The sequence below is a fragment of the Amycolatopsis bartoniae genome, from assembly GCF_014191255.1.
Taxonomy (GTDB): domain Bacteria; phylum Actinomycetota; class Actinomycetes; order Mycobacteriales; family Pseudonocardiaceae; genus Amycolatopsis_E; species Amycolatopsis_E bartoniae.
In genome coordinates this window covers 561,245-674,216 of record NZ_JACHWH010000002.1, presented here as the reverse complement: position 1 = coordinate 674,216, position 112,972 = coordinate 561,245, and the positions used below count along the sequence as shown (strand labels likewise).

Sequence of the window (112,972 nt, the reverse complement as noted above, 5' to 3'; positions counted from 1 at the left end):
GAGTCATCACCCAGCAGGTGCTCGGCGGTCCCGAGGTGCTCACCATCGTGGACGCGCCCGAGCCTCGCCCCCTGCCGACCGAGGTCCTCGTTCGCGTCGAGGCGATCGGGCTGAACCCGCTGGAGGCGCGGCTGCGCGCCGGTGAGTTCCCGCTGATCGGCCAGCCGCCGTTCGTCCTCGGCTGGGACGTCAGCGGAGTGGTCGAAGCGGCGCGGACGTGGCGGTTCAGGCCCGGCGACGAGGTGTTCGGAATGCCGTGGTTTCCCAGGGCCGCCAACGCGTACGCCGAGTTCGTGGCCGCGCCGGCGTTGCACCTGGTACGCAAGCCGGTGTCGCTCCCGCACGTCGAAGCCGCGGCGTTGCCGGTGGTCGGGCTGACGGCGTGGCAGGGCCTCGTCGACCTCGGCGGCGTGACCGCGGGCGACCGTGTCCTGGTCCACGGCGGTGGCGGCGGGGTCGGCCACGTCGCGATCCAGATCGCGAAAGCCCTCGGCGCACACGTGACCACCACGGCCGGCGGGAGCAAGCGGGAGTTCGTCGAGCGGTTCGGCGCCGACGAAGTGATCGACTACGCGACGACCGACTTCGCCGAGGTGGTCCGCGACGTCGACGTCGTGCTCGACACCGTCGGCGGGGACACCGCCGAGCGGTCGCTCGGGGTGCTCCGCCCAGGGGGCCACCTGGTGACCGCGGTGGCGGACGAGGACACGGACCTGATCGCCAAGTTCGAGGCGGCGGGCCTGCGCTTCAGCGGCATCGGGGTCGACCCGGACCCGGTCGCACTGCGAGGTCTGGTCGACCTCGTCGAGCAGGGCAGGCTGCGGGTGCACGTGCAGGAGACCTTCCCGTTCGAGCGGGTCGCCGACGCACACAGGCTGCTCGACGCCGGTCACCTCCAGGGGAAGCTCGTCCTCACCGTCTGAGCCCGGAGGCCCCAGCAGGACTAGCCGAAGCGCCCGGTGTCCAGCGCGAGCCCGATGGGCTCCGGAAGGTCGACGGTCTCACCGAACGGCGTTGTGGTGCTGCGCTGGTAGGCCCCGTCGACGGGATCGGAGAAGACGGTGACCCGCGCCTTCGGCTCGTGCCAACGGTCGATGAGCACGTAGATGCCGACACCGCCGGAGGCGTAGGCGTCCTTCTTCGTCGTGCGGTCGGGGAGCGGGTTGCTCGCCGAAGTGATCTCCACGACCAGCAGCGCGTGAGTGGAGAGGAGGAGCCGGTCGTCCGCCTCGACCGGCGCGTCCTCGGGAGCGACGACCAGGTCGGGGATGAAGACCTTGTGCGCGCCCGCGATCCGGAGGCCGTGGGTCTGGTACACCGCCCACTCGTCGGGGATCCCCTTGATCAGTGCCTTGTGCACGAGATGAGCTATCGCCTTGTGGTCGTGGTCCGGTGATGGTGTTACCGCGATGCCCCCCTCGGTGATTTCGGCTCGCCAGCCGTGGGGCAGGTCGAGTGTCTGCCACATGCGCAGCAGTTCCGGCCACCCGGCAAGGCGTTCGGCGGCAAGGCTCATCGCGTCCACCTCCTCGTCCGGAACAGCGTAGCGCGGACAGTAACCTGGGGGAGTGCCGGAACTTCCCGAGGTAGAGGTGGTCCGCGCCGGGTTGCAGGCGCATGTGGCGGGGCGCGTCATAGCGCACGTCGAGGTCCTGCACTCCCGTGCGATCAGGCGGCACGAGCTGGGGCCGGAGGACTTCACGGGCCGCCTGGCGGGTGCGACGGTCGTCGCCGTGCGGCGGCGGGGGAAGTACCTCTGGCTGGAGCTGTCGGACAAGGAGGCGATCCTCGCGCACCTCGGGATGAGCGGGCAGATGCTCGTCCAGCCGGAGGGCGCCCCGGACGAGAAGCACCTGCGCGTGCGGGTCCGGTTCGCCGACGGGGGACCGGAACTGCGTTTCGTGGACCAGCGCACCTTCGGCGGTCTCGCGCTCGCCGACCTGGTGGACACCGGCACGGAGCTGCTCCCGGCGACCATCGCACACATCGCGCGGGACCCGATGGACCCGGCGTTCGACCCGAAGCAGGCGGTGCGGGCGTTGCGTTCCCGCCGCACGGAGGTCAAGCGGGCACTGCTGGACCAGACCCTGGTCTCCGGAGTGGGCAACATCTACGCCGACGAGGCACTGTGGCGCGCCCGCCTGCACTGGTCCCGCCCCACGGAGAAGCTCACCAACGCACAGGGCACCCTGCTGCTGGAAGCGGCCACGGAGGTGATGGGCGAGGCCCTCCAAGCGGGCGGCACTTCGTTCGACGCGCTGTACGTGAACGTCAACGGCCAGTCGGGCTACTTCGAGAGGTCCCTGAACGTCTACGGCCAGGAAGACCGCCCCTGCCGCCGCTGCGGTACCCCGATCAAACGGGAACCGTTCATGAACAGGTCCTCGTACTACTGCCCCAGATGCCAGCCGAAACCACGGCAGCCGAAGGCCTGACCACAACCAAAACGGTACCCGGCAGCAAAGGCGGCCCGGCACACGCCCGGACCTCCCCCGTCCCCGATCCCCAGCTGCATTAGCGGTTGGCTTGCCGGGTCAAGGGTCGCGCAGCGATCGCGAAGCGACGCCGAAGGCGCCCTTGAGGCGGCAAGCCAACCGTTAAACGATCAGGGGAAAGGGGCGGGGGTGGCCGGGCGGAACGAGGGCGCCCAGCGCCCGGTCAAGTCCGCACCCAAACCGACCACGGCTCACGCGTGCAGCCCCTAAGCTCCCCGCCCGGTTTTCTGCTGCAACTCGTCGATCATCCGCGAGGCGTCCGCCTTCGACAGGTTCTCCGGCACCTCCACCTGCGCCTCCTGCGCGAGCGTGTGCAGGTAGGACCGCTGCGGGCCTGTCATCGGCTCCTCGCCCGTCGTCCAGTCCTGGGGATCCTTCTCCGGGTTTTCGCTCATGTGTTCCCAGTACCCACGCGGCGCGAAAGCCAATCCTCCTCGCGAACAGACCGAGGGCCCCGCACCGCCAGGATGCGAGGCCCTCGGACGAGTGAAACTCAGCTGTTCAGACCCACCCGCGCGGCGAGGTGCGCCAGCAGCTCACGGCCGCGTTCGGCGTTGCGCGGCTGGCTGAGCACGTCGTACCGCCGGGCGACGAGCTGACTGTGCGAGACGAAGTCCCGCTTGCCCCGGCTCGCCCCGTAGCTCACCGCGGCGAACACCATGCTGAACGCCACGCCGGCCACGAGTCCGATCACGATCGGCAGCAACCCGGCGCCGGTGCCGAACATGCTCAGCAGCAGTCCCACGAACAGACCGAACCAGGCACCGGACCCCGCGGCGCTGCCGAGCACCCGGCCCCAGCTGAGCTTGCCGGCGACGCGCTCGACGAGCATCGGCTCGACGCCGACGATCGTGACGTCCGTGACCGGGAAGTCGTTGTCGGCAAGGTGGTCGACGGCCCGCTGGGCCTCCTCGTACGAGGAGTACGACCCGATCGGCCAGCCGGTGGGCAGAGTGGGCAGCTGGGGGTTCGCGGGGGCGTTGCTGAACGCGGTCTGCGTGAAAGCTTGGGTCATCTCACTCACCTCTCTACCCTCGTCAACGGTTACCCCGCCCCCGTTGTGCCTTATGCCGGATTTTCACAGCTGATTTTCAGGTGTGGCTTCGGCCACTCAGTCCAGCTGTAGCTCGGGCTGGTAGATGTCGAACCAGTGGTGCAGGTCGAGCGTCTGGTTCAGCCCGTGTCGCGCCCCGCCCTTCACGGACTGCGGGTCGGTGTCCACGACCTCGGTCAGCCAGTTGCGGTCGACCAGGGAGAACACCGGGCTGTCGGGCGTCGCCAGCACCTCCTTCACCTGCTGCTGCAGCGCCGCCACGTAGCCGGGGTCCTGTGTGGACGGATACGGGCTCTTCACCCTGTCCACGACGGACTGCGGCAGCACGTGCTTCGTCGCGTGGCGCAGGAGGCTCTTCTCCCTGCCGTCGAACGTCTTCAGCGACCACGGCGTGTTGTAGACGTACTCGACGAGCCGGTGGTCGCAGAACGGCACACGCACTTCCAGTCCGACGGCCATCGACGCGCGGTCCTTGCGGTCGAGCAGCGAGCGCACCATGCGGGTCAGGTGCAGGTGGCAGAACGTGCGCATGCGCTGCTCGAACTCACTCGCCCCGTCGAGCTGGTCGACCTGTGCGACCGCGGTGCGGTACTGGTCGGCGATGTACGACGGGACGTCCAGCAGCTTGCTCACCTCCGGGCGGAGCACGTCGCTGTTGTCGAGCATCCCGGTGCGGAACGCGAGCCACGGGAAGGTGTCCGCCTTGCGCACCTCCTCGTCGTGGAACCACCGGTACCCGCCGAACACCTCGTCCGCGGACTCACCGGACAGCGCCACCGTCGACTCCGACCGGATGGCCTTGAACAGCAGGTACAGCGAGGCGTCCATGTCACCGAGACCCGCCGGGATGTCCCGCGCGGTGATCACGGCGCGCCGCACCTCGGGATCGGTCAGCGCGCCCGGGTCGAGCATGACGTCCTTGTGCGCCGATCCGACCAGCTTCGCGACGTCCCGGATGAACGGCGAGTCCGGCGTGTCACGCATCTCGTCGGGCTGGAAGTTCTCCTCCTGCCCGAAGAAGTCGACCGAGAACGTGCGCAACTGCTCGCCGTCCTCGGCCAGGCGCGCGGCCGCCAACCCGGTGATGGCGCTGGAGTCCAGGCCACCGGACAGCAGCACGCAACGGGGCACGTCGGCGACGAGCTGCCGGTGCACGATGTCCGTCATCAGCTCGCGCACCCGCGCGACCGTGGTCTCCTGGTCGTCGGTGTGCTCGACGGCGTCGAGCTTCCAGTACGTGTGCGTGTGCACGCCACCGCGGTCGACGCGCACGATCGTGCCCGGCTCGACCTCGTACATGCCCTTCCACAGCGACCAGCCCGGCGTCTTGGTGAAGGCGAACAGCTCGCGCAGCCCGTCGGCGTCGACGACCTTGCGTGCCGACGGGTTCGCCAGGATCGCCTTCGGCTCCGAGCCGAACAGCACGCCGTCGCGGGTGGGGTAGTAGTAGAACGGCTTGATCCCCATCCGGTCGCGGATCATGACGAGCTTCTCGTCACGGGCGTCCCAGATCGCGAAGGCGTACATGCCGTTGAGGTGGTCGGCGACGGCCTCGCCCCACTGCAGGTAGCCGTGCAGCACGACCTCGGTGTCGCTGTCGGTGATGAACTCGTGCCCCAGCCCGGCCAGCTCCGCGCGCAGCTCGGTGAAGTTGTACGCCTCACCGCTGTAGACCATGGCGACCTCGCCGTTCGGCGTGTGCACCGACATGGGCTGGCGCCCGCCGGGCAGGTCGATGATCGCGAGCCGGCGGTGGCCCAGCGCGGCGTGCGGCGCGACCCACGTGCCCTCGTCGTCGGGGCCGCGGCAGGACATCGTCTCCGTCATCGCGTCGAGCGTCTCGCGGCGCTGGGTGAGGTCCGCGTCGAACGCCACCCAGCCGGTGATTCCGCACATGAAGTTCCTGCCTCCCGAAAGCTTAGCTAGCACAACTATGCGTAACACAGTGGTAACACACGTGCGCGATCCGTGTCTGCCCGAATCGCCCGCTGTGTCCGACCGGATTACGGGGAGTGTGCTCAGCCTCACCAGGCGTCAAGAAGGCGTAAACGCCGTGCCGTGCGCCGTCAAGAGGTCGTCAGGGCAGGTCAAGGCGCCCGGCGCGGGCCGCACAGTGGTCGCGGGCGGTCACCGGACGAGGTGACCCACGAAGAGAGGTGCGGGATGGCGGACCTGCTGTACGCCGTTTTGCTGATCGCCGTCTTCGCGGCGCTCGCACTCACACTGCGCGGGTTGGAGAAGCTGTGACGGGATCCGGCCTGGCGGCCGACATCGTCGGCGCCGTACTGGCGCTGGGGCTGGTCGTGTACCTGTTCGTGGCACTGATCAAGCCGGAGAAGTTCTAGTGAACGATCTCTTGTCCGGCTTTCTGCAAGTCGGCATTCTCCTTGTCGCCTTGGCGATTGTCTACAAACCTCTCGGCGACTACCTGGCACGTGTCCTGACCACGGACAAGCACCTCAGGGTCGAGCGCGGCCTGTACCGGCTCTTCCGCGTGGACCCGGACGCCGAGCAGCGCTGGCCCACGTACGCGCTGGGCGTGCTCGCGTTCTCGCTCGTGTCCGTGGTCTTCCTGTACCTGCTGCAGCGCCTCCAGGCGTTCCTGCCCCTGAACTTCGGGCGGGGCGCGGTGAGCCCGGGCGTCGCCTTCAACACGGCCGTCAGCTTCGTGACCAACACGAACTGGCAGTCCTACGTGCCCGAGACGACGATGGGCCACGTCGTGCAGATGGCCGGCCTGACGGTGCAGAACTTCCTGTCCGCCGCGGTCGGGCTCGCCGTCGCGGTCGCGTTGATCCGCGGCTTCCTGCGCTCGCGCACCGACCGGCTCGGCAACTTCTGGGTGGATCTCACGCGCGGCACCGTGCGGGTCCTGCTGCCGATCTCGTTCGTGTTCGCGATCGTGCTCATCGCGCTCGGAGTGGTGCAGAGCCTGCACTCCGGCATCGCGGTGACCAATCCGGACGGTTCGCAGAGCACCATCGCGATCGCCCCGGCCGCGAGCCAGGAGGCGATCAAGGAGCTCGGCACCAACGGCGGCGGCATCTTCAACGCCAACTCCGCGCACCCGTTCGAGAACCCGAACGTCTGGAGTGATCTCGTCGAGGTCTTCCTGCTGCTGGTGATCCCGGTGTCGCTCACCCGCACGTTCGGCAAGCTCGTCGGGAACCGCAGGCAGGGTTACGTCCTGCTGTCGGTGATGGGTCTGTTGTGGACGTTCGTGCTCGCGGTGACCTGGTGGGCCGAGGCGCATCCGAACGGTCCGGCGGCACTGCTCGCGGGGGCCAACCTGGAGGGCAAGGAACAGCGGTTCGGCATCAGCGGCTCGTCGCTGTTCGCCACCAGCACCACCGGCACCTCGACCGGCGCGGTCAACTCGATGCACGACAGCTTCAGCGGGCTCGGCGGCGGAATGCCGTTGCTGCACATGCTGTTCAGCGAGGTTTCGCCGGGCGGTGTCGGCACCGGGCTCTACGGGATCCTGGTGATGGCGATCATCGCGATGTTCCTGGCCGGACTGATGGTCGGGCGCACGCCGGAGTACCTCGGCAAGAAACTGGGCAGGCGGGAGGTCACCGCGGCCGCGATCTCGATGCTCGCGATGCCGACGGTGATGCTGCTCGGTTCGGGCGTCGCGCTGCTGCTGCCCGGGACCACGGCCGCGATGGCCAACAGCGGCTCGCACGGACTGTCCGAAGTGCTCTACGCCTACACCTCGACCGCCAACAACAACGGCAGCGCGTTCGCCGGGATCACCGTCACCGACGGCTGGTTCCAGTCGTCGCTGTCGGTCGCGATGCTCGTCGGCCGGTTCGTGCCGATCCTCGCGACGCTCTGCCTCGCCGGATCCCTCGCCGCACAACGGAAGGTGCCCGAGACCGCGGGCACCCTGCCCACCACGGGACCGCTGTTCGGTTCGATGCTGGCCGGCACGATCCTGCTCGTCGCGGCGCTGACGTTCGTTCCGGCGCTCGCTCTCGGTCCCATCGCGGAGGCCATGGCATGACCGTCACACAGGAAAAGCCCGCTCCCACAAGGGAATCCGAGGTACGCGTCGGCGCGGGCGTGTTCAGCCCGCGGCAGCTGCTGGTGTCATTGCCCGAAGCATTGCGCAAGCTCGACCCACGGCACCAGCTGCACAACCCCGTCATGTTCGTGGTCTGGGTCGGTTCGGCGCTCACCACGGTGTTCGCGGTCCTCGACCCCAGCGTGTTCACGATCCTCGTCGCGGTCTGGCTCTGGTTCACCGTCGTGTTCGCCAACCTCGCCGAGGCCGTCGCCGAGGGGCGAGGCAAGGCGCAGGCGGAGTCCTTGCGGCGCACCAAGAAGGAGACGGTCGCCCGTCGCCTCACGGACGGTGCCGAGGAGCGGGTGCCGGGCGTCGACCTGAAGATCGGCGACCTCGTGGTCGTCGAGGCGAACGAGGTGATCCCGGGCGACGGCGACGTAATCGAGGGCATCGCGACGGTCGACGAGTCGGCCATCACGGGCGAGTCGGCGCCGGTGATCCGCGAGTCCGGCGGCGACCGGTCGGCCGTCACCGGCGGCACCACCGTGTTGTCCGACCGGATCGTCGTGAAGATCACGACCAAGCCCGGCGAGACCTTCGTGGACCGGATGATCGCGCTCGTGGAGGGCGCGTCCCGGCAGAAGACGCCGAATGAAGTCGCGTTGACAATCCTACTTTCCACTTTGACGATCATCTTCTTGTTGGCAGTCGTCGCGTTGCAGCCGATGGCGGCCTACTCGGGCAGTCGTCAGTCGGTCGTCGTGCTGACGGCGTTGCTGGTCTGCCTGATCCCGACGACGATCGGTGCGCTGCTGTCGGCCATCGGCATCGCGGGCATGGACCGGCTGGTGCAGCGCAACGTGCTCGCCACCTCGGGCCGCGCGGTCGAGGCCGCGGGCGATGTCTCGACGCTGCTGCTGGACAAGACCGGCACGATCACCTTCGGCAACCGCAAGGCCACTGAGCTGATCCCGGTCGGCGGCGCGAGTGCCGAACAACTCGTGGCGGCCGCGCGGCTCGCCAGCCTCGCCGACGGCACGCCGGAGGGCCGCAGCATCGTCGAGCTGACCGGGCCCGCGACCGCGGACCCGGGTGGCGAGTTCGTGCCGTTCACCGCGCAGACCCGGATGAGCGGTATCGACCTCGGCTCGCGGCAGGTGCGCAAGGGCGCGGCGAGCGCCGTGCGCGAATGGGTGCGCGGGCACGGCGGTGAGTTCCCCGACGAGACGAACCGGATTGTCGACGAAATCAGTCAGCAGGGCGGCACACCGCTCGTGGTGGCCGAATTGACCGCTGGCCACGCGTTCGTACGCGGGGTCATCCGGCTGTCGGACGTCGTGAAGCCCGGGATGCGCGAGCGGTTCGCCGAGCTGCGCACGATGGGCATCCGGACGGTGATGATCACCGGCGACAACCCGCTCACCGCGCGTGCCATCGCCGAGGACGCCGGCGTCGACGACTACCTCGCCGAGGCCAAGCCCGAGGACAAGATGGCGCTGATCCACCAGGAACAGGAGGGCGGGCGGCTCGTCGCGATGACCGGCGACGGCACGAACGACGCGCCCGCGCTGGCCGCGTCCGACGTCGGGGTCGCGATGAACACCGGCACCATGGCGGCCAAGGAGGCCGGCAACATGGTCGACCTCGACTCCGACCCGACGAAGCTGATCGAGATCGTCGAGATCGGCAAGCAGCTGCTGATCACCCGTGGTGCGCTGACGACGTTCTCCATCGCGAACGACCTCGCGAAGTACTTCGCGATCCTGCCCGCGATGTTCGTGGCGATCTACCCGCAGCTGGGCGGGCTGAACATCCTGCACCTGCACTCGCCGCAGTCGGCGATCCTGTCCGCGGTGGTGTTCAACGCGCTGATCATCGTGCTGCTCATCCCGCTGGCCCTGCGTGGCGTGCGGTACAAGCCGTCGAGCGCGTCCTCGCTGCTGCGGCGGAACCTGCTGGTCTACGGCGTCGGCGGCATCGTGACGCCGTTCCTCGGCATCTGGCTCGTGGACCTGGTGGTCCGCTTCATCCCTGGAATCGGGTAGTGCTCATGAAGGCATGGTTCAAGCAGGCGGGCGCGGGACTGCGCGTGCTGCTGGTGTTCACGGTGCTGCTGGGGGTGGTCTACCCCCTCGGTGTGTGGGCGGTTTCGCGGCTGCCGGGGCTGGAGGCGCACGCCGAAGGCTCGGTGGTCACCGTCGACGGGCAGGCCGTGGGCTCGTCGCTCATCGGGATCGACCCGAAGCCGGCGGACCCCGCGCGCGACCCGTACTTCCACACGCGTGCGTCGGCGACGGGCGACCCGTCCACGTCGGGCGGGTCCAACCTCGGCGGGTTCAGCGACAAACTGGTGCAGCAGGTCCAGGAACGCAAGGCGGCCATCGCCCAGCGCGAGGGCGTCTCGCCGGACGCCGTTCCCGCGGACGCCGTCACGGCTTCGGCTTCCGGCGTCGATCCGGACATCAGCGTCGCGTACGCGGACCTGCAGGCGCCGAGGGTGGCGCGGATGACCGGACTGCCGGAGGCGCAGGTGCGGGAGCTCGTCCAGCAGCACACGAGCGGGGACGGCATCGGGATCCCCGGGGTGAACGTGCTGGCGCTGAACCTCGCGGTCGCCGCGGCGGAGGCACACTGAAACCGTGGACGGACAGCAGGATCGGCCGCCCCGGGGAGAGCTGCGGATCTACCTCGGGGCGGCGCCCGGCGTCGGCAAGACCTTCGCGATGCTGGGCGAGGCGCGGCGGCGGCTGGAGCGCGGCACCGACGTCGTGGCCGGGCTCGTCGAGACGCACGGCCGCGCCAAGACCGCCGCGCTCCTCGACGGCATCGAGGTCGTGCCGCGGCGCACCGGCGTGCACCGTGGGCGCGAGTTCACCGAGCTGGATGTCGACGCGGTCCTCGCCCGCAGGCCCGAAGTGGCCATTGTGGACGAACTCGCGCACACCAACATCCCCGGTTCGCGCAACGAGAAGCGCTGGCAGGACGTCGAGGAGCTGCTCGCCGCGGGCATCGACGTGCTGTCCACCGTCAACGTGCAGCACCTGCAGAGCCTCAACGACGTCGTCGAGAAGATCACCGGGGTGCCGCAGCAGGAGACGGTGCCCGACGAGGTGGTGCGCCGAGCCGAGCAGGTCGAGCTGGTCGACCTCACGCCCGAGGCGCTGCGCCGCCGCCTGGCGCACGGCAACATCTACCCCGCGGAGCGGATCGACGCCGCGCTGGGCAACTACTTCCGGCCCGGCAACCTGACCGCGCTGCGCGAGCTGGCGCTGCTGTGGGTGGCAGACCAGGTGGACGTGGCGCTGCAGCGGTACCGCGCCGAGCAGCGGATCACCGAAACGTGGGAGACGCGTGAGCGGGTCGTCGTCGCGATCACGGCGGGGCCGGAGAGCGAGACGCTGATCCGGCGCGGCAGCCGGATCGCTGCGCGGGCGGGCGCGGAGCTGCTGGTGGTGCACGTCCAGCACGCGGACGGGTTGTCCCCGCTCGTGCCGCTGGACCTGGGGAAGTACCGGAAGCTGGCGGACGAGGTGGGTGCCACGTTCCACACCGTGGTCGGCGACGACGTGCCGACGGCGCTGCTCGACTTCGCCCGCGGGGTCAACGCGACGCAGCTCGTGCTGGGCACGTCCCGGCGGTCGCGGGTGGCGCGGCTGTTCGACGAGGGCAAGGGCTCGACCGTGGTGCGGCACTCCGGCGCCATCGACGTGCACATGGTCACCCACCCCGAGGCCGGCGGCCGGTTGCGGTCGTGGCTGGAGCGGCGCAGCCCGCTCAAACCGTCGCGGCGCGGGGTCGGATGGGTGCTGTCGGTGCTCGTACCGGCGCTCGCCACCGTGATCGGTGTGCTGCTGCGCGGACAGCTGGACTTCTCGACGGACGTCGTGGACTACTTCCTGGCCACGGTCGTGGTCGCGCTGGTCGGCGGGCTCGGGCCCGCGCTCGTCGCCGCGCTGCTTTCGGCCGGGCTGCTCAACTTCTTCTTCACCGAGCCCTTCTACACGCTGACCGTGCACGCGCAGAGCAATGTCACCACGCTGGTCGCGATGGTCGTGGTCGGCGTGCTGGTCGCGCTCGTCGTCGACGCCGCCGCACGCCGCGCGTCCCAGGCGACGCAGGCCAGGACCGAGGCTTCGCTGCTCGCGTCGTACGCGCGGACGGTGCTGACGAGCACCGCGCCCCTGCCGCGGTTGCTGGAGAAGGTGCGTGAAAACTTCGGCCTGGAGGCGGTGAGCCTGGTCGAGAAGCGGGACGGGGTGTGGCACCGGGTGGAGGAGTGCGGGCCGAACCCGTGCGAGGAACCCGACGAGGCCGATGTGGACATTCCCGTGACGGCGGACGTGCACCTGACGTTGCGGGGCAGGGCCTTGCCCGCGGCGGACCGGCGCGTGCTGGAGGCGGCGGCCGGGCAGGCGCTGCTCGCGTTGCGGCAGCAACGGTTGGCGGCGGCGACGGCGGAGGCGGAGCGCAAGGCGGAGGCGACGGAGCTGCGGACGGCCCTGTTGTCGGCGCTGGGGCACGACCTGCGCACGCCGCTGACCTCGATCAAGGCGGCCATCGGCAGCCTGCGGGCGCAGGACATCGAGCTGTCGCAGGAGGACACCGGGGAGCTGCTGGCGACGGCGGAGGAGTCGACCGACCGGCTGGCGGGCTTGGTGGACAACCTGCTGGACTCGTCCCGGCTCGCGACCGGTGCGGTGCGTCCCCAGCTGCGCCCGGTCGGCTACGACGAGGTCGTCGCGCACGCACTGTCCACTGTGGAACACTCGGAGCCGGTGGTGGTCGCGGTGGACGAGCACCTGCCCGCCGTGCTGGCGGATCCGGGCCTGTTGGAAAGGGTCGTGGCGAACGTGGTGGACAACGCGCTGCGGCACGGTCGTGGTGCGGAGCCGGTGGCGGTGCGGGGGAGCACGCACGCGGAGTACGTGGAGCTGCGGGTGATCGACCACGGGCGCGGCCTGAAGAAGCGGGCCGCGGACTCGGCTTTCGCGCCGTTCCAGCGGTTGGGGGACCGGGACAGCACGCCGGGCATAGGCTTGGGTCTGTCGGTGGCGAAGGGTTTCACGGAGGCCATGGGCGGCACGATCAGGGCGGAGGACACGCCCGGCGGCGGTTTGACAGTGGTCATCTCGCTGCGGGCGGCGCGGGAGGGGGAGCGGTGACGGCGACGGTGCTGGTGGTCGACGACGAGCCGCAGATCGTGCGGGCGTTGCGCATCAACCTGGCCGCGCGGGGCTACAAGGTGATCACCGCCCACGACGGAGCCGCGGCGCTGCGTGCGGTGGCGGAAACCAGGCCGGACGTGGTGATCCTGGACCTGGGCCTGCCGGACATGGACGGTAATGAGGTCATCGCCGGGCTGAGGGGCTGGACGACGGTCCCGATCATCGTGCTGTCGGCCAGGAGCGACTCCCCGGACAAGGTGCACGCCCTGGACGCGGGCGCGGACGACTACGTGACGAAGCCCTTCGGCATGGACGAACTACTGGCACGCCTACGGGCCGCCGTGAGACGTTCCACGGTGTCCACTTCGGACGATGTCGAAGCGGTAGTGAAGACCGAAGCGTTCACAGTGGACCTGGCGGCGAAGAAGGTGGAACGCGACGGCCAGGAAGTGCACCTGACCAAAACGGAGTGGGGCGTACTGGAACTGCTGATCAGAAACAGAGGCAGACTGGTCTCGCAGAAGCAGTTGTTGAGAGACGTCTGGGGGCCGACGTACGAGAACGAGACCCACTACCTGAGGGTGTACCTGGCACAACTCAGAAGAAAGCTGGAACAACAACCCTCAAGACCCAAACACCTGCTGACAGAACCAGGCATGGGCTACCGATTCGAAGGCTGAAAGGCGGTCTTCACCCGCGAAGCGCGTCACTGCCCACTAGGCGTAGTAGACGCCCCACCGGAATCCCCGGTCGAAGAACTCGGCGGAGTGCTCGATTCACTGGACGGCGGCGTCGAGTCAGGCGGCGTGGACGACTCCGAACTGGGCGGCGTCGACTGCGAACTCGACGGCGGCGTGGATGACGGCGGCTTGGAATGCGAGGACGTCGGCGGCGGGTCGTCCTTCCCGGGATCCGAAGGCGTCACCGGGTTCGACGGCGGGATCTGCGTCCCCGGCGGAATGTACGTCCCCGCTGGAATCGGCGTCCCCGGCGCCAGCACGACCGGCTTCTGACCGGACCCCGGCGCCGGCAGGATCGTCACCACCGGCTTCCCGTCCGGCCCGACGCTGACGACCGCCGTCGGGGACGTCGCCGGGTCGGGCTGGGCCGTGCCGTTCACCGTGGTGGTGCCCGGCACGGGGTTGCCCGGGATCAGCTGCGGCCCGGACGCCGAGTTGGCGTTCCCGCCCGGAAAGTCACCGCTCGCGGTGTTCGTCGAGGACGAGGACAGCTGGGCGAGGCCACCGAACGCCGTCGCGAGGACGACACCGCTGACCGCCAGCAGCACGTACCCGTTCCGCTTCGAGCGGGACGAGGAGTCGCGGGGCGGCGCGACTTCGGCGCGCTGACTCGATCGTGACCCGGAATGGGCCATGGGTGGCTCCTTGCTGAGGATTTTCGCCTGTTGTTGCCCGGGCGGAGTAGCCCAGGCGGTGGACCCGACGGGGAGGTTAGCACCGTTGGTTAACGGTGTGCGAGCGGCTCGGTGCGCACCGTTCACCCTCCGCAACCAAGTTTATGGGGCACCATGGGGGTCATGAGCGGGGAAAAGGACGTGGCGCGCCTCACCGCGTGGGTGAGCGGCCGGGTGCAGGGTGTCGGTTTCCGCTGGTGGACCCGGTGCCGCGCGCTGGAGCTGGAGCTGGTCGGCAGCGCGCGGAACCTGCCGGACGGGCGGGTGGAGGTGATCGCGGAGGGTGCAGAAGAACACTGTCAGCAGCTCCTCTCGCTGCTCCGGTCGCCGTCCTCACCCGGAAGTGTGGATCAGGTGATCGAGCACTGGTCGCCGCCGCAGGGCGGGCTGGCCGGGTTTGTCGAGAAGTGAGGCCAACGGGGCTGGTGTGACCACTGGGAAGCGCCACGCCGGGCCCCGGCCGCGCCTCCCGCAGTCGCGAACCCGGCCTCGGTAGACTCAACCGACCGGCAGAGGTTCGCAGCACCGGAGGGGTCCCCGCCACGTGCATCTGAAGAGTCTGACGCTGAAGGGCTTCAAGTCCTTCGCCTCGGCGACCACCCTGCGGTTCGAACCCGGCATCACGTGCGTCGTCGGGCCGAACGGCTCGGGCAAGTCCAACGTGCTCGACGCGTTGCGCTGGGTCATGGGCACGCAGGGGGCGAAGGACCTGCGTGGCGGCAAGATGGAGGACGTCATCTTCGCCGGCACCGCGGGCCGCGCCCCGCTCGGCCGCGCCGAGGTGACGCTGACCATCGACAACGCCGACGGCGCGCTGCCGATCGAGTACTCCGAGGTCTCCATCACGCGCCGCATGTTCCGCGACGGGGCGAGCGAGTACGAGATCAACGGCAGCTCGTGCCGCCTGCTGGACATCCAGGAACTGCTGTCGGACTCCGGTATCGGCCGCGAGATGCACGTCATCGTCGGCCAGGGCCAGCTGTCGCAGATCCTGGAGTCGAAGCCCGAGGAGCGCCGCGCGTTCATCGAAGAGGCCGCGGGCGTGCTCAAGCACCGCAAGCGCAAGGAAAAGGCGCTGCGCAAGCTCACCGCGATGCAGGGCAACCTCGACCGCCTCGGTGACCTGACCGCGGAGCTGCGCCGCCAGCTCAAGCCGCTGGGCAAGCAGGCCGAGATCGCCCGCAAGGCCCAGACGGTGCAGGCCGAGCTGCGGGACGCGCGCCTGCGCCTGCTCGCCGACGACCTGGTGACCCAGCGCGAGGCCATCGCCAGGGAAGAGGCGGACGAGGCCACCGCCCGCGCCCGCCGCGCCGAGGTCGAGCAGGCGCTGGAGATGGTCAGCGCCGAGGAGAACCAGCTCGAAGCGTTGCTGGCGGAGGACGCGCCGCGGCTGAACCAGACGCAGGACACCTGGTACAAGCTGTCGGCGCTCGCCGAGCGCCTGCGCGGCACCGTCCGGCTGGCCGTCGAGAAGCAGCGGCACCTGTCGGCCGACGTCGAGACGCACCAGAGCGGCCGCGACCCCGAGGAGCTGCTCGCCGAGGCCGAGCAGGTCGCGATGCGCGAGGAGGAGCTGAACGAAGCCGTCGCGCAGGCGCGCTCGATCCTCTCGGAGGCCGTGCAGCGCCGCGAGCAGCTGGAGCACGCCGTGCAGGCCGCCGAGCGCGCGCACATGGCGGCGGTGCGGGCGATCGCCGACCGCCGCGAGGGGCTGGCGAAGCTCACCGGTCAGGTCGAGGCGCTGCGCAGCAAGAACGGCGCCACCGCCGACGAGATCGACCGCCTCACCACCGCGATCGACGAGGCCGCCGCGCGCGCCGAGATCGCCGTGGAGGAGCTGGAGGAGGCCAAGGCCGAGGGCGGTGTCGAGGAGTCCGACGACGCGGAGCTGCAGGCCCGCCACGACCGCGCGGTGGAGGCGAACAACGCAGCCAAGGCCCGCGTCGAAGAGCTGGTCAAGGCCGAGCGTGCCACCGAGCGCGAGATCGCTTCGGAGAAGGCGCGCGTCGACGCGCTGTCGATGGGGCTGCGCCGCAAGGACGGCGCGGGTGCGCTGCTGGGCGCGGCCGACCAGCTGCCCGGTCTGCTCGGGTCGGTCGCCGCGCTGCTGACCGTCGAGCCCGGTTACGAGGTCGCGCTCGCCGCGGCGCTCGGCCCGGTCGCCGACGCGGTCGCCGTGCAGGGCGGGGAAGACGCACTGGCCGCGCTGAAGTACCTGAAGGACAACGACTCCGGCCGTGCGGGCGTGCTGCTCGGCGGCCAGCAGTACACAGTGGACACCACGTCGTGGCCGTCGCTTCCGGACGGTGCGCGCTGGGCGCGTGAGGTCGTCACGGCGCCGGAGGCGTTGCGCCCGGCGGTGGAACGCGCGCTGGAGCGCGTCGCGGTGGTGTCCGATCTGGACAGTGCGCGCCGGGTGGTGGCCGTGCACCCGGACGTCAGCACGGTGACCACCGAGGGCGACGTCTTCGGCTCGCACTGGGCGGTCGGCGGTTCCTCGCGCAGCGAGAGCGTCATCGAGGTGCAGGCCGCGGTCGACGAGGCGCAGGACAGGCTGCTCGCGGCGGAACGGCTGCTGGAGCGCACCGCCGCCGAGCTGGAGGGCGCCCGCGCCGAGCAGCAGGCCCGCCGCGAGGAGGTCGGGCAGGCCAAGGACGCGCTGGGCGAGGCGAAGGTCCGCAAGGCGCGTTCGTCGGAGCGGCTCAACCGGCTGCAGCAGGCCGCGCGTTCGGCCGAGGCCGAGGTGACGCGCCTGCACCAGCAGCGGGCGAAGGTCGAGAACAGCAGGCAGGAAGCGGTCGAGAAGCTCGCCGAGCTGGAGGAACGGCTCTCCGCCGTCGCCGAGGAAGCGGTGGACGAGGACCCGGACACCAGCGAGCGCGACGAGATGGCCGAGCAGCTGGCCCTCGTCCGGCAGGAGGAGGTCGAGGCGCGGCTCGCGCTGCGCACGGCCGAGGAGCGGGCGCGGGGTATCGCGGGCCGCGCGGAGTCGCTGCGCCGTGCCGCGTACGCGGAGCAGCAGGCGCGGGAGCGCGCCGAGCGCGCACGGGCGTCGCGGGCGAAGGGTGCCGCGATCGCGTCGGCGGTCGTCGACGCCGGTGAGCTGGCGCTGGAGCGCATCGAGCAGTCGGTGCAGCGGGCGGCGGCCGAGCGCGACGAGGTGCAGGCGGCCCGGCAGGGCCGGGAGACCGCGCTGGCCCAGGTTCGCAGCCGCGTCCGCGAGCTGACCGGCGAGCTGGAGAAGCTGACCGACGCCGTGCACCGCGACGAGGTGCTGCGGGCGGAGCAGCGGCTTCGGCTGGAGCAGCTGGAGAGCAAGATCGGCGAGGACTTCGGCATCGGCCTGGAGGACCTGGTTTCCGAGTACGGGCCGGATGTGCCGGTGCCGCCGAGCGCCGGGGAGATGGCCGAGTACGAGGAGGCGCGCGAGCGCGGCGAGTCGGTGACGGCGCCGCCGCCGATCCCGTACGACCGGGCGACGCAGGAGCGGCGGGCGAAGCGCGCGGAGAAGGACCTGTCCATGCTGGGCAAGGTCAACCCGCTGGCGCTGGAGGAGTTCGCCGCGCTGGAGGAGCGCTACAAGTTCCTTTCCACGCAGCTCGAAGACCTCAAGGCGACGCGAAAGGACCTGCTGACGGTCATCAAGGAGGTGGACGACAAGATCCTGGAGGTCTTCACGTCCGCCTACTGGGACGTCGCCCGCGAATTCGAGACCGTGTTCTCCGTGCTGTTCCCCGGCGGAGAAGGCCGCATGGTGCTGACAGAGCCGGACGACATGCTCGCCACGGGCGTGGACGTCGAGGCGCGCCCGCCGGGCAAGAAGGTCAAGCGGCTGTCGCTGCTGTCCGGTGGCGAGAAGTCGCTGGTGGCGGTGGGCATGCTGGTCGCGATCTTCCGCGCCCGCCCCTCGCCGTTCTACGTGATGGACGAGGTCGAGGCCGCGCTGGACGACACCAACATGCGGCGGCTGATCGGCCTGCTGGAGCAGCTGCGCGACTCGTCGCAGCTGATCATCATCACGCACCAGAAGCCGACGATGGAAATCGCGGACGCGCTGTACGGCGTGAGCATGCAGGGCGACGGAATCACGAAGGTGATTTCGCAGCGGCTGCGGGAGGAAAAAGTCGAAGCCGTTTCGGCGAATTAGCCCGATCGATACCGCGTGAAAAGTTTTTCACGGGTAATCACGCTGCGTGCTGGTCCATACCACCCGGGTGGCGCTAGACGGCGAAGTTAACGCTGGCTTAACCTCGGTAATCGATTTCTCGTCTCATCCCCGCCCCGCAGGAGTCCCCGCCGTGCCCACTGTCGTGCACAGAAAAAGCCTGGTCACCGCTGTCGTCCTCGCCTTCGCCCTGCTCGTTCCCTGGCATGCTTCGGCCACCGTGCCGTTCGGCCCGCCCAAGGGGCCGGTCGGCTGGGACACCTACCGCTCGCTCTCCGCGCTGGCCCAGCTGCGGCCGGGCGAACAGATGAAACAGTTTTCGAGTTTCGACCGGACCGGCGACAACGACGACGGGTTCAACGGCACCTATTCCTGCCTCCGCCACGACGACGACGGCTGCGTGATCGCCGAATCGCACACGGCGGGGGAGGTGTCGTCGATCTGGTTCACCTACCTGTCGGACTCCGTCGCGCCGATCGGGCAGATCAAGGTGGAGCTGGACGGCCGCACGGTGCTGCACGGTTCGGTGCAGGACATCGTGGACGGGGCGACGGGCGCGCCGTTCGTGTGGCCGCTGGTCGGGAACTCGGCGGACACGATGGGCGGCGCGGTGATCAAGGTGCCGATGCCGTACACGCACTCGATGCGGATCACCACGGAGAACAACCCGCACTTCTACCACGTGGCGTACCGCCAGTTCGCCGACGCGACGGGCGTGCGCACGTTCGACCCGAACGACAAGGCGCTCGACGTGATCCAGCGCCTGCGGGGTTACGGCGTGCGCGACCCGAAGCCCGCCGCGCCGGGCAGCCGCACCGAGCAGGCGGGCGTCACGCTCGCCCCGGGCGCCGCGATGACCGTGCCGGTGAGCGGCCCCGGGCAGCTCGACGAACTCTCGCTGCGGCTGCCGCAGGTGGTCGCCGCGCCCGCGGTCTACGACGACGGCCGCGCCTTCGCCAACGGGGAAAGCGCTTTCACCGCGGCCATTTCCCCGCTGAACCAGGGCGTGCGCGTCACCCGCCGCTACGACGCGGGGATCGGCAACCAGCGGGCCACCCTGAGCGTGAACGGGACGCCGGCGGGGGAGTGGAGCAACGGCGCGTCGCAGCCCGGCACCTGGGCCGAGCAGACGATCGAGCTGCCCGCGGCGCTCACCGCGCACCGCTCGTCGCTGCAGCTGGCGAACGAGTTCGAGTCCTCGGACCTGGACGTCAACGAGTTCCGGTACGAGATCCACAGCCTGGTCGGCGGCCAGTGGGTGCGCACCGACATCATGGACCTCGGCCCGAACCACCCCAGTGACGAGGCCGTGCACGGCTACCGGATCACGGGCCAGACGTGGGCCGGGCTGCAGCAGTTCCGGTACGCCTCCGACGCCGGGCGGGTCGCGGCCTCCGACGCGGTCCTCGACGGGCTGCGGCTGCGGATCAGCTTCGACGGCCAGACCACTGTGGACGCTCCGGTCGGCGAGTTCTTCGGCTCCGGTCTCGGCAAGTATGCCTCGCGCACGCTCCTGCACTCGATCGACACCACCGACAACGGCGCGTTCACGTCGTGGTGGCCGATGCCGTACCGGCAGCGGGCGGTAGTCGAGTTGGTGAACACCTCGCAGGTGCCCGTCACGGCGGGGAGCCTCGCGGTGACGTGGGCGCGCGACGGGTCCGTTGTGGACGGTCTGGCTCGTGGCGACCTCGGGTACTTCCACGCGACCCAGGACCGCGGGAACACCGTGCCGGGGCAGGACTGGACGTTCCTGAACACCCAGGGGCGCGGCCTGTTCTACGGCATCACCACCACCATGCGCGGGCACATCCCGCCCGGCCCGGTGCACCAGATGAACTTCCTCGAAGGCGACGAGCGCGTGTACCCGGACGGTTCGCAGAGCCCGCTGGAGTACGGCACGGGTTCGGAGGACTTCTACGAGTCCGGCTGGTACTTCCAGGACGCGCGGGACGGTTTCGTCGAGGGCGTGCCGTACGCGATGCCGCAGGCGGGGCTGGTGAGCCACGAGAACGGGACCGACGGCTGCCAGTACGTGTGCCTCAACGCGTACCGCCTGCTGATGGCCGACGCGGTGCCGTTCGGCAACGGCGTGGAGTTCGACATCGAGCACGGCAACCGGTCGCAGATGCCCGCCGAGTACAGCTCGACGGCCTACTGGTACGGCCAGGCCGACCCGTCGCTGACGCCGTCGGACGTGGTGGACGTGGCCGACGCCGCCTCCCGCGCCGCGCACGGCTACACCGCGCCCGGCGAGACGATGACCACGCTGACCTCGACGTTCGAGGGCAAGGCCGACCGGACCCCGGTCACCGGCACGGTCACGGCGACCACGGCGCCGGTCACCTTCACCGCCCGCGTCGCGCAGGACAACCAGGGCGTGCGGCTGCGGCGGATCTCCGACCAGGCCAACGCCTTCCAGCGGGCGGCGGTGTTCGTGGACGGCAAACCGGTGGGGGAGTGGTACCAGCCGCTCGGCAACGGCTACTCGCGCTGGCTGGAGGACTCCTTCGACCTGCCGACGTGGGCGACCGCGGGCCACTCCTCGGTGCAGGTGCGGCTGGAACCGGTGGCGGGCGCGCCCGCCTGGTCCGGCGCCCGGTACTCGGTGTTCTCGCAGACCCTCACGCCTGCGGCGGACTGACGTAGGGCGCCAGGCTCTCCGCCAGGGCCGGCCGGTTACCGGACACGGCGAACACCGGCCGGGCCCTGGTGTCCCACCGGTCCGCGAGCACGTCGCGGACGAACCGGGCCACTCGTTCCGGCGCCGGTACCGCGTCGTCGCCACCCAGGTGCGCGAGCACCTCGGGCGTCTCGCGGGGATCGGTCTCCACGGCCAGCGCCCACCCGCTGCTCTCGCTCCACACCAGCATGAGGTCCTCGCCCGGCCGCCGCGCCCCGCGCCGCAGCGCGATGTAGGCGGTGGCGGTGTCGCTGATCTCGAAGCTGGTGCCCTGCTCGGGGAGGTCGAGCGCGGTGGCGATGGCACGGAGGTACCCGGCGAGCCCCTGCCCGAGGGAGTGGGTGGCGTCGGTTTGGCGGTCCATGACAACCCACCTTAGGAGTACGTCCCCCCATCGGCGCCGGAAGCGCGTAGGCTGGGGTCAGGCGGTCGTTCCGACCGCCGCGGCTCGCCGCTTCTTACCAGCGGGTGCCCCTCTCTCTCCCGGGCCTCGCCCCGGTTTCTCTCATCGCACGAAGGAAGTACATGACTACACCCCGTACCACCGCTCAGTCCCTGTTCAGCCACCCCGACGCCGACGAGCCGGTCACCTACCCCAAGATCCCGAACCAGGGCGAGGACCTCAACGCGCCGTTCGAGGTGCCGCAGCGCTCCGACGCGCGCTGATCACGCGGCCGGGCTGCTGACCTCCGGCTTCGCCGAGGGCGCCGGTGACCGGTGCCGCAGCGAGAGCAGCCCGCCGACCAGCAGCGTGATCAGCACCCCGAGCAGCGTGTACCACGGGAACGCGAGCACCACGGGCTTCGCGCCCGGCGCCGGCGGGATCTTCACCGCCAGCACCACCACGGCCATCACCGCGACGGTCACGACGAACGCGATCACCGCGTCCAGCTGCCGCGCGCGTTTGATCATCAGCCCGAGGAAGAACGCGCCCAGCATCGCGCCGTAGGTGTAACCCGTGATCGACAGGCCCTGCTCGATCACCGGGTTGTTGCGGCTGGAGAACAGCGAGCCGAACACCGCGAACACCACGGCCCACACGAGTGTCCAGATGCGACCGTGCCGCAGCAGCTTCGAGTCCTCCGGCTTGCGCTTGGTGAAGCGCTCGTACAGGTCGGCCACGGTGGAGTTCGACAGTGCGTTCAGCGCGGAGGCGAGCGCGCCCATCGTGGACGCCAGGATCGCGGCGATCAGCAGGCCCGCCACGCCGACCGGCAGCTCGCTGGTGATGAAGTTCGTGAAGATGTCGTCGCTGCTCTTGACGCCCAGCTCCTTGAGGTTGCGGAACCCGTTGTGCGCCCACAGCATCGCGCCGATCAGCAGGAACAGCGCGAACTGGATGGTCACGGCGATCCCGCTGCCGATCAGCGCCTTGCGGCCGTCGGCGATGCTGCGACACGCCAGGAACCGCTGCACGATCAGCTGGTCGGTGCCGTGCGAGGCCATCGTGAAGATCGCGCCGCCGACCACGGCGGTGAGGAACGCGTACTGGCTCGTCAGCAGGTGCAGCCCGTCGAAGTTGAAGTCGAACACGCGGAAGATCCCGGCGTCGGAGGCGCGGGAGGCCCAGCCGGACGGCAGCTTCGTGGCCAGCACGATCGCCGCGACGACCGCCGCGCCTACGTAGACGGTCAGCTGGATGACGTCGACCCACACCACGGCCTTGATCCCGCCGACCAGCGCGTAGATCACGGTGAGCGCGGTGAGCACCACCACGATCTGCCAGTACTGCGTGTGCAGCCCGTAGTGGGTGAGGATCACCTGGATCGGGATGGCGCCCGCGAACAGCCGCACGCCCTCGGCCAGCAGCCGCGTGACGATGAACGCGATCGACGAGACCCCCTGCATCACCGAGCCGAACCGCTCGCCGAGGTACTGGTACGCCGTCGACTGCCTGCCCTTGAAGTACCGCGGCAGCAGCACGAACGACACGAGCGTGCGGCCGATGATGTAGCCGAACGGCAGCTGCAGGTACGTCAGCCCGTTGTAGCTGCCCGACGCCGCCCAGATCAGTCCCGGCGTGCTGATCACCGTCAGCGTCGAGGTCTCCGTGGCCACGATCGAGAAGCACACCGCCCACCACGGCAGGCTGCGCTCGCCGATGAAGTAGTCCGCGGCCGAGCGCTGCCGCCGCCCCACCAGCACGCCCACGGCCGGCATCGCGGCCAGGTACACGACGATGATCGCCAGGTCCACGGGATGCATTCGTCTCTCCTACTCTTCGGGCCCGCCGGTCGCTACCCGCAGACGGGTGACGGCCACGGGGTGTGGTGGGGGCAGGGTCAGAGGTGCGGCACCAGGCGTGATGCTGCCGAGCAGGCGGAGGCCGCGGGCGCCGGTGGCGCTCGGCACGTTCGCGGGCAGGCCGTGCCACGTCAGCCAGCCGAGCAGCGCCGTCAGGTACGCCTCCTTCGCGGCGCGGGGCAGGCCCAGGTCGTCGCTGGTGAGGAGGCGGGCGCGCAGTTTGGCCGACAGGGCGCGCATGAGCGCCGGGTTCTCGACGCCGCCGCCGGAGGCGACGACTGTTCCGGCGTCGCGGCAGGCAGCGGCGATCGTGTGGGCGGTCAGCTCGGTGAGGGTCGCGAGTAGATCCTCGGGCGCCGTCGTGGCGAGGACGTCGTCGAGGTAGGCGGAGTGGAACAGCTCCTTGCCGGTGGACTTCGGGGGCGCGGCGGCGTAGTACGGCTCGGCGAGCAGACGGCGCAGGAGGTCTTCGTCGACGCGGCCCTTCGAGGCGAGTTCGCCGTTCTCGTCGCGTGGGCGGCCCGTCGTGCGCAACGCGGCGAGGTCGAGCAGCGCGTTGCCCGGGCCGGTGTCGTAGGCGATGGCTTCGCCGTCCGGCTGGACGACGGTGACGTTGGCGATGCCGCCGATGTTGAGCGCCACTGCCGGTCGCCCGGTGGATTCGGCCAGCTCACGCAGCCACAGCCGGTCGAGAGTGCTGGCGAGCGGGGCGCCGTGACCGCCGGCCGCGACATCACGGGCCCGCAGGTCCGCGACCACGGGCAGTCCGGTGCGTTCGGCGATCCACGCGGGCCGGCCGAGCTGGAGCGTGCCGCGGGCGCGGCCGTCCTCGACCCAGTGGAAGACGGTCTGGCCGAGGGACGCGACGAGGTCCGCCGGGCCGAACCGGTCGAGCCCCTGCTGCACGGCCTCGGCGAACGCCTGCCCGACGCGGGTGTCCAGCTTGGTGAGCTGCTCGGCGGTGGTCCTGGCGGGCGGCAGGGCGGCGAGCAGGTCCTCGCGCAGCCCGGCGGGGTAGGGGACTTCGAGGAAGCCGGCCGGGGTCAGCACGACCTCCTCGCCGTTCAGGCGCAGGTCGGCGACCGCCACGTCGATCCCGTCGACCGAGGTGCCGGACAGCAGGCCGGCCACGCGCTCTCCCATGGTGGAGTGGTCTAGTCCTTTACTTTCCTGTTCGCAAGACACGTCGTGAATTCTTGTCCGAACCGAGTTTCCGGTAGATGAGACGTGGGGAAACCCAGGTCGTTCCCCCCGCTGCCCGGATGGATGCGAGGATGACGACGTGTCGAGCAACCTCTGGTTCTGGATCATCCTGGTAGTCGTCGTACTGCTGGCGATCGCGCTGGTCACCGGCCTGACCGTGGCGCGCAGGCGGCGGATCAACCTGCGCGAGTCCGAGCGCGTCGAGCGGGAGACGAAGCCGAGAGGCGGGAGCTACCAGGCGGGCGGCGGGATAGCGCTGGCGCCCGGTGGCGAGGAAGCACCACCGCACCCCGCGGGCGAGCGGACCGAGGTCGACGGGCAGCCGGGAGTCGGCGATGACGCGTCGGTGCCGCGTGACGCGCCGCGGCGCGGCATTGTGGACGTCAAGCTGCCGCCCGAGGCTCCTGAGGAGCCGGTCGCGCGGGAGGAGATCGCGCCGGCGGCCGGGCGGATGGAGCGGCTGCGCGGGCGGCTGTCGAAGTCGCGGTCGATGTTCGGGCAGAGCCTGCTGGGCCTGCTCGGGGCGGGTGACCTGGACGAGGACTCGTGGCAGGACGTCGAGGACACGCTGCTGGTCGCGGACCTGGGCGCGGCGACGACGACGGAGATCGTGGACCGGCTGCGGTCGGAGATCTCGACGCGCGGTGTCCGGACGCCGGAGGAGGCGCGGACGCTGCTGCGCGAGGTGCTGACCGACGCGCTGCGGACGGAGGCGCCGCGGGCGGTGCGGGCGCTGCCGCACACGGTGGACGGGCAGAAGCAGCCCGCGGTGGTGCTGGTCGCGGGTGTGAACGGCACCGGCAAGACCACCACGACGGGCAAGCTCGCGCGCGTGCTCGTGGCGCAGGAGAGCCAGGTCGTGCTGGGCGCGGCGGACACGTTCCGCGCGGCGGCGGCCGACCAGCTGCAGACGTGGGCCGAGCGCGTGGGCGCGGAGGTCGTGCGGGGCAAGGAGGGCGCGGACCCGGCAGCGGTCGCGTTCGACGCGGTCAAGCGGGGCGTGGAGGCCGGCGTGGACGCCGTGCTGATCGACACCGCCGGGCGGCTGCACACCAAGACCGGCCTGATGGACGAGCTGGGCAAGGTCAAGCGGGTGGTCGAGAAGCAGGCCAAGGTGGACGAGGTGCTGCTGGTCCTCGACGCCACGACGGGGCAGAACGGTCTCGCGCAGGCGCGCGTGTTCCGGGAGGTCATCGACGTCACCGGCATCGTGCTGACCAAACTGGATGGCACCGCCAAGGGTGGCATCGTGTTCCAGGTCCAGCGGGAGCTCGGGGTCCCGGTGAAGCTGGTCGGCCTGGGCGAAGGCCCGGACGACCTGGCGCCCTTCGAACCGGAGGCGTTCGTGGACGCGCTGCTGGGCTGAATGAGCCGGGAAGAAGCCCGCCCCGGCCGGGTGGGCGGTTTCCGCCGGGCCGGGGGCACCCTGTTCGCCGCGCTGTACGGGCAGCTGCTGCCCCACCCGGGGAACAACCCGGACCCGGACCGCGACGTCTACATCCGGTTCCACGACAGGGCGCTGGCCATGGGGTGGCTCGACGACGGGGTGGCGGGCCTGTGGGGTATGAACGACGCCGGGCGGGAGCACCCGCTCGCCGTTCCCGGCTCGTCGCTGGTCGCGTGGTTCCAGGTGGGCGTCGAGCCGGTTCCCGGCGACCGGCCGCTGCCCGTGCAGCCGTTCCTCCGCTGCGCCGGCGACGTGCTGGCGCGCCTCGGCGACCTGCGGCTGTGGACGGTGCAGGTGCTGTTGCCCGTGCAGGCGCTGGACACCGCGGCCCGGCCCGAAGCCGCCCGGATGCCGTCGCTGCGCACCGCCGCCTGGTTCGATGACGGTGGTCCCCGGTCCGGTACACCCGTACTGGTGACCCTCGACGGGAGGCAGTCGCCCGCGCGGTTGCGCGAGGAGATGGACCGGCTGGACCAGGACGTGTTCGTGTGCGAGCCCTCGGTGGACCCAGGGCCGCCGCCGGCGCCACCCCTGCCCGACCACCTCTGGCGGCCCGGGCACCGCGTGACGTTCGGCGGCACGCTCGCCGAATGGTCGCTCGACGCGATCGGCTGGCTGGGCGGTTTCCTCGCCGACCTGAGCGCTCGGCGGGGAGTCGGCACCCCGCTCCTGCTCACCGTGAGCCGGCGCGAAAGCTAGGCGCTCAGGTCCTCGCTCGACAGGTGCGCCGACAGGGTCTCCGCCACGCGCTGGACCGCCGGGGCGATGCGGGACACCGCCTCCTTCGTCAGGCGGCCCTCCGGGCCCGACACCGACACCGCGGCGGGTGCCGGGGTGCCCGTGAGCGGCGCCGCCACGCAGCGGACGCCCAGTTCCTGCTCGCTTTCGTCCACGGCGTAACCCTGACGGGCGATCGTGGCGAGGTGGCGCAGCAGCTCCTCGGGGTCGGTCACAGTGTGCTCGGTGTACGACGGCATCCCCGTCCGGTCCAGCAGCGCCCGCACGTCGTCCGGCGGCAGCTGCGACAGGATCGCCTTGCCGACGCCCGTGCCGTGCGGCAGCACCCGGCGCCCGACCTCGGTGAACATCCGCATCGAGTGCTTCGACGGCACCTGCGCCACGTACACCACCTCGTCGCGCTCCAGCACCGCCAGGTTCGCCGTCTCGCCGACCTCGTCCACCAGCTCCGCGAGCAGCGGCCGCGCCCACGTGCCGAACTGCATACTCGCGTTCTCACCCAACCGGATGAGCCGGGCCCCCAGCGCGTACCGGCGGTTGGTGTTCTGCCGCACGTACCCCAGCGCCACGAGGGTGCGGATCAGCCGGTGGATGGTCGGCATCGGCAGGCCCGACGTCGCCGCCAGCTCGGACAGGCTGGCCTCGCCGCCCGTGTCCGCCAGCCGTTCCAGCAGCTCGAAGGCGCGGCGCAGCGACTGGACGCCGCCGTCCCGGCCCGTCTTCTCCTCGGCCACCCGCTCTCCTCACGTTGAGCTTCCGCTATGCAGAAACTATAGTCCGAGATGTAGAAACCGTACGTCTGTCTTTTGGAGTGTTGCCGCATGTCTGAAGCCCAGGTGCTCGGCGGGTCCGTCGAGCGAGGCGACGAGATCCTGACGCCGGAGGCGCTGGAGTTCCTGGCCGGCTTGCACGACAACTTCGCCGCCCGGCGCGACGAGCTGCTCGCCGCCCGCGTGCAGCGCCGCGAGGAGGCGAAGCGGACCGGACGGCTGGACTTCCTGCCGGAGACCAAGGAGATCCGCGAGGGCGACTGGCAGGTCGCCGTCGCGCCGCCCGCGCTGCAGGACCGGCGCGTGGAGATCACCGGCCCCACCGACCGCAAGATGACCATCAACGCGCTGAACTCCGGTGCGAAGGTGTGGCTGGCCGACTTCGAGGACGCCAACACCCCGCACTGGCGCAACGTCATCGGTGGCCAGGTCAACCTGCGTGACGCGATCCGGGGCGACATCACGCTCGACAGCAATGGCAAGCACTACGAGCTGAGGAAGGACGCTCCGCTGGCCACCATCGTGGTTCGCCCGCGCGGGTGGCACCTCGACGAGCGGAACCTGACCTTCGGCGGCCGCAAGGGCGTCGGCGCGCTGGTCGACTTCGGGCTCTACTTCTTCCACAACGTGCGCGCGCTGCTGGCGAACGACAAGGGCCCGTACTTCTACCTGCCGAAGATGGAGAGCCACCTCGAAGCGAGGCTGTGGAACGACGTGTTCACCTACGCGGAGAAGGAGCTGGGCATCGAGCACGGCACCATCCGCGCCACCGTGCTGATCGAGACCATTCCGGCCGCGTTCGAGATGGAGGAGATCCTCTACGAGCTGCGTGAGCACGCCTCGGGTCTCAACGCCGGCCGCTGGGACTACCTGTTCAGCATCATCAAGTACTTCCGTGACGCGGGCGAGAAGTTCGTGCTGCCGGACCGCAACAGCGTCACCATGACCGCGCCGTTCATGCGCGCCTACACCGAGCTGCTGGTGCGCACGTGCCACAAGCGCGGTGCGTTCGCGATCGGCGGCATGGCCGCGTTCATCCCGAGCAAGGACCCGGAGGTCAACGAGAACGCCTCCAAGAAGGTCCACGCCGACAAGGCCCGCGAGGCCAACGACGGCTTCGACGGTTCGTGGGTCGCGCACCCGGGCATGGTCGACCTGTGCCGCGAGGAGTTCGACAAGGTCCTCGGCGACAAGCCGAACCAGCTCGACCGCAAGCGCGAGGACGTGCACGTCACGGCCGACGACCTGTTGAACGTCGCCGCCACCGAGGGCTCGGCCACCGAGGCCGGGCTGCGCGGCGCGGTCGACGTGGGGGTGCGCTACATCGCCTCGTGGCTGGGCGGCAACGGCGCGGCGGGCATCCACAACCTGATGGAGGACGCCGCGACCGCCGAGATCTCCCGCTCGCAGGTGTGGCAGTGGGTGCAGAACGGCATCACGCTCGACAACGGCGAGAAGGTCACGCGCGAGCTGGTGCGCGGGGTGCTCGACGACGTGCGCAAGGAGCTGGACGGCCAGGTGCCCGCCGAGCTGCTCACCCCGGCGGTGGAGCTGTTCGAGGAGGTCGCGCTCGCGGAGCAGTACGTCGACTTCCTGACGCTGTCGGCCTACGAGCGGATTTCCTGACGTGGCGGGCCGGCTCCCCGACGGGGTGTACGCGGCGGCGGACGCGCGGTTGTCCGAAGTGGACGCTCGCGTCGCGGCGCTGTACCCGGGGGAGCCGGCCGGCCGTCAGCCGGTGCACACGGTGTACGTGCCGGCGCACCGGTACGGGCCCGGCCTGCTGGACGACTGGGGCGCGCGGGCGCGGGCGATCTTCGCCGAACGCGGCCCCGAGCTGGGCTTGGCCCCGGAAATCGGGTCGCGGGTGGAGCGCAAGCTCGCGGCGGAGCCGATCGAGGACCTGCGGATCGACTTCGAGGACGGCTACGGCAACCCCGGTGACGAGGCCGAGGACGCGGCGGCTGTGTCGTGCGGGCGTGTTCTCGCTGCTGGTGAGGCACCCCCCTTTGTCGGTATCCGGTTCAAGAGCTTCGAGCGGGCGACCCGGCGGCGGGGGATCCGCACGCTGGACCTGTTCCTCGGTGCCCTGCTGGACGGCGGTGACCTGCCGCCGGGGTTCGTGGTGACGCTGCCGAAGGTGACGGCGGTCGAGCAGGTCGCGGTGGCGGCGGAGGTCCTCGGCGCGCTGGAGAAGGCGTACGGGCTGGCCGAGCGTTCGCTGCGGTTCGAGGTACAGATCGAGACCTCGCAGTCCATTGTGGATGCTTCCGGCGCGGTGGCCGTACCGCGGATCATCCAGGCCGCCGACGGACGGTGCAGCGGGCTGCACTACGGCACGTACGACTACAGCGCGGGGCTGGGCATCGCGGCGGCGTACCAGAGCATGGAGCACCCCGCGGCGGACTTCGCGAAGGCGTTCATGCAGGTCAGCGCCGCGGGAACGGGGGTGCGCCTCTCGGACGGCTCCACCAACCGGCTGCCGGTGGGGGAGTCGGTGATCGAGGGCTGGCGCGAGCACCTCCGCCTCGTGCGGCGGTCACTGGAGCGCGGTTTCTACCAGGGCTGGGACCTGCACCCGCACCAGCTGCCGACCCGCTTCGCCGCGACGTACGCGTTCTTCCGCGAGGGCTTTCCCGCAGCGGCGGCGCGCCTGCGGGACTACGCGTCGCAAGTGGACAGTGGCGTGCTGGACGAACCCGCGACGGCCCAGGCACTGGCGACGTTCCTCTGCCGCGGCCTCGACTGCGGAGCGCTGGACGAGGTGGAGCTGCCGCTGCCTCGGCCGCGGCTGGAGGCTTACGCGCGACGGGCGGCGTGAGGCTCGGCGCCCGGTCTGCCGGCGCGCCCCCGGCGGCCGGAGCGGCGGCGTGGACGGGAAGGCGGGCGCAGCCGGTCTTCCGCCCGCACCGGAACCGCATACGGGCGCTTGCCCTCACGGGCGAACAGCACCACCATCGGCCGGTCCTCACCGCCCACCCACCCCCGCCGCTGCTCGTCGCCCGCGAAGCGGGACGGCCGCCGGACCGACAGCACTCCGCCCAGCTCGACGTGGCTGCGGTCGGCGTAGGTCACGAAGATCCGCCCGATCTCGTCGACCACGACCGAGGCGGGATGCCAGCCGGTGCGCCGCACCGCGCAGTACCGCCGGAACCAGCCCACCGTGGCCGCCCCCGCGATTAGGGTGCCGGTCAGCCCGGCCAGTAGCGGCACGAAGCCAAGCCACAGCTGGAAGTCGCTGAGGTTCTCGGCCTCGGCGGTACGGACCCGGCCGGGGTCGGCGGGGTCGTAGATGACCGTGACCGTGTCGCCCACCTCGAACGGGTGCTCGTCGAGCCGGATTTTCGCTGTGCGAAGCGTGCCGCCCGCCGGGTAGAGCACGTAGATCGCCCCGTCGCCCTTGGACTGCGAATACTCGCCGATCACCGTGGCGGTGACCCTCGTTCCGTGGTCGAGCAGGTTCTGCGAGTCGCGCGTGACCCGTTCGGTCGAGAACCAGCCGAAGAGCAGCACCAAGAGGAAGAGCCCGGTGATCCCGGTGTTGCGCAGGGCCACCAGTGCGATGCGCTTCGACTGCGGAAGCGCAGTGGGATCCCCGGGACCGGAGGGCAGCCACCTCGCCGGCTCCAGTACCGGCCGGCCGGCGGCCCAGGCCGTCGCGACCGTCCGGCTCCGCGCGCGTGCCTGCCGGTGCCAGTAGCGGGCCTGTCTGCCGAGGAACACGGCGGGCACCGCGAAGAGCACGAACAACACGACGCTGCCGGCGAAGAAGTCCCTGTCGGACGACGAGAGGCTGCCATCGAGTACCCCGGTGATCACCCCTCCGACGAGCACGCACAGGGCGCCCAGGCAGAGCAGACACGCACCCAGGTACCGGTTCCTGGCGCGCCGGTGTCTTCGTACGTCGCCGTCGTCACTCGGATCCACAGCTCGAAGTTAGCACCGTTTTCACGCCTGTAGCGCCAGGTAGACGTCCACCTGCGTGGGGAAGTCGTTGAGGTCCAGGCCGAGCAGTTCGGACGCGCGGGCGATGCGGTAACGCAGCGTGTTGACGTGCACGTGCAGGGCCTTCGCGGCGGCGGTCGGGGAGCTGGAGCACTCCAGGAACACCCGCACGGTCCGCACGAGGTCCGTGCCCTGCGCCGCGTCGTAGGCCAGCAGGTCGCCGAGCACGCGGGCCCGCACCGAGCGGCGCAGCTCGTCCGGGGCGCCTGCCACCAGCAGCCGGTGCACGGCGATGTCCTCGCCCGCCACCACGCCGAGCGGGTCGGGGCGGCGGGATGCGACCTCCGCCGCCTGCCGGGCCTCCTGCGCCGCGCCACGTAGTCCGTCCACAGTGGCCGGACCGCCGATCCCCACGGACACCCGCGGCAGGCCGACAAGGTGATCCACAATGGACAATCCGTGGCGAGCCATGGTGGCCCAGTCGGAGGGCCAGCGCTCGTCCGCGTCCACCACGGCGCACGCGTCCTCGCCGAGGAAACCCGTCGAGGCGGACAGGTCCGCGACGAGCTCCGCCAGCAGTTCGGCCGCCAGGTCGTCCGGCGTGCGCACCAGGACCACCCGCACCGACTCCGCGCGGCCGGTGGCGGCGAAGGCGGCCGCGAGGTCACCGGAACCGCCGCCGAGCGCGGTGAACAGCGGCTCGGCCGCACGGTCGGCGGTCCGGCGGACCTGCTCGGCGCGGGCACGGGCGAGGCCGACCAGCCCCGCCAGCTCGTCGGCCAGGTCGCCGGTCTCGGGCGAGCCCACCGCGAGGATCCACGGCAGCCGGAACCGGCCGCGCACGGGCAGCAACGTGTACCGCTCGTGGACAGTGCGCTCCCGCTCAGGGTTGAGCCACTCGGCCGACGGCGCGTCCGGAGCGGTACCGGCGACGACTCGCCCGGTGGCCGACAGCACCCAGCACGGCGCGCCCAGCTCCCGTGCGCCCTGGTGCAGCAGCACCGGCAGGGACGCCTCCGCGGTGGTCAGCAAACGTTTGCGCGCGCCGCTCGGCTCGCGCCCCCGGTCGGCGGCGAGTGCGAGCACGACACGCTCGGTGACCACCGCGAACGACAGGTCCGACGGCACTTCGAGCAGCGGGATCCGGTGCTGGGCGCACGCGCGCACGACGTCGTCGGGAATGCCCTCGGTGTCCGCGCCCGAGGCCGCCAGCGCCGCGACCCCGGCCCGCGCCAGGGCGGCGACGAAGGGCTCGGCGTCACCCGGCTGCCGCCACCACAGCAGGCCCGTGAGCACCACCTCGCCCGCGGACACGTACCGGCTGGGATCGGGCAGCTCGGTGACGTAGATGCGGCTGATCTCCCGCCCGAGCAGCGCGGAGCCCGTCCGCAGCCGCAGCCGCAGCTCCGGGATCTCCAGCAGGGTCCTCACCAAGGTCATGACCGGCCGATCCTAGATTGCGCGCCGCCGCGGCGGCGGGGAAAGTGAGCGTGGGGAGAAGCGGAAGGAGCAGGGGATGGACGTCGCCGAGCAGATCAACGCCGTCAGCCGGAAGGTGGGGGACCGGTCGGTGGTGCTGCGGCGCGGCTTCGTGGCGGAGATCGAGGACCTGTGGGGCGCGCTCACCGACCCCGAACGGCTGGGCCAGTGGTTCCTGCCGGTCAGCGGGGACCTCGAACTGGGCGGACGCTACCAGCTGGAGGGCAACGCGAGCGGCGAGGTCCTGAGCTGCCGCCGCCCGGAGCTGCTGCGGGTGAGCTGGGAGTACGGGCAGGCGCCGCCGTCGGTGGTGGAGGTGCGGCTGCGGGGAGTCAAGGGCGGCACGTTCCTCGAAGTGGAGCACTCGGGGCTCGACGACGAGGCGCAGTGGGACCAGTTCGGGCCCGGCGCGGTGGGCGTGGGCTGGGACCTGACGCTGCTGGGGCTGGGGCTGCACGTCGCCGGGCTGAGCAACCCGGCGGGCTGGACCGAGTCCGACGAGGCACGGGAGTACTTCGTCGCCAGCAGCGAGGCGTGGGCGGCCGCGCACGAGGCGGCGGGCGAGGACCCGGAGCAGGCGGCCGCCGCGGCGGAGCGCACCGCGGCGGCCTACGCCCAGGTGCGGTAACACCCGCGTCATCCGCCTTGGAGGAAAGTACGAACGGTCACCCCTGACCAGGGCTTCGGTTCATACTTCCGCGCCGTTGCCGTGGCCGGGCTCACAGCGGTGTACTCGTCGGGTGGACTTCCTCCGACCGCGGACCCTCGCCGAGGCGCTCGCACTCAAGGCCGAGCGGCCCGATGCCGTGCCGCTCGCCGGCGGCACCGACGTGATGGTCGAGCTCAACTTCGACGCCCGCCGCCCGGCCGCACTGCTGGACCTGACCCGCGTCTCCGAGCTGGCGAACTGGTCCGCTGTGGACCGGACAGTCCGGCTCGGTGCCGCCGTGCCCTACACCCGGGTCATCGCCGAGCTGGGGACACAGCTGCCCGGGCTCGCGATGGCCGCCAGGACGGTCGGCTCGCCGCAGATCCGCAACCGCGGCACCGTCGGCGGCAACCTGGGCGCCGCCTCGCCCGCCGGGGACACGCACCCCGTCCTGCTGGTCACCGGCGCGCGCGTCGAGGCCGCCTCCGTCCGTGGCACGCGCCTGATCCCCGCCGAGGAGTTCTACCTCGGCGTGAAGCGCAACGCCCTCGCCGAGGACGAGCTGATCACCGCCGTGCACCTGCCCGTCCGGGCGGGCGCGCAGCAGTTCGCCAAGGTCGGCACGCGCAACGCCATGGTCATCGCGGTGTGCTCGTTCGCCGTCGCCATCGAGGGCAGGCAGGTGCGGGCCGCCATCGGTTCCGCCGCCCCGACTCCGCGCCGGGTGCCCGAGGCCGAGGAGTTCCTGGCCGCCGAGCTGCCCGAGAGCGGGCTGCTGCCGGACTCGCTCAAGCGCCGGTTCGGCGAGCTCGTCGCCGCGGCGGCCCAGCCCATCGACGACGTCCGCGGCACTGCCGCCTACCGCAAGCACGCCCTGTCCGTCCTGGCCCGCCGCACGCTGGGCTGGGCGTGGCAGGAGACTGTCGAAGGGAACCGGGCATGCGCGTGAACGTGACCGTCAACGGCGAGGCCAAACAGGCCGACGACGTGTGGGAGGGCGAGAGCCTGCTCTACGTCCTGCGCGAGCGGCTCGGCCTGCCGGGCTCGAAGAACGCCTGTGAGCAGGGCGAATGCGGATCGTGCACGGTGTACCTGGACGGGATGCCGGTGTGCTCGTGCCTGGTCGCGGCGGGGCAGGCGGAGGGGCGTGAGGTGCGCACGGTGGAGGGCCTCGCCGACGGCGAGCAGCTCGACCCCGTGCAGCAGTCCTTTGTGGACGCGGGCGCGGTGCAGTGCGGTTTCTGCACGCCGGGGCTCGTCGTCGCGGCACACGACCTGATCCAGCGCGTACCGGACCCGAGCGACGAGGAGATCCGCGAGGCGCTGGCCGGAAACCTGTGCCGCTGCACGGGGTACGAGAAGATCCTCGACGCGGTGCGGCTGGCGGCGAGCCGATGAGGACCGTCCTGCGGGGCGCCGCGATCGCGACCGTCGACGCCGAGGGCACCGAGTACCGCAGCGGGCACGTCGTCGTGGAGGACGAGCGGATCGTCGCCGTCGGCGAGGGGCCCGCCGAGGGCGACGTGACGATCGACGCCACCGGCTGCCTGGTCACGCCGGGCCTGGTGAACACCCACCACCACCTGTACCAGTGGGTCACTCGCGGTCTCGCCGCCGACTCGACGCTGTTCCAGTGGCTCGTCGAGCTGTACCCGGTGTGGGGGCGCCTCGACGCGCGCATCACCCACGCCGCCGCGAGCGCGGGGCTCGCCCGGCTGGCCCTGACCGGCTGCACGACCGTCGCCGACCACCACTACGTCTTCCCGCGCGAGGGCGGCGACCAGGTGCAGGCGCTGGTCGAGGCGACGCACCGGGTCGGCGTGCGGGCGCACCTCGTGCGGGGCTCGATGGACCGCGGCGTTTCGCAGGGCGGCCTGCCGCCGGACAACCTCGTCGAGGACACCGAGGAAGCCCTGCGCGGCACGGAGGAGGCCATCGACCGGTACCACGACCGGTCGCCGGACGCGCGCGTCCGCGTCGCCGTCGGACCGTGCTCGCCGTTCTCGGTGAGCGAAAAGCTGATGCTCGGCGCGGCGGAACTGGCGCGCCGCAAGGGAGTCCGGCTGCACACGCACCTCGCCGAGACCCTCGACGAGGAAGCCCAGTGCCAGGCGGAGAACGGCTGCACCCCGGCCGAGTACGCCGACAAGCTGGGCTGGCTCGGCGGGGACGTCTGGCTGGCGCACACCGTGCACCTCGCGCCGACCGCGGTCCGCCGGTTCGGCGCGACTCGCACCGGTTCGGCGCACTGCCCGACCTCCAACGGACGCCTCGGCACCGGCATCGCGCCGGTGCGGGACCTGCTCGACGCCGGCGCGCCCGTCGGGCTCGGCGTCGACGGCGCGGCGTCCAACGAGTCGGGCGGGCTCGGCGAGGAGCTGCACCAGGCGTTGCTGCAGGCCCGCCAGCGCGGCGGCCCGACCGCGCTGACCGTCCGGGACGCGCTGCGCCTGGGCACGATCGGCGGCGCGCGCTGCCTCGGGCGCGAGGAGGAGATCGGCTCGCTCGAACCCGGCAAGCTCGCCGACCTGGCGGTGTGGGACCTCAGCGGCCTGCTCTACGCGGGCATCGAGGATCCGGTCGCGGCGCTGGTGCTCGGCGCGACCCCGCCGGTGAAGCTGCTGATGGTCGGCGGGCGGACCGTCGTGGCCGACGGGCACCTGCGCACCGCCGACGAGACCACGCTGGCCGCGGAACTGACCGCGGCCGCCAGGAGGTTGCGATGACGACCACCGAACAGACCACCGCGAGCGGGATCGGCAGCAGCCCGCGCCGCCCGGACGGCATCGTCAAGGTGCGGGGCGAGTTCGCCTACTCCTCGGACCTGTGGCACGAGGACATGCTGTGGGGCGCGACGCTGCGCAGCCCGCACCCGTACGCGCGGATCACCGGCATCGACCTCACCGAAGCCCTTGCGGTGCCGGGAGTCCAGGCCGTGTTGACGCACGAGGACGTGCCCGGCGTGAACCGGTACGGCCTCGACCACCCCGACCAGCCCGTGCTGGCCGTCGACGTCGTGCGGTACCAGGGCGAACCGGTCGCGCTCGTCGCGGCCGACCACCCGGAGACCGCCCGCCGGGCGATGAAGCGGATCAAGGTCTCCTACGAGGTGCTCGAACCCGTCACCGACGCCGAGAAAGCGGTTTCCGGTGAGGCGCCGGAGCTGCACCCGGGCGGGAACGTCGTGCGCTACGTGCCGATCCGGCACGGGAACCCGGACGCGCGGGCCGAGGTCGTGGTCACCGGGACGTACGAGGTCGGGATGCAGGACCAGGCGTTCCTCGGGCCCGAGTCGGGGCTCGCGGTGCCGGCCGAGGACGGCGGGATCGACCTGTACGTGGCCACCCAGTGGCTGCACGTCGACCAGCGGCAGGTCGTCGCGGCGCTCGGGCTGCCCGAGGAGAAGGTGCGGCTGACGCTCGCCGGGGTCGGCGGCGCGTTCGGCGGCCGCGAGGACCTGTCGATGCAGGTCCACGCGTGCCTGCTCGCGCTGCACACGGGCAAGCCGATCAAGATGGTCTACAACCGCGAGGAGTCGTTCTACGGGCACGTCCACCGGCATCCGGCGACGCTGCACTACGAGCACGGCGCCGACCGCGACGGCAGGCTCGTCTACGTCAAGGCGCGGATCTTCCTCGACGGCGGTGCGTACGCGTCCTCGACGCCCGCCGTGGTCGGGAACGCCGCGACGCTCGGCGTCGGCCCGTACGAGGTCGACAACGTGCAGATCGACTGCTGGGGCACGTACACGAACAACCCGCCGTGCGGTGCCATGCGCGGTTTCGGCGCGGTGCAGGCGGCGTTCGCGTACGAGTCGCAAATGGACAAACTCGCCGAGGCGTGCGGCCTGGATCCCGTCGAGGTGCGCGTCCGCAACGCGATGCACGAGGGCTCGGTGCTGCCCACGGGGCAGGTGGTGGACTCCGCCGCGCCCGTGGTGGAGCTGCTGCGGCGGCTGGCCGCGAAGCCGTTGCCGTCCGAGCCCGCGGGGGAGCGGGACCTGCGGACCCTGCCCGGCGGGGTGTCGAACACGACGCACGGCGAAGGCGTCGTGCGCGGGGTCGGTTATGCGGTCGGGCTCAAGAACATCTGCTTCTCCGAGGGCTTCGACGACTACTCCACCGCCCGGGTGCGCCTGGAGGTCGTGGGCGGTGAGGCGGCCGCGACGGTGCAGACCGCCGCGTGCGAGGTCGGGCAGGGGCTGGTCACCGTGCTCCAGCAGATCGCGCGCACGGAACTGGGCGTCGAGCAGGTGACGATCCTGCCGATGGACACGTCGATCGGCAGCGCGGGCTCGACCTCGGCGTCCCGCCAGACCTACGTCACCGGAGGCGCGGTGCGTGCCGCGTGCCTGGCCGTGCGGCAGGCGTTGTTCGCGCGGGTCGAGCACCCGTCCGCGAACCTGAGTCTGGTCGGCGGCAAGCTGGTGTCCACTCAGGACGGTGTGCTCGCGGACCTGGTGGACGTGCTCGGCGACACGACCATCGACGAGACCGTGGAGTGGCGGCACCGGCCCACCGAGACGCTCGACCCGGAGACCGGCGCCGGGAACGCCCACGTGCAGTACGGTTTCGCGGCGCACCGGGCGGTGGTGGACGTGGACGTGGAGCTGGGCCTGGTCAAGGTGGTCGCGCTCGACTGCGCCCAGGACGTCGGCAAGGCGCTCAACCCGCAGGCGGTGCTCGGCCAGATCCACGGCGGCTCCGCGCAGGGGCTCGGGCTCGCCGTGATGGAGGAGATCCAGACGCGTGACGGGAAGATCCGGAACCCGTCGTTCACCGACTACCTGATCCCGACCGTGCTCGACATGCCGCCGATGTCCGTCGACGTGCTCGAACTGGCCGACCCGCACGCGCCGTACGGACTGCGCGGGGTGGGCGAACCCCCGACGATCTCGTCCACCCCGGCGATCGTCGCGGCGATCCGGGCCGCCACCGGGAAGGCGCTGAACCGCGTTCCCGTCCGGCCCGAGCACATCGTCTAGCCGTTTCCGCTGAACCAGGCCCTTCCGTGGGGAGGGCCTGGTTCAGCGCGCCCGCAAGGAGGCGAGCATGATCCAGCTCCGCAGCCGCACCGGTACGTCCACACTCGACAGTTTCTTCGCGATCTCCCGTCGTGGCAGCAGCGTCGGGCGGGAGGTGCGCGGCGGGGTCACGACGTTCGTCGCCATGTGCTACATCGTGCTGCTCAACCCGCTGATCCTCGGGGCTTCCGCGGACGTCACCGGCGCGCGGCTCGGCACCGCCGAAGTCACCACCGCGACCGCGCTCGCCGCCGGGGTCACGACCGTCCTCATGGGACTGTTCGGCCGCGCGCCGCTCGCGCTCGCGGCGGGGCTCGGCATCAACGGCGTCGTCGCGTTCCAGCTCGCGCCGGAGATGACGTGGGCGCAGGCGTTCGGGCTCGTCGTGCTCGAAGGCGTGTGCATCGTGGCGCTGGCCGTGTCCGGCGTGCGCGAGCGGATTCTGGCCGCGATCCCGGCGGCGCTCAAGACCGCGATCACGGTCGGGATCGGGCTCTACCTCGCACTCGTCGGCCTGGTCAGCGCGGGGTTCGTGACGCGAACGCCGGACTCCGCGAACTCGACCGTGCCCGTGCGGATGGGCGTCGACGGGCACCTGGCCGGCTGGCCGGTTGCGGTGTTCTGCATCGGGCTGCTGCTGATGATCGTGCTCGTCACCCGCGGCACGCCCGGCGCGGTGCTGATCGGCATCGGCACGGCGACCGTGCTCGCGATCGCCGTCGACGCGCTCTGGCATCCGGGCGGCTGGGGGCTGGTGGAGCCGAAGGTGCCGGGAAACGTCGTCGCCACCCCGGATTTCGGCCTGCTCGGGCACGTCGACCTGTTCGGCGGCTTCGCCTCGGCGGGACCGGTGACGGCGAGCGTGTTCCTGTTCACGCTGGTGCTGTCGGGGTTCTTCGACGCGATGGGCACGATCACCAGCGTGTCGGAGGAGGCCGGGCTCGTGCGGGACGGCCGGGTCGAGGGCATGGGCCGGATCCTGCTGGTCGACGGCTTCGGCGCGCTGGCGGGCGGCCTGACCGGGGCGGCGCCGAACACGGTGTTCCTCGAATCCGCCGCGGGTGTGGGCGAAGGCGCGCGGACCGGGCTGGCGAGCGTGGTCACCGGCGGGCTGTTCACGCTCACCCTGTTCCTGACCCCGCTCGCGGCGATCGTGCCCGCGCAGGCCGCCGCGCCCGCGCTCGTCGTGATCGGCGGCCTGATGGTCGGCCAGGCGCGGCGGATCCCGTGGCAGGACGTCGACGTCGCGATCCCGGTGTTCCTGGTCGCGGCGGTCATCCCGTTCACGTACTCGATCACGAACGGCATCGGCGCCGGGCTGGTGGCGTACGTGCTGATCAAGGTGGCGAAGGGACGGTCCCGCGAGGTCGGCTGGCTGCTCGGCGGGCTGGCGGCGGTGTTCGCGGTCTACTTCGCCTCGGGCGCCTTACGGTGATCGCCGAACAGGAGGTTGAGCACCACCGCGATCACACAGCCCGCGCTGATTCCCGAGTTCAGCACCGTCTGCACCGCCGACGGGAAGTGCGCGTAGAAGTGCGGCGCGGCGATCGGGATGAGGCCCACTCCGAGCGCGGCGGCCGCGATCGTGACGTTCGCGGGCCGGTCGAACGAAGCCCTCGTGAGCGTGCGGATGCCGCTGACCGCGACGCTGCCGAACAACACGAGCCCGGCCCCGCCGAGCACCGGCTGCGGCACCAGCGCCACGATCCCGCCCGCCACGGGGAACAGCCCGAGCAGCACCAGCACCGCCCCGCTGGCCGCGACCACGTACCGGCTCACCATCCGCGTCAGCGCCACCAGCCCGATGTTCTGCGCGAACGCCGTGCACGCGAACCCGCCGAAGACCGTGCTCACTGCCGTCGCCAGCCCGTCCGCCCGCAGGCCGTCGGCCAGCGTGCGCTGCGTCGTGGGACGGCCCACGACCTCGCCGAGCGCCAGCATGTCCGCCGTGCTCTCCGCCATGATCACCAGCATCACGATGGCCATCGACACGATCGCCGCGACGTCGAACGCCGGGGTGCCGAAGTGGAACGGGCTCGCGACGCCGAACGCGGGCGCGTCCCGCAGGGTCGACGAGTCGACCTGGCCCAGCGGCCAGGCCACGAGCGTGCCCACGACCAGCCCGAGCAGCAACGCGATCCGGCTCAGGAACCCCGTCAGGAAGCGGTTGAACGCGAGCACCGCGACCAGCGTGATCCCCGCCAGCAGCAGGCCACGCGGCTGTACGCTGTCCTGCTGCGCGGAGATCCAGCCGATCGCGACCGGTAGCAGCGAGACGCCGATCAGCGTGATCACCGTGCCCGTCACCAGTGGCGGGAAGAACCGCGTCAGGCGGGAGAAGAACGGCGCGGCGAGCACCATCAGCGCGGCCCCGACGAGCGTGGCGCCGTAGACGATGCCCAGCGCGTTCGCCGGCCCGTGCTGCTGCACGATCGCGAGCACCGGCGCCACGTTGGCGAACGTCACGCCGTTGACCAGCGGCAGCCGGGCGCCGAACCGCCACACGCCGAGGGTCTGCAGCAGCGTCGCGAGCCCCGCGGTGAACAGGCTCGCACTGATCAGGAGGCTGAGCTGGCCAGGCGACAGCCCGACGGCGGCGCCGATGATCAGCGGCGGGGCGACCACCCCGGCGTACATGGCGGCCACGTGCTGGACGCCGCCGACGACCAGTTGCGCGGCCGGCGGCCTGCGGTCGACGGGATGAACGTCCACTTCGGACACGGTCGCGGTCATGCGGCTCCTCAGAAGGCCGGAAGCGAGTACCAGGCGAGTCCGGCTTCTTCGGCGTCGTCCCGGAGAACAGTACCTTCGATGAGGCCGTACGGGCGGTCCGCCGCGTGGAACACCTCGTTGTCGTTGGTCAGGCCGAACGGGGTGAGGTCGACCAGGAAGTGGTGCTTGTTGGGCAGGGAGAGCCGGATCTCGGCCACCTCGGGCCGCTCCCGCAGCACGGCCTCGCCCATCCCGTACAGGGTCTGCTGCAGAGAATAGCTGTGCAGCGTGGCGAACTTCTCCAGCATGATCCGGCGGATCTCGCCGAAGCTCTTGCTCCAGTCGAGGTCCGTGCCCTGGTAACGCCAGCGGGCGGTGACGGCGGTCGCGAGAATGCGGTCGTCGGTCTCGGGCAGCGTGGTGTACTCGTCACGCGGGAAGCCGTGGAACTCCGAGCCGGTCGACTTGAGCACCACGAGGTCCTTGAGGCCCGAGACCACCCACGCGCGGTCGCCGTCGATCGTCACCGCCGTGGTGCGTTTCTCGTCGCCCGCGCGGGAGAACGAGTGCTCGTGCGGCTTCCCGTCGACGACGATCCGTTCCCAGCCGTGTTCCTCGACCAGGATCCGCGCGCCGGTGATGTTGCCGCGCACGAAGTGCCGTCCCAGCCGCAGCGCGAAGTCCTCGATCTCGCCGACCGGGCTCTGCTTGGCGAACGCGTACACCGTGTTCTTCTGCGTGTCGGTGGCCAGTACGCCCGTGTTGTCGCCGTGCAGGTGCGTCGCGGCGAGGTCACCGCGCAGCGACGTGGACACGGTGAGGTCCTTGATCCGGTGCACCGGGCTGCTGCGGTCCACCGTCACCAGGCGGACTTCGGCCTTGCCGTACTGGTTGGGACCCAGGTTGATGGCCACGATCAGCTCCCTCGGTAGGTGGAGTAGGCGTACGGGCTGAGCAGGATCGGCACGTGGTGGTGCGCCCGCCCGTCGGTGATGCGGAACGTCACGGTGACCTCGGGGAAGAAGCCGTCCTGGCCGAGGTAGTCGCCGGTGTCGAAGACCAGCCGGTACACGCCGGGCGCCAGCTCGTCGGGGCCGAGGTCGCGGACGCGGCCGTCTTCGTCGGTCCGGGCCTCGGCGACGAGCCCGGCCGGAGACTCCAGTCGTACGGGAATTCCTGCCGCCGGACGGCCTCGGGCGGCGTCGAGGACGTGAGTGGTCACGAGACTCATGCGGTCACCGCTTTCTCCAGCCGCAGCTGGGCGATCTTGACCAGCTCCCGGCCGGCGACGGCGAGTTCGGTGGCCGGGTCGTTGCCGAGGCGTTCACGCAGGTCGGCCAGTAGTTCCTCGCCGCTGCGGCCGCTCGCGCACACCAGGAACACGTGCCCGAAGCGGGCCTCGTACTCGGCGTTCGCGGCGCGGAACCGCTCCGCCGTCGCACTGTCCACACCGGACTGCTCGGTCTTCGAGGCACCCGTGGCCCGCTCGCCGATCCGGGGATGGGCGGCCATCGCGCGCCGGATCTCGTCCGCTTCCAGGGTGAGGTCGGCGCGGGCCTGCAACGCGGCGAGGTCGGCATACGGCCGCCCCGCGAGCACGGTTTCGACCCAGCGCGGCACGTCGAGGCACGCCGTGAGGACCGGCCGGAGGTGGGAGGTCGGCGCGGAGTTGAACCCGGCCAGATCGGAAGCCACGGCTTGATAGTCCGTCAACAATTTGTTGAAGTCAATGGGAGCGGTTGAGGTAGTTGTAGACGGTGAACCGCGTGACCCCGAGAGCGGAGGCGATGGTGACCACGGCTTTCCGCATCGCGAAAGCACCCCGCTCTTCCAGTAGTCGCACGGCACGCTGCTTGCCGGCGCGGTCGAGTTCGGCGAGCGGGGCGCCGAGCTGGGCTTCGACCTCGCGGATGAGCCGTTCCAGTTGCGGCGCGGGTTCGGGGATGGGCTTGGTGTCACCTGTGGACAGTTGCAGCGTGAGCCGGGTGGCGCCGCCGTCGAGCGCGGCACGGGCGATCGCGGGCAGTGCGCCGAGCAGGGCGTCCGCCTCACCGGAGGCGGTGGTGCCGAGGGGGCCGAAATCGACGGTCAGCCCGGCTTCGGTGGCCGCTTCGCGGGCGCGGACGGCGTGCTCGGGCGGCTCGCCTTCGCCGCGGAAGGGCTCGGTGGTGAACTCGGCTCTCAGCTCCACGCTCGCACCGTATCCCGTTGACCGGGCCCCGACCACAGAGCTATTCTCGTTCTACGGAATTCAATTTCCGCAATACGGAAGAAGGCGCTATGCGGTACGACGCGAACCTCTCCCTCCTGTTCACCGAGCTGCCCCTGCTGGAGCGCGCCGACGCGGCCAGGGTCGCCGGGTTCACCGCGGTCGAGTACTGGTGGCCGTTCGACACCGCCAACCCCGGTGACCGGGAGGTCGACGCGTTCGTGCGGTCGGTCGCCGACGCGGGCGTGAGCCTGGTGAGCCTGAACTTCTTCGCCGGGGACATGCCCGCCGGGGACCGGGGTGTGGTGTCGTGGCCCGGCCGTGAGCGGGAGCTGGCCGACAGCGTGGAGATCGCGGTCGGCATCGCCGAACGGCTCGGCTGCCGGACCTTCAACGCGCTCTACGGCAACCGGGTCGAGGGCCAGGACCCGGCGGCGCAGGACGAACACGCACTGTCCACACTGGACACCGCGGCGAGTGCTGCGGCCCGGATCGGCGCGCGGCTCGTGCTCGAACCGCTCTCCGGCGCGGACCGGTACCCGCTGAAGACGGCCGCCGACGCGTTCGCGGTGATGGACAAGGTGGGCCGGGACGACATCCTGCTCCTGTTCGACCTCTACCACCTGGGCACCAACGGCGACGACCTCGACGCGGTGATCGAGCACCACGTCGACCGCATCGGGCACGTCCAGTTCGCCGACGTGCCCGGGCGCCACGAGCCGGGCACGGGGAACCTCGACATCGAGGGCTACCTGGCCAAGCTCACCGACGCGGGCTACACCGGGTACGCGGGCCTGGAATACCACCCGAGCGGGCGCACCGAGGACTCCTTCGGCTGGCTGGGAGGCAAGCGATGACGAAGATCGGCTTCATCGGCCTGGGCATCATGGGCGGCCCGATGGCGGCCAACCTGGTCAAGGCCGGGTTCGACGTGACGGGCTACAACCGCAGCTCGGTCAAGATTGCACGGCTCGTCGAAGCGGGCGGACGGGGCGCCGACAGCGTCGCCGACGCCGTGCGCGACGCCGACGTGGTGGTCACCATGCTGCCCGACTCGCCCGATGTCGAGGCCGTCGTCCTCGGTGAGGACGGCGTGCTGGCGCACGCGAAGCCGGGCACGCTGCTGATCGACTGCAGCACCATCCGGCCGGACGTCTCGCGTCAGATCGCGAGCCGCGCCAGGGCTGTCGACGCCCCGGTGTCCGGCGGCGAGCAGGGCGCGATCGAGGGCAGCCTGTCGATCATGGTCGGCGGCGCGGCGGAGGACTTCGCCGCCGCGCGTCCCGTGCTCGAAGCCGTGGGCAGCACAGTCGTGCACGTCGGCGCCGCGGGCGCGGGACAGACCGTGAAGGCCGCCAACCAGCTCATCGTCGCGGGCACCATCGAACTGGTCGCGGAGTCGCTGGTGTTCCTGGAAGCACACGACGTGGACACCGGGGCCGCGATCGAGGTCCTTTCCGGTGGCCTCGCGGGAAACCGCATCCTCGACCGCAAGGCCGCGGCCATGGTGCGGCGCGAGTTCACGCCGGGCTTCCGCGTCGAGCTGCACCACAAGGACCTCGGCATCGTGCAGGCCGCCGCCCGCGAGGCCGGGGTCGTGCTCCCGCTGGGCGCGGTGGTCGCCCAGCTGATGGCGTCGCTCAAGGCCCAGGGGCATGGCGGGCTCGACCACGGCGCCCTGCTGAAGCTCGTCGACCAGCTGTCCGGACGGGAGTAGTGCGATGCCGAGAATGCCCGTGATGCAGGCCGTCGTCGAAGTCCTCGCGAGCGAGGGCGTGGACACCGTGTTCGGCTGTCCCGGCGCCGCGATCCTGCCGCTGTACCAGGCGATGCGCTCCCACGGCGGCATCGAGCACCTCGTCGTGCGGCACGAGGAGGGTGCCACGCACATGGCCGACGGCTGGGCGCGCACCACCGGGAACGTCGGCGTCGCGATCGGCACCTCGGGGCCCGCGGGCACCAACATGATCACCGGCCTCTACACCGCGCAGGCGGATTCGATCCCGATCCTGTGCATCACCGGCCAGGCGGTGTCGTCGAAGCTGCACCAGGAGGCGTTCCAGGCGGTCGACATCGTGGAAATCGCCAAGCCCGTCACGAAGTGGGCCGTGCAGGTCAAGGAGGCCGCGCAGGCGCCGTGGATCTTCCGCGAGGCGTTCCGCATCGCGCGGTCCGGGCGCCCCGGTCCGGTGCTCGTCGACCTGCCGCTGGACGTGCAGAAGCAGGAGATCGAGTGGGACTCCGGCATCGACTGCCCGCTGCCGGTGCCGGTCGTGACGCCGCACCTCCCGCGCGTCGAACGGGCGCTGGACCTGCTGCTCGCCGCGGAACGCCCGCTGATACTGGCGGGCGGGGGAGTGGTGCTGAGCGAGGCCGCGGACCTGCTGCGGGAGGTGGCCGAGCGGCTCGGCGTGCCGGTGCAGGTCACGCTCATGGGCAAGGGCGGCTTCCCCGAGGAGCACGAGCTGTTCGCGGGCATGGCGGGCATCCAGACCTCCCAGCGCTGGGCCAACGCGGCGTTCCTGGAGGCGGACCTCGTGCTCGCGCTGGGCGCGCGGTTCGGCGACCGGCACACCGGCGAGCTGGACGTCTACCGCGGCGACCGCAAGTTCATCCACGTCGACATCGAGCCCACGCAGCTGGGCCGCGTCTTCGGCCCGGACCTGGGCATCGTGTCCGACGTGGCCGAGTTCCTGCGCGCGCTGCTGGACTCGATCCGGGAGCCGGTGCCCGACCGGAGCCCGTGGGTGAAGCGGATCGGGCAGCTGCGCCAGGACCTGCCGCGCCGCGAGGACTTCGACACGGTCCCGATCAAGGCGCCCCGCGTGTTCCGCGAAATCAACGAACTGTTCGGCGAGGACACGTACTTTGTCACCGCGATCGGGCTGTACCAGATCTGGTCGGGCCAGTTCCAGCGCGCGCACAAGCCACGGCACTACCAGGTGTGCGGGCAGGCCGGCCCGCTCGGCTGGGAGATCCCGGCCGCGATCGGCGTGAAGAAGGCCCGGCCCGGGGCGGAGGTCGTCGGCATCGTCGGGGACTACTCGTTCCAGTTCCTCGTCGAAGAGCTGGCCGTCGCCGCGCAGTACGACGTGCCGTTCGTGCTGGTCATGCTCAACAACTCCTACCTGGGCCTGATCCGGCAGGCCGAACGCGGTTACGGGATGGACTACCAGGTGGACATCGCGTACGACGGTGCGGACAACGTGCGGCTCATGTCCGCCTACGGGTGCACGGGCACGCGCGTCACCGAGCCCGCCGACATCCGGCCCTCGTTGGCGTGGGCGCGCGAGGAGGCCGAGCGCACGCGCCGCCCGGTGCTGGTGGAGGTCTTGATCGAGCGCACGGAAAACGCTGCGATGGGGACGTCACTGGCGAACGTGGTGGAGTTCGAGGAGGTTTGATGGACCTGGTGGTGCGGGCGCGGCGGGCGGTGACGGCCGCGGGGGAGGGGCCGTGCGAGGTCGGGGTGCGGGACGGGCGGATCGTCGAGGTGGCCGCCGGCGGGCTGACCGGCGAGCGGGTGGTGGAGCTGGGCGACGACGAGGTCCTGCTGCCCGGGCTGGTCGACACCCACGTGCACGTCAACGACCCCGGCCGCAGCGAGTGGGAGGGCTTCGAGACGGCGACCCGCGCGGCGGCGGCCGGCGGCATCACGACGATCGTCGACATGCCGCTCAACAGCCTGCCGCCGACGGTCGACGTGGCGGCGCTGGACATCAAGCGCAAGACGGCTTCCGGGCGCGTGCACGTCGACGTCGGTTTCTGGGGCGGCGCGATCCCGGGCAACGCGGGCGAGCTGCGGGCGCTGCACGTCGAGGGCGTGTTCGGGTTCAAGTGCTTCCTGCTGCACTCGGGCGTCGACGAGTTCCCGCCGCTGTCCGACGACGAGCTGGAGGCGGACCTCGGCCTCCTGCGTGACCTGGGCGCGCTGATGATCGTGCACGCCGAGGACGCCGAGACGATCGAGCAAGCCCCCCAGCCGCACGGCCCGGGGTACGGCGGTTTCCTCGGCTCCCGGCCGCGGGAGGCGGAGAACGTGGCGATCTCCCGGGTCATCGAACTGGCCCGCCGGACCGGCGCCCGCGTGCACATCCTGCATCTGTCCTCTTCGGACGCGTTACCGATGATCGCGCAGGCGCGACGGGACGGGGTCCGGCTGACGGTCGAGACGTGCCCGCACTACCTGACGTTCACGGCCGAGGAGATCGCCGACGGCGCCACGCAGTTCAAGTGCTGCCCGCCGATCCGGGAGGCGGACAACCGGGAACGGCTGTGGCAGGGGCTCGCGGACGGCACGATAGACCTGGTCGTCAGCGACCACTCGCCGTGCACGCCGGAGCTGAAGCGGTTCGACAGCGGCGACTTCGGTGAGGCGTGGGGCGGGATCGCGAGCCTGCAGGTCGGGTTGCCCGCGGTGTGGACCGGGGCGCGGCAACGCGGGTTCGGTCTCGCCGACGTGGTGCGCTGGATGGCGGAGCGGCCCGCCGAGCAGGCCGGGCTGGCGCGCAAGGGCCGGATCGCGGCGGGTGCGGACGCGGATTTCTGCGTGTTCGCGCCGGACGAGGAGTTCGTGGTGGACGTGGCGAACCTGCGCCACCGCAACCCGGTGAGCGCCTACCACGGCCGGTCGCTGACGGGCGTGGTGCGGTCGACGTGGTTGCGGGGCCGCGAGGTCACGGGTGAGCCGCAGGGTCGGTTGCTGGTACGAGGGAGTGCGTAGTGGACAGTCCAGAGTGGACGAACGAGCCGGACCTGGCGTCGCGGCGGGTCGGCGGTTCGGTGGTATGGGCCAACGACGAGTTGTTCGCCGAGCGGGAGAACCTGATCAAGCCGTCGCGGCCGGAGTTCCAGCCCTGGAGCTTCGGGCACAAGGGGCAGATCTACGACGGCTGGGAGACGCGGCGGCGCCGTGAGCCCGGCTCCGACCAGGCAATCGTCCGGCTCGGGTTGCCCGGCGTGGTCTCGGGGGTCGTCGTGGACACGGCGTTCTTCACAGGCAACTATCCGCCGTTCGCGTCCGTCGAGGCAGTGGCGGTGGACGGCTACCCGTCGCCCGACGAACTGTCCGCTTTGGACTGGACGACTCTGGTGGAGAAGTCCCCGTTGAAGGGGGACAGTGAGAACTCGTTCCAGGTCTCGTCCTCGCGCCGCTGGACGCACGTGCGGCTGACGATCCACCCGGACGGCGGGGTGGCGCGGTTCCGGGTGCACGGCACGCCGGTGGCCGACCCGCGGTTGCTGGACCTGGGCTCGCTGGACCTGGCGGCGCTGGAGAACGGCGCTCGCGTCGTGGCGGCGAGCAACATGTTCTACTCGTCGCCGTCGAACCTGATCTCGCCGGGTTTCGCGGCGGTGATGGGCGAGGGCTGGGAGACGGCTCGCCGTCGCGACGACGGCAACGACTGGGTGGTGATCGCGCTGGCCGGGGCGGGCTTGCCGAGGCTCGCGGAGCTGGACACGAGCCACTTCAAGGGCAACGCGCCGGGCTGGGCTTCGCTCAGCGGTTCCGTCGACGGCGAGACGTGGTTCGAGGTGCTGCCCCGCACGCGTCTTCAGCCCGACACACGGCACCGGTTCCCGGTCGAGCAGCCACGTCAGCTGACCCACCTGCGCCTGGACATCTACCCGGACGGCGGGATGGCCCGGCTCCGGCTGCACGGCGCGCTGACCGACGAGGGCCGCGCGGCGTTCACGGCCCGCTTCGAGGAGGCGCGGTAGGCGGCCGAAAAGGTGGGTTGTCCGGCATTGTGGCCATCCCCGCTGCCGGACGAGCATGGGTGGCATGGAGACCCGGACCGTGCTCATCGTCCTCTTCGAGGGCGTGCAGAGCCTCGACTTGACGGGGCCGCTCGAAGTCTTCAGCTACGCCAACCGTTTCCGGCACCGGGACGGTCGCCCGGCCGCGTACGCCGTCACCACCGCGGCGGCGGGCGGCCACCCGGTCCGGACGTCCAGCGGTCTGCTCGTCACGCCCGACGAGGACCTGAACTCCGCTGCGGTGCCGGAGCTCCTGCTCGTGCCGGGAGGTGAAGGCACCCGGACGCCGGACGCGGAGGTCGTCGCCTGGCTGCGGGAGCACGGGCGGCGCCCGGAGCAGGTCGTCTCGGTCTGCACGGGCGCGTTCCTGCTCGCCGAGGCCGGGCTGCTCGCCGGCCGCCGCGCCACCACGCACTGGGCGTACTGCGATACCCTCGCCGGCCGCTTCCCGGAGATCGACGTCGACGCGGAGCCGATCTTCATCCGGGACGGGCACGTCGCCACGTCCGCGGGCGTCACCGCGGGCATCGACCTCGCGCTCGCGCTGGTCGAGGAGGACCTGGGCCGCGAGATCGCGCTGGCCATCGCCCGCAACCTCGTCGTGTTCCTGCGGCGGCCCGGCAACCAGGCGCAGTTCAGCGTGCAGCTCGCCACGCAGACGGCGCGGAGCGAGCCGCTGCACGAGGTCCAGCAGTGGATCACAGACAACCCGGCCGCGGACCTGACCGTGGAGGCGCTGGCCCGCCGCGCGAGCCTGTCGCCCCGGCACTTCGCGCGGGCGTTCACCGCGGAGGTCGGCATGCCGCCCGGCCGGTACGTCGACCGCGTCCGGCTGGAGGCGGCCCGCCGTCACCTGGAGGACACCACCGACGGCATCGCCGCCATCGCCCACCGGTGCGGTTTCGGCACCAGCGAGGCGATGCGGCGGGCCTTCCTGCGCACGCTCGGCGTCAACCCCGCCGAATACCGCCGCCGGTTCCAGCCCGGCCACCGGAAGGAGAGAGATGCAGATCGCGATCCTGCTGTATGACCGGCTGACGGCACTCGACGCCGTCGGTCCCTACGAGGTCTTCAGCCGCATCCCGGAGACGCAGGTGGTCTTCGTGGGCGAGCGGAGAGGCCCGGTGCGCAACGACACGGGCAGCCTCGGGCTGGTCGTCGACGCCACGCTCGTGGATGTTCCTGAGCCGGACACCGTCGTCGTACCGGGCGGCCCGGGCCAGACGGCGCTCATGTCGGACGGTCCGGTGCACGAGTGGCTGCGTGCCGTGGACGAGACGACCACCTGGACGACGTCGGTGTGCACGGGCTCGCTGATCCTCGGCGCGGCGGGCCTGCTGCGAGGCCGCCGCGCGACCTCGCACTGGCTGGCGCTGGAGCAACTGACGGGCCTGGGCGCGACCCCGGTGAGCGAGCGCGTGGTGTTCGACGAGAAGTACGTCACCGCGGCGGGTGTTTCCTCGGGCATCGACATGGCCCTCGCGGTGTCCGGTCGCCTCGGCGGAGACCTCCTGGCGCAAACCATCCAACTGGGCATCGAGTACGACCCGCAACCCCCGTACGACGCCGGCAGCCCGGCCAAGGCCCCGGCGGAGGTGGTGACCTTCCTGCGGAACCGCAGCCGCTTCGTCCTGGAAGGGGCGGAGTAGGCCCTCAGCGGGCGTCGAACTCGCGCGGTCGAGCAGCTCCGTCAGCGCGCCCGCGCCCGGCCCCAACCCGCGAGCCACTCCGGCCGCCCGAAGGCCGCGAAATCCCCTGCCGCAAGCGCCCTGATCGCGGCCTCGCCCAGGGGCAGCAGCGTCACTCGCCGCGGCGGGAGATCAGTGTGATGGACTCCCCGGGCTCCAGTACTCGCAGCCGTTCGCTCAGGCCCGCGTTCGCGAACGCCTTGCGCACCGCGTCCGGGCCCTCCGTGAAGTGACCCCAGCCGCGCGTGTGCAGCGGGATCACGATCTTCGCGTTCAGGATTCGCGTCGCCTCCGCCGCCAGTTCGCTGGTCAGCGTCAGCGGCGCCCCGTCGAACAACGACGTCCGCGCGGCCCCCGCGAACAACAACGCCACGTCCACCGGTCCCACCCGCCGCGCGATGGCCCGCACCTGGTCCAGCGACGCGTTGTCGCCCGACACGTACACCGACGGCACGTCCCGCCCGCGCAGCACGAAACCCGTCACCTCGCCCGTCACGCCCTCGGCGCCGGCCGGGCCGTGCTGGGCGGGCACCGCGATGACCTCCAGCTGCCCGAGCGCCAGCGCGGCCCACGGCGGCAGGCCCTGCGCCGTGCCGCCCAGGCGCCGCGCGCCGCTCACGGTGGTCAGCGTCAGCAGGATCCGGCCGACGAGCTCACGCCCCGCCGGGTCCAGGTTGTCGGGGTGCTGGTCGTGCGACAGCAGCACCGCGTCGACCGGCTCCAGCTCCGACAGCGGCACCGCCGGGCCCTCGGTCTTGGTCAGCGTGCGCCCCGGGCCGGTTTCGTACTCCCCGGCCGGGCTGAACGTCGGGTCGGTGAGCAGCCTCCGGTCCGCGATCTCCAGCAACGCGGTCGGTCCGCCGACGAACGTAACCCGCAGCTCTCCGGTCATGTCCAGAACAACCGTTTCCGCATGGCGTTCCTTCCCCTCACGGTGCCGACTGGCGGCGCGAACCGATCACACCGGTATTGAAACCCGCCAGGTGTAAGCCACCCGCGAAGCGCGCGTGCTCGATCTTCACGCACCGGTTCATCACCACGTCGAGCCCCGCGCCGGTGGCGCGCTCCGCGACCGGCTCGTGCCACAGGCCCAGCTGCAGCCACAGCGTCCGCGCCCCGGCCTCGATCACCTCTTCGGTGACGTCCGGCAGGTCGTCGTGCTTGCGGAACACGCTCACCAGGTCCACGTCCGGCACGTCCGCCAGCGAGGCGTGCACCGGCTGCCCCAGCAGCGTCTTCAACCGCGGGTTGACGAAGTTCACCCGATAGCGGCTCGACGACAGCAGGTACGTGGCGACGAAGAAACTGGGCCGCGCGGGGTTGTCCGACGCGCCCACGATCGTCACCGACTTCGTGCGGCGCAGGATCGCCTGCCGCTCCCGCGCCGTCGGCGGAGTCCAGGACAGCGCGGAATCCGCCCGCACAGCGCCCGCCGGGACACTTGTTTCCAAACTCATGCCTTCACCGCCGCCGCCAGCGCCTGATCGAGGTCCCAACAGATGTCCTCGACGTCCTCCAGCCCGACCGACAGCCGGATCAGGTCCGGGCCCACGCCACCGGCCCGCAGCTGCTCGTCGGACAGCTGCTGGTGCGTGGTCGACGCCGGGTGGATCACCAGCGTGCGCGCGTCGCCGACGTTCGCCAGGTGCGAGAGCAGCTCGACCGACTCGACGAACCTCTCGCCCGCCGCCCGGCCGCCCTTGACACCGAACGAGAACACCGCGCCCGGCCCCAGCGGCAGGTACTTCTTCGCGCGCTCGTGGTGCCGGTGGCCGGGCAGACCCGCGTAGCTCACCCACGCCACGCGGTCGTCGGCGGCGAGGAACTCCGCCACCGCCTGCGCGTTGCGCACGTGTGCGTCCATCCGCTGCGGCAGCGTCTCGACGCCCTGGAGCAGCAGGAACGCCGAGTGCGGCGAGAGCACCGCGCCGATGTCACGCAGCTGCTCGGCACGCAGCCGCGTGCAGAACGCGTACTCGCCGAAGTTCTCCCAGTACTTCAGCCCGCCATAGGAGGGCACGACCTCCGTCATCCGCGGGAACTTCCCGTTGCCCCAGTCGAACTTCCCGGACTCGACGACGATGCCGCCGAGCGTGGTGCCGTGCCCGCCGAGGAACTTCGTCGCCGAGTGCAGCACGATGTCCGCGCCGTGCTCGATGGGGCGGCACAGGTACGGCGTCGCGAGCGTCGCGTCCACGACGAGCGGGATGCCGTGTGCGTGCGCGAGGTCCGCCAGGCCCGCGAGGTCCGCGACGCCCCCGCCCGGGTTGCCGATGATCTCGGTGTAGACCAGCTTCGTGCGGTCGGTGATCGCCGCCGCGTACGCGTCCAGGTCGTCGTCGGGGACGAACGTCGTCTCCACCCCGAACCGGCGCAACGTGCCGTCCAGCTGGGTGACCGTCCCGCCGTAGAGGCCGCTGGCGGACACGATGTGGTCACCCGCCTCGGCGAGCGCGGCGAACGTGAGGAACTCCGCGGCCTGCCCGCTGCTGGTGGCGACCCCGCCGATGCCGCCCTCCAGGCTGGCCAGGCGCTCCTCGAACGCCGCCACCGTCGGGTTGCCGATGCGGCTGTAGATGTTGCCGTACTTCTGCAGGGCGAACAGGTTGGCCGCGTCGGCGGCGTCCTCGAACACGAAACTCGTGGTCTGGTAGATCGGCACCGCCCTGGCCCCGGTCGCCGGGTCGGGCGTCCCGCCGGCGTGCAGTGCCCGGGTGCGGAAACCCCAGCTGCGCTCACTCACCCCTGGGACGTTACCCAGGATTTCCCCTGCGGGCCAAGGTTCCCGGCTCGTGGAAGTGGGTAGTCGCGGTCCCATGACGAACATCGAGACCGCTCCGGGCGGCACCTTCCTGCTCGGCGGCGACCTGCCGGTGCACCGCCTCGGCTACGGCGCGATGCAGCTCACCGGCCCCGGCGTCTGGGGTCCGCCCGCCGACCACGACGGCGCGATCGCGGTGCTCCACCGGGCCGTGGAGCTGGGCGTCAACCTCATCGACACGGCCGACTCCTACGGCCCGCACGTCAGCGAGGAGCTCATCCGCGAGGCCCTGTACCCGTATCCGGACGATCTGGTCATCGCCACGAAGGGCGGGTTCCTGCGCACCGGACCGGACCAGTGGGTGCCGTGCGGCCGTCCCGCGTACCTGCGGCAGGAGGTGGAAATGAGCCTCCGCAGGTTGCGGCTGGACCGGATCGACCTCTACCAGCTGCACCGCGTCGACCCCGAGGTGCCGCTCGCCGACCAGGTGGGGGAGCTGAAGCAGCTGCAGGACGAGGGCAAGATCCGGCACATCGGACTGTCCGAGGTCGACGTCGCGCAGCTGGAACAGGCCAGGGACGTGGCGGAAATCGTCAGCGTGCAGAACCTGTTCAACCTCGCCGACCGGCACAACGAGCCCGTCCTGGACCACGCGGCCGAGCAGGGCATCGCGTTCATCCCGTGGTTCCCCATCGCCACCGGACGGCTCGCGCGGCCCGGCGGCATCCTGGAGCAGGCGGCGAAGGAGCACGAGGCGTCACCGGCCCAGCTGGCGGTGGCGTGGCTGCTGCGCCGGTCGCCGGTGATGCTGCCGATCCCCGGCACGCGTTCGGTGGCGCACCTGGAGGAGAACGTCGCCGCCGCGCGGGTGGAGCTCACCGACGACGAGTTCGCGTCACTGTCCGCCTTGGCCGAAGGCTGACCGCAGCCGCCGTTCGCGCTCCGCGGGCGTCTGGCGCGGGCAGCTGAGGCACTTGTCCTGCCGCGTCGCGAGGTAGAGGAGGCAACACGAGGCGCGGCGGACCACGGTCGTGCCGCCGACGTCGGCGTAGCGCGGCTTCGGCAGGCCGATGGCCGCGGCCATCGGTTCGGCCAGGCCCGGCGCGCCGTTCCACAGTAGACGGTTGGCGACCGAGTCCGTCGCGATCGCGCGCAGTGCGGGGGCACGGGCCCCGGTCACGTCTTCGAGCGCTGCCACGACGGCCTCGATCATCCCCGCGAACGCCGCGCCGACGTCGCCGGTGAGCCGCCGAGACGACTGCGCGCTCACGAGGGTGCCGTCGGGCAGCAGCTCCAGGCTCAGCGCGTCCAGCGCCGGGTCGAGCGGGGGTTCCGCCTTCGCCAGCGTTTCCAGGGTGGGCGCCACCAGGACCGAGGACGCCGAGTACCACCAGATCGTGCCGAGCACATCGGTACGCGCGTGGCCGTACCGCCGGGCGGCGAGGTCGATCTGGGCGCGCAGCCACGCCCGGTCGGTGATGCGCGTGGCGGGCGTGGTCACGGCAGCTTCCGGTACTCGGACAACACGAACGACGCCGTCACCTCGACCGGTTCGGTGACCTCGCCGAGTCGCGCGAGCCGCTCGGGGTGGTGTGCGCTGGGACCCATCAGTACCGCGCGGCAAACGTCCACAGGGGACAGTGTGAGCCGTTCGATGTGTTCCTCCCGCGACACCGGCTCGAAGTACCCGGCGAGCGCGCCGTCGAGCCGCTCCTCCTTGCGCTCGTCCACCTCCAGCAGGTCCACCACCGCGGCCAGCTCCCGCAGGTGCGCCGGTTGGGGCGACACCACGAGCAGCCGCCCGTCCGGCCGCAGCACGCGCGAGAACTCCGCGCCGTTGCGGGGTGCGAACACGTTCAGCACCAGTTCCGCCGAGGCGGTCGCGACCGGCCACGGCTCCCACAGGTTCCACACCGCGGCGCCGATCCGCTCGTGCGCCCGCGCCGCGCGCCGCAGCGCGAGCGCCGAGACGTCCAGCGCCAGCCCGGTCGCCTCGGGCACCTCGTCCAGCACCCGGGCGAGGTAGTAGCCGGTGCCCGCGCCCGCGTCGACGACGAGGTTCGGGCGCAACCCCGCGGCCCGCTTCGCCAGCCGGTCCGCGAGCCCGGCGTAGTGCCCGGCGCCGAGGAACTCCACCCGCGCGGCGACCATCTCCGCGGTGTCGGCGGTGCCCGCCGGGACCTTCGCGTGCAGGAGGTTCACGTACCCCTGTTTCGCGAGGTCGAAGGCGTGCCCGCGGGGGCAGCGCAGGGTGCGCCCGGCCGGCTCGACGGGATCGCCGCAGAGCGAGCACCGCAACGCCGTCACGACGGGAGACGGAAGGGTCATTGCTCCATTCCAGCACGCGCCCCGGCGCCGGTCACCGACCGTGTCTGACGGCGACGTTTCGTGAATGGACACCGCCACCAGTAGCGCGGGAAACGTGGTCGTAACACTCGCGCCCGGACAGTTCACGCCGGTGAAACGTCGGATGCCGTCCGGCGAAACACCCGAATTCAAAACTCCCGGGCAATATCTCGAGCCGGGAGGAAGATGTGCTGAACGCAGGAGACACCGCATGGGTGTTGGCCAGCGCCGCGCTGGTCATGCTCATGACACCAGGGCTGGCGTTCTTCTATGGCGGCATGGTTCGCGTGAAGAGCGTCCTCAACATGCTCATGATGAACTTCATCTGCTTGGCGATCGTGTCCGTGCTGTGGGTCCTCTACGGGTTCGGTGAGTCCTTCTCGACCGACGCGTTCAGCGGCCTGATCGGGAACTTCAGCCAGGCGGGCTTCGCGAACACGTGGGGCCACCTCGCCGGGTTCGCCACCGCGGCCACCAGCACGAGCCCCGCGGTCGCCTGGCCGGGCTCCGACGCGCTGCCGGTGATCGTGTTCGCGATGTTCCAGCTGATGTTCGCCGTGATCACCCCCGCGTTGATCTCCGGTGCGATCGCCGACCGCGCCAAGTTCTGGGGCTGGGCGCTGTTCGTGGTGCTGTGGGTGACCATCGTCTACTTCCCGGTGGCGCACTGGGTGTTCTCGTTCGACGGCTTCATGGGCCCCGACTCCGCGGGCGGCTGGATCGCCAACAAGCTCAAGGCGCTCGACTTCGCCGGTGGTACGGCGGTCCACATCAACGCCGGTGCCGCGGGGCTCGCGCTCGCACTGGTGCTCGGCAAGCGCAAGGGCTGGCCGAAGGACACCGGCCGCCCGCACAACGTGCCGTTCGTGCTGCTCGGCGCCGCGCTGCTGTGGTTCGGCTGGTACGGCTTCAACGCGGGCTCGGCGCTCTCGGCCGGTGACCTCGCCGGTGTCGCGTTCACCAACACCACCGTCGCCACCGCGGCCGCCGTGCTGGGCTGGCTGCTCGTCGAGCAGCTGCGCTTCGGCAAGCCGACCACCCTCGGAGCCGCGTCCGGTGCCGTCGCGGGTCTCGTCGCGATCACTCCGGCGTGTGGTTACGTCACCCCGCTCGGCTCGATCGCGATCGGGGTCATCGCCGGTGCGCTGTGCGCGCTCGCAATCAGCCTCAAGTACAAGCTCGGCTTCGACGACTCGCTCGACGTGGTCGGCGTGCACCTGGTCGGCGGTCTCGTCGGCACGCTGCTGATCGGCTTCTTCGGCACCACCAGCGTCAACTCCCTCGGCGCCGACGGGCTCTTCTACGGCGGTGGTCTCGGTCTGCTGGGCAGGCAGGCGGCGGCGGCCTTCACCGTCCTGGCCTACTCGTTCGTCGTCACGCTCATCCTCGGCTTCATCATCAAGGCGGCGGGCGGCTTCCGCGTCAGCACCGAGGACGAGGTCAACGGCATCGACGAGGCGCAGCACGCGGAAAGCGCGTACGACTTCGGCCAGTCCGTCCTCGGTGGCCACAGCGGTTCGGGTCCGGCAGCGCTCGCGGCGGCGTCGAAGGACGGCGCGGCACTGGAAGGAAGCAAGGCATGAAGCTGATCACCGCCATCGTCAAGCCGTTCACCCTCGACGACATCCGTGCCGCGCTGGAGCAGCTGGGCGCGCTCGGCATGACCGTCAGCGAGGTCCAGGGCTACGGCAGGCAGAAGGGGCACACCGAGGTCTACCGCGGTGCCGAGTACGCCGTGGACTTCGTCGCCAAGCTCCGCGTCGAGGTCGTCACCGACGACGGAGGAGTGGAGAAGGTCATCGAGGCCATCGTCAACGCCGCGCACACCGGCAAGATCGGTGACGGCAAGGTCTGGGTGACGCCGGTCGAGACCGTGGTCCGGGTTCGCACGGGCGAGCGCGGCACGGACGCCCTGTAGGCGCGGATGGTTCTCGGGGGGGAACTCGCGCAGGCGGCGAACCGGCTGCTGGAAGGCAGGCACGGCAGGCTCGGCGCTGCCGCCCTGCGGGCCGCGCTGGTGGACCTGTACGAGTTCTGGCTGAGCAAGGCCGCCGCGGCGGCCGGCGTCGACACCGCTGAACCCGGTGTCGCGCTGGTCGCCGTCGGCGGCCTCGGACGGCGCGAGCTGGTGCCGTTCTCCGACCTCGACCTGGTGCTGGTGCACAACCAGAACCCCCAGGTCGCCGACATCGCCGACGCGCTGTGGTACCCGCTGTGGGACGCGCGCATCGGCCTCGACCACTCCGTCCGCACGCCCGCCGAAGCCGTCCAGGTGGCCTCGGAGGACCTGCGGACCGCGATGGGGCTGCTCGACGCGCGGCACCTCGCGGGCGACGCCGAGCTCACCGCCCGGCTCGCCACCGCGGCCCGCGACCAGTGGCGCCGCACGGCCCGCAAGCGGCTGCCCGAGCTGGCGGAGTCCACCCGCAAGCGCTGGCAGCGCAGCGGGGAGATCGCCCAGTCCGCGGAGCCCGACCTCAAGTACGGCAAGGGCGGGCTGCGTGACCTCGGGGTGCTGGACGCGCTCGCCGCGGCGCAGCTGACCGACCGGCCGGGCGAGGAACTGCGCGCGGCCAAGGAACTGCTCCTCGACGTGCGCACCGAAATGCGCCGGGAACTGCGGCGGGACCGCGACATCCTCGGTGCCCCGGACGCCGAGCTGGTCGCCGCGGAGCTCGGCTTCGGCGACCGGTTCACGTTGGCGCGCAAGCTCGCCGGCGCGGGCCGCACCGTCGGCTACGCCGTCGAGGTCGCGCTCCGGTCCACTGTGGACCCACCGAAGGGCCGGTTCGGCCGCCGCCCCAGCCGCACCCCGCTCGACGAGGGCGTGGTGCTGCACGGCAGCGAGGTGTCGCTGGCCCGCGACGCCGTGCCGGCCAAGGACCCGGGCCTGCTGCTGCGCGTCGCGGCGGCCTCGGCCCGCACCGGAGCCCCGATCGCGCACGGCACCCTGCGCACGCTCGCCGACTCCGCGCCGGAACTGCGCACCCCTTGGCCGCCCGACGCGCGCGACGCCCTCACCGAGCTGCTCGGCGCGGGCGAAGGGCTCATCGACGCGGTCGAGGCGCTCGACCGCACGGGCCTGTGGGCGCGGCTGTTCCCGGAATGGGGCGCGGTGCGCGACCTGCCGCCGCGCGAACCGGTGCACTCGTGGACGGTGGACCGGCACCTGGTGCAGACGTGCGTGGAGGCGGCCAAGCTCACCACGACGGTGTCCCGGCCGGACCTGTTGTTGCTCGGCGCGTTGCTGCACGACATCGGCAAGGGCCGCGACACCGACCACTCCGAGCTGGGCGCGGCGATCACGGTGCAGGTCGCCCGTCGCCTCGGGTTGCCGGAGGCCGACGCGACGACCGTGGCGGCGATGGTGCGCCACCACCTGCTGCTGGTGCACACGGCGACGCGTCGCGACATCGAGGAGCCCGCCACCATCGCCCGCATCGCGAAGACGGTCGACAACGACGTGGTGCTGCTCGAACTGCTCCAGGCGCTCACCCAGGCCGATTCGCTGGCCACCGGACCGGGCGTGTGGACGGACTGGAAGGCGGGCCTGGTCGAGAACCTGGTGCAGCGCTGCCGGCACGTCTTGCAGGGCAAGGGTTTCGCACCACCGGAACCGCTCGACCGGGAGCAGCGCGAGCTGGTGGAGACGGCGGTGCGCAACGGCCGCGGCGAGGTCTCGATCAGCGCGCAGGGCAACGTGGCGACGGTCGTGCTCGCGGTGCCCGAACGCGCGGAGCTGCTCGCCCCGGCGGCCGGGGTGCTCGCGCTGCACTCGCTGGAGGTGCACACGGCGTCGTTGCGCAGTCACGGCAACGGCCGGGCGGGCATCTTCACCGCGTCGCCGAAGTTCGGCTCGCTGCCGGACCCGGGCCTGCTGCGGGAGCAGTTCTCGCGGGCGGTGTCGGGCGGGCTCGCGCTGGAGCAGAAGCTCGCGGCGAAGGAGCGGGACTACTCCACTCCGGTCCGCGTCATGGCGAAGCCCAAGGTGCTGTGGTTCGACGACGAGACCGCCGGCGCCAGCACGGTGGTCCTCGAACTGCGGGCGCACGACCGGATCGGCCTGCTGCACCGGGTCGCGGGCGCGCTGCAGGCGTGTGAGGCCGAGGTGCGCTGGGCGAAGGTCGCGACCCTCGGCGGCGCCGTCGTGGACTCCTTCGCGGTCGCCCCGCGCGGCGGAAGCCTCGACCTGGCGTGGCGGCACCGGGTCGAGCAGGCGGTGCTCGCGGCGGCCTCGTGAGCTCTCCGGGCCCGTCCGCCGATCCGGCGGGCGGGCCCCGGGGTGTCGCGCGGGCGATCGGTGATCGCGATGGCAGGATGACCGCCATGCCGGAGCTCGAGCCGACCGTCCTGCCGTCCACGGTGGCCGCTTCCCACCTCCGTGCGTGCGCCGCCGAGCTCGACGGTGCCCAGGAGGTGGAGCTGGGCGAGCTGGCGAAGGTGATCACCGATCTCGTCACCGGCCAGCGGTTGTTGTCCAGCGCGCTCACCCGGCTCGCGGAACGGGTGGAGGACGGGCAGGCGGGTGTGCTCGCCGCCGCGCCCTCGCCGGAGGTCGGCGCGCTGGCCCAGGTGCTCCAGGCGGCCGCCGGTGCGTTCGGCTATTCGGCCGACGCGCTGGCCGAAAGCGAGCCGTTCGCGCAGATCGCGGCCGAGTTCGCCGGCCCGGACACCCGTTTGTAGCTATAGGGGACGGGGTTCGTTCGCTAAACTGTTCGAATGCGCACCGTGTGGAAAGGCACGATCGGTTTCGGCAGTTCGGCGATCCCGGTGAAGGCCTACAGCGCCACCGAGGACCACAGCACCGGGCTGCACCAGCTGCACTCGGTCGACGGCGGCCGGATCCGGCTCAAGCGGATCTGCGAGGTCGACGGGGCCGAGATCCCGCAGCACGAGGTCGGCCGGGGCTACGAGCTGCCGGGCGGTGACGTGGTCGTGCTGGCGGAGGACGAGCTGGCCGAGCTGCCGCTGCCCACCGCGCACTCGATCGAGATCTGCGGGTTCGTCCCGCCGGGGCAGCTCGATCCGCTGTACTTCCTCAAGAGCTACTACCTCGAACCCGAGGTGCCTGCGACGAAGCCGTACGTGTTGCTGAGCGAGGCGCTGCAGCAGGCCGAGCGCGTCGCGATCGTGCGGGTGGCGTTGCGGCAGCGGGAGACGCTGGGCGCGTTGCGCGTGCGCGGGCAGGTGCTGATGCTGGACACGCTGCACTGGCCGGACGAGGTGCGCACCCCCGATTTCCCGTTCCTGCACGACGACATCGACATCCGCACGGCGCAGGTTCGTGCGGCGGCGAACATCATCGAGAACCTGTCGGGCAATTTCGAACCAGCGCAGTACACGGACAGATATGCCGCCGCGTTGCAGGAGCTGATCGCGGCGAAGGTGGAGGACCGCGAGGTGCTGAGCCCGACGGCCGCGGCCCAGGACGCGGGCGTCGAGCAGCTGCTGGAGGCGTTGCAGGAGACGGCGCAGGAGCGAACGGACGAGGACCAGGCGTCGTCGCCCGCGGTGAAGCGCGCCAAGGCGGCGGCGGAGAAGGCGGCGCAGTCCCGCGCGGGGGCTCGGAAGGCCGCTTCGAAGGCCCGCAACGCCCCGAAGTCGCGGCGCTGAAGATTTTTTGGGAAAGTCGCGTCACGGCTGCGGCCCGGTCGCGTCACACCGCCGCGTACGGAGTTGGTTCGGCAAGCAGCTTGAGTAGAACTACCTAGTGCTACTTGGGTGTCTTCACGCTGCCCGCGGGCCCCCGGAACCGGCAGGCTGAGGCCATCGCGTCGAGGACGTCGAAGGCCCATCTCGCCAGTCACTGGGGGTCCGGCGAGCGGCAGACCCCGACGACTACGACGCGACCATGCGGGTGGCTCGGCGAGGGGGCGAGCCACCCGCATGAGTATTCGAGGGGTTTTTGGGGGTTTTCGGAGCCGCCGCGCTGCCACGCAGCCGCCGCAATCCGTTTCCGCCGCCACCCGCCCCGGGTCGCGGCCGAGCCGCCGCCAGCCTGACCGCCACTCCACCCCGCACCGCCGCCCAGCCGCCGCCATCCGGGGCCCACCAGGCCAGCCGTCATCCCGCCCGGCAACCGCCTCACCAGGCGGCCGCCGAGTCACCCCCAGCCCCGGCCACCCCCAGCGCCACCCGAGCACCCCTCACCCCGCGCCACGCGGCCACCACCCGGTCACCCCGGTCACCGCCGCGCCAACCCTCAACTGTCCGCCAGCTGCATCATCACCTTCGCCGCCAGCCGGAGCAGTTCCTGTTCCGTCTCGGTCAGCGTCTCCGCCATCGCCGCGGCCAGCCAGCGTTCCCGCCGCTCGCTGTAGGACCGCAAAGCCGCCAGCCCGGACTGGGTGATGTCCAGCAGCGACCGCCGCCGGTCGTCCGGGTCCGGGCGGCGCGACACGAGCCCGTCGCGTTCCATCGCGGCCAGCACCCGGGTCAGCGACTGCGGCTGGATCTTCTCCCCGTCCGACACCTCCTTGGGCGTCTGCGTGCCCGCCCGGTGCAGCCGCGAGAGCACGGCCAGCACCAGCGTGCTCTCCCCGCCGCGTTCCGCGCGCATCCGCCAGTTCAGCCTGCCGACCCCCTCCCGCACGACGCGGGCGAGGTCGGCCAGGTCGGGGTCCGCCATGATCCCCAGCTTAGGTGTCGCCCCGGACCAAACGGGCGTAGCGCCCACCGAGCGCCAGCAGCTCCGCGTGCTTGCCCCGCTCCACGATCCGCCCGCCGTCGAGCACCACGATCTGGTCGGCGTGCTCCACAGTGGACAGCCGGTGCGCGATCGCGATCGTGGTGCGCTGTGCCGCCAGCCGGTCCAGCTCCGCCTGGACGGCCCGCTCGGTGCGGTTGTCCAGCGCGCTCGTCGCCTCGTCCAGCACGAGGACCGGCGGGTTGCGCAGCAGGATCCGGGCGATCGCCATCCGCTGTTTCTCCCCACCGGAGAACCGGTATCCGCGCTGCCCGACCACTGTGTCGTAGCCCTCGGGCAGCGCGGCGAGCGTGTCGTGGATGTGCGCCGCGCGGGCGGCCCGCTCGATCTCCTCGTCGGTCGCGTCCGGTTTCGCGAACCGCAGGTTCTCCCGCACGCTCGCGTGGAACAGGTAGGTCTCCTGCGACACCAGCCCGACCGCGCCGGCCAGCGAACGCAGCGTGACGTCGCGGATGTCGACGCCGTCGAGGAGCACCTTGCCCTCGTTCGGCTCGTACAACCGCGCCACCAGGTACGCGAGCGTCGTCTTGCCCGAACCGGTCGCGCCTACGAGCGCGGTCGTCGAACCGGCGGGGATCTCCAGGTCGATGTCCTGCAGCGTCCACGTGTCGCCGTAGCGGAAGGACACCCCACGCAGGCTCACCGCGCCCTCCCGCACGGTCAGCTCGGCCGCCCCGGGCCGGTCCGCGATCTCCATCGGCAGGTCCAGCACCTCGAAGATGCGGCCGAACAGCGCGGTCGCGGTGGAGAGGTTCTGCCCCACGGACTGCATCGCCGTCGCGGGGGCGACCAGCCGGTTCAGCATGCTCGTGAACGCCACCACGGTGCCCAGCGAAGTCGGGCTCGCGCCGTGCGCCAGCGCCATTCCGGCGAGCCAGTAGACGATCGCGGGCACGCACGTCAGGCACATCCGCCGCGACGCCAGCTGCCACCGCCCGGCCAGCGCGGACTGCCGCTCCAGCCGCGAGATCTCCGCGGACTCCCGCGCGAACCGTTCCCGCAGCTCCCGCTCGCTGCCCATCGTCTTCGCGAGCAGCACGCCCGCGACCGACAGCGATTCCTCGACCATCGTGGTCAGCCGCGCGAGCCGGGCCTGCCGGCCGCGGGCGAGCGCGCGGCGCCTGCGCCCCAGCCGCAGTGTGAACACGAGGAACAACGGCACGACGACCAGCCCGAGCAGCGCGAGCTGCCCGTCCATCACCAGCAGCGCGACGGCGATGGCGAGCGTGGTGATGCCGTTCTGCGCGATGCTGCTGGCGGTGTTGTTGACGACGTTGTCCACCCCGCCGATGTCGTTGAACACCCGCGAGAGCACCTCGCCGCTGCGGGTCCTGGTGAAGAAGGCCAGCGACATCCGCTGCAGGTGCCCGTAGACGCCGACACGCAGGTCGTTCATCACCCGCTGGCCGATCGTGTTCGCCACGCCGGTGGTCGTCACGCTCATCGCCCCGCTGCCCAGCGAGCACGCGATCATGGCCGCCGCGAGCAGCGTGAGCAGGACGGTGTCGCGGCGGGGGAGCGCGCTGTCGAGGATCGCGCGCAGGAAGAACGGGGAGGCCACGCCGAGCCCGGCCTGCACGACGATCAGCCCCAGCAGACCCGCCATCGCCCACCGGTAGGGCCGGAACAGGGCGACGATCCGGCGGAGCGGGACGTGCCGTTCCTCGTCTTCGACCAGAGAAGTCATACGCGAAAGCGTAGTAATCTGCGCAAGGCTTTTTCGTCGTCCCAAGGGTTGGCTTCGCAGATCGGTACGCACCTGCTGGGTACCGGTTTCGGCTGGTTTCGCGGTACCCGCAGCTCGGCCGCGGCGGGCGGCTACCCTGGTCGACGGAGCAACCACGACCAGCTGGAGCGTGCACACCCGTGTTCGACACCCTCTCCGACCGGCTCACCGCCGCCCTGCAGACACTGCGGGGCAAGGGGAAGCTGACCGACGCCGACATCGACGCCACCGCGCGCGAGATCCGTATCGCGCTGCTGGAGGCCGACGTCGCGCTGCCCGTCGTGCGGGAGTTCATCGCGCAGGTGAAGCAGCGCGCCAAGGGCGCCGAGGTCTCGGGCGCGCTCAACCCGGCGCAGCAGGTCGTCAAGATCGTCAACGAGGAGCTCGTCGCGATCCTCGGCGGCGAGACGCGGCGGCTCAGCCTGGCCAAGAACCCGCCGACGGTGATCATGCTCGCCGGTCTGCAGGGTTCCGGTAAGACGACGCTCGCGGGCAAGCTCTCGCTGTGGCTGAAGAAGCAGGGCCACGCGCCGCTGCTCGTGGCCTGTGACCTGCAGCGCCCGAACGCCGTCACCCAGCTCCAGGTGGTCGGCGAGCGGGCTGGCGTGCCCACCTTCGCACCGGAGCCGGGCAACGGCGTCGGCGACCCGGTGGACGTGGCGCGCCGCGGTGTCGCCGAGGCCAAGCGCGCGCAGCACGACGTCGTCATCGTCGACACCGCCGGCCGGCTGGGCGTCGACGAGGAGCTGATGAAGCAGGCCGCGGACATCCGCGACGCGGTCCAGCCGGACGAGACGCTGTTCGTCGTCGACGCGATGATCGGTCAGGACGCGGTCAACACGGCCGAGGCGTTCCGCGACGGCGTCGGGTTCAGCGGCGTGGTGCTCACCAAGCTCGACGGTGACGCCCGCGGTGGTGCCGCCCTGTCGGTGCGGCAGGTCACCGGGCAGCCGATCCTGTTCGCCTCCAACGGCGAGAAGCTCGAAGACTTCGACACCTTCCACCCGGACCGGATGGCCAGCCGGATTCTGGGCATGGGTGACGTGCTCACCCTGATCGAGCAGGCCGAGCAGGCGTTCGACCAGGAGCAGGCGGAGAAGGCCGCGGCGAAGCTCGGCACCGGCCAGCTGACGCTGGAGGACTTCCTCGAGCAGATGCTCGCGGTGCGCAAGATGGGCCCGATCGGCAACCTGCTCGGCATGCTGCCCGGCGCGGGCCAGATGAAGGACCAGCTGGCGCAGGTCGACGACAAGCAGCTGGACCGGGTGCAGGCGATCATCCGCGGCATGACCCCGGCGGAGCGCGCCGACCCGAAGATCATCAACGGTTCGCGGCGGCAGCGCATCGCCGTCGGTTCGGGGGTGACCGTGCGCGAGGTCAACGACCTCGTGAACCGGTTCTTCGAGGCCCGCAAGATGATGCAGCAGATGGCGGGCCGGTTCGGCTTCGGCGGCGGCAGCGCCACCAAGCGCAAGAACAAGAAGGGGAAGAAGGGCAAGGGCAAGGGCCCGACGCAGCCCAAGGTGCGCGGCGGCTTCCCCGGTGGCATGCCGATGCTGCCGCCCGGTGGCGGCGGCGGGATGCCCGACCTGTCCCAGCTGGGCGGCAGCATGAACGACGTACCCGGTTTCGACCCGTCGAAGTTCAAGCTGCCCAAGAACAAGTGATGCACCTGCGTGGTGTCGTCCTGCCCGACGGGCAGGAGCGGGACGTCTGGGTGCGCGACGGGCGCCTGCGGTTCTCCCCGGTGGAGGACGCGCCGACGCTCGTCACCGAGGGTTTCCTCGTGCCGGGCCTGGTCGACGCCCACTGCCACCCCGGCATCGGCGTGTCCGGACCGGCCACAGTGGACGAAGCGATCTCGCAGGCGCTCGTCGACCGCGACGCGGGCACGTTGCTGATCCGCGACTGTGGGCAGCCGATCGACGCCCGCCCGTTGCAGGCGCGCGAGGACCTGCCGCGGATCATCCGCGCGGGGCGGCACCTGGCGTTGCCGAAGCGGTACGTACCGGGTTTGGGGCTGGAGCTGGACTCGCCGGACGACCTGCCCGCGGCGGTGGCCGAGCAGGCCGCCGACGGTGACGGCTGGGTGAAGCTGGTGGGGGACTGGATCGACCGCTCGGTCGGTGACCTGGCGCCCCTGTGGCCGGACGACGTGCTGGCGGAGGCGGTCAAGGTCGCGCACGAAGCCGGAGCCCGCGTGACGGCGCACGTCTTCGGCGAGGACGCCCTGCCGGGGTTGATCAACGCCGGGATCGACTGCCTGGAGCACGGCACCGGCCTGTCCCCGGACCAGCTGGCCGAGCTGGCCCGCCGAGGCACGGCGCTGGTGCCGACGTTGATCAACATCGAGAACTTCCCGGGCATCGCGGAGAAGGCGGGCAAGTACCCGGCGTACGCGGCGCACATGCGAGCGCTGCACGCGGGCGTGGGCGACATGGTCGCCGAGGCGATGTCGGCGGGCGTTCCCGTCTACGCGGGCAGCGACGCGGGAGGCATGGTGGCGCACGGCCGCGTGGTCGACGAGATCGAGGCCCTGTGGCGAGCGGGCATGTCCCGCACGGACGCCCTGGCGGCCGCGTCCTGGGCGGCACGGGAGTGGCTGGGCCACGACTCCCTGACGGACGGCGCCCCCGCCGACGTGCTCGTCTACGACCGCGATCCGCGCGAGGACCTGTCCGTCCTCCGCCACCCGCGGCACATCCTGCTCCGGGGCAAGCTCATCCGTTGAGCCTTCCGGGCGGGCCCACGGCCGTTCTCACGCGTTGGCGGTGCCGCCCCTGCGGCGCACCCTCGCTGCCACCTGTCGCCGCACTTGTCGCAGCCCGCCACTGTCTCCGCGCTCCCATCCGCCACGACTTCGCAGTCTTGCGACTGCCGTGCCCGCTGTTGCGTCCACTGCCGCCCGCCTCCACTACTGCGCGACCGCCCAGTCCGCCCCTCGCACGCAGTCCCCGTCCGCCGCCCTGCTGCGACCCGCGCAGCCCGCCGCCCCGCAACCGCCCCTCACGCCCCGGGTTCGATCGATCGCACCGCGCCACTTAGCCTGGAGCCGTGGAAGGGGGCGCGCGGGTGGACCAGCAGAACCGCACCCGCGGTGCCCACTGGGGCTTCCTCGCCTTCTTCGTCGGCCTCGGTCTGTACCACCTGGCCACCCTCGCGATCACCGCCGCGCGCTCCGGCCGCCCCAGCGCCGACCCCCTGGAGCTGCTGGACGTCGGCCCCCTCCTGCTGCTGGCCTTCCTCCCGACCGTCCTGCTCGGCCTGCCCCCGGTGCTCGGCGCCCGCCGCTACGGCGAACGGTTCGGGGTGCTGCCCACCGCTCGCGACGTCAAGGTCGGGCTCGCCTGCGGTGCCGTCGCACTGGTCGCCGGTTACCTGCTCAACCTGCTGCTCCTCGCGTTGTACGGCACGGACCGCGTCTCCGACGGCCCACTGGCGGACCTCGCCGACAACGACGACGACACCACGCTCTGGCTCGCGCTGGCCGCGCTCGTCGTGGTGGTCGCGACTCCGCTGGCGGAGGAGCTGCTGGTCCGCGGCGCGTTGTGGAACGCGCTCGAACACCACGGCGTGCCGCGCTGGGTCGTCCTGGTCCTGACGGCCGTGGTGTTCGCGTACCTGCACGGCGAGCCGACGCGCACGGTCGCGCTCGTCGCGCAGGGCGTGGCGATCGGCTGGGCCCGGCGGCGCACCGGCCGGGTGGGCGCGGCGTTCGTCGCGCACGCGGTGAACAACCTGGCTCCCGCGTTGCTGCTGTTCACCGATTCCTGAACGGCGGCGCGATGGGGACTAGGCTCGGTAGGTGGTTCGGTCGGATGGGACGGAGGCACGGGGTGACGGCGACGCAACCGGACGAACCACTGGACTCCGTCGACCTGCCCGACTCGCCCCCGGCCCCCGAGCACCGCTGGGGTTTCGGCGCCTTCCTGGTCGTCGAAGCCGTCCTGCTCGCCTCGGCCGCGTTCGTCAGCGTCCTGCTCGGCCCCGGTCCCGCCGGGCAACCCATCCCGCCCCGCACGGTGCTGATCGGCACGATCATCCCCACCGCGCTCGCCGCGCTCGTGGCGGTGCTGTTCACCGTGTGGCGCGGCAACGGCCCGCGCCTGGACCTGCGGCTGGAGTGGCGCTGGGCGGACGTCCGGCTGGGCCTGAAGCTCGGCGTGCTCGGTCTGGTCCTGACCACCGTCAGCGCGTTCGTCTGGACCCAGGCGGTGGGGCAGAACAACGCCACGTCGGCGATCGGGGCGCTGGTCGAGGACCAGCCGATGTCCGTGACCGCCGCGATCATCATGTTCGCCTACCTGTGGATCCTCGGCCCCATCTGCGAGGAGGTCATCTACCGCGGCCTGCTGTGGGGCGCGGTCGAGCGGCTGCAGTGGGGCAAGGAGAAGTGGGGCAGGCTCGCGGCGTTCCTGCTGTCCACGGCGCTGTTCGCGGTCAGCCACCTCGAACCGCTGCGCACGACGCTGCTGCTGGTGATCGCGCTGCCCATCGGACTGGCCCGCCTGCTCACCGGCAGACTGCTGGGCGCGGTCGTCGCGCACCAGATGAACAACTTCCTCCCCGCGGTCGCGCTCCTGCTCACGTCACTGGGCGTCATGACCCTGTAGGACGCGCCCGGAAAGACGTCTGGCACAATTGACCCTTGCCCGCTCCGGCCGGTCCCTCTCAACCGTGCCGTGGCGACCGAAGCTTCGGGTAATCGTGTCCGTTTCCCCACTCGGATCGTGACCCGGCACCAGCGAGCACCGAGAACACCAAGGAGTACCCACACCCGTGGCCGTCAAGATCAAGCTGCAGCGCCTCGGCAAGATCCGTGCGCCGTACTACCGCATCATCGTCGCCGACGCGCGCACCCGCCGGGATGGCAAGGCCATCGAGACGATCGGCAAGTACCACCCGAAGGAGGAGCCGAGCTTCATCGAGGTCGACTCCGACCGTGCCCAGTACTGGCTGGGTGTCGGCGCGCAGCCGACCGAGCCGGTGCAGCGCATCCTCGAGATCACCGGTGACTGGCAGAAGTTCAAGGGCCTGCCGGGCGCCGAGGGCACGCTGAAGGTCCGCGAGCCGAAGCCGTCGAAGCAGGACCTGTTCAACGCCGCGCTCGCGGCCGCCGGCGAGGAGCCCTCCACCGAGGCGACCACGCCGAAGAAGAAGGCCCCGAAGAAGGCCGAGGCCGACGAGGCGGGCAAGGAAGAGGCGTGAGCTTCCTCGCGGACTCCCTCGAACACCTGGTGCGCGGGATCGTCGACAACCCGGACGACGTCCGGGTCGAGCTGATCACCACCCGGCGCGGCCGCACGCTCGAGGTGCACGTCCACCCCGACGACCTGGGCAAGGTCATCGGGCGGGGCGGCCGTACCGCGACGGCGCTGCGCACGGTCATGGGCGGTATCGGTGGCCGGGGCGTCCGCGTGGACGTCGTCGACACCGACCGCTGACCGCGCCCGTGGAGGTCGTGGTCGGGCGGGTCGCGAAGTCGCACGGTATCCGCGGCGAGCTCGCCGTGGACGTGCGCACCGACTCGCCCGAGGAGCGTTTCCGGGAGGGTGCCGTGCTTTCCGCGCGGTACCGCGACGGCCGCACCCGTCAGCTCACCATCGCAGCCGCCCGCCCTCACAGCGGGCGGCTGCTGGTGACCTTCGAGGAGGTCCGGTCCCGTGAGGACGCCGACGCCGTGCGGGGCGTGCTGCTGCTCGCCGACACGGCCGACCTGCCGCCGACGGACGACCCCGACGAGTTCTACGACCACGAGCTCGAAGGGCTCCGCGCGGAGCTGGCGGACGGCACGAAGGTCGGCACGGTGCAGGAGATCGTGCACGCGCCCGGCGGCGAGCTGCTGTCGCTGGACCGGGACGGCCGGACGGTACTGGTGCCCTTCGTCCGGGAGATCGTGCCCGTCGTCGACGTGGCCGGCGGCCGGGTCGTGCTCGACCCGCCCGAGGGCCTGCTCGACGACGAGGAGTGAGTGGGGCGGCCATGCGGATCGACGTCGTCACGATCTTCCCCGAGTACCTGGACCCGCTGCGGGCGGCGCTGCTGGGCCGCGCCATCGAGCGCGGCCTGATCGAGATCGGCGTCCACGACCTGCGTGACTGGACGCACGACGTGCACCGCGCCGTGGACGACGCCCCGTACGGCGGCGGTCCCGGCATGGTCATGAAGCCCCAGGTCTGGGGCGACGCGCTGGACACCGTGTGCGGCGAGGCCACCCGGCTCGTCGTGCCCACGCCCGCGGGCCGTCCGTTCACCCAGGAGATGGCCCGGGCGTACGCGCAGGAGGAGCACCTCGTGTTCGCCTGCGGCCGCTACGAGGGCATCGACCAGCGGGTGATCGACGACGCGGCGCGGCGGATGCCGGTGGACGAGGTGTCCATCGGGGACTACGTGCTGGTGGGTGGCGAGGCCGCCGTGCTGGTGATGGTCGAGGCCACCGTCCGGCTCCTGCCGGGAGTCCTCGGCAATCCGGTGTCCGCCGAGCAGGACTCGTTCTCCGACGGGCTCCTGGAAGGCCCCAGCTACACCCGGCCCGAGGTCTGGCGTGAGCTGGCGGTGCCGGAGGTGCTCCGCTCGGGCAACCACGCGCTCATCGACCGCTGGCGCCGCGACCAGGCGCTGGAACGGACGGCGCGCCGCCGGCCGGAGCTACTGGACCGGCTGCCCGACGGTAGCCTGGACAAGCGCGACCTCGCCGTGCTCGACCGCGTCCGCGGGGAGCAGCGGCAGGCCGGGTGACCCGGCCGCGGCCGCGTCTGCAATACTTGACTCTTGGCACGCCGCCCATCAGTGCGCGCTGCCCTTGAGCCCCCGGGTCGATCGCTGCCGAGCAGGTGCGCGCCCGGAAACACGGAGAACTGACGAAGGACGAGGACGGAATCCCGATGAACACCCTGGACGCCCTGGACGCTCAGTCGCTGCGTTCCGACATTCCGAACTTCCGCCCGGGTGACACGCTGAAGGTGCACGTTCGCGTCATCGAGGGAAACCGCGAGCGCAACCAGATCTTCCAGGGCGTGGTCATCCGCCGGCAGGGCGGTGGCATTCGCGAGACCTTCACCGTGCGCAAGGTTTCGTTCGGTGTCGGCGTGGAGCGCACCTTCCCGGTGCACTCGCCCAACATCGCGAAGATCGAGGTCTTCAAGCGCGGTGACGTGCGGCGCGCCAAGCTGTACTACCTGCGCGAGCTGCGCGGCAAGGCGGCGAAGATCAAGGAGCGTCGCGAAGCCCCCACGGCCTCCTGAACGGGCTGCTAGTAGCCTGGCGACGTGGTTGAGCCTGTGCCCTCGAGTGCTGCCGAGGACGAACCGGAACGTGCCGAAAACGGCAAAAACGCGGAAAGCGGTGCGAATCGCAAACGCCGCAACCGCAAGGCCAAGAAACAGCGCTCCTTCTGGGTCGAACTGCCGATCCTGATCGTGGTCGCGCTGGTTCTCGCCTTCGTTTTCCAGCAGTTCTTCGCCCGGGTCTACACGATCCCGTCGGCCTCGATGGAATCGACGCTGCACGGGTGCACGGGCTGCTACGGCGACAAGGTCCTGGTCGACAAGATCACCTACGACTTCACCGACCCCGGTCCGGGTGACGTCGTGGTGTTCAAGGGCCCGCCGCCGTGGCTGGAGAACGACGCGCCGACCCAGCGGTCGAGCAACGCGGTCGTCCGGTTCTTCCAGGACATCGGTTCGGTGTTCGGCCTCGCGCCGCCCGACGAGCGGGACTTCGTCAAGCGGATCATCGCCACCGGCGGCCAGACCGTGCAGTGCTGCGACGCGCAGAACCGGGTCGTGGTCGACGGCAAGGCGCTGAACGAGCCGTACATCCACTGGGTGGATCCGGACAACCCGCACCAGGACGAGTTCCCCCCGGTGAAGGTGCCGGAGGGCGACGTCTGGGTGATGGGCGACAACCGCAACGACTCGTGCGACTCGCGCTGCCAGGGCGGGGGCGGGCTGAACGGTGTCGTGCCGGTCGCCAACATCATCGGCAAGGCGCGGATCATCGTGCTGCCACCCAACCGCTGGGGTGGGGTGAGCGACACCAATCCGCAGGAGAACGCGCAGTCGGTGGCCTTGGGCATGAGCGCGCCGGACTGGCAGCAGGGCGTGCCGCTCGGTGCCGGTGCGGTCGCGGCGTGGCCCGCGGTCGCGCTCAGCCGGAAGCTCGGGTCCGGCGCGCGCAGGGTGGTCAAGCGAAAGCGGTAGCCAGTGGGTAGCTCTTCGGCGCTCGCGGCCCTGGTCAAGCCCCCACGGGCGGTCGTCCGTGGGGAGACCGCGTGGGGCCTGTTGTCCGCACTGGACCGGCGGGGTCTCGGCCCCGTCGCGGGGGTGGACGAGGCCGGCCGCGGGGCGTGTGCCGGGCCGCTCGTGGTCGCGGCGTGCATGTTGCGGCCGGGGGACGCGGCCCGGTTGGAGGAGCTGACCGACTCCAAGCTGCTCACCGCGCTGGCCCGCGAGCGGGTCTACGAACGGGTGATCAAGCGCGCGCTCGACTACTCCATCGTGGTGATTCCGGCGGCCGAGGTGGATCTGCTCGGCATCCACGTCATGAACATCGAGGGCATGCGGCGGGCGGTCGCGGGCCTGCGGACCTGCCCGGGGTTCGTGTTGACCGACGGGTTCAAGGTGCCGGGCCTGCCGGCGCCGAGCCTGGCGGTCGTCAAGGGGGACAGGGCGGTCGCGTGCGTGGCTGCGGCGTCGGTGCTGGCGAAGGTGACCAGGGATCGCATCATGGCGGACCTGCACGGGGAGCACCCGGTGTACGGGTTCGACGTGCACAAGGGTTACACCACGACCGAACACGGCGCGGCACTCGCCGAATACGGTCCGAGTGCGGTACATCGGTGGTCCTACACCAATGTGGCGATGGCGGCGGCCGCTCACGGCAGGCGGCCACCACACAAGGTGATGCTGACCGCGGCGGCGCTCGGGCAACGTGAGGCGCCGGTGCGTGCCCTGGACGTCGTGGTGGGTCAGAATGAGGGTTCCGCCGCCGGATTGTCGGTTTAGCTCGCGAGGAGGGGCGCGGATTCCATGAGCGCAGAGGATCTCGAGAAGTACGAGACCGAGATGGAGTTGTCGCTGTACCGGGAGTACCGGGACATCGTCAGCCAGTTCTCGTACGTGGTGGAGACCGAGCGGCGGTTCTACCTGGCGAACGCCGTGGATGTCCAGGTCCGCGACGGTGGTGGTGAGGTCTACTTCGAGGTGCGGATGTCCGATGCCTGGGTGTGGGACATGTACCGCCCCGCCAGGTTCGTCAAGAACGTGCGGGTGATCACCTTCAAGGACGTCAACGTGGAGGAGCTGGAGAAACCAGACCTGCGCCTCCCCGAAGACGGCCCGTTCTCGGGCTGAGGTTTTCCGGGCAGACGCCCGCCGAGGTGTGTTGTTGCTCTTCGTCTGCGCTTGACCTCTGTTCAACCCTGGTTTCAGTACCCCCTGTTGATCCATCTCGCCCCGCGATCTGGCTCCTCGCCCCCTTGCACTGCCCCATCCCCGCTTTGGGCTCCTCCGCACGGCTCAGCCGTAGACCCCGCTGGCACTCCGGCAAGCCGTAGGACTCACCCCCTTGCCGCTTCCGCCCGGGTCCCGATCTCCGACCTGTGGTCGTCCCGCTGATTTCTGGTGAGCCCTGCACGACCTGGTCTCCATACGCCAGGCAGGCTGCTGCCCCCGTCGGCAGCCCGACAAGCGCAGTCTCCCCCTCGTCCCTGCCCTGCCCTGCCCTGCCCTGTCTCGGCTGCCCTGTCTCGCCATGCCTTGCCATGCCCCGCCGAGCCCAGCCTCGCCCTGCCCTGTCCCGCCGTGCCAGCCCTGCCCAGGCCAGCCCCGCTCTGTCTCCCCGTGCCTAGCCCTGCCCAGGGCCAGCCCTGCCCTGCCCAGCCCAGTCCGACCCCGCCCCGCCCCGCCCTGCCCGTCCCGCCCGGCCTCGCCCCGCTCGTGCGCTTGCCACCGGTCCAGCTGTTGCCCGCGTTCCCGAGCCCTGCGCCTGATCCCGCCGTGCCCTGCGCTCGTGGGTTCGCCTCGCTCCAGCTCCTGCCCGCACTCCTGCGTTGTGCCCGTCCAGCGTCCGCCCCTGCCCCCGCGTTTGTTCCCCCGCCTGCGCTTGCCCGTGTCCCCGCGCCTCGCTCCCAGCTGGTGCCCGCGTCCTGCGCCCGATCTCGCCCGTGCCCCTGCAAGTCGTGGGCTCGCCTCACTCCAGCTCGTGCCCGCGCCCCCGCACCGGACCCCGCCGTACCTCTGCGCCCCTGCCCTGATCCAGCTCCTACCCGTACCCCTACGCCTACCCCCGCCCAGCGCCCGCTCCTCCTCCCACGCCTACGCCGGCCGCCCAGCCCATCCCATTGCGAACCCGCCCCCACCTCCGAGTTATCCACAGGGGGTGGGTTATCCACAGGCGACCCAATTCGCCCTGGTGCGGGTGCCCCGGGACCTGGCAGCGTCTTTCCCAACGCAAGATCTGATCTCTGGGGGAAGCAGTGATGAGCGCTGTGGCACGACCTACGGAAGCGCCCCACCTGAACCTCGGCCGCAAGGGCGAGGATCTGGCCGCGCAGCACCTGCAAAAGCTCGGTTTCGTGGTGCTGTCCAGGAACTGGCGCTGCCGCGAGGGCGAGCTGGACATCGTCGCGACCGACCGGCGCATGCTCGTGGTGTGCGAGGTCAAGACGAGAGCGGGCCAGAACTTCGGTGATCCCGCGGAGGCGGTCACCGCCGAGAAGATCGCCCGCATCCGCCGCATCACCGGCCAGTGGCTGCGCACCTTCAAGCTCCGCTGGTGCCAGGTGCGGTTCGACGTGGTCGCCGTCCTCGTCGAGCCGGGCGGCGAGCTGCGGCTCGAACACTTCCCCGGGGCTTTCTGATGCCGATCGGACACACCTGGTCGGTCGCCGTGCTCGGCATCGACGGGCGGGTCATCGAGATCGAGGCCGATCTCGGCGGCGGCCTGCCCTGCACGAAGCTCGTCGGCCTGCCTGACGCCGGGCTGCGCGAGGCCAAGGACAGGGTGCGCTCCGCCGTCCGGAACTCCGGGCAGCAGTGGCCAGGGGAGAAGCTCACCCTCGGCCTCTCCCCGGCGAACCTGCCCAAGCTCGGCTCCGGCTACGACCTGGCCATCGCGACAGCGGTCCTCGCCGCCGCGGGCAAGGTCCCCGCGACCCGCCTGCCCGGAACAGTCCTGTTGGGAGAGCTGTCGCTGGACGGCCGGGTGCGCGAGATCCGAGGCGTCCTCCCCGGCTTGCTCGCGGCGCGGAGAGCGGGTGTCAAACGCGCCGTGGTGCCGGTGCACTCGCTCCACGAAGCCGCGCTGGTCGACGGCATCGACGTCCTGGGCGCCGCGCGGCTGGCCGAAGTCATCGCATGGTTGCACGGCGAAGGCGAGCTCGTCCCCCCGAGCCCGCCCGGAGACCCCGAACCACCGAAGGCGCCGGATCTGGCCGATGTCGTGGGCCAGCCCGAGGCGCGCTGGGCGCTGGAGGTCGCCGCGGCAGGGGGTCATCACCTCCTGTTCATGGGGCCGCCCGGGGTCGGGAAGACGATGTTGGCGAAGCGCCTTCCCGGGCTTCTGCCGTTGCTCTCCGTGGATGAAGCACTGGAGGTGACAGCTGTTCATTCCGTACACGGCTCCCTGTCTCGCACGTCGCCACTGGTGAAGGTGCCGCCGTTCGTCGCTCCGCACCACTCCGTGTCGGTCGCGGCCTTGGTAGGCGGCGGTAGCGGGCTGGCAGTGCCCGGCCTGATCAGCCAGGCGCACCGTGGAGTCCTCCTCCTCGACGAGGCTGCCGAGTTCACCAGTCCAGCGCTGGAGTCCCTCCGCACCGCCCTCGAAGACGGCGAAGTGCGAATCGCTCGTTCGAGGGGCTCGGTCTGCTACCCGGCGCGGTTCCAGCTCGTGCTGGCCACCAACCCGTGCCCTTGCGCGCCGCCCCGCGAGACGGACTGCACCTGCACCCCCTCCGCCCGCCGCCGTTACCTCAACCGCTTGTCGGGTCCGTTGCTCGACCGAGTCGACCTGCGGGTTCACCTGCACCCCATCACGGCGATGACGACGCACACCGATGAACCGGAACCCACAGCCGTTGTTCGCGAACGAGTCCTTGGCGCCCGCGCCCGCGCTGCCGAACGTTGGTCCGCGCACGGCTGGCGCACCAACGCGGAGGTGCCCGGTCCGGTGCTGCGCCGGGAGTTCGCCCTTCCACGACGAGCCACCGCACTGCTCGACCGCAGCCTGGACAGAGGCTTCCTCACCGCCCGGGGCGCCGACCGTTGTCTGCGAATCTCGTGGACTCTGGCCGATCTCGCCAAAGCCCCCGAGCCCGACGCAGACCACGTAGCAGCCGCCCTCGAATTCCGCGATCGGAGATCCGCATGAAGACAACCATCAACATTCGCCGCCGCTTCGCCGCTCTGTTGTCGCCACCCCAGGTGACTGGGGCGCTGCACTCCACGGCGGCTACCGCAAGCCGATCCCACACGGGTTCGGTCCCACCAATCGCTGCCCAGCCTGGCCTCTCTGCCCCAGCTCATTTCGCTGACGACAAATCGCCTCCACCCGAGCCGTTCTTTCCCCGATGGCAGGGAGGCAAGGCCCATGTCGTTGGATGAAGAGCGCCGTGCCAGGGCCTACCTACTCCGGGTCGCCGAGCCGCCCGCGGCAGCTCTTGTCGCGTTCGTCTCCGAACGTGGACCGATCGCGGCGGCAGCAGCGGTGCGAAGCGGCAACTGCCCCCAACGCGTGATCGACGAGACGGTCGCCCGTCGTGATCAGGAGCGGGCCGAAGCCGACCTGGAGGCCGGCAACGGCATGGGTGCGCGCCTGATCATCCCCGAGGACGACGAGTGGCCGGCCTGGCCGTTGCTCTGCCTCGAAGTGGCCCAGCAACGCGGCATCCAAAGCGGCACGGCACCACTCGCGTTGTGGGCTCGTGGGGACGCGCGGTTGGACGAGGCTGCTGACGGAGCAGTGGCGATCGTCGGTGCTCGCGCGGCCAGCGTTTACGGCGAACAGGTGGCGGGGGAGTTCGCCTACGGCCTGGCTGAGCGGGACCTGACCATCGTCTCCGGCGCGGCTTACGGCATTGACGGAGCCGCTCACCGGGGTGCCCTCGCCGCCAAGGGAGTCACCGTCGCATTGCTCGGGTGTTCGCTGGAGGCCGGTTATCCAGCCGGGCATGTCGGACTGCTGAACGCCATCGCCGAACGCGGTGGACTCGTGCTGAGCGAATACCCACCGGGCACTCCGCCCGCACGGCACCGGTTCCTGGTGCGCAACAGGCTGATCGCCGCGCTGAGCGAAGGCACGGTCGTCGTCGAAGCCGGACGGCGCAGCGGCGCACGCAACACCGCCACCACGGCGGGTGCGCTCGGCAAGATCGTGATGGCCGTTCCCGGTCCCATCGGTTCGGCCACCTCCGCCGGCTGCCACGAGCTGATCCGCAACTCCGCCGCGACGCTCGTGGCTTCTGTCGACGATGTCGTCGAGATCGTCGGGAAACTCGGCACGGACCCCCCGGAACGGCTGCAGACGAGGCGACCGACCGACGGTCTCGACGGCGACGCCCTTCGAATCCACGAAGCTCTCGAACGTCGGCAAGGCAAGTCTCCGGAACAGATCGCGGCCGAGTCGGGGGTGTCACTGCCGCGCGTCCGTGCGGTGCTGCCGGTGCTGGAGATGGAGGGTCTCGCTGAGCGTGACGAAACCGGGTGGCATCAACCTCGAAAGCTGCGGGCCACGAAGGAGAGCGCGTGAAGCAATCCGAGCCGAAGAGAGGTGGTGACGCGATACGCAGGTAACGCGGTGTGGCGATGCTTGACCATCGCGCCGGATTAACCGAGCGTGAGTACCTATGGCGGAGCCTGCTCAGGAGTGCACAAGAGACGAACGCGTGTACGCAGCGCGCACACCTGATCTCCTCCAGTTGCGGCCGCGGAACCGGTTCGGCCGGCCGGGAAAGCGTGGCTGTCCGTGAGCAAAGGAGACCGGGCAGACGATCGTGTCGACCTCCATGCGATCCGTGCGGCCCTCCCGGAAAAGGCGCGTGACCTGATCGCGCGCTACGAGCGGCATCTGAGTCTCGAACGCGGCCTGTCCGAGCACACCGTCCGTGCTTACGTGGGGGACGTGGTCTCGCTGCTGGGTTTCCTGCACCAGGACCACGGGGCGGACGACGACCGGTCGGCGCTGGCGGGGCTCGACGTCGCGGTGCTCCGGGCGTGGCTGGCCCACCAGCACGGGAGTGGCGCCAGCCGCACCACGCTCGCCCGCCGGTCGGCCGCCGCACGGACGTTCACCGCCTGGGCCCGGCGGCAGGGCGCGCTGGAGGTGGATCCGGGAGCTCGCTTGGTTTCCCCGCGGACACATCGGACGCTCCCTGCGGTGCTGCGACCGGACGAAGCCGGCGAGGTGCTGCGGGCGTCGAGCACCGGGGCGGCTGAGTTGGATCCGCAGGGTATGCGTGACCACGCGGTCCTCGAACTCCTGTATGCGACGGGTGTTCGGGTTTCGGAGCTTTGTGGACTCGACGTCGACGACGTCGACTTCGGGAGCCGCGTTGTGCGGGTCCTGGGCAAGGGAGGCAAGGAACGCGTGGTGCCGTTCGGCGTGCCGGCCGAACGCGCCCTGAGGTCCTGGTTGGAGATCGGCCGGCCGGCAATGGTCGCCTCGGCGGCCAAGGCTGACGCCGCGGCCCTGTTCCTGGGCGTCCGTGGTGGCCGGATGGACCCGCGCGCGGTCCGGCGCCTGGTTCACGAGGCCGTCGAGTCGGTGCCCGGCGCGGCGGACATGGGGCCGCACGGGCTGCGGCACACCGCGGCGACCCACCTGCTGGAGGGAGGCGCTGATCTCCGCAGCGTTCAGGAACTGCTCGGTCACGCTACGCTTGCCACGACGCAGCTCTACACTCACGTGACAGTCGAGCGGTTGAAGGCGATCCATGACCGAGCCCACCCTCGCGCCCGATGACCTCGGCGCGTGATGGGGGAGGACCGGTGGGGCCGTCGTCGCTCCACCCGACCAGACCTGAGCCCGGAGACCGAACTGAGCCCGTTGCCGAGAGCGGCCGTCCGATGACAGCCGACCTGCGCCTCACCGACGCAGACCGTTCGGAAACCAGCCCGAACGGCGACCTCGGCGTACCCACGGACGGCAGTGCGCCTCCTCGTCGCGGCAACCCCTGCGAGGACGCCCCCCAGGACGGCGAACCGGCAGGCAGCCCCCTGTCGACGGCCGGCTCCGCTGACGCTCGCCGTGCGCCCCACCCCACGGACAACGAGCACGACATCAGCGTTGCGGGTCCCCCACATGCCCTGAACGCCACTGAGACCGTCTTACCGGACGGCTCGGGTTCCGGCAGCGGCACCGCGATCGAGGATTCCGCCGGTGGCGCGACCGTCGCGGGGTCAGTGGACGGACGCGCCCCTGCGGACTCTGCGAGCGGGGGGCGTGACGCCGCCGCCGACAGCCTGGCTCGGGCTGCCGACGCGCGTGATGGTGCGGCTCCGGCCGGTACGGCGCTGGCGCCCGGCGGCGCTGGCGGCCAGCCGAGTCGGACCGGGGGCGGTGGCGACGGATCGACGAACGAGGTCGACGCGGCGATCAACGCCTTGTGGCGCGAGTTCCGGGAGCGGCCGAACCAGCGGCTCCGGGAGCGTCTGGTGCTGCACTACGCACCGCTGGTCAAGTACGTCGCCGGGCGGGTGGGCACCGGGTTGCCAACGCACGTCGACGTCGGGGACCTCGTCCAGTCCGGCATCTTCGGGCTGATCGACGCCATCGAGAAGTTCGACCCCGACCGGGGCTGGCGCTTCGAGACCTACGCGATGCAGCGCATCCGCGGAGCGATCCTGGATGACCTCCGTTCTCAGGACTGGGTGCCGCGCGTGGTGCGCAGCCGGTTGCGGGAAGCCGAGCGCGCCCTCGAACGGCTCGGGGCACGCCTCCACCGCACGCCGAGCGACACCGAGCTGGCCGAGGAGCTCGGCATCGGGCTCGACGAGTTGCGCGACCTCTACGGCCAGCTACGGCTCACGAGCGTCGTGGCGCTCGAGGACCTCATCGCGGCGGGCAAGGACAGCGGGTCACTCGTCGACACCCTGCAGGACGAAGACGCGGTGGACCCCGTCGCTGTCCTCGTCGACCGCGACAACCGGCGGCAGCTGGCCGAGGCCATCGCGCAACTCACCGAACGCGACCGGATCGTGGTCAGCCTCTACTACTTCGAGAGCCTGACCCTCGCCGAGATCGGCAAGGTCCTCGGCGTCACCGAGTCGCGGGTGAGCCAGCTCCACACCCGGGCGGTCCTCCGGCTGCGGGCCCGCCTGACCGAGCAAGCCAGCGTCTGACCTCGCGAGTAGCTGCGGCCGCACGAGCGGGACACGAGCGGGACAGTCGCCCGCGGCGGGGGCGCGGGCTCTCGGTCGGGACGGGTTTCGCTGAGGACTTCCGCGTTCGGTGCTCGACCGACGAGAGGGTGGGAGCATCATCCGTGCTGCCGTGCTGCCGTGCTGCCGTGCTGCCGTGCTGCCGTGCTGCCGTGCTGCCGTGCTGCCGTGCTGCCGTGCTGCCGTGCTGCCGTGCTGCCGTGCTGCCGTGCTGCCGTGCTGCCGTGCTGCCGTGCTGCCGTGCTGCCGTGCTGCCGTGCTGCCGTGCTGCCGTGCTGCCGTGCTGCCGTGCTGCCGTGCTGCCGTGCTGCCGTGCTGCCTGACCGGCGAGGCAGTGGCGGCAGCAGCAGCCCTGATGCCGCGGGGGCGGCAGGCGGCGGGCTGCGCTGACGCGGGTCGGCAGGAGCCGCGGGGAATAGGTCGGTGACCGGCGCCAGTCACCGAGCTGTGGTCCGCGTCCTGACAGCCCTTAAGGCGGCTCCCACGGCTTCAGCCGGATCACGGACTCCGTTCGGATCAAGGCCAGTGGGTTCAGGTACTCCTCTCCTCGCCGGACACCCCAGTGCAGGCAGGCCGCGACCGGGCATCCCGGATGCCCGGGGTTGACCAAGCCGATCTGCTGCCCGCCGTAGACCTGGGCACCTGCGGGCACCGTCGGGGTCACCGGCTCGTACGTCGTGCGTAGGCCGCCGTCGTGGTCGATCGATACCACGCCTTGGCCTGCGACCTGGCCCGCGAACACCACGACACCGGGGGCCGCTGCCAGGACGGGCTGACCGGGTGCCGCCGCCAGGTCGACGCCTCGGTGGCCCGGGCCGTACTCCGTCGCCGGCGCTTCGAAGGCCCGCGTCACCTCCGGCGGCGGCGACAGTGGCCATGAGAACCGGGGCTCCTGCAACACCGCAGACCGGGGGACCACCGCGCCCGAGCTCCACGCGACCGGCGTTATCAGCGCCCCTGCCACGAGCAGGAGCGCTGATGTCACGGGGAAGAACCTGGGCACGTCTCCCACGATGGCCGTCCAGCACTCACCACGGGAAACAGAATGCGATTCTGTGGACAACCGAGGGTGATGTGGACAGCTCGGACCCCTCAGGCTCCCCGGGTGATGCTGCCGAGCGCTGGGCGTACACTATTCGCGCGGCCTGTCCTGCACAGGTCGACTTCGCGTGCACGTGCATGTCCCGACCTCTCAGCTCGATCGAGACGGGACGCGCGGTGTCCGGGCGGTCCTCGTGGCGACACGGGGTGCGGACACCGGCACGGCACCAGGGCTGCCGGTCACCCGGCCTGCAGCGGCAAACCGAAACGCGCGCCGGTGAAAACCCGGCACGCCAGACAGAAGAGGTGCGAATCCGGCCATGGCCGTCGTCACCATGAAGCAGCTGCTCGACTCCGGTGTGCACTTCGGGCACCAGACGCGGCGCTGGAACCCGAAGATGAAGCGCTACATCCTCACCGAGCGCAACGGCATCTACATCATCGACCTGCAGCAGACGCTGACGTACATCGACCGTGCGTTCGAGTTCATCAAGGAAACGGTCGCGCACGGCGGCACCATCATGTTCGTCGGCACGAAGAAGCAGGCGCAGGAAGCGATCGCCAGCGAGGCGCAGCGCGTGGGCATGCCCTACGTGAACCAGCGCTGGCTGGGCGGCATGCTCACCAACTTCCAGACCGTGCACAAGCGGCTGCAGCGCCTCAAGGAGCTCGAGGCGCAGGAGCAGACCGGTGGCTTCCAGGGTCTGACCAAGCGCGAAATCCTCACGCTCACCCGCGAGAAGGACAAGCTCGAGAAGACCCTCGGCGGTATCCGCGACATGGCGAAGGTTCCCTCCGCCGTGTGGATCGTGGACACCAAGAAGGAGCACATCGCCGTCGGCGAGGCGCGCAAGCTCAACATCCCCGTCGTGGCGGTGCTGGACACCAACTGCGACCCCGACGAGGTCGACTACCCGATCCCGGGCAACGACGACGCGATCCGTTCCGCGGCGCTGCTGACCAAGGTCGTCGCCGAGGCGGCCGCGGCCGGTCTGCTCGCCCGGTCGGGCCGCAACGGTTCCGCGCCCGAGGGCCAGGACAAGCCGGAGCCCGGTGTGGCCTCCGACGAGCCGCTGGCCGAGTGGGAGAAGGAGCTCCTGGCCGGCAATGAGGGCGGCGAGCAGCAGCAGCCCGCCGAGCAGACCACCTCTTCCTGACCAGCTTCCCCGCGCGGCCGCTCGCCGGCGGCCGCGCGGGACCCGAGAACTCCGAAGGAAACACGATGGCGAACTACACCGCGGCGGACGTGAAGCGTCTCCGCGAGCTCACCGGCTCCGGCATGATGGACTGCAAGAAGGCGCTGGAGGAGAACGACGGCGACTTCGACAAGGCCGTCGAGTACCTGCGCATCAAGGGTGCGAAGGACGTCGGCAAGCGCGCCGAGCGCGCCACCGCCGAGGGTCTGGTCGCCGGTGACGGCGGCGTGCTGATCGAGCTCAACTCCGAGACCGACTTCGTCGCGAAGAACGAGCAGTTCCAGCAGCTGGCCGAGAAGATCGTCGCCGCGGCCAAGGCCGCGCGCACCGACGACGTCGAGAAGCTGGGCGCGGCCCAGCTCGAGGGCGGCCAGACCGTCAACGACGCCGTCCAGGAGCTGGCCGCCAAGATCGGCGAGAAGCTCGTCCTGCGCCGGGTCGTCTCGTTCGACGGCACGGTCGAGACCTACCTGCACCGCCGTGGCGCCGGCCTTCCGCCGGCCGTCGGCGTGCTGGTCGAGTACACCGGTGACGGGGCCGAGGCGGCCCGCGGTGCGGCGCTGCAGATCGCGGCCCTCAAGCCGAAGTACCTGACCCGCGAGGAGGTGCCCGCCGACATCGTCGACAACGAGCGCCGCATCGCCGAGGAGACCGCGCGGGCCGAGGGCAAGCCGGAGCAGGCGCTGCCGAAGATCATCGAAGGCAAGGTCAACGCCTTCTACAAGGACACCGTGCTGCTGGAGCAGCCGTCGGTGACCGACAACAAGAAGACCGTGAAGCAGCTGCTCGACGCGGCGGGCGTGACCGTCACCCGGTTCGCGCGCTTCGAGGTGGGCCAGCAGTAAGGCCCCCAGGCTGACGCGTATCGTGCCCCGTCTCCCGGTGAACTCGGGGACGGGGCACGATGCCGAACGAGCACTTGAGCGAAGCGGTACCCACGGAGGTGAGGGCGGGCATGACGGAGCAACGAGCCGATGACGGCTACCGACGGGTACTGCTGAAACTGGGCGGCGAGATGCTCGGCGGCGGATCGCTGGGCGTCGACCCCGACGTGGTGCACTCGGTCGCGCTGCAGATCGCGGAGGTCGTGCGCACCGGCGTGCAGATGGCCGTCGTCATCGGGGGTGGCAACTACTTCCGCGGCGCGGAGCTGTCGCAGCGCGGCATGGACCGCGACCGCGCCGACTACATGGCCATGCTGGGCACGGTGATGAACTGCCTCGCGCTGCAGGACTTCCTGGAGAAGGAAGGCGTGCCGACGCGCGTGCAGAGCGCCATCACCATGGGCCAGGTCGCCGAGCCCTACATCCCGCGGCGCGCCGAGCGGCACCTGGAGAAGGGCCGTGTGGTCATCTTCGCCGCCGGCGTCGGGATGCCGTACTTCTCCACCGACACGGCGGCCGCGCAGCGGGCGCTGGAGATCGGCTGCGAGGCGGTCCTGATGGCCAAGGCGGTCGACGGCGTGTTCACCGCCGACCCGAAAACCGACCCCGGCGCGAAGATGTTCGAGGAGATCACGCACCGCGAGGTGCTCGAACGCGGGCTGAAGGTCGCCGACGCGACGGCCTTCAGCCTCTGCATGGACAACAACATGCCGATCATCGTGTTCAACCTCCTCACGGAGGGGAACATCGCGCGCGCGGTCCGTGGTGAGAGGATCGGGACGTTGGTCAGCACCCCGCCGCGGGACTGACCGCCCAGTACTGGTGGGATCACCGGAGACAACAGAGAAAAACGGGAGTAGCCGTGATCGACGAGACCCTCCTCGACGCCGAGGAGAAGATGGAAAAAGCGGTGTCCCACGCCAAGGAGGATCTGTCGTCGGTGCGGACCGGCCGGGCCACTCCGTCGATGTTCTCCCGCGTGGTGGTCGAGGCCTACGGCGCGACGATGCCGCTCAACCAGGTGGCGAGCGTGAACATCCCCGAGGCGCGGATGGCCATCGTCAAGCCGTACGACCAGAGCCAGCTGAACGCCATCGAGAAGGCGATCCGCGAATCCGACCTGGGCGTGAATCCCAGCAACGACGGGCAGATCATCCGCATCGTCATCCCGCAGCTGACCGAGGAGCGGCGCCGCGAGATGGTGAAGACGGCCAAGAGCAAGGGCGAGGACGCCAAGGTCCACATCCGCGGTGTGCGCCGCAAGGCCAAGGAAGAGCTCGACCGCATCGCCAAGGACGGCGAGGCCGGTGAGGACGAGGTCGCCCGCGCGGAGAAGGAACTGCAGAACCTGACGGACAGCTACGTCTCCCAGGTCGACGAACTCGTCAAGAACAAGGAAACCGAGCTACTCGAGGTCTGATGGCCCAGGTGAGCGAAGAACGCGAGAAGGCCCCGATGTCTTCTCCCGAGCCGGAGGAACCCGCCCCGGCCAAGAAACCGTCGCGGGCCGGCCGGAACCTGCCGGCGGCCATCGCGGTCGGCGTGGTGCTGGGGGCGGCGATCCTCGTCTCGCTGCTCACCGTGCGGTACCTGTTCATCGGGATCATCGCGGTCGCCATCGCGGTGGGGACGATCGAGTTCGCGCAGGCCGTGCGCCGCGCGGCGGGTATCCGGCTCGCGCTGGTCCCGCTGCTGGTGGGTGGCCAGGCGATGGTCTGGCTGGCCTGGCCGTTCGGGCTCAAGGGCGCGATGATCGCGTTCGCGCTCACCGTGCTGGCCTGCTTGCTGTGGCGGTTGCCTGGCGGCGCTGATGGCTACCTGCGCGACATTTCGACGTCGGTGTTCGCCGCCGCGTGGCTGCCGTTGTTCGCGTCCTTCGCCGCGATGCTCGTGCCGCCCACGGATGGGGTCGGCCGGGTACTGACGTTCATGATCGGCGTCGTCGCGTCCGACACCGGGGGCTACGCCGCGGGCGTGCTCAAGGGCAAGCACCCGATGGCGCCGTCGATCAGCCCGAAGAAGACCTGGGAAGGTTTCACCGGTTCGCTGGTCGCGGGCGTCGTCGGTGGCGCGCTGTCGGTGCACTTCCTGCTCGACGGGCACGTGTGGCAGGGCGTGCTGTTCGGCGCCGCGATCGTGCTCACCGCCACGCTCGGGGACCTGGTCGAGTCGCTCATCAAGCGGGACCTGGGCATCAAGGACATGGGCACCATGCTGCCCGGGCACGGCGGGCTGATGGACCGGCTGGACTCACTGCTGCCGTCGGCCGTCGTGTCCTGGGTGCTGCTGTCGGCGTTCGTCGGCTGACGGCTCAGTCGTCGTAGGGGTCGTCCACCTCGGCGACTCCGGTGTTGTCCACCAGCATGAGGCTGCGGTCGATCACCGAGAACACGGCGCCGCACGGGTCGGCAAGGATCGCGACGCGGCCCCACGGCGTGTCGTACGGCTCCACGACGATGCGGCCGCCCAGCATCAGGGCGTGCCCGGCGGTGGCGTCGGTGCCCCGCGCGGGGTCCACCTCGAAGTAGACCATCCAGTGCGGCAACGTTTCCGGCGGGTACTCCGGGCCCATCACGTACCGGTAGAGCACCGGCTGCTGGTCCAGGAGCCATTCGGTGTAGTCGATGCCGCGGTGGTCGCCGATCTGTCTTGCCGTGTAGTTGAAGAGGCGGCAGAAGAAGCCATCGGCCGCTTCGCCGTGGTGGGTGTTGAGGTCCGCCGTCGCGAACGCGTTCGGCGTTCCGGTCACGAAGTCCCACGCCGGTGAGGGCTGCCAGAAGACGGCGGGCGCGCCGGCCGGGTCCAGGACGTGCACGATGCTGCCGCGGCCGGGGATCTCCACGGGGCCGAGGGTGACCGTTCCGCCCAGGTGCTGCGTCCATTCGGCGGCGTTTGCCGTGCTCTGCACGGAGATGTTGACCGTCCAGAGGCTCGGTTGCCGGTCCGGTGTGCGGTAGATCCCGGCGACGTCGCGGTTGCCGAACGAAGCGATGAGGTAGCGCCCCGTGGGCGTCGCCGGATCGCGGTTGAGGTAGAAGGTCCAGCCGAAGAGTCCGTTGTAGAACTGCTGCGCCACACCCTCGTCCAGGGTCGCGAGCTCGACCCAGCACGGTATACCGGAGGGGAGTATCGCCTGTGTGGGCAGCGGACTGAGTGCCATGGTGCCTCCTGTCCCGGGGAGGCTTCGAGCATACGGCCGCTGCCGGAAGTTTTCGTTGTTCAGTCCCGTATGCTGCGGTTATGTGGCACGCCGCCCGTCGCGGGCTGAAAGCGCTCTCCCGCGACGGGGGCGTGGTCCCCAGTCCGAACATCTGGTACTACCCCGACGTGTACGAGGTCGAGAACCGCGCGCAGGACGCCGACGGCGAGATTTGGCGTGTCCTGGCGGAAGAATCGCCGTGGGCGGAACGCGATGTGCTCGATCTCGGTTGTGGCGCCGGGTTTCACCTGCCGGCGTTCGCCAGGACCGCGCGCTCGGTGGTGGGTGTCGAACCACATGAACCGTTGGTGCACAAGGCGCGACGCAGAGTTTCCGGATCCGGAAAAATCCGCGTGCTCGCCGGTTCCGCGCAACGCGTGCCGTTACCGGACGCGAGCGTCGACGTGGTGCACGCGCGGACCGCGTACTTCTTCGGCCCCGGTTGCGAGCCCGGTTTGCGGGAAACAGACCGGGTTCTGCGGCCGGGTGGCACGCTCGCGATCGTCGATCTGGACGCCACCGCTGAGCCGTACGGCCGGTGGATGCGTGCCGACCTGCCGCACTACGACCCGCAGGCCGTGGAGAACTTCTTCGCCCGCAACGGTTTTCGCTGCCGCCGGATGGCGACGCGCTGGCACTTCGCCGACCGTGCCGAGCTGGAGTCGGTGCTGAAGATCGAGTTCAGTCCCGAGGTGGCCGCACGGGCCATCGCGGATTCCTTACGGGACAACGGGAACGGCGAGGCCGGGTACACGGTGCCGGTGGGTTATCGGGTGCACGTCCGCGAAAAACCCACCGGCCTCGTGCTGCCCGGTCACTCGGCGTCGTCCTCGTCGATCTCGCCGAGGATGCCGTAGAGCGAGCGCCGCGCCTCGTTGAGGACGGTGACGGCGCGCTTCTTCTGCTCCGGCGTACCGGCCTGTGACACCTGGACCGCCGCCGCGGCCAGGGTGGCCCCGGCCTTGCGCAGGTCGATCTCGGCCGGGTCGACGTCGTGGGCGATCTGCTCCCACGGCGGGCTGCCTTCGAGCCGCTCGGCGGCGGCACGGCCCTCGTCGGTGAGCTCGAAGAGCTTCTTGCCGCTTTCGTCACGGCTGATCACCAGGCCTTCGTCGGCCAGCAGCTGCAGCGTCGGGTACACCGAGCCGGGGCTCGGGCGCCAGAAGCCGCCGCTGCGGTCGCCGATCTCGCTGATGATCTCGTAACCGTGCCGCGGCTGCTCCGCGAGCAGGGTCAGGATCGCGGCCCGGACGTCTCCGCGACGGCCTCGGCGGCCGCCCCGGTGGTGTCCGCGAGGGCCGGGTCCACGTCCGCGCATCGGTCCGCCGGGCCCCCAGCCAGGGGGGAACTCGCCGAAGCCGCCGCGGGGCCCGAAGGCGCCACGGCCTTCCGGACCAGGGGGAAAGGGGGGACGGAATCTCATGTCGGTCTCCTTCCGTTGTGTTCCGACATGTTCACGATATATCGGAAACAGTCGGAACGCAACCGTGCTGGTCGTGGCACACTGGAACGGTTATGACTGCCCTCCCCCTGGTCTTCGAAGCGCCCAAGCGTGGGCTGCCGCCGCGGCACCTCGCCGACCTCTCCGTCGCCGAACGCGCCGACGCCGTCGCCGAGCTCGGCGAGAAGCCGTTCCGCGCCAAGCAGCTGTCGAACCACTACTTCTCGCGGCTGACCGTGGACCCGGAGGCGATGACCGACATCCCGGCCGCCTCCCGCGAGCGCCTGGTCACCGAGCTGATGCCGCCGCTGCTCACCGAGGTCCGCGCGCTGTCGGCCGACGACGGGGCGACGCGCAAGACGTTGTGGCGCGCGCACGACGGCACGCTCCTGGAAAGTGTCCTGATGCGCTACCCCGATCGCGCCACCCTGTGCATCTCCAGCCAGGCCGGCTGCGGGATGGCGTGTCCCTTCTGCGCCACGGGGCAGGGCGGGCTCGACCGCAACCTGTCCACCGCGGAGATCGTCGACCAGGTGCGGTCCGCGGCCGCGGTGATGCGGGACGGCCTGATGCCCGGCGGCCCCGGGCGGCTGTCGAACATCGTGTTCATGGGCATGGGTGAGCCGCTGGCGAACTACAAGCGGGTGGTCGCCGCCGTGCGGCGGATCACCGACCCGGCGCCGGGCGGTCTGGGTATCTCGCAGCGGTCCGTGACGGTGTCGACGGTCGGGCTCGCGCCCGCGATCCGCAAGCTGGCGGACGAGAAGATGCAGGTCAGGCTGGCGGTGTCGCTGCACACGCCGGACGACGAACTGCGCGACACCCTCGTGCCGGTGAACAACCGCTGGTCGGTGGACGAGGTCCTGGAGGCGGCCCGATACTACGCCGACACCTCCGGGCGGCGGGTCTCGATCGAGTACGCGCTGATCCGGGACATCAATGACCAGCCCTGGCGGGCCGAGCTGCTCGCGAAGCGGCTGCGTAAGCACCTGGGCCAGCTGGTGCACGTCAACGTCATCCCGCTGAACCCCACACCGGGCAGCAAGTGGGACGCCTCGCCGAAGCCGGTGGAACGCGAGTTCGTGCGACGCGTCAACGCCGGGGGAGTGGCGTGCACGGTGCGGGACACGCGGGGCCAGGAGATCGCCGCGGCGTGTGGTCAGCTGGCCGCGGAGGGCTGATCCGGGCGTAGCCTCGGCTGGTGAAGCTGGGGCGTCTGCTGCTGGCGGTGTCGGCTTTGGGGCTCGTGGCCGGAGTGGTGGTGCGCCCTTGGCGGCGGAAGCCGGTGGCTCGGCCGGTGCTGCCGGAGGGACAGCCCGATCCGGCGGACCTCGCCCGCATGATCACCCGCGCCCGGTGGCTCGTGGCGGGGGCCGGAATGGCGCTGTTGGTCCTCGTCGCAGCGTTCGCGGGAGCCGGGGCGAACAACATCCTCACGCCGGTTTGTGCTGTTTCGTTGCCGCTGGCGCTGGTGTGCGTCCCGGCCTTGCTCGTGGAAGCCGTCGGGTGGACCAGGCGTCACCGCAGCGTGGTGCGTACGAGCTGGCAACCCGCTTCGGCGACCATCGACGCTCCAGCCGGGCAGTGGGGGTCCCGCACGCCCAGCCCCGCATGGGCTTCGGTCACGTATCCGGCCGGGCACCGTGTCACGCTGCGCGCGTCAACCCGCTTGAACAGCAAAAACCCCCGCCCCGTGTGGGTCGGGGGTGAAGGCCGGTACATGGTCCTGCTGGTTCCCGTCGAAGGGCGGAAACCCGTGCTCGTCGCCGCGAGGAAGCCGAAAACCTAGCCCTCCGGAGGCCCCGGCACCGCGTGCCTACCTGCGCCAGGACGTGCGCTGCTTCTTCAGGTCGATCAGCAGGGCGATGACGATCGCAGCCGCGATGCCCACGAGCCACACGTTCTCCGTGTTGTTCTCGTGGTTGTTGTAGATCATCACCAGCAGCACGATCGCGCTGAACCAGCCCGCGAAGCGCGAAGCCTTCGGGAAGCCGCCGTGCCAGCCCCACTCGGCCGACGGCTCGTCGCGCGGGTCCACCTTCTTGACCTCGGACTGCTGCCGCTTGACGACCGCCTTGGTAGCCACGATCCACTCCTCAACGCCTGCGTTCACCTGCGACAGTGATAATCCCACATGCGCCCGCCACGCGCGCCGGGCGGTTCGGGACAATGGACGTGATGAACACGACCCGCTCAGTCCTCGTGCTCGGCTCGACCGGCTCGATCGGCACCCAGGCACTCGACGTCGCCGCCCGCAACCGGGACCTCTTCCGCATCGCCGGCCTCGCCGCGGGCGGCTCCGACCCCGCGCTGCTCGCCGAGCAGGCGCTCGCCCACGAGGCCGACGCGGTGGCGATCACGAAGGCCACCGCCGCCGAAGACCTCCAGCTCGCGCTGTATGCCGAGGCCCAGAAGCGCGGCTACTCCCGCGGCGAGTTCAAGCTGCCGAGGATCTTCGCGGGCGCCGACGCCGTCGTCGAGCTGATCGGCGCCGTCGGCGTGGACATCGTGCTCAACGGCCTGCCCGGCTCCCGGGGCCTCGAACCGACGCTGCGCGCCCTCGAAACCGGCGCGACCCTCGCCCTCGCCAACAAGGAGTCCCTCATCGCGGGCGGCCCGCTGGTGCTCAAGGCCGCCAAGCCCGGGCAGCTGGTGCCGGTCGACTCCGAGCACTCCGCGATGGCGCAGGCCCTGCGCGGCGGGCGCGCCGAGGAGGTCGACCGGCTCGTGCTCACCGCCTCCGGTGGCCCGTTCCGCGGCCGCACCCGCGAGCAGATGGCGGACGTCACGGTGGCCGACGCGCTCGCGCACCCCACCTGGTCCATGGGGCGGCTCATCACGATCAACTCCGCCACCCTCGTCAACAAGGGGCTGGAGCTCATCGAGGCGAGCCTGCTGTTCGACGTGGCGTGTGACCGGATCGACGTGGTCGTGCACCCGCAGTCGATCGTGCACTCGATGGTGACCTTCACCGACGGCTCCACGCTCGCCCAGGCCAGCCCGCCCGACATGCGGCTGCCCATCGCGCTGGCGCTGAACTGGCCGAACCGGGTGGCCGACGCCGCCCGCCCGTGCCGCTGGGACGAGGCCACCGCCTGGACGTTCGAGCCGCTGGACGGCGCCGCCTTCCCGGCCGTCGAGCTCGCCCGGCACGCCGGCACCGTCGGCGGCTGCCTCCCGGCGGTGTTCAACGCGGCCAACGAGGTCATGGTGGACGCCTTCCTGACGCAGAACGCCCGCTTCACGTCCATCGTGGACACTGTGGAGAGGGTGGTGCGTGCGGCCGACGAGTGGCACCGGGAGCCGCGTGACCTGGAGGACGTATTCGCCGCGGAACGGTGGGCGCGCACGCGTGCCGCCGAGCTGAACTCGAGCGGGAGGAAGTAGGGGCGTGCTCGCCTACATCATCGGCGTCGTGCTGTTCGCGCTGGGCATCTGCGTGTCCGTCGCGTTGCACGAGGCGGGCCACATGGTCACCGCCAAGGCCTTCGGCATGAAGGTCCGGCGCTACTTCATCGGGTTCGGGCCCAAGGTCTTCTCCTTCCGCCGCGGCGAGACCGAGTACGGCCTCAAGTGGATCCCGCTCGGCGGTTTCTGCGACATCGCGGGCATGACGGCGCTGGACGAGGTGGCCCCGGAAGAGGCACCGCGCGCGATGTGGCGGTTCAAGACGTGGAAGCGCACGGTGGTGCTCGCCGCGGGCTCGGTGACGCACTTCATCCTCGGGTTCGTCGTGCTCTACCTCATGGCCGTCACGATGGGCCTGCCGAACGTGACGGGCACGCCGCAGATCTCCGCCGTGTCCGAGTGCGTGCGCAACGCCCAGACCGACGAGGAGTTCGCGCACCCGAACTGCCGGCCAGGTGACCCCGCGCCCGCCAAGCAGGGCGGCCTGCAGCCCGGCGACAAGGTCCTGTCCGTCAACGGCAAGAGCACACCCACCTACGTCGACGTGACGGCGGCGATCCAGCAGCTGTCCGGGCCGGTGACCTTCCAGGTCGAGCGGGACGGGCGGACGGTTCCGCTGACCATCGACGTCGCGCAGGTCCAGCGTCCCGTCCAGGACGAGAAGGGGAACGAGAAGATCGTCACGGTCGGCTCGCTCGGGGTGACCTTCGCCAACAACTTCTCCTACAACCCGGTGAGCGCTTTCGGCGGCGCCGGCGGGTTCACCGCCAACATGTTCGTCCAGACCTGGGACAGGCTGCTGGAGTTCCCCGAGCGGATCCCGGCGGTGGTCCACTCCATCTTCGGCGGCGAACGCGACCCGAACACGCCGGTCAGCGTCGTCGGCGCCAGCCGGATCGGCGGCGAGGCCGTCGAAAACGGGCTGTGGCAGCTGTTCTTCCTGCTGCTGGCGAGCCTGAACTTCTTCGTGGGCGTGTTCAACCTGCTGCCGCTGCTGCCGCTGGACGGTGGCCACATCGCGGTCACCTGGTACGAACGGGTGCGCGACGGCGTCCGAAAGATGCGCGGGAAGGCCGCAGGCGGCCCGGTCGACTACACAAAGTTGTCCGCGATCACGATGGTCCTGGTGTTCATCGGCGGAGCGGTAACACTGCTCACCGTGACGGCTGACATCGTCAACCCCATCCGTCTGCAGTAGGTAGGCTGGGCTCGTACGCATTCCTTCGCAGCCGTAGAGGATTCGATGAGCGTCGCGCTTGGCATGCCTGCCCTTCCGCCTCCCGTTCTTTCCGAGCGCCGGCCCACCCGGCAGTTGATGGTGGGTTCGGTGGGGGTGGGCAGCGAGTATCCGATTTCGGTGCAGTCGATGACCACCACGTTGACCGCTGACGTGAACGCGACGTTGCAGCAGATCGCGGAGCTGACCGCGGCCGGTTGTGACATCGTGCGGGTGGCGTGCCCGTCGGCGGACGACGCCGAGGCGTTGCCGGCGATCGCGGCGAAGTCGCAGATCCCGGTGATCGCCGACATCCACTTCCAGCCCAAGTACGTGTTCGCCGCGATCGAGGCCGGCTGTGCCGCGGTGCGGGTGAACCCGGGCAACATCAAGAAGTTCGACGACAAGGTCAAAGAGATCGCGCAGGCGGCGAAGGACCACGGCACCCCGATCCGGATCGGGGTCAACGCCGGGTCGCTGGATCCGCGGCTGTTGAAGAAGTACGGCAAGGCCACGCCGGAGGCGCTGGCGGAGTCGGCGTTGTGGGAGGCGTCGCTGTTCGCCGAGCACGACTTCCACGACATCAAGATCTCGGTCAAGCACAACGACCCCGTGGTGATGGTGCGGGCGTACGAGCTGCTGGCCGAGCAGTGCGACTACCCGCTGCACCTGGGAGTCACCGAGGCCGGTCCGGCGTTCCAGGGCACGATCAAGTCGGCGGTGGCGTTCGGGGCGCTGCTGCGCCAGGGCATCGGGGACACGATCCGGGTGTCGCTCTCGGCGCCGCCGGTCGAGGAGGTCAAGGTCGGCACCCAGATCCTGCAGTCGCTGAACCTGCGGCCGCGGAAGCTGGAGATCGTCTCCTGCCCGTCGTGTGGGCGCGCGCAGGTGGACGTGTACCGGCTGGCGGAGGAGGTCACCGCCGGGCTGGAGGGCATGGAGGTCCCGCTGCGGGTCGCGGTGATGGGCTGTGTCGTCAACGGCCCGGGGGAGGCCCGCGAAGCCGACCTCGGCGTGGCCAGCGGCAACGGCAAGGGCCAGATCTTCGTCAAGGGCGAAGTCATCAAGACCGTGCCCGAACACCAGATCGTCGAAACGCTCATCGAAGAGGCGATGCGGATCGCGGAGGAGAGCGGCGAGTCGGCGGGCGCCGGCGAACCGGTGGTCACCGTCGGCTGACGCGCAGGGACGTGGAAGACCGCGGTCAACGCCTGCTCAGGGGCGGTTTAGCGTGGTTCCCGTTGAGGCGTTTCCGGCGCCTCTGTCGCTATCCTTGGTAGGAGCCGAGCGCAGGAAACGGGGTGGGTCATGAGTGCCGCGATCGCGGGTTCCGCGCTGAGCTGGAGCTACCTGCTGGATACCTGGCGTGAGCTGGAGGTCCCCGAGGGATGGCGGCCGGAGCTGACCGTCGAGGGGATCCACATGACGCCGCCACCCGGGGGACCGCACAACCTGATCGCCGATCTGGTGCATGAGAGCCTGGCGGCTCGGCGGCCGGAGGGATGCGGGATCTTCCAGACGCAGGACGTCGGTGTCGAGCAGGTCGGCGGCATCTACGTGCCCGACCTCTGCGTCGCGCCGCGCGCGGTGATCCCCCGCAATTCCGCTCCCGTTCCGGCCGAGCACGTGCTGCTCGCGGTCGAGATCACGTCGAAGAGCACGGCGCGGCACGATCGCGCCAAGAAGAGGTGGGCCTACGGGCACGGCCCGATCCCGCTGTACCTGCTGATCGATCCCCTGGACGAGGACGGCCCATCGGTGTCCCTGTTCAGCGAGCCGGTCCAGGGGATCTACAGCAAGTCGCACCGGGTGCCGTTCGGGGAGCCGATCGAGATCGGCGCTCCCTTCGATCTCGTGCTCGACACGTCGCGCTTCTGACACCCCTCGGTTTCCCATAACCCGGGTTCATCTGGCAATCTGGACGGCGTGTTGCGGCTTGCCGGTGCACGGCTGCTCGGTGATCGGGACTACCCGGCGGTGCGTGCCGTCCTCGATGCCGACCCGGTGGCCAGCTGCATGGTCAGCGCCCGGGTCGAGATCGCCGGTCTCGACCCCTGGCGGCTGGGCGGCGAGCTGTGGGCCGCCGACTACCGGGGCACCCGCTCGGCTCGCCTGCCCGGCCTTTGCTTCTCCGGGCCGAACCTGATCCCCCTGCGCGGCAACGCCTCCGCCATGCGGTCGTTCGCCGACCGCGCCCTGCGCAAGCAGCGCGTCTGCTCCTCGCTCGTCGGCCCGTCCGAGCAGGTCATGGGCCTGTGGGAGGAGCTGGAACCGGAGTGGGGGCCGGCCCGCGAGGTCCGTCCCGACCAGCCGCTGATGGCCATGGACGGCCCGTCCGCCGTCGCCGCCGATCCGCTCGTGCGGCCCGTCCGGCCGGACGAGCTCGACCGGTACCTGCCCGCCGCCATCGCGATGTTCATCGAGGAGGTCGGCGTCGACCCGCGCACCGGGGACGGCGGCGCCAGCTACCGCGCCCGCGTGGCCGAACTGATCGCGGGTGGCCGCGCGTTCGCCCGGTTCGACGGGCACGAGGTGGTGTTCAAGGCCGAGATCGGCGCGTTGTCCCGCAGCGTCGGGCAGATCCAGGGCGTCTGGGTGCACCCGGACCGCCGCGGCCACGGGCTCGGCACGACGGGGACCGCCGCGGTCGTCAACCGCCTGGTCCAGGGCATGGGGCGCACGGCGAGCCTGTACGTGAACTCGTTCAACAGCCCCGCGCTGGCGGCGTACCGGCGGGTGGGGTTCCGACAGGTCGGGCGCTACGCCACCGTCCTGTTCTGAGTCGTAGGCTGGAGCCATGTTCTCGCGTGCTCCACTGAAGCCCGGCGTGCAGACCCCGCGCCGTCCCGTTCCCGCCAGCATTCCGCGCCCCGAGTACGTGGACAAGCCGGCGCCGAAGCGGGACACCGGCAACGGCGTGCGCACCCCGGAGCAGGTCGAGGCCATGCGGATCGCGTCCCGTATCGCCGCGCAGGCACTGGAGGAGGGCGGCAAGGCCGTCAAGCCCGGCAACACCACCGACGACGTCGACAAGGTGGTGCACGAGTTCCTGCTCGACCACAAGGCGTACCCGTCGACGCTGGGTTACCGGAACTACCCGAAGTCGTGCTGCACCTCGCTGAACGAGGTGATCTGCCACGGTATCCCCGACTCGACGGTGATCGAGGACGGCGACATCTGCAACATCGACGTCACCGCGTACATCGGCGGCGTGCATGGCGACACCAACGCGACCTTCCTCGCCGGGGACGTCGCCGAGGAGGTGCGGCTGCTCGTCGAGCGCACGCACGAGGCGACGATGCGCGCGATCAAGGCCGTGCGGCCCGGTCGCCAGCTCAACGTGATCGGGCGCGTGATCGAGTCCTACGCCAAGCGGTTCGGCTACGGCGTGGTCCGCGACTTCACCGGCCACGGCGTCGGACCGGGCTTCCACACCTTCCCGACCGTCCTGCACTACGAGGACCCGTCGGTCACCACGGAGATCGTGGAGAACATGACGTTCACGATCGAGCCGATGATCACCCTCGGCTCGATCGACTACGACATCTGGGACGACGACTGGACGGTCACGACGAAGGACAAGAGCTGGACCGCCCAGTTCGAGCACACCATCCTCGTCACGTCGTCGGGTGCGGAGATCCTGACTCTTCCCTGAGCAGCAGCTGGTCCAGGAAGCCGCCGGCCTCGGCCGCCGCGCGCGCGGGGTCGCGGTCGGCGATCGCGTCCACCAGCCCGCTGTGCCCGATCGGGACGCGTTCGGTGAGGCGGTCGTGCGACGTCGCGGCCACGCTCGCCGTGACCACCTCGGTCAGTCCCTGGTACAGCTCGGTCAGCAACCGGTTCCGTCCACATCGGACGACCATCGCGTGGAACTCCGCGTCCGCGCGCACGAAGTCCTCGAGCGAGCTCTCGTCCTGCGCGCGGTCGCGCGCGGCGAGCAGCTCGCGCAGCCGGGCGAGGTCCTCCTCGGTGCGCTCGGTCGCCGCCAGCCGGGCGCCCTCGACCTCCAGGCTGCGCCGCACCTGCAGCACCTCCCGCAGCTCCGAACCGCACAGCCGCCGGATGGCGCCGGACACCTCGCTGGTGGCACGCACGTAGGTGCCGTCGCCCTGGCGCACTTCCAGCAGCCCGCTGTGGGCGAGCGCTCGTACCGCTTCACGAACGGTGTTGCGGCCCACGCCGAGCGTCTCCGCGAGCGTGCTTTCCGGGGGGATGCGCTCGCCGATGGCCCACTCGCCCTGGCTGATCGCTTCGCGCAGCTGGCCGATGACCTGGTCGACGAGACCGGTGCGACGTGTTGTGGCTAACGGCACGAGAAATGTCCCTTCACCCAATCATCCGACGTCTGTCATAGTAGCGGGCGTGGTGCAAACACCGGTGAAACAAACGTCGCGAGTCCTCGTCGGGAGCGGCCTGCTGGGCGTCGCCGTCGTGCTCGCCGCGCTGAACCTGCGCCCCGCGGTCACGTCGGCGGGTTCGGTGCTCGACGAGATGCGCGAGTCACTCGGCGCGACCTCGACGTGGGCCGGTGCGCTGACCACCATGCCCGGACTGTGCTTCGCCCTCGCCGGTTCGACCGCGCCCTGGGTGGCCAAGCGGATCGGCATCGCCGGTGCCGTGGGCGCCGCGCTCACCCTGCTCACCGCCGGACTGGTGCTGCGGGTACTGGACGGACAGCTCGTCGTGCTCGGCGGCACCCTCGTCGCGACCGCGGGCATCGCACTGGCCAACGTGCTCATCCCCGTGGTGGTGAAGGAGTCCTTCGCCACCCGCATCGGGCTCGTCACCGGTCTCTACACCGGCGCCCTGCAGGCAGGCGGCGCGCTGGGCTCGGCCGCGACCCCACAGCTGGACAGCGCTTTCGGCGGCTGGCGGCCGGGGCTGGGCAGCTGGGCCGTGCTGTCCGGGCTCGCGCTGGTGGTGTGGTTGCTGGTCGCTCGCAGCCGGCCGGGCGAGTCTTCGGGAGCGGCTTCCCCGCGCAGCACCGGCCGGTCGCTGCTGCGCAGCCCGCTCGCCTGGATCGTGACCGCGTTCTTCGGGCTGCAGGCGTGCCTGGCCTACATCGTGATGGGCTGGCTGCCCGAGGTGTTCATCGACGCGGGTGTCAGCCGCGGCGACGCGGGCCTGCTGCTCGGCCTGATCTCGATCCTCGGGCTGCCGGTGAGCCTTCTCGTGCCGCCGCTGGCCGCCCGCGGGGGCAGCCAGAGCTGGTGGATCGTCGGGCTGGCGGCGTGCGGTTTCGCCGGGGTGCTCGGCGTGATGGTCGCGCCCGCGGCGGCGCCGGTGGTGTGGGCGGTCCTGATCGGGCTCGGTATGAGCGTGTTCTCGCTCGCGCTCACCACGATCACCCTGCGCGCCCGGACCGGCGGCGACACCGCGCGGCTGTCGGGCATGGCGCAGGGCTTCGGGTACCTGATGGCCGCCGTCGGCCCGTTCCTGTTCGGCGTGCTGCACGACCTGACCGGCGCCTGGACGGTGCCGTTCGCGCTGCTGCTGGTGACGGTGCTCGTGCAGATGGTGTTCGGGTTCCTAGCGGGCCGGCCGAGGTACGTCTAGGTTCAGCAGCGCGTTCTCGACCAGCTCCGGTATGGCGGGGTGGATCCAGTACTGGCCGCGGGCCATCGTGTGCGCGTCGACGCCGAAGCTCATGGCCTGCACCAGTGGCTGGATCACCGTCGCGGCTTCCGGACCGATGATGTGCGCGCCCAGCAGCTGTCCGGTGTCCGGGTCGGCCAGCAGCTTCGCGAAGCCACTGGTGTCCTCCATCGCCCAGCCGTACGCGATGCCCGCGTAGTCCTGTTTGGACGTCGTGTACTTCAGACCCCGTTGCCGCGCCTGCTGTTCGGTGAGGCCGACGGACGCGATCTGCGGGGAGCTGAACACCGCGTGCGGCACGAACCGGTGGTCGGACCGGACGCGCTCGTCCGGGTGCAGCAGGTTGTGCTGCACCACGCGGGCCTCGTGGTTGGCGACGTGTTTGAGCTCGTACCGCGAGGACAGGTCGCCGAGCGCGTAGATGCCCTCGACGGAAGTCTGCTGGTAGGAGTCCACCTTCACGTGCCCACTGTCCACAGTGTCCACACCGGTGGCCGCGACGTCGAGCAGGTCCGAGTTCGGGCGGCGGCCGATCGCGATGAGCAGCTGGTCGCCTTCGACGGTCTCGCCGTCGTCGAGGTCCAGCGCGATGCCGGTCTCGGTCTTGCGCGCCCGCAGCGCCTTCCGGTTCAGCCGGACGTCGAACCGTTGGCCCGCCAGTTCCGTGAACCGGGCGCTGACGTCCTCGTCCTCGTTGCGCAGCAGCGCGCCGGAGCGCGCGAGCACCGTGACCCGCACGCCGAGGGACGCGAACACGTGCGCGAACTCGGCGGCGACGAACCCGCTGCCCATGATGACCAGCCGCGCGGGCAGCTCGTCGAGCCGCATGATCGAGTCGGACGTGTGGAACTCGACCTGGTCGAGCCCCTCCAGGTCCGGGACGACGGGCCTGCCACCCGCCGCGAGCACGAACCGGTCGGCGGTGATCGTCTCCGTGCGGTCGGGCAGTGAGACGGTCAGCTCCTTGTGCCCGGTGAAGCGCCCCTCGCCCTCGTAAACGGTGAGGTTGGCGTTGTCCTGGTGGTTCAGGCGGTACTCGCGGCCGCCCGCGGCGATCGGGTCGATCCGGCCGAAGATGCGGTCGCGCACGTCGCGCCACCGCACGTGCACCAGCTCCTCGTCCACCCCGAACCTGGCGCTGACCGACGGCGTGGCGGCGACGTCGGCGGTGTGCACGAACATCTTGGTCGGGATGCACCCAACGTTGAGGCAGGTGCCGCCGAACACGCTCTTCTCGACGATCGCCGTCTTCCAGCCGGCGAAGCGCGGGTCCAGGATCGAGTTCCCGGAACCGGTTCCGACGATCACCAGGTCGTAGTGCGGCACTGTGCCTTCCTTCGCCATGAGCTGATTCTCCACGTAGGGAACCCGTTCGTGTCCGGTGTTTGTTCCCGCAGTCAAGACCACCCGGTTCAGCGACTCCCTTCGGGGTCGCTCTCGACTAGGGTGACGTCTGCACTCTTACGCGCTGGAGTCCCGCGAACGCCGAGTGCCACATCGTGAGCTTCAACCGGTAGAGGGGGAACACCCATGGCGAAACACGCCCGGCGCAACCGGAAGGTCCGCTTCCTGCTTGCGGCAGCGGCCGCGCTCGCCGCCTCCCTGCCGGTGGCGGCCATCGCGGCCACGGGAGGGGACGCGGCGCCGCAGGTCGAGCCGCGGATCGTGGGCGGTGGCGAGGCGTCGATCCAGGACTACCCGTACGCCGTGTACCTCACCGACTCCAGCGGCAACCAGTTCTGCGGCGGGGTGCTGGTCAGCTCCACCGCCGTCGCCACCGCCGCGCACTGCGCGGCCGCCGTGGCCCAGTCCGACATGCGCGTGGTCGCGGGGCGGCAGCAGAAGTCGGGTACCGACGGCGTGGTCGTGAACGTCAAGAAGATCTGGACGGAGCCCGGCTTCTCCGACCCGGGCAAGGGCAGCGACGTCGCGGTGCTGACCCTCGACCGCCAGGTGTCGTACCGGCCGGTCTCGCTGCCGGGCAAGTCCGACGGCTCGCTGTACGCCGAGGGCACCAACGCCACCGTGCTCGGCTGGGGCCGCACCGCCGACGGCGGCGCGCGCGCCACCTCGCTGCGCAGTGCCGTCGTGCCCGTGGTCAGCGACTCCAGCTGCACGTCCAGCTACAGCAACTACAACGCCACCAGCATGGTGTGCGCGGGTTACCCGGACGGCGGCGTCGACGCGTGCCAGGGCGACTCCGGCGGTCCGCTGGTGGTGGGCGACACGCTGATCGGCATCGTGTCCTGGGGCGACGGCTGCGCGAAGCCCGGTAAGCCCGGCGTGTACACGCGGGTGTCGACGTACGCCGACGAGATCAGGGCGCAGTCCCAGTCACGATCGCTGCTCTGGTAGCAAAGACCGGTGAACGTCGCCGGAACCGAGCTGACTCCGAGCCAGCTGTACCAGATCCTCACCCTGCGCGCGGACGTGTTCGTCGTGGAGCAGGACTGCCCCTACCTCGATCCGGACGGCCGCGACCTGCTGCCCGACACGCGGCACCTGTGGGTTCCCGGTGAGCAGGGCATCTCGTCCTACCTGCGGGTGCTGACCGAGCCCGGCCACTTCCGCATCGGCCGGGTCGTCACTGCCCGCCACGCCCGTGGGCAGGGGCTTGCCGCCCGCCTGATGACCGAGGCCCTCGAGGTCGTCGGCGACATCGACAGTGTCCTGGACGCGCAGACCTACGCGAAAGGCTTCTACGCCAAGTTCGGCTACGTGCCCGAGGGCGAGGAGTTCGAAGAGGACGGCATCCCGCACATCACGATGTGGCGGCGCGTGGTGGCGCGCACGCACTGACCACCTTCACGGCGCTGTCCACGTCGGACTCGCTGAGGTCGGCGCGCGCGGTCAGGCGCAGCCGGGAGATGCCGTCGGGCACCGACGGCGGCCGGAAGCAGCCGACCCGCACGCCCTGCTCGGCGCACCGCGCGGCCCAGTTGACGGCGTCCTCGGCGGACGGGGCGTGCACGGAGATCACGGCCGCGTCGGGCCTGCTGACGCGGAACCCGGCGTCCGTCAGCTGCTCGGCGAGCCGGGCCGCGTTGGCCAGCACCTTGCCCGGCAGTTCCGGTTCGGACTTCAGCACGCCGAGGGCGGCGAGCGCGGCCGCGGCACTCGCGGGCGCGAGCCCGGTGTCGAAGATGAAGCTGCGGGCCGTCTCGACCAGGTGCCGGATGACTCGCCGCGGCCCCAGTACGGCGCCACCCTGGGCGCCCAGGGACTTCGACAGCGTCACCGTCGCGACCACGTCCGGGCTGCCCGCGAGCCCGGCGGCGTGGACCGCCCCGCGGCCGCCGTCGCCGAGCACGCCCAGCCCGTGGGCGTCGTCGACGAGCAGCGCGGCACCGTGGGCGCGGCACACGTCGGCCAGCTCGGGCAGCGGCGCGAGGTCGCCGTCCACGGAGAACACCGAGTCCGTGACCACCAGCGCCCGCTGCGTGCGCCGCGTCGAGAGGGCGTGCTTGACGGCCGCGACGTCGCTGTGGGCCACGGCGGCGATGCCCGCGCGCGACAGGCGGCAACCTTCGATGAGCGACGCGTGGATGTACTTGTCGGTCACGATGGCGGAGTCGGCCCCGGACAGCGTGGTGACCGCACCGAGGTTCGCGGTGAAGCCCGAGGAGAACACCAGAGCGGCCTGGAACCCGCAGAAGCGGGCCAGCTCGTGCTCCAGCTCCGCGTGCAGCTCGGTGGAACCGGTGACCAGCCGCGAACCCGTCGACCCGGCGCCCCAGCGCAGCGCGGCCGCGGCGGACGCACCGGCGACCCGCTTGTCCCTGGCCAGCCCGAGGTAGTCGTTACCCGCGAGGTCCAGTTCGGCACCAGCAGCGGGCCGGGGGCGGAGCCTGCGCGTCAGACCGGCACCGGCGCGGCGGTTCGCCTCCGCGTCGAGCCAGTCGAAAACCTGCTCGGGCGGCACCGCCGCGGAGTTCTGCGCTGCATCCACCCCCGCAGTCTCTCAGGCCCGGCCCCGGAAACGACGGAGGCCACCGCCCTGACGGACGGTGGCCTCCTGAGCTGCGGGAATCAGTCGCGGGTGCGTCGCGAAGGACCGCGACCGTCACGCCGCGGCGGACGCGGGCCCTCGCGGAACCCGCCCTGACGACCGCCGAAGCCACGGCCACGGCCACCCTGACGCTCGCCACGCGGGGCGCCACGACGGGGCTGCGGCTCGCGGCGACGCTCCACCACGGGCTCACCACTCGGCTCACGGGCACCCGTGATCCGGGCCAGGTCGGGGTCGCCCGGACGGACGTTCGCCGACTCGGCGCGCACGCCGGCCTTCTCCGTCATCCGGCGCACGGTGCGGCGCTGGTCGTGCGTGACCAGCGTGACCACGGTGCCGGACGCGCCCGCCCGCGCGGTGCGGCCCGCCCGGTGCAGGTAGTCCTTGTGGTCGGCTGCGGGGTCGACGTGCAGCACCAGGCTGACGTCGTCCACGTGGATGCCGCGCGCGGCGACGTCGGTGGCGACCAGCACCGGGGTGTGGCCTTCCTTGAAGTCCGACAGCACGCGGTTGCGCTGGCCCTGCGTCTTGCCGCCGTGCAGCGCGCCCGCGGCGACGCCCTTGGCGCGCAGTCGCTCGGCGAGCCGGTCGACGTGGTGCTTGGTGCGCACGAACATGATCGTGCGGCCCTCGCGGGCACCGATCTCGGTGACGATGGCCTGCTTGTCCTGGTGGGTCACCTGGAGCACGTAGTGGTCCATGGTGTCCACGCTCGCCGTGGCCGGCGCGACCGAGTGCTCGATCGGGTCGGTCAGGTACCGGTCGACCAGCTTCTTGACGTCACCGTCGAGGGTGGCCGAGAACAGCAGGCGCTGACCACCGGGCGGGGTCAGGTCGAGGATCTCCCGCACCTGCGGCAGGAAGCCCATGTCGGCCATCTGGTCGGCTTCGTCGAGTGCGACGAAGTTCACGTCGGAGAGCACGCAGGTGCCCTGCCGGACGTGGTCGGACAGCCGGCCGGGAGTGGCGATCAGCAGGTCGACACCCCGGTTGAGGGCGTCGGCCTGACGGGCGAAGGCCATGCCGCCGACGACCGTGCGGCACCACAGGCCCATGGCCCTGGCCAGCGGCGTGAGCGCGTCGGCGACCTGCATCGCCAGCTCGCGGGTGGGGACGAGCACGAGGGCGCGCGGCCGCTTGGGGCGGGCTTTGCCACCGCCGAGCCTGCCCAGCAGGGCCAGCCCGAAGGCCAGCGTCTTGCCGGAACCGGTCTGCGCGCGACCCAGCACGTCGCGCCCGGCGAGCGCGTCGGGCAGGGTGGCCGACTGGATGGGGAAGGGGGAGTTCATCCCCTGCTCCCGCAGCGCCTGGAGCAGGGACTGCGGAAGGTCGAAATCTTCGAACGAGGTCATCGAAGGGGACTCGATGGTGATGCTCACTAACTGCCTCTCGGACGTGGCACGTCGCAAGGAGGCCCAACTGCCCGCTTTCGGCAGGGCGCAGTGTTGTCCTGGGCGTTCACAGGGACGGACCCGGCGCATTCCGTGCGCCGTTGGTGGGTGGATAACCGCGAGCCGCATATGCTGGCTTGGCCGCGAAGAACAACACTTGTCCACGCCGCCGGTTGCGGTCTGTGATCAGTCTACCTGAAGAGTCGCGCTCACCGGAGCCCGGCCTCCTCGTGCAGGTGACGCGTGACAGCGGGCACGTCGATGTCCAGCCCCCGCGCGGTGAACCAGCGGGCCAGGTTGGCCACGTCGCGGGCGAGGTACTCGGGCCCGGCGGGGTTGGCGAACACGTCGACCATCTGCGGCAGGTCGATGAGCACGAGCCTGCCTTCGTGCACCAGGACGTTGTAGGGCGACAGGTCGCCGTGCGCGAGCCCTTCGGCGGCGAGCTGTTCGAGCGCCTTGCGGGCCTGGAACCACAGGAAGGCCAGCTCGTCGGGGCCGGGGCGCAGCTGTTCCAGCCGTGGCGCGGCGTTGCCGTCCTCGTCGCAGAGGAACTCCAGGAGCAGCTCGGTCCCGTTCCGCTGCACCGGGTACGGCACGGGCAGTCCCACTGTCCACAAGCGACAGAGGTAGCCGAACTCCGCGACCGCCCACTGCTCGGCGATCAGGTTGCGGCCGAACGACGTGCGGTTCGCCATCGCGCGGGTCTCGCGGGAGCGGCGCATCCGCCGCCCTTCGAGGTAACCCGCGTCACGGTGGAACTGCCGGTGCTCGTTCGAGCGGTAGCGCTTCGCGGCGAGCAGGCATTCGCGGGAGCCGTCGGGCAGGCCGCGGCGCAGCAGGTGGACGTCGGCCTCCTTGCCGCTCTTGAGGACGCCGAGCTCGGTGTCGACCGCGGCGAGGTCGGTCACCACCCAGTCCGGGTAGGGCTGCGGGCCGCGTTCGCCGGTGTCCCACGTCGAGTGGCGGTCGCCGGTGTCGAGCCCGTCGTAGACGTCCTCGCGGAGCGCGGCGAGGCGGGCGCGTTCGTTCTGGGTAAGGCGGCCGCGACGGGTGTAAGGGGTGTCGTCGTCGAACCGGGAGCGGTTGGACATCGGAAGGTGTCTCCTCGGAAGGCGCCCCTCAGCCGAGGGGCGGACGGAAAAGGGCACGGCGAAGCGTTCGGACAGTCATCGGCGGGCCTCCTTCCTTCCGGGGAGCACCGATCTTGCGTGAACGACGGATGCGGCGGCAACCGATTTACCGGCAGACTGCTGGACATGCGGACAGTTGTCATCGGATCGGGAATCGCGGGCGCGAGCGCCGCCTACCAGCTGGCGCGCCGGGGCGCGGACGTCGTGGTGGTGGACGCGGCGCGGACGGGTGTGGCGACGGCGGCCGGGGCCGGAATCGTGTGCCCGTGGACCTCGCGGGCGGGAGAGGAGCACTACAGCGCGGCGGGCGCCGCGGCCGCGTACTACCGCAGGCTCGTCGAGGAGCTGGCCGAGGACGGGGTGACGGACTCGTCGTTCGAGGTCGTCGGCGGCATGGTCGTCTCGGCGGACGAGCGAGAGCTGGACGAGGCGTTCGCGAGGGTCAGCGCCCGCGCGACTCCCGAGGTGGGCGACGTGCGTCGCCTGGACCCGGCACAGGCGCGCGAGTTGTTCCCCGCGCTGGCGCCGGAGCTGGGCGCGGTGCACGTGGCGGGTGGCGCTCGCGTCGACGGACGGCGTCTGCGTGAGGTGTTGCTGACGGCGGCAAGTCGTTACGGCGCCGAGCAGGTGCCGGGGCGGGCGGAGCTGTCGTCGGCCGGCGAGTTGCGCGTGGACGGTTCGCGGTGGGAGGCGGATCGCGTCGTGGTGGCGGCGGGGGCGTGGAGCGGGGAGCTGGTGGCGCCGCTCGGGGTGTCGTTGGGGGTCGCGCCGCAGCGTGGGCAGATCAGCCACTTCGAGCTGCCGGGGGTGGAGACGGGTTCTTGGCCGGTGGTGCTACCGGTGTCGAGCCACTACCTGCTCGCGTTTCCCGGTTCTCGCGTGGTGGCGGGCGCGACGCGGGAGACGGGTTCGGGGTTCGACTACCGCGTGACGGCAGCGGGGCAGCGTGAGGTGCTGGAGAACGCGCTGAGCGTGGCGCCGGGCCTCGCGGACGCGACGCTGCTCGAAACGCGCGTCGGCTTCCGTCCGGCGTCCGAGGACGATCTCCCGCTGCTCGGCCCGCTGCCCGGGCGGCCGGAGGTGTTGGTGGCGACGGCTTTCGGCGCGGGAGGTCTGACGCTCGCGCCTTTCGCGGGAATGCTGATCGCGGAGTTGGCGCTGGGGGAGGAGCCTTCGTTCGACCTCGGACCGTATGCGCCGGGCCGGTTCGACCGCTGAGGTCAGTGCGCGATGACCAGGTCGATCTCGTGCTCGCCGGTGCGCTTGACGTCGTACCCCGCCTTCGAGGCCACCCGGAGCAGTCCCTCCACAGTGGACGGTTCGCGCGCGGTCTTCGCGAGTGTGGCGGCGAGCTGTCCTTTGTAGGCCTTGTTGTGGTGGCTGATCGTCTTGCCGCCGGCGGTGACCACGCGCACGACGACCGCGTCCGGAATGCGCGCGAGCGCGGCGTAGGCGCCGGAGCGAAGGTCGACGACCAGCTCGTCCAGGCCGGCGAGGACCGGCTCCAGCGCGGGGCGCCAGAGGGGGCGCAAGGCGCCGAGCGAGGGGAGTGAGCTGCCGCCGGAGAGCCGGTAGGCGGGGATACGGTCGTCTCCTCGCGCGATGCCGAACAGCGCCGACGCGACGGCGAGGCGTCGTTCCGCCTTGGCGAGCTGGGTCTTCGTGAAGCTGCCGATGTCGAGCGCGTCGTAGAGGACGCCGGTATAGCGCTCCAGCGCGGGGAGCGTCGGTGACGTCCACAGCGCGGCGTTGCGGGCGACCTCGTCCTCCTGCCGCGGGGACAGGCCGAGGGCGTCGAGGCTGGCGGGGACGTCGGCGGTGAGCTCGACAAGGGCGTCGGCGAGCTTCCGGCGGACGGGGTTCAGCTCGGGATAGGACAGTGCGTCGAGATCGAGCGGCGGCCCGTCACCGCCGGGGGCCTTGGTCTCCGAAGGGGGCAGCAGCACGAGCACGTCAAGCAGGTTAACGGTTCACGGAAAATCGGTGGGACAGGTGTCCGGTGGCTCTTACGCTGGGCCGGGTGAACTGGACGTGGCGGGCTCTTTCGGTTGAGGACGCCGGTGCCATCGCGGAGCTGCTGCACGCGGCCGAAGCGGTGGAGCCGACGCATGAGCACTACAGCGTGGACGACGTGCGTGAGGAGCTGACCGCGCCGAACGTCCGCTTGCCCGACGGCAGCACGTCCGCGTGGGACAGCGGACGGCTGATCGGGTACGCGATGGCAGTGCCGCGGGAGGAGGCGAACCCGGAGCACCGGATGCGCGTGGAGCTGCAGGTGCATCCCGAGTGCCGGGAGCTGGGGAAGCCGCTGATCGAGTGGCTACTGGCGACGGCGCCGAAGCTGCACTCGCAGACGTTCCCGCAGGCGCCGCTGGAGCTGCACGCCCGAAGCCACGAGAACCAGCGATGGTACGCGGCCCTACTGACCGAGGCGGGTTTCACCCGCTCCCGCTCCTTCGCGACGATGCGAGCCGATCTTCGAGGCGCGGGTTTCGGTCCGGATTCTGGCGGGGCGGCTCTAGTCAGGGCGGGTCTCGGTCTGGATTCCAGCGCGGCGGCTCTCGGGAGGGCGGGTCTCGGTCCGGCTTCCAGCGCGGCGGATCTCGGCCCGGGGGGTTCTGACGGTGCGGCTCTCGACCCGGGGGAGTCCAGTTTGGCGGATCTGGCCCCGGCGGACATCGGTAGAGCGGATCTCGGCCCGGCGGAGCTGGGCAGGGCGGAGCTGGGCAGGGCGGATCTCGGTCCGATGGGTCCGGGGGCGGCGGCTCTCGGCCCGGTAGGTTCCGGCGCAGCGGATTCCAGCCCGGTGAATTCCGGTCCGCCGGATCTAGGCCCGGTGGATACCGGCAGGGCGGGTCTCGGTCCGGATTCCGGCGGTGCGGATCTCGGCCCGGGGGAGTCCAGTCTGGCGGATCTGGGCATGGCGGACATCGGCAGGGCGGATTTCGGTCCGGCAGATCTGGCCAGGGCGGATCTCGGCCCGGCGGGTTCCGGCGCGGCGGTCGTGCCGCACGAACTGCCCGCGGACCTGCGCTTGGCCGGTTACGCCCCGGAGCACGAGGAAGCGACCCGCCTGGCGTTGAACGAGGCGTTCCGCGGTCATTGGGGCATGGCGGCGTACTCACCCGAGCTGTTCCGGCACCGGGTGACCGGCAGCCCAGTCTTCCGCCCGGAGTCGTCGTTCCTGCTTCTCTCGGATGCTGGCGAAGTCGCCTCGTTCGTGTTGTCGGCCTTCTACGAGTCAGATGCCGAAGCGACGGGCGTGCGTGAGCTGCAGGTCTCCTACGTCGGAACCCGCGCTGCGTCACGAGGGCGAGGCGTGGCAACGGCGCTGCTGGCGCACACGCTGAGAGTGGCCCGTGAGCAGGGCTACGAGCGCGCGGCACTGGGCGTCGACGAGAGCAACGCCCACAACGCACTGAACATTTACCGGCGCGTGGGCTTCGAAGTGTCCGACCGTCAACATGCCTACATCCGGCGGATACCGTAACCGCACGGGCTGGTGTACCCCCGGTCGCGTCACCGCACCGGGTTGCCGGCCGAAGTGATTAGTGCCGAGTCCCTGCCGCACCGATCGGGCAGCGGTGTGCGCTCTCAGGTCGCTCAGTGGGCCGTTGGTTGTCGGGCTGCGGACCCGCGCTGGTGGGTGCACGCCGGTTGTCACCTTGTGGACCCGCACCGGCAGGACCAGTCCCGTCGGCCGGTGTCGCGCGGTGGTGGAGCGCCGCTCGGCGAGCCACGCGAGCCGTCGGGCAGCTGGTCCTCAGCGGCTGGGGCAGTCGCGTCGGCCGGGCGGCCGCTCTGCCGACCGGGTGGGTCGAATGGGCACGCCGCGAGGTGCCGTCCGAGTGCTCGGCCCGCTGGACCGCTGAAGCTGAGCTCCGTGGGCCGAGACAGGCCGGGCACCACGGCGAGGATTCACCGCGAACGAGCCCAATCCGGGGCGGATCGGTCTTGATGATCTTGCTCGGTCGCCTGTCCCCCGGTCAGCGGGGGTGAGGCCGGTGCCGCCGCGGATCGGTCACTGCTTTACTTCACTCATGGAACCCAGTGGGTCACTGACGCTCCGGTATGCCGTCGCGACCGATGTCGGCCAGCGGCGGGATGCGAACGAGGACTCGGTCTTCACCAGCTCACGGCTGCTCGCCGTCGCCGACGGCATGGGGGGCCACGTCGCGGGCGAGGTCGCCAGCTCGACCGCGATCGCCGCGATCACCGACCTCGACCAGCGCCTTGCCGACTCCGACGTGGACCCCGCCGAGGTCCTGGCGGAGACCGTGGCCGACGCGGCCCAGCGGCTGACCGCGCTGGCCGAGGAGGACCCCGCGCTCCAGGGCATGGGCACCACCATGACCACCCTGCTCTGGCGCGGCAAGGAGTTCGTCGTGGCGCACGTCGGTGACTCCCGCGCCTACCGCCTCCGCGAGGGCGAGCTGGAGCAGATCACGCGCGACCACACGGTGGTCCAGGAACTGGTCGACCAGGGCCGGATCACGCCGGAAGCCGCCATGACCCACCCCAGCCGGTCGGTGCTCACGCGAGCACTGCAGAGCGGCGGCCAGGTCGAGCCGGATGTGTTCGTGGTCGAGGCCCACCCCGGCGACCGATACCTCATCTGCTCCGACGGTCTGTCCGACGTCCTCCCACCCGAGCTGATCGCGGAGACCCTGAGGCAGGTCACCGACCCGGACGAGGTCGTGCAGAAGCTCGTCGAGCTGGCCAACGCCGGCGGCGGTCCGGACAACATCACGTGCGTGGTCGCGGACGTGAGCTGACCTGGTCGCTGCCTCGCTCGCAGGCGGGGAACAGGTGGTCCGCGCCGAGATCCGCCAGTCACCACACGACCGGGTGAGGCTTGGCCGGTCATGAGCATCCGCTCAATCGCGCGCGGGCACGACCAGAGGTCCTACTGCCGGAGGTCTCGGCCCCACCTGACTGCTCGGCTGCGCCGCGTTGTCTCGACCGGCAGCCTCGCTGAGTAGCCGTACAGACCAGCGTGAAGCGAACCAACGGTCACAGGCCGCCCTTGTCGAAGGGTTCACGTGCTCGTGAGCAAGCGGTTGGCCTGCACGCGGCAACGGCTTCCTCCTCGATTCAATGGATCATCCCAACCTCCCGGCGGTAGGGTGCGCGGCGTGATCGACGCCGAGCCGGAACACGTCTGTCCCCGCCCGCAACTGGTCCGGCAGGGCTGGATCGACCTGTGCGGGCAGTGGGGATTTGCTTTCGACGACGAAGACCGGGGCCGCACTGGTCGCTGGTACGACGACGCCGCCGCGTTCGACCGGAGCATCCTCGTCCCGTACCCGCCGGAGTCGCAGCTGTCCGGTATCCATGCTCCGCAACCGCACGCCGTGGTCTGGTATCGGCACGAGTTCGATGCTCCGCCGCTGCCGCCCGGTCACCGGATGCTCCTGCACTTCGGCGCGGTCGACTACCGGGCTTCCGTGTGGATCAACGGGATCCTGGTGGGTGAGCACGAAGGTGGGCAAACTCCTTTCTCGTTCGATATAACCGAAACGCTTCAACGCGACCGCCAGTCCATTGTGATCCGAGCTGAAGACCAGCCGGCCGATGTCGCACAACCTCGCGGCAAGCAGGACTGGCGTCCCGAGCCGCACGAAATCTGGTACCACCGCACCACCGGCATCTGGCAGCCGGTGTGGGCCGAGGTCGTACCGGAACTCCACCTCACCGAACTGCACTGGACACCTGATGTCGTCCGGACCTCGGTGACGTGCGAGGGCACGCTCTCACGCGCAGGCGCCACTGTGCGCGTCGTCCTCCGGCACGACGACGAGGTCCTCGCCGATCAGTCCGTCCGCGTCGACAGCACCAGGTTCCAGTTCGAGGTCACGATTCCCGCCCTGCGCCACGGACAGGCACGCAACCGCCTGCTGTGGTCTCCCGAGAACCCAGTGCTCATCGACGCCACCGTGACTACGCGACCCGACCAAGGACCAGGCGACGAGGTCAGCAGCTACCTCGGTCTCCGGGACGTGGGCGTCGCAGACGGCCGGTTCCTGTTGAACCACGTGCCCTACTACCCCCGGATGGTCCTCGAACAGGGTTACTGGCCCGAGTCCCACCTCGCCGCCCCGGACGCTCAAGCCCTCCGCCGCGAAGTCGAGCTGGTGAAGGAACTCGGCTTCAACGGGGTGCGGGTGCACCAGAAGGCTGAGGACCCGCGGTTCCTCTACTGGTGCGACCGCCTCGGCTTACTGGTCTGGGGCGAGACCGCGAACGCCTACGAGTTCGGACCGACCGCCGTCGAGCGGCTGACCCAGGAGTGGCTCGAAATCGTGCGTCGCGACCGCAGCCACCCCTGCATCGTCACCTGGGTTCCCCTCAACGAGAGTTGGGGCGTATCCGACATCGCATCCTCTGCTTCCCAGGAGCATTTCGCTCGCTCGCTCTACCACCTCACCAAGGCCATCGACCCGGCTCGCCCCGTCATTTCCAACGACGGCTGGGAAACTCCGGACGACTCCGACGTGTACGGGATCCACGACTACGCGCCCACAGGTTCCTCCCTTCGTTCTCGTTACGGTGGTTCCACTGCGATACAAGAAACTCTTGCCTCGGGTCGCCCAGGTGGGCGGAGGCTTGTGCTCGGCGTCGTCGACGTCGATCGGCCGGTGATGCTGACCGAGTTCGGCGGTCTCACCTACGCCCCCGCGGAAGGTGAGAACTGGTTCGGCTATTCGACCGTGACCGACGGCGCTGACCTCGTCCGAAAGCTCGACGACCTGGTCACGGCCGTTCTCGACTCGCCGGCACTCGCCGGGTTCTGCTACACCCAGCTGACCGACACCGAGCAGGAACGCAACGGACTCCTCACCGCCGACCGCTCACCCAAGGCCGATCCGGCGGAAATCCGGGCAGTGTTGACGAAGCCAACGAAGGCGCTGCCTGGCGACGAACTCCGGTACCACCGGGAAAACTCACTCGATCAGTATTAGCCATCCCTCCTCGCTCAGTGACTCGTGTGCGGAAAGACGGTCTCCGCCGGCGGCGCCCCCAGTAAGCCGCCGGAGGAGACCCGCGGGTGCACCCGTTTCGGGGCGGAAGGTGCACCCGCGGGCGGGGGCTGCGCTCAGGCAGTCCCCGGACGGACCGGCCGAGGACCGAAGTCCCCAGGAGCGACGGCCGGCCGCCACATCTGGCGTCGCCGCTAAACCGTGTCCCAGATCTGGATGGCCCGTACGACGAAGGGTGCCCGGGGAATGAACGTCCCCTTACCCGGATAGGTCGTGAAGTCGCCTTCGGTACTGCACTCGACATCCTGGTAGACGGTGATGTCACGGCTCATCTGGTTGACGAACGACCGGGCCTCGAACCCGCCGGAAAGCGGGATGCACTCCCCGGGGTTGGCTGTGCGGAGATCGATGCGCTGCACGGCGTCCGCGTAGAACTCCTTTGTCCACGCACAGAATTCGCCGCGCTCACACCCGTCGGACGGTCGTGGATCGGCCTGTGCGATACCCGATCCGCAGAACAGGCCGAGAACGGCGATGACGAGTACGCGAGGCAGATTTGCACGCAGTTTCATGTTTCTCCCCCTGAGAAGTGGTTCGCGGCACTGTGCCGCTCATGCACTCCACAATGGCGGCCCGGAAGGAGTTTGTCATCAGGCATTTCTACTTCTGTGGATAAGTAGTTTCCGCTCGCTCGATCGGGTATCAGTTATCC

The 112,972-nt window shown here is 70.8% G+C and carries 108 protein-coding genes (1 of these 108 only partly in view); 75 read left to right on the top strand and 33 right to left on the bottom strand.

The window, feature by feature from the left end; genetic code table 11:
* Window positions 1-923 carry the 3' portion of an NADP-dependent oxidoreductase gene (locus FHX82_RS15095; RefSeq protein WP_145938124.1) on the top strand. 4 nt of this gene lie to the left of the window's left edge, so the window shows 923 of its 927 coding nt (coding positions 5-927); its start codon lies beyond the left edge, outside the window; it ends in the stop codon at window positions 921-923.
* A gap of 20 nt (window positions 924-943) precedes the next feature.
* On the opposite strand, the gene FHX82_RS15090 is transcribed toward FHX82_RS15095, so the two are convergent.
* Window positions 944-1,516, bottom strand: coding sequence for a Uma2 family endonuclease (locus FHX82_RS15090; protein WP_183176635.1), 573 nt, complete (start codon window positions 1,514-1,516; stop codon window positions 944-946).
* A 52-nt stretch (window positions 1,517-1,568) separates the two neighbouring features.
* Between FHX82_RS15090 and mutM the strand changes: the two genes are divergently transcribed.
* Window positions 1,569-2,435 carry a bifunctional DNA-formamidopyrimidine glycosylase/DNA-(apurinic or apyrimidinic site) lyase gene (gene mutM / locus FHX82_RS15085; RefSeq protein ID WP_145938126.1) on the top strand — a complete coding sequence of 289 codons (867 nt, stop codon included), beginning with the start codon at window positions 1,569-1,571 and terminating at the stop codon, window positions 2,433-2,435.
* A 266-nt stretch (window positions 2,436-2,701) separates the two neighbouring features.
* Here the strand turns inward: mutM and FHX82_RS15080 are convergent, their stop codons facing one another.
* The 3 genes from FHX82_RS15080 to asnB form a co-directional block, all read right to left on the bottom strand.
* Entirely contained in the window at window positions 2,702-2,890 is a 189-nt protein-coding gene (locus FHX82_RS15080; RefSeq protein ID WP_145938127.1) for a DUF3072 domain-containing protein, read from the bottom strand.
* Between the two features lie 98 nt (window positions 2,891-2,988).
* The gene (locus FHX82_RS15075; protein WP_145938128.1) at window positions 2,989-3,510 is read right to left on the bottom strand and encodes a YflT domain-containing protein; all 522 of its coding nucleotides are present in this window, start codon (window positions 3,508-3,510) and stop codon (window positions 2,989-2,991) included.
* Between the two features lie 96 nt (window positions 3,511-3,606).
* Complete coding sequence (asnB, locus tag FHX82_RS15070) at window positions 3,607-5,445, bottom strand: asparagine synthase (glutamine-hydrolyzing) (RefSeq protein WP_145938129.1); 1,839 nt, start codon at window positions 5,443-5,445, stop codon at window positions 3,607-3,609.
* Window positions 5,446-5,792: 347 nt separating this feature from the next.
* On the opposite strand from asnB, the gene kdpF reads away from it, so the two are divergent.
* The 11 genes from kdpF to FHX82_RS15015 all read left to right on the top strand — a co-directional run bounded on the left by kdpF (window position 5,793) and on the right by FHX82_RS15015 (window position 20,946).
* Window positions 5,793-5,894, top strand: a complete 102-nt coding sequence (kdpF, locus tag FHX82_RS15065; RefSeq protein WP_145938130.1) for a K(+)-transporting ATPase subunit F — start codon at window positions 5,793-5,795, stop codon at window positions 5,892-5,894.
* On the top strand, window positions 5,894-7,555 hold the full coding sequence (gene kdpA, locus FHX82_RS15060) for a potassium-transporting ATPase subunit KdpA (RefSeq protein WP_145938131.1): 1,662 nt from the start codon (window positions 5,894-5,896) through the stop codon (window positions 7,553-7,555). Before kdpF ends, kdpA begins: the two co-directional genes overlap by 1 nt.
* Complete coding sequence (gene kdpB, locus FHX82_RS15055) at window positions 7,552-9,603, top strand: potassium-transporting ATPase subunit KdpB (protein WP_145938132.1); 2,052 nt, start codon at window positions 7,552-7,554, stop codon at window positions 9,601-9,603. Before kdpA ends, kdpB begins: the two co-directional genes overlap by 4 nt.
* 5 nt (window positions 9,604-9,608) lie before the next feature.
* Complete coding sequence (locus FHX82_RS15050) at window positions 9,609-10,193, top strand: potassium-transporting ATPase subunit C (RefSeq protein ID WP_145938133.1); 585 nt, start codon at window positions 9,609-9,611, stop codon at window positions 10,191-10,193.
* A gap of 4 nt (window positions 10,194-10,197) precedes the next feature.
* Window positions 10,198-12,720 (top strand): DUF4118 domain-containing protein, encoded by a 2,523-nt coding sequence (locus FHX82_RS15045; RefSeq protein WP_145938134.1) that lies wholly within the window; start codon window positions 10,198-10,200, stop codon window positions 12,718-12,720.
* Window positions 12,717-13,403, top strand: coding sequence for a response regulator (locus FHX82_RS15040; RefSeq protein WP_145938135.1), 687 nt, complete (start codon window positions 12,717-12,719; stop codon window positions 13,401-13,403). The genes FHX82_RS15045 and FHX82_RS15040 overlap by 4 nt, the downstream gene beginning before the upstream one ends.
* An 87-nt stretch (window positions 13,404-13,490) precedes the next feature.
* Window positions 13,491-13,736: a hypothetical protein gene (locus FHX82_RS15035; protein ID WP_145938136.1), complete on the top strand. Its 246-nt coding sequence runs from the start codon at window positions 13,491-13,493 to the stop codon at window positions 13,734-13,736.
* A gap of 96 nt (window positions 13,737-13,832) precedes the next feature.
* Window positions 13,833-14,072 carry a hypothetical protein gene (locus tag FHX82_RS15030; RefSeq protein ID WP_145938137.1) on the top strand — a complete coding sequence of 80 codons (240 nt, stop codon included), beginning with the start codon at window positions 13,833-13,835 and terminating at the stop codon, window positions 14,070-14,072.
* A gap of 188 nt (window positions 14,073-14,260) precedes the next feature.
* Window positions 14,261-14,548: an acylphosphatase gene (locus tag FHX82_RS15025; RefSeq protein WP_145938138.1), complete on the top strand. Its 288-nt coding sequence runs from the start codon at window positions 14,261-14,263 to the stop codon at window positions 14,546-14,548.
* 133 nt (window positions 14,549-14,681) lie between these two features.
* Entirely contained in the window at window positions 14,682-18,284 is a 3,603-nt protein-coding gene (gene smc, locus FHX82_RS15020) for a chromosome segregation protein SMC (protein ID WP_145938139.1), read from the top strand.
* 151 nt (window positions 18,285-18,435) lie between these two features.
* The gene (locus FHX82_RS15015) at window positions 18,436-20,946 is read left to right on the top strand and encodes a glycoside hydrolase family 172 protein (protein ID WP_229880914.1); all 2,511 of its coding nucleotides are present in this window, start codon (window positions 18,436-18,438) and stop codon (window positions 20,944-20,946) included.
* On the opposite strand, the gene FHX82_RS15010 is transcribed toward FHX82_RS15015, so the two are convergent.
* Window positions 20,927-21,349, bottom strand: coding sequence for a DUF6292 family protein (locus FHX82_RS15010; protein WP_221215917.1), 423 nt, complete (start codon window positions 21,347-21,349; stop codon window positions 20,927-20,929). The genes FHX82_RS15015 and FHX82_RS15010 overlap by 20 nt on opposite strands.
* 161 nt (window positions 21,350-21,510) lie before the next feature.
* On the opposite strand from FHX82_RS15010, the gene FHX82_RS15005 reads away from it, so the two are divergent.
* Complete coding sequence (locus FHX82_RS15005; RefSeq protein ID WP_183176634.1) at window positions 21,511-21,651, top strand: hypothetical protein; 141 nt, start codon at window positions 21,511-21,513, stop codon at window positions 21,649-21,651.
* Here FHX82_RS15005 and FHX82_RS15000 read toward each other — a convergent pair whose 3' ends face one another.
* Complete coding sequence (locus FHX82_RS15000; RefSeq protein ID WP_145938140.1) at window positions 21,652-23,190, bottom strand: sodium:solute symporter; 1,539 nt, start codon at window positions 23,188-23,190, stop codon at window positions 21,652-21,654.
* 9 nt (window positions 23,191-23,199) lie between these two features.
* On the bottom strand, window positions 23,200-24,372 hold the full coding sequence (locus FHX82_RS14995) for an anhydro-N-acetylmuramic acid kinase (protein WP_145938141.1): 1,173 nt from the start codon (window positions 24,370-24,372) through the stop codon (window positions 23,200-23,202).
* A 139-nt stretch (window positions 24,373-24,511) separates the two neighbouring features.
* Here FHX82_RS14995 and ftsY point away from each other — a divergent pair, with 139 nt between their 5' ends.
* Window positions 24,512-25,798 carry a signal recognition particle-docking protein FtsY gene (gene ftsY, locus FHX82_RS14990; protein ID WP_145938142.1) on the top strand — a complete coding sequence of 429 codons (1,287 nt, stop codon included), beginning with the start codon at window positions 24,512-24,514 and terminating at the stop codon, window positions 25,796-25,798.
* Entirely contained in the window at window positions 25,799-26,578 is a 780-nt protein-coding gene (locus tag FHX82_RS14985) for a hypothetical protein (RefSeq protein ID WP_145938143.1), read from the top strand.
* Here FHX82_RS14985 and FHX82_RS14980 read toward each other — a convergent pair.
* A complete protein-coding gene (locus tag FHX82_RS14980; protein WP_145938144.1) occupies window positions 26,575-27,351 on the bottom strand; it encodes an IclR family transcriptional regulator in 777 nt (258 codons plus the stop codon). The genes FHX82_RS14985 and FHX82_RS14980 overlap by 4 nt on opposite strands.
* Before the next feature lie 87 nt (window positions 27,352-27,438).
* Between FHX82_RS14980 and aceB the strand changes: the two genes are divergently transcribed.
* Both aceB and FHX82_RS14970 read left to right on the top strand, forming a co-directional pair.
* A complete protein-coding gene (gene aceB, locus FHX82_RS14975) occupies window positions 27,439-29,013 on the top strand; it encodes a malate synthase A (protein WP_145938145.1) in 1,575 nt (524 codons plus the stop codon).
* 1 nt (window position 29,014) lies between these two features.
* Window positions 29,015-30,208 carry a DUF6986 family protein gene (locus tag FHX82_RS14970; protein WP_145938146.1) on the top strand — a complete coding sequence of 398 codons (1,194 nt, stop codon included), beginning with the start codon at window positions 29,015-29,017 and terminating at the stop codon, window positions 30,206-30,208.
* Here the strand turns inward: FHX82_RS14970 and FHX82_RS14965 are convergent.
* Window positions 30,187-31,314, bottom strand: coding sequence for a DUF3592 domain-containing protein (locus tag FHX82_RS14965; RefSeq protein WP_183176633.1), 1,128 nt, complete (start codon window positions 31,312-31,314; stop codon window positions 30,187-30,189). The two genes, FHX82_RS14970 and FHX82_RS14965, sit on opposite strands and share 22 nt — an antisense overlap.
* Window positions 31,315-31,335: 21 nt before the next feature.
* On the bottom strand, window positions 31,336-32,772 hold the full coding sequence (locus FHX82_RS14960) for a PucR family transcriptional regulator (protein ID WP_145938396.1): 1,437 nt from the start codon (window positions 32,770-32,772) through the stop codon (window positions 31,336-31,338).
* 76 nt (window positions 32,773-32,848) lie between these two features.
* Here FHX82_RS14960 and FHX82_RS14955 point away from each other — a divergent pair, with 76 nt between their 5' ends.
* The 6 genes from FHX82_RS14955 to FHX82_RS14930 all read left to right on the top strand — a co-directional run bounded on the left by FHX82_RS14955 (window position 32,849) and on the right by FHX82_RS14930 (window position 39,918).
* Window positions 32,849-33,439, top strand: coding sequence for an SRPBCC family protein (locus FHX82_RS14955; protein ID WP_145938397.1), 591 nt, complete (start codon window positions 32,849-32,851; stop codon window positions 33,437-33,439).
* Between the two features lie 112 nt (window positions 33,440-33,551).
* On the top strand, window positions 33,552-34,409 hold the full coding sequence (locus FHX82_RS14950; protein WP_145938398.1) for an FAD binding domain-containing protein: 858 nt from the start codon (window positions 33,552-33,554) through the stop codon (window positions 34,407-34,409).
* Complete coding sequence (locus tag FHX82_RS14945) at window positions 34,400-34,858, top strand: (2Fe-2S)-binding protein (RefSeq protein WP_145938399.1); 459 nt, start codon at window positions 34,400-34,402, stop codon at window positions 34,856-34,858. Before FHX82_RS14950 ends, FHX82_RS14945 begins: the two co-directional genes overlap by 10 nt.
* Window positions 34,855-36,186 carry an 8-oxoguanine deaminase gene (locus FHX82_RS14940; protein WP_145938400.1) on the top strand — a complete coding sequence of 444 codons (1,332 nt, stop codon included), beginning with the start codon at window positions 34,855-34,857 and terminating at the stop codon, window positions 36,184-36,186. Before FHX82_RS14945 ends, FHX82_RS14940 begins: the two co-directional genes overlap by 4 nt.
* Complete coding sequence (gene pucD / locus FHX82_RS14935) at window positions 36,183-38,444, top strand: xanthine dehydrogenase subunit D (protein WP_145938401.1); 2,262 nt, start codon at window positions 36,183-36,185, stop codon at window positions 38,442-38,444. Before FHX82_RS14940 ends, pucD begins: the two co-directional genes overlap by 4 nt.
* Before the next feature lie 67 nt (window positions 38,445-38,511).
* Window positions 38,512-39,918 carry an NCS2 family permease gene (locus FHX82_RS14930; protein WP_145938402.1) on the top strand — a complete coding sequence of 469 codons (1,407 nt, stop codon included), beginning with the start codon at window positions 38,512-38,514 and terminating at the stop codon, window positions 39,916-39,918.
* On the opposite strand, the gene FHX82_RS14925 is transcribed toward FHX82_RS14930, so the two are convergent.
* From FHX82_RS14925 to FHX82_RS14905, 5 genes are read right to left on the bottom strand one after another with little or no spacing between them, the layout of a single operon-like run.
* Window positions 39,891-41,216, bottom strand: a complete 1,326-nt coding sequence (locus tag FHX82_RS14925; protein WP_145938403.1) for a nucleobase:cation symporter-2 family protein — start codon at window positions 41,214-41,216, stop codon at window positions 39,891-39,893. The two genes, FHX82_RS14930 and FHX82_RS14925, sit on opposite strands and share 28 nt — an antisense overlap.
* 8 nt (window positions 41,217-41,224) lie before the next feature.
* Window positions 41,225-42,109, bottom strand: a complete 885-nt coding sequence (gene pucL, locus FHX82_RS14920; protein WP_145938404.1) for a factor-independent urate hydroxylase — start codon at window positions 42,107-42,109, stop codon at window positions 41,225-41,227.
* A gap of 2 nt (window positions 42,110-42,111) precedes the next feature.
* Window positions 42,112-42,426: a hydroxyisourate hydrolase gene (uraH, locus tag FHX82_RS14915; RefSeq protein ID WP_145938405.1), complete on the bottom strand. Its 315-nt coding sequence runs from the start codon at window positions 42,424-42,426 to the stop codon at window positions 42,112-42,114.
* Complete coding sequence (gene uraD / locus FHX82_RS14910) at window positions 42,423-42,890, bottom strand: 2-oxo-4-hydroxy-4-carboxy-5-ureidoimidazoline decarboxylase (RefSeq protein ID WP_145938406.1); 468 nt, start codon at window positions 42,888-42,890, stop codon at window positions 42,423-42,425. Before uraD ends, uraH begins: the two co-directional genes overlap by 4 nt.
* Window positions 42,891-42,921: 31 nt before the next feature.
* Window positions 42,922-43,386 carry a helix-turn-helix domain-containing protein gene (locus tag FHX82_RS14905; RefSeq protein ID WP_145938407.1) on the bottom strand — a complete coding sequence of 155 codons (465 nt, stop codon included), beginning with the start codon at window positions 43,384-43,386 and terminating at the stop codon, window positions 42,922-42,924.
* Between the two features lie 89 nt (window positions 43,387-43,475).
* Here FHX82_RS14905 and FHX82_RS14900 point away from each other — a divergent pair, with 89 nt between their 5' ends.
* The 7 genes from FHX82_RS14900 (at window position 43,476) to FHX82_RS14870 (ending at window position 50,813) form a co-directional block, all read left to right on the top strand.
* The gene (locus FHX82_RS14900) at window positions 43,476-44,261 is read left to right on the top strand and encodes a hydroxypyruvate isomerase family protein (RefSeq protein ID WP_145938408.1); all 786 of its coding nucleotides are present in this window, start codon (window positions 43,476-43,478) and stop codon (window positions 44,259-44,261) included.
* Complete coding sequence (locus FHX82_RS14895) at window positions 44,258-45,121, top strand: 2-hydroxy-3-oxopropionate reductase (protein WP_145938409.1); 864 nt, start codon at window positions 44,258-44,260, stop codon at window positions 45,119-45,121. Before FHX82_RS14900 ends, FHX82_RS14895 begins: the two co-directional genes overlap by 4 nt.
* A 22-nt stretch (window positions 45,122-45,143) precedes the next feature.
* Window positions 45,144-46,808, top strand: coding sequence for a glyoxylate carboligase (gene gcl / locus FHX82_RS14890; protein ID WP_444541924.1), 1,665 nt, complete (start codon window positions 45,144-45,146; stop codon window positions 46,806-46,808).
* Window positions 46,808-48,127, top strand: a complete 1,320-nt coding sequence (gene allB / locus FHX82_RS14885) for an allantoinase AllB (RefSeq protein WP_145938411.1) — start codon at window positions 46,808-46,810, stop codon at window positions 48,125-48,127. Before gcl ends, allB begins: the two co-directional genes overlap by 1 nt.
* A complete protein-coding gene (gene alc / locus FHX82_RS14880) occupies window positions 48,127-49,125 on the top strand; it encodes an allantoicase (RefSeq protein WP_145938412.1) in 999 nt (332 codons plus the stop codon). The genes allB and alc overlap by 1 nt, the downstream gene beginning before the upstream one ends.
* Window positions 49,126-49,189: 64 nt before the next feature.
* Complete coding sequence (locus FHX82_RS14875) at window positions 49,190-50,194, top strand: GlxA family transcriptional regulator (RefSeq protein ID WP_145938413.1); 1,005 nt, start codon at window positions 49,190-49,192, stop codon at window positions 50,192-50,194.
* Window positions 50,169-50,813, top strand: coding sequence for a DJ-1/PfpI family protein (locus FHX82_RS14870; RefSeq protein WP_145938414.1), 645 nt, complete (start codon window positions 50,169-50,171; stop codon window positions 50,811-50,813). Before FHX82_RS14875 ends, FHX82_RS14870 begins: the two co-directional genes overlap by 26 nt.
* 151 nt (window positions 50,814-50,964) lie before the next feature.
* On the opposite strand, the gene FHX82_RS14865 is transcribed toward FHX82_RS14870, so the two are convergent.
* The 3 genes from FHX82_RS14865 to FHX82_RS14855 are packed head-to-tail and all read right to left on the bottom strand — an operon-like array spanning window position 50,965 to window position 53,595.
* Window positions 50,965-51,744, bottom strand: a complete 780-nt coding sequence (locus tag FHX82_RS14865; protein ID WP_145938415.1) for an MBL fold metallo-hydrolase — start codon at window positions 51,742-51,744, stop codon at window positions 50,965-50,967.
* A gap of 37 nt (window positions 51,745-51,781) precedes the next feature.
* Window positions 51,782-52,309: a CoA-binding protein gene (locus tag FHX82_RS14860; protein ID WP_145938416.1), complete on the bottom strand. Its 528-nt coding sequence runs from the start codon at window positions 52,307-52,309 to the stop codon at window positions 51,782-51,784.
* The gene (locus FHX82_RS14855; RefSeq protein WP_145938417.1) at window positions 52,306-53,595 is read right to left on the bottom strand and encodes an O-acetylhomoserine aminocarboxypropyltransferase/cysteine synthase family protein; all 1,290 of its coding nucleotides are present in this window, start codon (window positions 53,593-53,595) and stop codon (window positions 52,306-52,308) included. The genes FHX82_RS14860 and FHX82_RS14855 overlap by 4 nt, the downstream gene beginning before the upstream one ends.
* Window positions 53,596-53,668: 73 nt before the next feature.
* Here FHX82_RS14855 and FHX82_RS14850 point away from each other — a divergent pair, with 73 nt between their 5' ends.
* Complete coding sequence (locus FHX82_RS14850) at window positions 53,669-54,535, top strand: aldo/keto reductase (protein WP_145938418.1); 867 nt, start codon at window positions 53,669-53,671, stop codon at window positions 54,533-54,535.
* Here FHX82_RS14850 and FHX82_RS14845 read toward each other — a convergent pair.
* Together FHX82_RS14845 and FHX82_RS14840 are read right to left on the bottom strand one after the other, a co-directional pair.
* The gene (locus tag FHX82_RS14845) at window positions 54,509-55,114 is read right to left on the bottom strand and encodes a (2Fe-2S)-binding protein (protein ID WP_145938419.1); all 606 of its coding nucleotides are present in this window, start codon (window positions 55,112-55,114) and stop codon (window positions 54,509-54,511) included. The genes FHX82_RS14850 and FHX82_RS14845 overlap by 27 nt on opposite strands.
* Window positions 55,111-55,941, bottom strand: coding sequence for a putative RNA methyltransferase (locus FHX82_RS14840; protein WP_145938420.1), 831 nt, complete (start codon window positions 55,939-55,941; stop codon window positions 55,111-55,113). The genes FHX82_RS14845 and FHX82_RS14840 overlap by 4 nt, the downstream gene beginning before the upstream one ends.
* Window positions 55,942-56,147: 206 nt before the next feature.
* On the opposite strand from FHX82_RS14840, the gene FHX82_RS14835 reads away from it, so the two are divergent.
* The 5 genes from FHX82_RS14835 to ku all read left to right on the top strand — a co-directional run bounded on the left by FHX82_RS14835 (window position 56,148) and on the right by ku (window position 61,572).
* Window positions 56,148-57,542, top strand: coding sequence for an ammonium transporter (locus FHX82_RS14835; RefSeq protein WP_183176632.1), 1,395 nt, complete (start codon window positions 56,148-56,150; stop codon window positions 57,540-57,542).
* Window positions 57,539-57,877 (top strand): P-II family nitrogen regulator, encoded by a 339-nt coding sequence (locus FHX82_RS14830; protein WP_145938421.1) that lies wholly within the window; start codon window positions 57,539-57,541, stop codon window positions 57,875-57,877. The genes FHX82_RS14835 and FHX82_RS14830 overlap by 4 nt, the downstream gene beginning before the upstream one ends.
* 6 nt (window positions 57,878-57,883) lie before the next feature.
* The gene (locus tag FHX82_RS14825) at window positions 57,884-60,199 is read left to right on the top strand and encodes a [protein-PII] uridylyltransferase (RefSeq protein ID WP_145938422.1); all 2,316 of its coding nucleotides are present in this window, start codon (window positions 57,884-57,886) and stop codon (window positions 60,197-60,199) included.
* Window positions 60,200-60,285: 86 nt separating this feature from the next.
* Window positions 60,286-60,642: a hypothetical protein gene (locus FHX82_RS14820; RefSeq protein WP_145938423.1), complete on the top strand. Its 357-nt coding sequence runs from the start codon at window positions 60,286-60,288 to the stop codon at window positions 60,640-60,642.
* Between the two features lie 36 nt (window positions 60,643-60,678).
* The gene (gene ku / locus FHX82_RS14815) at window positions 60,679-61,572 is read left to right on the top strand and encodes a non-homologous end joining protein Ku (protein ID WP_145938424.1); all 894 of its coding nucleotides are present in this window, start codon (window positions 60,679-60,681) and stop codon (window positions 61,570-61,572) included.
* A 589-nt stretch (window positions 61,573-62,161) separates the two neighbouring features.
* Here the strand turns inward: ku and FHX82_RS14810 are convergent.
* Window positions 62,162-62,587, bottom strand: coding sequence for a MarR family transcriptional regulator (locus tag FHX82_RS14810; RefSeq protein ID WP_145939211.1), 426 nt, complete (start codon window positions 62,585-62,587; stop codon window positions 62,162-62,164).
* Between the two features lie 10 nt (window positions 62,588-62,597).
* The gene (locus FHX82_RS14805) at window positions 62,598-64,352 is read right to left on the bottom strand and encodes an ABC transporter ATP-binding protein (protein ID WP_145939212.1); all 1,755 of its coding nucleotides are present in this window, start codon (window positions 64,350-64,352) and stop codon (window positions 62,598-62,600) included.
* A 179-nt stretch (window positions 64,353-64,531) separates the two neighbouring features.
* On the opposite strand from FHX82_RS14805, the gene ffh reads away from it, so the two are divergent.
* The 17 genes from ffh (at window position 64,532) to FHX82_RS14720 (ending at window position 80,728) form a co-directional block, all read left to right on the top strand.
* Entirely contained in the window at window positions 64,532-66,058 is a 1,527-nt protein-coding gene (gene ffh / locus FHX82_RS14800; protein ID WP_145939213.1) for a signal recognition particle protein, read from the top strand.
* The gene (locus FHX82_RS14795) at window positions 66,058-67,122 is read left to right on the top strand and encodes an amidohydrolase family protein (protein ID WP_145939214.1); all 1,065 of its coding nucleotides are present in this window, start codon (window positions 66,058-66,060) and stop codon (window positions 67,120-67,122) included. Before ffh ends, FHX82_RS14795 begins: the two co-directional genes overlap by 1 nt.
* Before the next feature lie 323 nt (window positions 67,123-67,445).
* Entirely contained in the window at window positions 67,446-68,165 is a 720-nt protein-coding gene (locus tag FHX82_RS14790; protein WP_229880911.1) for a CPBP family intramembrane glutamic endopeptidase, read from the top strand.
* Between the two features lie 62 nt (window positions 68,166-68,227).
* Window positions 68,228-69,004 (top strand): CPBP family intramembrane glutamic endopeptidase, encoded by a 777-nt coding sequence (locus tag FHX82_RS14785; protein WP_373308640.1) that lies wholly within the window; start codon window positions 68,228-68,230, stop codon window positions 69,002-69,004.
* 166 nt (window positions 69,005-69,170) lie between these two features.
* Complete coding sequence (gene rpsP / locus FHX82_RS14780; protein WP_145939216.1) at window positions 69,171-69,599, top strand: 30S ribosomal protein S16; 429 nt, start codon at window positions 69,171-69,173, stop codon at window positions 69,597-69,599.
* Window positions 69,596-69,835, top strand: a complete 240-nt coding sequence (locus FHX82_RS14775; RefSeq protein ID WP_020671256.1) for an RNA-binding protein — start codon at window positions 69,596-69,598, stop codon at window positions 69,833-69,835. The genes rpsP and FHX82_RS14775 overlap by 4 nt, the downstream gene beginning before the upstream one ends.
* An 8-nt stretch (window positions 69,836-69,843) precedes the next feature.
* Window positions 69,844-70,362, top strand: a complete 519-nt coding sequence (gene rimM, locus FHX82_RS14770) for a ribosome maturation factor RimM (protein WP_145939217.1) — start codon at window positions 69,844-69,846, stop codon at window positions 70,360-70,362.
* 11 nt (window positions 70,363-70,373) lie between these two features.
* On the top strand, window positions 70,374-71,129 hold the full coding sequence (gene trmD, locus FHX82_RS14765) for a tRNA (guanosine(37)-N1)-methyltransferase TrmD (RefSeq protein WP_145939218.1): 756 nt from the start codon (window positions 70,374-70,376) through the stop codon (window positions 71,127-71,129).
* Between the two features lie 146 nt (window positions 71,130-71,275).
* Window positions 71,276-71,635, top strand: coding sequence for a 50S ribosomal protein L19 (gene rplS / locus FHX82_RS14760; protein WP_091513469.1), 360 nt, complete (start codon window positions 71,276-71,278; stop codon window positions 71,633-71,635).
* Window positions 71,636-71,659: 24 nt separating this feature from the next.
* Window positions 71,660-72,592 carry a signal peptidase I gene (lepB, locus tag FHX82_RS14755; RefSeq protein WP_145939219.1) on the top strand — a complete coding sequence of 311 codons (933 nt, stop codon included), beginning with the start codon at window positions 71,660-71,662 and terminating at the stop codon, window positions 72,590-72,592.
* 3 nt (window positions 72,593-72,595) lie between these two features.
* Window positions 72,596-73,396, top strand: coding sequence for a ribonuclease HII (locus tag FHX82_RS14750; protein ID WP_145939220.1), 801 nt, complete (start codon window positions 72,596-72,598; stop codon window positions 73,394-73,396).
* Window positions 73,397-73,420: 24 nt separating this feature from the next.
* Window positions 73,421-73,744 (top strand): DUF2469 domain-containing protein, encoded by a 324-nt coding sequence (locus FHX82_RS14745; RefSeq protein ID WP_027946358.1) that lies wholly within the window; start codon window positions 73,421-73,423, stop codon window positions 73,742-73,744.
* A gap of 1,127 nt (window positions 73,745-74,871) precedes the next feature.
* Window positions 74,872-75,252 (top strand): YraN family protein, encoded by a 381-nt coding sequence (locus FHX82_RS14740; protein WP_145937521.1) that lies wholly within the window; start codon window positions 74,872-74,874, stop codon window positions 75,250-75,252.
* Entirely contained in the window at window positions 75,252-76,760 is a 1,509-nt protein-coding gene (locus FHX82_RS14735; protein ID WP_145937520.1) for a YifB family Mg chelatase-like AAA ATPase, read from the top strand. The genes FHX82_RS14740 and FHX82_RS14735 overlap by 1 nt, the downstream gene beginning before the upstream one ends.
* 219 nt (window positions 76,761-76,979) lie before the next feature.
* Window positions 76,980-78,137: a DNA-processing protein DprA gene (dprA, locus tag FHX82_RS14730; RefSeq protein WP_145937519.1), complete on the top strand. Its 1,158-nt coding sequence runs from the start codon at window positions 76,980-76,982 to the stop codon at window positions 78,135-78,137.
* A 216-nt stretch (window positions 78,138-78,353) separates the two neighbouring features.
* On the top strand, window positions 78,354-79,349 hold the full coding sequence (locus tag FHX82_RS14725) for a tyrosine recombinase XerC (RefSeq protein ID WP_145937518.1): 996 nt from the start codon (window positions 78,354-78,356) through the stop codon (window positions 79,347-79,349).
* Window positions 79,350-79,900: 551 nt separating this feature from the next.
* The gene (locus tag FHX82_RS14720; protein WP_145937524.1) at window positions 79,901-80,728 is read left to right on the top strand and encodes a FliA/WhiG family RNA polymerase sigma factor; all 828 of its coding nucleotides are present in this window, start codon (window positions 79,901-79,903) and stop codon (window positions 80,726-80,728) included.
* A gap of 508 nt (window positions 80,729-81,236) precedes the next feature.
* Here FHX82_RS14720 and FHX82_RS14715 read toward each other — a convergent pair.
* Complete coding sequence (locus tag FHX82_RS14715; protein ID WP_373308639.1) at window positions 81,237-81,752, bottom strand: M23 family metallopeptidase; 516 nt, start codon at window positions 81,750-81,752, stop codon at window positions 81,237-81,239.
* Between the two features lie 376 nt (window positions 81,753-82,128).
* Here FHX82_RS14715 and rpsB point away from each other — a divergent pair, with 376 nt between their 5' ends.
* The 5 genes from rpsB (at window position 82,129) to FHX82_RS14690 (ending at window position 86,195) form a co-directional block, all read left to right on the top strand.
* Entirely contained in the window at window positions 82,129-82,965 is an 837-nt protein-coding gene (gene rpsB, locus FHX82_RS14710) for a 30S ribosomal protein S2 (protein ID WP_145937515.1), read from the top strand.
* 65 nt (window positions 82,966-83,030) lie between these two features.
* Window positions 83,031-83,849 carry a translation elongation factor Ts gene (tsf, locus tag FHX82_RS14705; protein ID WP_145937514.1) on the top strand — a complete coding sequence of 273 codons (819 nt, stop codon included), beginning with the start codon at window positions 83,031-83,033 and terminating at the stop codon, window positions 83,847-83,849.
* A 110-nt stretch (window positions 83,850-83,959) separates the two neighbouring features.
* Window positions 83,960-84,697, top strand: a complete 738-nt coding sequence (gene pyrH, locus FHX82_RS14700; protein WP_145937513.1) for a UMP kinase — start codon at window positions 83,960-83,962, stop codon at window positions 84,695-84,697.
* Window positions 84,698-84,750: 53 nt separating this feature from the next.
* Window positions 84,751-85,308, top strand: coding sequence for a ribosome recycling factor (gene frr, locus FHX82_RS14695; protein WP_145937512.1), 558 nt, complete (start codon window positions 84,751-84,753; stop codon window positions 85,306-85,308).
* The gene (locus FHX82_RS14690; RefSeq protein ID WP_145937511.1) at window positions 85,308-86,195 is read left to right on the top strand and encodes a phosphatidate cytidylyltransferase; all 888 of its coding nucleotides are present in this window, start codon (window positions 85,308-85,310) and stop codon (window positions 86,193-86,195) included. The genes frr and FHX82_RS14690 overlap by 1 nt, the downstream gene beginning before the upstream one ends.
* A 4-nt stretch (window positions 86,196-86,199) precedes the next feature.
* Here FHX82_RS14690 and FHX82_RS14685 read toward each other — a convergent pair whose 3' ends face one another.
* Window positions 86,200-87,048 carry a VOC family protein gene (locus FHX82_RS14685; protein WP_145937510.1) on the bottom strand — a complete coding sequence of 283 codons (849 nt, stop codon included), beginning with the start codon at window positions 87,046-87,048 and terminating at the stop codon, window positions 86,200-86,202.
* An 80-nt stretch (window positions 87,049-87,128) separates the two neighbouring features.
* Between FHX82_RS14685 and FHX82_RS14680 the strand changes: the two genes are divergently transcribed.
* Window positions 87,129-87,944 (top strand): class I SAM-dependent methyltransferase, encoded by an 816-nt coding sequence (locus FHX82_RS14680; RefSeq protein ID WP_145937509.1) that lies wholly within the window; start codon window positions 87,129-87,131, stop codon window positions 87,942-87,944.
* Here the strand turns inward: FHX82_RS14680 and FHX82_RS14675 are convergent.
* Entirely contained in the window at window positions 87,902-88,510 is a 609-nt protein-coding gene (locus FHX82_RS14675) for a PadR family transcriptional regulator (protein ID WP_145937508.1), read from the bottom strand. The genes FHX82_RS14680 and FHX82_RS14675 overlap by 43 nt on opposite strands.
* Window positions 88,511-88,602: 92 nt before the next feature.
* Here FHX82_RS14675 and rlmN point away from each other — a divergent pair, with 92 nt between their 5' ends.
* Both rlmN and FHX82_RS14665 read left to right on the top strand, forming a co-directional pair.
* The gene (gene rlmN / locus FHX82_RS14670; protein ID WP_145937507.1) at window positions 88,603-89,709 is read left to right on the top strand and encodes a dual-specificity RNA methyltransferase RlmN; all 1,107 of its coding nucleotides are present in this window, start codon (window positions 88,603-88,605) and stop codon (window positions 89,707-89,709) included.
* 20 nt (window positions 89,710-89,729) lie between these two features.
* Window positions 89,730-90,317 (top strand): hypothetical protein, encoded by a 588-nt coding sequence (locus FHX82_RS14665; protein ID WP_145937506.1) that lies wholly within the window; start codon window positions 89,730-89,732, stop codon window positions 90,315-90,317.
* Window positions 90,318-90,344: 27 nt separating this feature from the next.
* Here the strand turns inward: FHX82_RS14665 and FHX82_RS14660 are convergent, their stop codons facing one another.
* Window positions 90,345-90,614, bottom strand: coding sequence for a DUF2631 domain-containing protein (locus tag FHX82_RS14660; RefSeq protein ID WP_145937505.1), 270 nt, complete (start codon window positions 90,612-90,614; stop codon window positions 90,345-90,347).
* Window positions 90,615-90,706: 92 nt separating this feature from the next.
* Between FHX82_RS14660 and dxr the strand changes: the two genes are divergently transcribed.
* The 6 genes from dxr to map all read left to right on the top strand — a co-directional run bounded on the left by dxr (window position 90,707) and on the right by map (window position 96,807).
* On the top strand, window positions 90,707-91,915 hold the full coding sequence (gene dxr, locus FHX82_RS14655) for a 1-deoxy-D-xylulose-5-phosphate reductoisomerase (protein ID WP_145937504.1): 1,209 nt from the start codon (window positions 90,707-90,709) through the stop codon (window positions 91,913-91,915).
* Window positions 91,916-91,919: 4 nt separating this feature from the next.
* On the top strand, window positions 91,920-93,134 hold the full coding sequence (locus FHX82_RS14650; RefSeq protein WP_145937503.1) for a M50 family metallopeptidase: 1,215 nt from the start codon (window positions 91,920-91,922) through the stop codon (window positions 93,132-93,134).
* Between the two features lie 45 nt (window positions 93,135-93,179).
* Window positions 93,180-94,331, top strand: coding sequence for a flavodoxin-dependent (E)-4-hydroxy-3-methylbut-2-enyl-diphosphate synthase (ispG, locus tag FHX82_RS14645; RefSeq protein ID WP_145937502.1), 1,152 nt, complete (start codon window positions 93,180-93,182; stop codon window positions 94,329-94,331).
* 129 nt (window positions 94,332-94,460) lie between these two features.
* A complete protein-coding gene (locus FHX82_RS14640) occupies window positions 94,461-95,030 on the top strand; it encodes a Uma2 family endonuclease (protein WP_145937501.1) in 570 nt (189 codons plus the stop codon).
* 48 nt (window positions 95,031-95,078) lie between these two features.
* Complete coding sequence (locus FHX82_RS14635; RefSeq protein ID WP_145937500.1) at window positions 95,079-95,933, top strand: GNAT family N-acetyltransferase; 855 nt, start codon at window positions 95,079-95,081, stop codon at window positions 95,931-95,933.
* Between the two features lie 16 nt (window positions 95,934-95,949).
* The gene (gene map / locus FHX82_RS14630) at window positions 95,950-96,807 is read left to right on the top strand and encodes a type I methionyl aminopeptidase (protein ID WP_145937499.1); all 858 of its coding nucleotides are present in this window, start codon (window positions 95,950-95,952) and stop codon (window positions 96,805-96,807) included.
* Here the strand turns inward: map and FHX82_RS14625 are convergent.
* Complete coding sequence (locus FHX82_RS14625; protein ID WP_145937498.1) at window positions 96,770-97,465, bottom strand: FadR/GntR family transcriptional regulator; 696 nt, start codon at window positions 97,463-97,465, stop codon at window positions 96,770-96,772. The genes map and FHX82_RS14625 overlap by 38 nt on opposite strands.
* A gap of 64 nt (window positions 97,466-97,529) precedes the next feature.
* On the opposite strand from FHX82_RS14625, the gene FHX82_RS14620 reads away from it, so the two are divergent.
* A complete protein-coding gene (locus tag FHX82_RS14620) occupies window positions 97,530-98,708 on the top strand; it encodes a CynX/NimT family MFS transporter (protein WP_229880907.1) in 1,179 nt (392 codons plus the stop codon).
* Here the strand turns inward: FHX82_RS14620 and FHX82_RS14615 are convergent.
* On the bottom strand, window positions 98,682-100,073 hold the full coding sequence (locus FHX82_RS14615) for a mycothione reductase (protein ID WP_145937523.1): 1,392 nt from the start codon (window positions 100,071-100,073) through the stop codon (window positions 98,682-98,684). The two genes, FHX82_RS14620 and FHX82_RS14615, sit on opposite strands and share 27 nt — an antisense overlap.
* Before the next feature lie 204 nt (window positions 100,074-100,277).
* On the opposite strand from FHX82_RS14615, the gene FHX82_RS14610 reads away from it, so the two are divergent.
* Together FHX82_RS14610 and FHX82_RS14605 are read left to right on the top strand one after the other, a co-directional pair.
* Window positions 100,278-101,102, top strand: a complete 825-nt coding sequence (locus FHX82_RS14610; protein WP_145937496.1) for a S1 family peptidase — start codon at window positions 100,278-100,280, stop codon at window positions 101,100-101,102.
* A gap of 9 nt (window positions 101,103-101,111) precedes the next feature.
* Window positions 101,112-101,546 (top strand): GNAT family N-acetyltransferase, encoded by a 435-nt coding sequence (locus tag FHX82_RS14605; protein ID WP_145937495.1) that lies wholly within the window; start codon window positions 101,112-101,114, stop codon window positions 101,544-101,546.
* Here the strand turns inward: FHX82_RS14605 and FHX82_RS14600 are convergent.
* The 3 genes from FHX82_RS14600 to FHX82_RS14590 all read right to left on the bottom strand — a co-directional run bounded on the left by FHX82_RS14600 (window position 101,509) and on the right by FHX82_RS14590 (window position 105,241).
* The gene (locus FHX82_RS14600) at window positions 101,509-102,696 is read right to left on the bottom strand and encodes an 8-amino-7-oxononanoate synthase (protein ID WP_145937494.1); all 1,188 of its coding nucleotides are present in this window, start codon (window positions 102,694-102,696) and stop codon (window positions 101,509-101,511) included. The two genes, FHX82_RS14605 and FHX82_RS14600, sit on opposite strands and share 38 nt — an antisense overlap.
* Window positions 102,697-102,776: 80 nt before the next feature.
* On the bottom strand, window positions 102,777-104,108 hold the full coding sequence (locus tag FHX82_RS14595) for a DEAD/DEAH box helicase (RefSeq protein ID WP_145937493.1): 1,332 nt from the start codon (window positions 104,106-104,108) through the stop codon (window positions 102,777-102,779).
* A 248-nt stretch (window positions 104,109-104,356) separates the two neighbouring features.
* Window positions 104,357-105,241 (bottom strand): serine protein kinase RIO, encoded by an 885-nt coding sequence (locus FHX82_RS14590; RefSeq protein ID WP_145937492.1) that lies wholly within the window; start codon window positions 105,239-105,241, stop codon window positions 104,357-104,359.
* 165 nt (window positions 105,242-105,406) lie between these two features.
* Between FHX82_RS14590 and FHX82_RS14585 the strand changes: the two genes are divergently transcribed.
* Window positions 105,407-106,498: an NAD(P)/FAD-dependent oxidoreductase gene (locus FHX82_RS14585; RefSeq protein WP_145937491.1), complete on the top strand. Its 1,092-nt coding sequence runs from the start codon at window positions 105,407-105,409 to the stop codon at window positions 106,496-106,498.
* Between the two features lie 2 nt (window positions 106,499-106,500).
* Here the strand turns inward: FHX82_RS14585 and yaaA are convergent, their stop codons facing one another.
* A complete protein-coding gene (gene yaaA / locus FHX82_RS14580; RefSeq protein WP_145937490.1) occupies window positions 106,501-107,232 on the bottom strand; it encodes a peroxide stress protein YaaA in 732 nt (243 codons plus the stop codon).
* Window positions 107,233-107,300: 68 nt separating this feature from the next.
* On the opposite strand from yaaA, the gene FHX82_RS37695 reads away from it, so the two are divergent.
* From FHX82_RS37695 to FHX82_RS14565, 3 genes are all read left to right on the top strand, one after another.
* On the top strand, window positions 107,301-108,770 hold the full coding sequence (locus tag FHX82_RS37695) for a GNAT family N-acetyltransferase (RefSeq protein WP_145937489.1): 1,470 nt from the start codon (window positions 107,301-107,303) through the stop codon (window positions 108,768-108,770).
* Between the two features lie 550 nt (window positions 108,771-109,320).
* On the top strand, window positions 109,321-110,055 hold the full coding sequence (locus FHX82_RS14570) for a Stp1/IreP family PP2C-type Ser/Thr phosphatase (RefSeq protein ID WP_145937488.1): 735 nt from the start codon (window positions 109,321-109,323) through the stop codon (window positions 110,053-110,055).
* 360 nt (window positions 110,056-110,415) lie between these two features.
* Entirely contained in the window at window positions 110,416-112,242 is a 1,827-nt protein-coding gene (locus FHX82_RS14565; protein WP_145937487.1) for a glycoside hydrolase family 2 protein, read from the top strand.
* Window positions 112,243-112,454: 212 nt separating this feature from the next.
* Here the strand turns inward: FHX82_RS14565 and FHX82_RS14560 are convergent, their stop codons facing one another.
* The gene (locus FHX82_RS14560) at window positions 112,455-112,832 is read right to left on the bottom strand and encodes a peptidase inhibitor family I36 protein (protein WP_145937486.1); all 378 of its coding nucleotides are present in this window, start codon (window positions 112,830-112,832) and stop codon (window positions 112,455-112,457) included.
* Window positions 112,833-112,972: the final 140 nt, after the last annotated feature.

Coding starts and splice junctions, on each gene's coding strand:
- FHX82_RS14925 (WP_145938403.1), bottom strand. CDS start 41,216: ATGACCGCGACCGTGTCCGAAGTGGACGTTCATCCCGTCGACCGCAGG.
- rpsB (WP_145937515.1), top strand. CDS start 82,129: ATGGCCGTCGTCACCATGAAGCAGCTGCTCGACTCCGGTGTGCACTTC.
- FHX82_RS14830 (WP_145938421.1), top strand. CDS start 57,539: ATGAAGCTGATCACCGCCATCGTCAAGCCGTTCACCCTCGACGACATC.
- FHX82_RS14900 (WP_145938408.1), top strand. CDS start 43,476: ATGCGGTACGACGCGAACCTCTCCCTCCTGTTCACCGAGCTGCCCCTG.
- trmD (WP_145939218.1), top strand. CDS start 70,374: ATGCGGATCGACGTCGTCACGATCTTCCCCGAGTACCTGGACCCGCTG.
- FHX82_RS14585 (WP_145937491.1), top strand. CDS start 105,407: ATGCGGACAGTTGTCATCGGATCGGGAATCGCGGGCGCGAGCGCCGCC.
- FHX82_RS14870 (WP_145938414.1), top strand. CDS start 50,169: ATGCAGATCGCGATCCTGCTGTATGACCGGCTGACGGCACTCGACGCC.
- FHX82_RS14680 (WP_145937509.1), top strand. CDS start 87,129: ATGTGGCACGCCGCCCGTCGCGGGCTGAAAGCGCTCTCCCGCGACGGG.
- uraH (WP_145938405.1), bottom strand. CDS start 42,426: ATGAGTCTCGTGACCACTCACGTCCTCGACGCCGCCCGAGGCCGTCCG.
- FHX82_RS14945 (WP_145938399.1), top strand. CDS start 34,400: ATGCGCGTGAACGTGACCGTCAACGGCGAGGCCAAACAGGCCGACGAC.
- dxr (WP_145937504.1), top strand. CDS start 90,707: ATGAACACGACCCGCTCAGTCCTCGTGCTCGGCTCGACCGGCTCGATC.
- FHX82_RS14735 (WP_145937520.1), top strand. CDS start 75,252: ATGCCGATCGGACACACCTGGTCGGTCGCCGTGCTCGGCATCGACGGG.
- tsf (WP_145937514.1), top strand. CDS start 83,031: ATGGCGAACTACACCGCGGCGGACGTGAAGCGTCTCCGCGAGCTCACC.
- pyrH (WP_145937513.1), top strand. CDS start 83,960: ATGACGGAGCAACGAGCCGATGACGGCTACCGACGGGTACTGCTGAAA.
- FHX82_RS14995 (WP_145938141.1), bottom strand. CDS start 24,372: ATGGGAGAGCGCGTGGCCGGCCTGCTGTCCGGCACCTCGGTCGACGGG.
- FHX82_RS14985 (WP_145938143.1), top strand. CDS start 25,799: ATGAGCCGGGAAGAAGCCCGCCCCGGCCGGGTGGGCGGTTTCCGCCGG.
- FHX82_RS15080 (WP_145938127.1), bottom strand. CDS start 2,890: ATGAGCGAAAACCCGGAGAAGGATCCCCAGGACTGGACGACGGGCGAG.
- asnB (WP_145938129.1), bottom strand. CDS start 5,445: ATGTGCGGAATCACCGGCTGGGTGGCGTTCGACGCGGACCTCACCCAG.
- FHX82_RS14640 (WP_145937501.1), top strand. CDS start 94,461: ATGAGTGCCGCGATCGCGGGTTCCGCGCTGAGCTGGAGCTACCTGCTG.
- allB (WP_145938411.1), top strand. CDS start 46,808: ATGGACCTGGTGGTGCGGGCGCGGCGGGCGGTGACGGCCGCGGGGGAG.
- FHX82_RS15010 (WP_221215917.1), bottom strand. CDS start 21,349: ATGGACCGCCAAACCGACGCCACCCACTCCCTCGGGCAGGGGCTCGCC.
- FHX82_RS14595 (WP_145937493.1), bottom strand. CDS start 104,108: ATGACCTCGTTCGAAGATTTCGACCTTCCGCAGTCCCTGCTCCAGGCG.
- FHX82_RS14820 (WP_145938423.1), top strand. CDS start 60,286: ATGCCGGAGCTCGAGCCGACCGTCCTGCCGTCCACGGTGGCCGCTTCC.
- pucD (WP_145938401.1), top strand. CDS start 36,183: ATGACGACCACCGAACAGACCACCGCGAGCGGGATCGGCAGCAGCCCG.
- FHX82_RS15025 (WP_145938138.1), top strand. CDS start 14,261: ATGAGCGGGGAAAAGGACGTGGCGCGCCTCACCGCGTGGGTGAGCGGC.
- FHX82_RS14570 (WP_145937488.1), top strand. CDS start 109,321: ATGGAACCCAGTGGGTCACTGACGCTCCGGTATGCCGTCGCGACCGAT.
- FHX82_RS14955 (WP_145938397.1), top strand. CDS start 32,849: ATGGACGTCGCCGAGCAGATCAACGCCGTCAGCCGGAAGGTGGGGGAC.
- FHX82_RS14740 (WP_145937521.1), top strand. CDS start 74,872: ATGAGCGCTGTGGCACGACCTACGGAAGCGCCCCACCTGAACCTCGGC.
- FHX82_RS14560 (WP_145937486.1), bottom strand. CDS start 112,832: ATGAAACTGCGTGCAAATCTGCCTCGCGTACTCGTCATCGCCGTTCTC.
- FHX82_RS14690 (WP_145937511.1), top strand. CDS start 85,308: ATGGCCCAGGTGAGCGAAGAACGCGAGAAGGCCCCGATGTCTTCTCCC.
- ku (WP_145938424.1), top strand. CDS start 60,679: ATGCGCACCGTGTGGAAAGGCACGATCGGTTTCGGCAGTTCGGCGATC.
- FHX82_RS14865 (WP_145938415.1), bottom strand. CDS start 51,744: ATGACCGGAGAGCTGCGGGTTACGTTCGTCGGCGGACCGACCGCGTTG.
- gcl (WP_444541924.1), top strand. CDS start 45,144: ATGCAGGCCGTCGTCGAAGTCCTCGCGAGCGAGGGCGTGGACACCGTG.
- FHX82_RS14590 (WP_145937492.1), bottom strand. CDS start 105,241: ATGTCCAACCGCTCCCGGTTCGACGACGACACCCCTTACACCCGTCGC.
- FHX82_RS14850 (WP_145938418.1), top strand. CDS start 53,669: ATGACGAACATCGAGACCGCTCCGGGCGGCACCTTCCTGCTCGGCGGC.
- FHX82_RS14810 (WP_145939211.1), bottom strand. CDS start 62,587: ATGGCGGACCCCGACCTGGCCGACCTCGCCCGCGTCGTGCGGGAGGGG.
- FHX82_RS15075 (WP_145938128.1), bottom strand. CDS start 3,510: ATGACCCAAGCTTTCACGCAGACCGCGTTCAGCAACGCCCCCGCGAAC.
- FHX82_RS14745 (WP_027946358.1), top strand. CDS start 73,421: ATGAGCGCAGAGGATCTCGAGAAGTACGAGACCGAGATGGAGTTGTCG.
- FHX82_RS14840 (WP_145938420.1), bottom strand. CDS start 55,941: ATGACCCTTCCGTCTCCCGTCGTGACGGCGTTGCGGTGCTCGCTCTGC.
- FHX82_RS14685 (WP_145937510.1), bottom strand. CDS start 87,048: ATGGCACTCAGTCCGCTGCCCACACAGGCGATACTCCCCTCCGGTATA.
- FHX82_RS14860 (WP_145938416.1), bottom strand. CDS start 52,309: ATGAGTTTGGAAACAAGTGTCCCGGCGGGCGCTGTGCGGGCGGATTCC.
- FHX82_RS14805 (WP_145939212.1), bottom strand. CDS start 64,352: ATGACTTCTCTGGTCGAAGACGAGGAACGGCACGTCCCGCTCCGCCGG.
- FHX82_RS14825 (WP_145938422.1), top strand. CDS start 57,884: ATGGTTCTCGGGGGGGAACTCGCGCAGGCGGCGAACCGGCTGCTGGAA.
- FHX82_RS14675 (WP_145937508.1), bottom strand. CDS start 88,510: ATGAGATTCCGTCCCCCCTTTCCCCCTGGTCCGGAAGGCCGTGGCGCC.
- FHX82_RS15090 (WP_183176635.1), bottom strand. CDS start 1,516: ATGAGCCTTGCCGCCGAACGCCTTGCCGGGTGGCCGGAACTGCTGCGC.
- map (WP_145937499.1), top strand. CDS start 95,950: ATGTTCTCGCGTGCTCCACTGAAGCCCGGCGTGCAGACCCCGCGCCGT.
- FHX82_RS15005 (WP_183176634.1), top strand. CDS start 21,511: ATGACTACACCCCGTACCACCGCTCAGTCCCTGTTCAGCCACCCCGAC.
- kdpB (WP_145938132.1), top strand. CDS start 7,552: ATGACCGTCACACAGGAAAAGCCCGCTCCCACAAGGGAATCCGAGGTA.
- aceB (WP_145938145.1), top strand. CDS start 27,439: ATGTCTGAAGCCCAGGTGCTCGGCGGGTCCGTCGAGCGAGGCGACGAG.
- FHX82_RS14610 (WP_145937496.1), top strand. CDS start 100,278: ATGGCGAAACACGCCCGGCGCAACCGGAAGGTCCGCTTCCTGCTTGCG.
- FHX82_RS14795 (WP_145939214.1), top strand. CDS start 66,058: ATGCACCTGCGTGGTGTCGTCCTGCCCGACGGGCAGGAGCGGGACGTC.
- FHX82_RS14960 (WP_145938396.1), bottom strand. CDS start 32,772: ATGACCTTGGTGAGGACCCTGCTGGAGATCCCGGAGCTGCGGCTGCGG.
- FHX82_RS14875 (WP_145938413.1), top strand. CDS start 49,190: ATGGAGACCCGGACCGTGCTCATCGTCCTCTTCGAGGGCGTGCAGAGC.
- rlmN (WP_145937507.1), top strand. CDS start 88,603: ATGACTGCCCTCCCCCTGGTCTTCGAAGCGCCCAAGCGTGGGCTGCCG.
- dprA (WP_145937519.1), top strand. CDS start 76,980: ATGTCGTTGGATGAAGAGCGCCGTGCCAGGGCCTACCTACTCCGGGTC.
- FHX82_RS15050 (WP_145938133.1), top strand. CDS start 9,609: ATGAAGGCATGGTTCAAGCAGGCGGGCGCGGGACTGCGCGTGCTGCTG.
- ispG (WP_145937502.1), top strand. CDS start 93,180: ATGAGCGTCGCGCTTGGCATGCCTGCCCTTCCGCCTCCCGTTCTTTCC.
- FHX82_RS14930 (WP_145938402.1), top strand. CDS start 38,512: ATGATCCAGCTCCGCAGCCGCACCGGTACGTCCACACTCGACAGTTTC.
- rplS (WP_091513469.1), top strand. CDS start 71,276: ATGAACACCCTGGACGCCCTGGACGCTCAGTCGCTGCGTTCCGACATT.
- FHX82_RS14895 (WP_145938409.1), top strand. CDS start 44,258: ATGACGAAGATCGGCTTCATCGGCCTGGGCATCATGGGCGGCCCGATG.
- FHX82_RS14940 (WP_145938400.1), top strand. CDS start 34,855: ATGAGGACCGTCCTGCGGGGCGCCGCGATCGCGACCGTCGACGCCGAG.
- FHX82_RS15000 (WP_145938140.1), bottom strand. CDS start 23,190: ATGCATCCCGTGGACCTGGCGATCATCGTCGTGTACCTGGCCGCGATG.